The following is a 111,043-nucleotide window of genomic DNA, read 5'->3' as shown; positions in this document are numbered from 1 at the left end:
GCAGATCAACTACAAGGGCAGCGGCTCCGGCGCCGGTATCACCGCCTTCAACCAGGGCCAGGTCGCCTTCGCCGGTTCCGACTCCGCGCTGGACTCCGAGGAGATCGCGGCCTCCAAGGAGGTCTGCTCCGGTGGCCAGGGCATCGACCTGCCGATGGTCGGCGGCCCGATCGCCGTCAGCTACAACGTCCCGGGTGTCGACAACCTGGTCCTGGACGCTCCGACCCTCGCGAAGATCTTCGACAGCAAGATCAAGAAGTGGAACGACGAGGCGATCAAGAAGCTCAACCCCGACGCCGAACTGCCTGACCTGAACATCCAGCCGTTCCACCGCTCGGACGAGTCCGGCACCACGGACAACTTCACCAAGTACCTGATCGCCGCCACCCCGGAGAACTGGAAGTACGAGGGCGGCAAGGCCTGGCAGGCCGACGGCGGCCAGGCCGCGTCCGGCTCCTCCGGTGTCGCCCAGCAGGTCTCGCAGACCTCCGGCGCCATCAGCTACATGGAGCTGTCCTACGCCGAGGGCATGGACGTCGTCGCCATCGACACGGGTGCCGCCGAGCCGGTCAAGGCCTCCACCGACGGTGCCACCAAGGCCATCGCGGACGCCGAGGTCGTCGGCACGGGCAAGGACCTCGCGCTCGAGATCAACTACAAGACCAAGGCCGAGGGCGCCTACCCGATCACCCTGGTCACCTACGAGATCGTCTGCGACAAGGGCAACAAGGCGGAGACGCTGCCCGCCACCAAGGCGTTCCTGAACTACATCGCCAGCGAGGACGGCCAGGGTCTGCTGGCCGACGCCGGCTACGCGCCGATCCCCGACGACATCATCGCCAAGGTCCGCACCACCATCGAGGGCCTGAGCTGACCTGAGTGTGCGGTCCGGCCCCGCCCCGGGACCGGACCGCACCGTCCGGTGCACCGCCGCCAGGATCCGTACGTCGAGTGCGGCTCCGCAGACCGGAGAACCCGATGGACATAACGACACAGAAGAACACTGCAACACCTCCCCCAGCGCCCCAGCCGACCGAGGCCGAGCGCAAGCGCGCCGCCCGCGGCGCCACCCGACCCGGAGACCGGATCTTCCTCGGTCTGTCCCGCGGCTCGGGCATTCTGCTGCTGGCGATCATGGCCGCGATCGCGGGCTTCCTCACCTACCGGGCCGTCCTCGCCATCAGCAAGGACGAGGGCAACTTCCTGACCACCTTCGAGTGGAACACGGGCACCCAGCCGCCGGTCTTCGGTATCGCCGTACTGGCCTACGGCACCGTGATCTCCTCGATCATCGCCATGGTCATCGCGGTCCCGATCTCGGTCGCCATCGCGCTGTTCCTCACGCACTACGCCCCGCGCAGGCTGAGCGGTCCCATCGCCTATGTGATCGACCTGCTCGCCGCGGTGCCGTCCATCGTGTACGGCCTGTGGGGCGCCCTGATCCTCGTACCGCAGATGGAAGGCCTGTTCGGCTGGCTGGACGACTACTTCGGCTGGACCGGCATCTTCGACTGGCAGGGCGGCCCCGCCCGCTCCATGCTCACCGTCGGCATCCTGCTCGCGATCATGATCCTGCCGATCATCACGAACGTCAGCCGTGAAGTCTTCCGGCAGGTCCCGCAGATGCACGAGGAGGCGGCCCTGGCCCTCGGCGCCACGCGCTGGGAGGTCATCCGCATGGCAGTACTGCCGTTCGGCCGCTCCGGCGTGATCTCCGCCTCGATGCTGGGCCTCGGCCGCGCGCTCGGCGAGACGATGGCCGTCGCCACGGTCCTGTCGCCGGACTTCCTGATCCACGCCAGCCTGCTCGACCCGGGCGGCGGCACCTTCGCCCAGAACATCGCCAGCAAGTTCGGCGAGGCGGACACCTTCGGCCGTGACGCGCTCATCGCCTCCGGTCTGGTCCTGTTCGTCATCACCCTGCTGGTCAACGGCGCGGCGCGCATGATCATCGCCCGCCGCAAGGAGTACTCGGGGGCCAACGCATGAGCACCGTCCTCACCGACAAGCGCCCCACCACGCTGCGCGGCGCCAGCCTGCCCAAGTGGTCCCCGTGGGTGATCGCCGCCGGCTCGGTCGCCGTGGCCGTCGGCATCGGCCTCGGCGCAGGCCTGGACAGCCGGATCCAGTGGGGTCTGATCGCCGCGATCCTCTACGTCCTCGGCACGTACGCCATCGCCTCGATGGTCGAGGGCAAGCGGCAGGCCAAGGACCGCATCGCGACCTCCCTGGTCTGGGTCGCCTTCCTGCTGGCCGTGGTGCCGCTGGCCTCCCTGGTCTGGGCGACCGTCGAACGCGGCGTCAAGGTCCTCGACGTCTACTTCCTGACCCACTCGATGGGCGTCGTCGGCGACCGGGAGCCGGGCGGCGGTATCTACCACGCCATCATCGGCACCCTGGAGCAGGTCGGCCTCGCCACGCTGATCGCCGCGCCGATCGGTGTGCTCACCGCGATCTACCTGGTGGAGTACGGGCGCGGCAACCTCGCCCGGGCCGTCACCTTCTTCGTCGACGTCATGACAGGTATCCCGTCGATCGTCGCCGGTCTGTTCATCCTCAGCATCATGCTGATCTTCGAGATGCAGCCCTTCGGCTTCGCCGGCTCGCTCGCGCTGGCGATCCTGATGATGCCGGTCGTGGTCCGCTCCACCGAGGAGATGCTCAAGCTCGTCCCGAACGAGCTGCGCGAGGCCTCGCTGGCGCTCGGCGTGCCCAAGTGGCGCACGATCCTCAAGATCGTCCTGCCGACCGCGATCGGCGGTATCACCACCGGCATCATGCTGGCGATCGCCCGTATCGCCGGTGAGACCGCTCCGGTGCTGCTGCTGGTGTTCGGTAACCCGTTCATCAACAACAACCCGTTTGAAGGGGCCCAGGCCTCGCTGCCGCTGTACATCTACCAGCAGTACTCGCAGAGCGCGGGTGCCGAGCCGGCGTACGACCGCGCCTGGGCGGCGTCCCTGACGCTGATCGCCTTCGTGATGATCCTGAACCTGCTGGCCCGCGGCATCGCCCGCTGGAAGGCCCCGAAGACCGGTCGCTGACGCGGCCACTCAGCGACCGATTTCCCGAAAGAAGCAGTGATTTTTCATGGCCAAGCGCATTGATGTCAGCGGCCTCAGCGCCTACTACGGCTCGTTCCGGGCCATCGAGGACATCTCGATGACCGTCGAGCCCCGGTCCGTTACGGCCTTCATCGGGCCGTCCGGTTGCGGCAAGTCCACGTTCCTGCGCACGCTGAACCGGATGCACGAGGTGACTCCGGGTGGGCGCGTCGAGGGCAAGGTCATGCTCGACGACGAGAACCTGTACGCCGCCGGGATCGACCCGGTGTCCGTGCGGCGTGAGGTCGGCATGGTCTTCCAGCGGCCGAACCCGTTCCCCACGATGTCCGTCTACGACAATGTCGCGGCCGGTCTGAAGCTGCTCGGCTCGTACAAGAAGTCGCAGCTGGACGACATCGTCGAGAAGTCGCTCAGGGGTGCGAACCTCTGGAACGAGGTAAAGGACCGGCTGAACAAGCCGGGGTCCGGGCTGTCCGGTGGTCAGCAGCAGCGGCTGTGCATCGCGCGGGCGATTGCGGTGGAGCCGAACGTTCTGCTGATGGACGAGCCGTGCTCTGCCCTTGACCCGATCTCCACGCTTGCGATCGAGGACCTGATCGGTGAGCTGAAGGAGCGGTTCACGATCGTCATCGTGACGCACAACATGCAGCAGGCTGCGCGGGTCTCCGACCGGACCGCGTTCTTCAACCTGGCTGCTGTCGGGCAGCCCGGCAAGCTGATCGAGATCGACGACACGGAGCGGATCTTCTCCAACCCGTCGGTTCAGGCCACGGAGGACTACATCTCCGGCCGGTTCGGCTGATCAGACCCCTCGCGGTGCTGCATGGCGGTGCCACCGCGGGGATAAAAAGGGCCCGCCCCTGGTTTCCGGGGGCGGGTTCCTTTTGTTGGGGGTGCGGGTGCCTGCGGCGCTTGGGCGGGATGCCTGCGGCGGCCTGTGCGGGTGCGGGTGCGGGTGCGGGTGCCTGCGGCGGCTGTGCGGGTGTGGGGGGTGTGCCTGCGGTGCTTGGGCGGGATGCCTGCGGCGGCCTGTGCGGGTGCGGGTGCGGGTGCGGGTGCCTGCGGCGGCCTGTGCGGGTGTGGGGGGGTGTGCCTGCGGCGCTTGGGCGGGGTGCTGCGGTGGCTTTGTGCGGGTGGGGGTGGGATGCCTGCGGCGGCCTGTGCCGGTGTGTGGGGGTGCGGGTTGCGCCTGCGGTTTCGTTGTGGGTCGGGGCCGCGCCGGGGGGTGTCCGTCCTCGGTCTGCCGTTGGGTTTCTTGGATGGGGAACCGGTCGCCCGGCATCCGCTGCGGGCGGACACCCCCCGACACGTCCCCTTCCCGCCGTACGCGACTGCGGCCCCGACCCGTCAGTCCGCGGGACGCGTCGACGTCCGGCTGTGGATGTGCGCGGGCCGCCACCACCCCGTCAGTCCGCGGGCAGTCGTGCCTCCCTCAGAGAGGGGGACCCCCAGGGCGGCACGGGTGGGCGCTGGGGGTCCCCCTCTGGGGGAGGCTCCCCCGTAAGCGCCGGGCTGCGCGATTCCCCCGGCCCAGCGCAACGCCGGGCAGGTGCTACAGGAACGCCAGGTGTACGAGGCCGAAGGCCAGCGCCGCGACGATCGCAGCCGCCGGCATCGTGATGAACCAGCCGAGGACGATGTTCTTGGCGACACCCCACCGCACGGCGTTCACCCGCTTCGTCGCGCCGACGCCCATGATGGCCGAGGTGATGGCGTGGGTCGTGGAGATGGGCGCCTTGAAGAGGAACGCCGTCGTGAACATGATCGACGCGCCGGTGGTTTCCGCGGCGAAGCCCTGTGGGGGGTCCAGTTCGATGATGCGGCGGCCGAGGGTCCGCATGATGCGCCAGCCGCCGGCGTACGTGCCGAGCGAGAGCATGACCGCGCAGGCGATCTTGACCCAGACCGGGATCGGGTCGCCGTAGTCCTCCACGTCGGCGATGACCAGAGCCATGACGACGATGCCCATGGTCTTCTGGGCGTCCTGGAGGCCGTGGCCCAGGGCCATACCGGCCGCAGAGACGGTCTGCGCGATACGGAAACCGCGCTTGGCCTTGTGCGGGTTGGCTCGGCGGAAGATCCACATGATGGCCGTCATCACCAGGTAGCCGACCACGAGACCGACCAGGGGGGAGACGAACATCGGGATGATGACCTTCTCGAGGACGCCGTCCCAGTAGACCTGTGTGCCGCCGGCCAGGGCCGCGCCCACCATGCCGCCGAACAGAGCGTGCGAGGAGGAGGACGGCAGGCCGAAGTACCAGGTGATCAAGTTCCAGGTGATTGCGCCCAGGAGGGCGGCGAAGAGGATGCCCATCCCCATGGAGCCCTCGGGGGTTTCGATCAGGCCCTCGCTGACCGTCTTCGCCACGCCGCTGCCCAGGAACGCACCGGCCAGGTTCATGACCGCGGCCATGGCCAGGGCGGCCTTCGGGGTCAGCGCGCGCGTCGACACGGACGTGGCGATCGCGTTCGCCGAGTCGTGGAAGCCGTTGGTGTAGGTGAAGAAGAGAGCGACCAGGATGGTCACGACCAGGGCAAAGGTGTCCATGGACTGGTCAGGACTCCTTGACGGCGATGGTCTCCACCGTGTTCGCCACGTGCTCGAAGGCGTCGGCGGCCTCTTCGAGGACGTCGACGATCTGCTTGAGCTTCAGGACCTCGATCGCGTCGTACTTGCCGTTGAAGAGGTGGGCCAGAAGCTTGCGGTGGATCTGGTCGGCCTGGTTCTCGAGGCGGTTGACCTCGATCCAGTACTCGGTGAGGTTGTCCAGCGTGCGGAGATGGGGCATTGCTTCGGCCGTCAGCTCGGCTGCGCGGGCGAGGACCTCGATCTGCTGCTCTACGCCCTTGGGGAGTTCCTCGACGTTGTAGAGGACGACCAGGTCGACGGCCTCCTCCATGAAGTCCATGATGTCGTCGAGGGAGGATGCGAGGGAGTAGATGTCCTCGCGGTCGAAGGGTGTGATGAACGAGGAGTTCAGCTGGTGGAAGATCGCGTGTGTGGCGTCGTCACCGGCGTGTTCCGCTGCCCGCATACGCTCTGCGATCTCGGCCCGGGCGGAAGCGTCCGCCCCGAGCAGTTCCATCAGGAGCTTGGAGCCCGTGACGATGTTGTCCGCGGATGCGGCGAACATGTCGTAGAAGCTCGTCTCCCTGGGGGTCAGACGAAAGCGCACGTGGGTTCCTCTATGTGCTTCGGTTTCGGTCAGGCTGATGCTAGGTGCATCATCCGGCCACGGCTAATGGGCCGTCCTCCAGTGTCGCCCATGAAAATAGTTCGTCTGTACGGGGGCGGTTCGGGGGTCGGTCCGGGCAGCGGCCAAGAGGCCTATACCCAGCAAAGTTCGGTACGATATACCCAGTAGGGGTATGTGGATGGAGGACGCCATGACAACCATCGAGACCGGCTCCGGGGCGCCCTCCGAGAGCGTGGTGACCGACCACGACCGTGGCGTTCACGGGTACCACAAGCAGAAGGACGAGCATCTGAAGCGGCTGCGCCGGATCGAGGGGCAGATCCGGGGGCTGCAGCGGATGGTCGATGAAGACGTCTACTGCATCGACATACTCACGCAGGTGTCCGCGTCCACCAAGGCTCTGCAGTCCTTCGCGCTGCAGTTGCTGGAGGAGCATTTGCGGCACTGTGTCGCCGATGCCGCCCTCAAGGGCGGTGGCGAGATCGATGCCAAGGTGGAGGAGGCCACGAAGGCCATCGGGCGGTTGCTGCGGACGTGAGCGTTCGCTCAGGGGTTGGACGCCGCCGCGCGTTCTTCGGTCACTCGCAGCACCTCGTCGATGCTCTCCAGGCTCAGCCTGTCGTCCGCTGCCGAGGCCGCGATGATCAGCTCTCCGCACAGCTCTATCTCGGCGAGGGCCACGTGGTCCTGAACTGCCGTACCGCCGACCGGAGCCACGTGCATCACCTCTTCTCTGCCGTCACCGACTTCCTAGGGTAGGGAGCGGCCTACACAACGCGCATGGCACGGACGGGCTAGTTCGCGCCGGTCACTCCTCGGCGATCCGGCCCGCGTAGATGTGCTCCGCGGGCGGCAGTCGTACGTCGACGGGGGCCCCGAAGTCGTAGAGGAGGGTCGTCGACGAGACCGCCACGGGGGTCCTGTGGTGGCCGTTGACGAAGCTGAAGCGGTGCCGGATCTTGCGGATGCGGCCCTGGTCGTCGAGGTACACGTCGAACGGCACCTCGGCCGTGGCGAACCCTTTCGCCGCTGCCTGGAGGGATTCCTTGCTCCCCGCCGAGGCATTTTGCGCAGCCCGGCCCAGGTCGGCGGTGCCGCGGTAGTGGCTGACCTCGGTGCCGGCGATCTCGGTCCGGCCGACGTACTCCGCGGAGCGCGCGCCGCGCAGCACCTCGGCGGCGGCGAAGGGGTCGGTGGCGCCGCCGGTCACCAGGTTTCCGTCGGAGAGGGTGGCCGTGTCGACGCGCACCCATTTGTCGGCGGGGACGCCGGCGCCGCGGTTCTTCATGTACAGGGCGCCGGGGGCGAGGAGTTCGGTGATCGGGCGGTGCTCCTGCTCGCCGGCCGGGTCCTGGGGAAGCAGCACCTTCAGGCGACCGCGCTGCCGGGTGTAGTCGTACGTGCCCTCACCGCGGATGGTGACACGGGTGCCGCCGGTGGCCATCTCCATCGACGTACGGGCCTTGGAACTGCCGGCGTCCCGCAGGGCGTCGGCGGCGTTCTGCAGGGCGCGGACCGGGTCGGCGGGCTGGGCGTTGTCCGCGGCCGCGCCGCTGCCGGAGCATCCGGTACCGCCGAGGCAGATACAGGCCATCAGCCCCGCCGCGACGACCGTCCCGCCCGCCCTGCCCTGCTGCCGCTCCGCCATCGCCTGCCTACCCCAGCCGTCCGTCCGTCACTGGCCCCCTGTCGTTCCGGTTAACGACGGGTAGGTTGAGCCGTCACGCGGCGGGTGGGGTCGTGGGGGTGCTCGACGGCGGTTTCCGGCGAGGGTGCAGCAGACCCTTACTAAAGGCTGATGAGCTGTTTACCCGGGGCTGGGTACCGTTGTCGGCGTGACGCAGCAGGGCCGGTCCAACCCCGGAAACGATCATCCGGAGCACCGTGCGACGACGGTCGAGCAAGGGTCGTTCTGTGTGGCCCGGTGCATCTGCGGCTGGCGGGGGCCGGCCCGTCGGGCGAGAAGCCAGGCCCGTACGGATGCGTCGGGGCATCTGGCCGGATCCTGACGGTGAGCAGTGAGCGGCTTCAGGCGGGGCGCATGGTGGCCAGGAGTTCGTCCACCAGCTCGCCGTCGCGGGGCTGGGTCAGGCGGCGGCGGGCCGCGTCGGGAGGCAGCCACAGGATGCGGTCGACCTCGGTGGTCGGCGTGAAGCTGCCGGAGACGGCCTCGGCCGCCCAGTAGCGGACCTGCTTGGGGCGGCCGTTCGCGAGGTAGTACAGGGTGGGCAGCTCGGCGCCGGTCGCGGCGGCGTAGCCGGTCTCCTCCTCGACCTCGCGCAGGGCGCCGACCAGCGGATCCTCGCCGCGCTTCAGCTTGCCCTTGGGGTGGGACCAGTCGTCGTACTTGGGACGGTGGACCAGGCAGATCTCCAGTTGGCCGTCGATGGGGGAGCGGCGCCACAGGACACAGCCGGCTGCCTGGACGGGCGTGTTGTCCTTCGCATCGGTCACCTGCCGTTCACCGCCCCCATCGGGTCAGGACGTGCCTATCGTCTGCTTCTGCCACGACTGCTGGAACGCGAACCGCGCCGCCTCCACCTCGTGCCGCTGGTCGGCGTGCAGCACGCCGAGCGCGTACGCCGTCGCCGGGGCGATGCGTGGCGTACGGGCCGCTGCGGCCGCTGCCGCTGCCGCCTCCGCGGCGTCGCGGTGCCGGTTGAGGGCCTGGCCGGCGGCCAGCAGACGGACGTCGACCGGGGCGTTCTCCCCGTCCAGCACCTCGCGGGCGTAGCGGTGCAGGCGCAGCAGCAGGCGGACCTGGTGCCAGGGGGCGTCCTGCGGGTGCGGGGACGGGTCCGGGGACAGGCCGTGGATCAGCGCCTCCGCGTTGTACGGGTGGCCGGCGGTGATCAGCGGGAGGGCGGCCACCGCGTCCGTGAGGCGCTCCTCGGCTGCGGCGGCGTGCGGGCGCAGGTCGGCTGTGGGGGCGGTCGGGGTGAGGGGGACCTCGCTGGCCAGGACGGCGACCTTGTCGGCTACCGCGTGGAAGCGGCTGGAGCCGAGGGCCTGGAGGGCGCTGGAGTGGGCTCGGGTGCGGGCGAGGGTGAGCTGGCGTTCGAGTAGGGCGCCTGCTTTGGCTGCGCCTACTGTGAGGTTGCCGCGTTCCGGGGTGGACGTCGGGGGGCCGGCGGTGCCGGGTGCCTCCCCCACGCTCGAACGAGCTCGCGCGGGGGCACCCCCATCGCCCACCCCTGCCGCCCCAGCGGCACGACTGCCCGCAGCTACGTCGGCTGTCGTAGCTGCGGCCGGCGTCGCCGTCTGCGCCGGGAACGTTGCGCCCGACAGGCGGTGCAGGGCCTGGAGCAGGCGGTCCAGGCGGGCCGCGTAGGCGTGTTCCAGGGCCAGAGTGCCGGAGAGCCAGGCCAGTTCGGGGCGCATTCCCTCCGACCAGTCGGTGTCCAGCAGAGGACGGAACGTGTGCAGACTGCCGCTGATGCGGCGGGCCGAGCGGCGCAGGGCGCGTGCCGCGTCGACGGTCTCCTCCGTACCGTGGTGGTTTCCCCCGGCGCCGGTCTCCCGGTGCTGGCGGAGCGCACGGAGGAACTCCGTGGCCTGGGCCCGCAGGTAGCCCGCGAGGGCGTCCCCGGTCACCGGACCGGCCACGGGGTCCGTCGGGTCAAGGTGTTGCTGTGCCACGCCGGCGCCTCCGGGCGTCTATGAGCATCTCCTGGATGTTCCGCAGGGCCCCGCCGTCACCGTCGATCGCGTGCCGGGTCCACTCGCCGTCCGGGCCCAGGTGCCAGGAGGCGGTGGAATCGGACGTGCCGGTCTCCATGAGCCGGTTGAGCGCGGCGCGGTGCGCCGGGTCGACGACCCGGACCAGGGCCTCTATACGGCGGTCGAGGTTGCGGTGCATCATGTCGGCGCTGCCGATCCACACCTCGGGTTCGCCGCCGTTGCCGAAGGCGAACACACGGGAGTGTTCGAGGAAGCGGCCGAGTATCGAGCGGACCCGGATGTTCTCCGACAGGCCCGGCACGCCCGGGCGGAGCGCGCAGATGCCGCGCACCCAGACGTCGACCGGCACGCCCGCCATCGACGCGCGGTACAGGGCGTCGATGACCGCCTCGTCGACCATCGAGTTGACCTTGATGCGGATGTAGGCGTGCCGTCCGGCACGGTGGTGCTGGGCTTCCTTGTCGATCCGCGCGATCAGGCCGTCGCGCAGCGACTTGGGGGCGACCAGCAGACGGCGGTAGGTCTCCCGGCGGGAGTAGCCGGACAGCCGGTTGAACAGGTCGGACAGGTCCGCGCCGACCTGCGGGTCGGCGGTGAGCAGGCCGAGGTCCTCGTAGAGGCGGGCCGTCTTCGGGTGGTAGTTGCCGGTGCCGACGTGGCAGTACCGCCGTAGCGTGTCGCCTTCCTGGCGGACGACGAGCGACAGCTTGCAGTGGGTCTTCAGGCCGACCAGGCCGTAGACCACATGGCAGCCGGCCTCCTCCAGCTTGCGCGCCCACTTGATGTTGGCGTGCTCGTCGAAGCGGGCCTTGATCTCCACCAGGACGAGGACCTGCTTGCCGGACTCGGCCGCCTCTATCAGGGCGTCCACGATCGGGGAGTCGCCGGAGGTCCGGTACAGGGTCTGCTTGATGGCGAGGACGTCCGGGTCCTGGGCCGCCTGCTCCAGGAAGGCCTGCACCGACGTGGAGAACGAGTCGTACGGGTGGTGCAGGAGTACGTCCCTCGCGCGCAGGGCGGCGAAGATGTCGGGCGCGGACGCCGACTCGACCTCGGCGAGGTCGCGGTGGGTGCCGGCGACGAACTTCGGGTACTTCAGCTCGGGACGGTCGAGGCTGTGGATACGGAAGAGGCCGGTGAGGTCCAGGGGGCCGGGCAGCGGGTAGACCTCGGCCTCGCTGATCTTCAGTTCCCGGACCAGCAGGTCCAGCACCTCACGGTCGATGGACTCCTCGACCTCCAGGCGCACCGGCGGGCCGAAGCGGCGCCGCATGAGCTCCTTCTCCAGGGCCTGGAGCAGGTTCTCGGCGTCGTCCTCCTCGACCTCGAGATCCTCGTTCCTGGTCAGCCGGAAGGCGTGGTGCTCCAGCACCTCCATGCCCGGGAACAGCTCCTCGAGGTGCGCGGCGATGACGTCCTCGATGGGGACGTACCGGCCGGGGGAGCTCTCCAGGAAGCGGGACAGCAGCGGGGGCACCTTCACGCGGGCGAAGTGCTTGTGGCCGCTGACCGGGTTGCGTACGACGACGGCCAGGTTCAGGGACAGGCCGGAGATGTACGGGAACGGGTGCGCGGGGTCGACCGCCAGCGGGGTCAGGACCGGGAAGATCTGGTGCCGGAAGAGCGTGAAGAGGCGCGCCTGCTCCTTCTCGGTCAGCTCGCTCCAGCGGACCAGGTGGATGCCCTCCTCCGCGAGGGCGGGGGCGACGTCCTCGTGGTAGCAGGCGGCGTGCCGGGCCATCAGCTCGCGGGAGCGGGCCCAGATCATCTCCAGCACTTCACGGGGCTGGAGCCCGGAGGCGGAGCGGGTGGCGACGCCGGTGGCGATACGGCGCTTCAGACCGGCCACCCGGACCATGAAGAACTCGTCCAGGTTGCTGGCGAAGATCGCGAGGAAGTTGGCCCGCTCCAGAAGGGGCGTGTTGGGGTCCTCGGCGAGCTCCAGGACGCGCTCGTTGAACGCCAGCCAGCTGCGCTCCCGGTCGAGGAACCGGCCCTGCGGCAGCTGGACGCCGTCCACCTGCCCGTCCTCGTACACGTCGAGGTCGGCATCGATGTCGGGTTCCAGGTCGGAGACCGTCGCTGACACCGTGTGCGGGCGGTGGGCGGCTATGGAGCCCACGGAGGGCTGTGCGTGCTGGACCTGTGCCTGGGCGTTCTGCTGGCTCATGCCCCCATTGTTCCGCGCCGTGAGCGAAACGGGCGCGTCGGATCGAGCGGGCGGGAGCGTGGCGGCGGCCCCGTTCACCGCGGGCCCCTCGGGGGGCGGCGAAGGCTCTGGCACGGCGGGCGTCATTGGCTGAGCGTCGCAAGCCCGTCTGAATCGATGGTTACGGAGACATGACGTGCGGGATAGCGGGGGGCGGCTCCCGGGCGTCCATGGCGCGGGGGGGGGTGGCGGTCAGGTCTCCGTCGGTACATCAGGTCCGTCTCGTGGGTCGTGAAGCCCATCCCCTCGTACACCGCAACCGCCGCCTTGTTGTCCGCGTCGACGTACAACATCGCCGTCGGCAGGGCCTGCGCCGCCAGATGCCGCAGGCCGACGGCGGTGAGGGCCTTGCCGAGGCCGGTGCCCTGGGCGGCGGGGGCGACGCCGAGGACGTAGATCTCGCCGAGCTGCTCCTGCGCGTGGACCTTGGTCCAGTGGAAGCCGACGAGTTCGTCGCCACGGAAGGCGAGGAAGAAGCCCGCCGGGTCGAACCACGGCTCGGCCTTGCGGTCGTCGAGGTCCTGCTGGGTGAGGGAGCCCTGCTCGGGATGGTGGGCGAAGGCGGCGGCGTTGACGGCCAGCCAGGCCGCGTCGTCCCGCCCGGGCACAAAGGTACGCACGGTCACGCCGTCCGGCAGGGTCGGCTCGGGCAGGTCGAGGCCGGCCAACGGGCGCCGCATCTGGCGCAGTTCGCGGAACAGGGTGAGGCCGAGGACCTGGGCGAGGTGCCGGGCGGCGGAGTGGCCGCCGTGCGCCCACACCCGCAGCCGCTTGCCGGACGCGGCGAGCAGCGCCGAGCCGAGGGCGCGGCCGTGTCCATGACCGCGGTGGGCGGGGTGGACGACCAGTTCGGCGGCCGGCGCCTCCACCGGGTCGGTGTCCTCCAGCTGGGCGTAGCCGACGAGTTCGCCGCCGACGGTGAGCAGCAGATGGGACACGCCCTCGCGTTCCCCGCCGCGCAGCTGCAGCCGGCCCTGCTCGGACACCGCCTGCTGGCCGTCGCTCCGCGCGGCCTCGGCGAGCAGGGCGAGTACCGCCTCGGTCAGCTCCGGGCTGAGCACGGCGTGGGTCTCGATGGATCGGGAGTGGCCGGCCTGCCGGTCGCTGTCGTCGCTGGTCATGCCTACGAGGGTAAAGGGCGGGCCCGGCAAAGTGTCGGCAGGGAGAAACCAGGATGTAACCGTTAACCCCCTGTCGCGCTACGCGCGTTGACTCTAGGCTGCGGGCGATCACGCCATGGCCTCGGACGACCCACAGGGGGGACGCATGCCGGCAACACCTCAGCCGCACCACCGCCGCAGACGCCGTACGACCCGGCTGCTCGCGGCCGCCGCCGGACTCGCCACGGTCGGCGCGCTGGCGGCCGCACTGCCGTCGACGGCGAGCGCCGACGACAGCCGCAAGGGCGGTGACCGCCCCGGCCGCTACCAGGACGTGCAGCTGCTGTCCTTCAACGACCTGCACGGCAACCTCGAGCCGCCCTCCGGCTCCTCCGGCCGGGTCACCGAGGTGCACGAGGACGGTACGACCGAGACCATCAACGCGGGCGGCGTGGAGTACCTCGCCACGCATCTGCGCCAGGCGCGCGAGGGCAACAAGTACTCGATCACCGCGGCCGGCGGCGACATGGTCGGCGCCTCCCCGCTGATCTCGGGCCTCTTCCACGACGAGCCCACCATCGAGGCGCTGAACAAGCTCGAACTGGACGTCACCTCGGTCGGCAACCACGAGTTCGACGAGGGCGCCAGGGAACTGGCCCGTCTGCAGAAGGGCGGCTGCCACCCGACGGACGGCTGCTATGTCGAGGGCGAGGAGTTCGAGGGCGCCGACTTCCCGTACCTCGCCGCGAACGTCCTCGACGAGAAGACCGGCAGGCCGATCCTCAAGCCCTACTGGGTGTGGAAGAAGAAGGACGTCAAGGTCGGCTTCATCGGCGTCACCCTGGAGGACACCCCGGGCGTCGTCTCCGCCGAGGGCGTCAAGGGCCTCGAGTTCAAGGACGAGGTCGAGACGATCAACAAGTACGCCAAGGTGCTCCAGCGCCAGGGCGTGAAGTCGATCGTCGCGCTGATCCACGAGGGCGGGGTCCCGGCCTCGTCGGCGTACAACTACGACTGCGACGCGCCCGGCGCGGGCGACGGCATCTCCGGCCCGATCGTCGACATCGCCAAGAACATCACGCCGCAGGTGGACGCGCTGGTCACCGGCCACACCCACTCCGCGTACGTCTGCACGATCAACGACCCGGCGGGCAAGCCGCGCATGGTCACCTCGGCCGCGTCCTTCGGCCGCCTCTACACGGACACGACGCTGACGTACGACCGCTTCACGGGTGACATCGCCCGTACGGCCGTGAAGTCCGCGAACCACGTGGTCACCCGGGACGTCCCCAAGGCGCCCGACATGACCGAGCTGATCACCAAGTGGAACACCCTCGCGGCGCCCATCGGCAACCGCGCGATCGGCCACATCTCCGCCGACATCCCCAGCACCGGCACCGAGTCCCCCATGGGTGACCTCATCGCGGACGCGCAGCTGGCGTACGCCAAGGAGCTCGACCCGGAGACCGACCTGGCGCTGATGAACCCGGGCGGCGTGCGAGCGGGGCTGACCTACGCGGCGAAGGGCAGTGAGGGCGACGGCGTGGTGACGTACGCCGAGGGCTTCACGGTGCAGCCGTTCTCCAACACGGTGAACCTTCAGGACTTCACCGGCGCCCAGCTGATCCAGATCCTCAAGGAGCAGGTCAGCGGCTCGAACGAGGCGGCTCCGAAGATCCTGCAGCCGTCGGCCGGTCTGACGTACACGCTGGACCTGACGAAGTCGGGCGCGGACCGTGTGGTCACGGACTCGATCAGGCTGAACGGCGCCGCGATCGACCCGGCGGCCACCTACCGCGTCGCGACGAACAGCTTCCTCGCGGGCGGTGGCGACGGCATCCCCACGCTGGGCCAGGGCACGAACGACCTGGTCGGCGCGGACGACCTGGCGGTGCTCGAGCAGTATCTGACGGCCAACTCCTCGGCCACGGACCCGATTTCGCCCCCGGCGGCGAACCGGATCACGATCGTGAGCTAGGTCGCACACCGCCGGAAGAGGTTGCGGGTGGGGTCGGTACGCATGTTCGGATGGATCGATGCGTACCCCCCACCACATAGCGACGCATTCCCGCTTCAACCCGTACGAAGAGCTCGGTGCTCTGGATGACGGCCCTCTCGAGGAGTTCCTCGAAGAAGACCCCTCCGGGGATGACCCCTCCCATAAGGAGGACGAGGAGTGGGCCCCGCCCAACCACCGCCGTAACGGCCGGCGACGCCGGCGGGGCCGCCTCGCGGGTCTGCCGTTCGCGCTGAAGGCGGTGGTCGGGCTGGCGGTCCTCGCCGTCTTCCTCACCCTCGCCGACCGCTGGGCCCTGCTCTACGCCGAGCGCCGCGCTGCGGACGCCCTCAAGGACCGCATGGGCCTCACCGCGGCACCCGAGGTGGAGATCGGCGGCTTCCCCTTCCTGCCCCAGCTCGTCGACGGCCGCCTGGACTCGGTGAAGGTGACCGTCCCGGACGTGGCGGCCGACCGGGTCACGCTGGCCGCGGTGTCGGCCACGGCACACGACATACGGCTCGACGGCGACGGGCCGACCTCCGTACGCGGGGCCCGGGTTCCCGAGCTGAACGGCGACGTCCTGCTCTCCTTCGCCGACCTGAACCGTGAACTCGGCGCGTCCCAGGTGATGTTCACGGGTGCCGGCCGCGACCGTGTCTCGGCGCGCGGCACGCTGCCGGTCGCCGGGCACGATCTGCGGCTGCGGGCCGACGTCCGCATCGGGCGCGACGGCGACCAGGGCATCGACACGCAGATCGGCGGAATACGCCTGGACATCGGGGACCTGGCGACGTACCGGCCCGGTGCCCGCGCCTCCGAGGGCCTGCACCTGACGCCCAAGTCGGCCGCCGACCTCGCCCGCGAGACCCGCAAGGTACGGGCGCTGCTGACGGTGCCGTCCGTCGTACAGCGCATGGGGGTGCCCGAGGCGACGGTCCGCGAGGCCCTGAGCAACGCCGACCGGCTCGCCGAGCTGACCGGTTCCGAGCGCTTCGTCCACCAGGCCATGCGGATCAACCTCCTCGACCTGGCCCTGGCCCACCCCGAGGTACTGGACCGCCTCGGCTTCGACACGGCCCTCCTCGACGCCCTTTCCCGGCTGACCCGCCCGGTCCTCGCCGACCGGCTCTCCCTCGGCTTCCGGCTGCCGGAGCTGCCGCAGGGCGAGCTGCGCCTGCGGGACGTACGGGTGGAGGAGGACGGGATCAGGGTGCGGCTCGCGGGGGAGGGGCTGGCGTTCGGCCCGTAATGGCGGCTGGTGTGTGAGCGCAGCCCCGGCCAGGATCGACTGCCTCTGCGATCGGGGCCGGGGCCGGCCGGTAGGGAAGGGAGCCGGAGGGGTCAGGAAGCAGTCGGCGTCCAGTCGCCCAGCCAGTCACCGATCTCCTGGCCGGAAGCCTGGGCGTCGGTCAGCTGAGGCCGGTTGCTGCTTGCCGAGCCCGCGCCCGGTCCCGTGTTCCTGTACTCGGCGAAGCGGTCGTCCTTCCAGGAGAAGCCGCTCATGTCGGTCCAGGGAGTGGACTTGACCGCGGCGCTGAGGCTGGTGTTGCGGACCGTGGTCTGCGGGTCGAGGGAGGCGTCCCCGCCGGCGTGCCAGGGGCGGCCGAGGTAGAAGCTGCCGGCCGACACGTCGCCGTTCACAGTGGAGTTGGCGATCAGGATGCCCTTGCGGTTCGCGGGCGTGCTGGGAGCGGTGACGTAGCCGAGCGAGGTGTCGTCCCAGCGCTTCTTGAGCGTGATGACGGACTTGTTGATCACGGCGGTGGCGCGGCCGAAGATGAAGTCGACGTTGCCGGTGACGTAGGAGTTGGTCATGTAGACGCGGCCGAGCCTGTCCTTGGCCGGCGTGTCCAGGAGCAGGGTGTCCTGGTCGCCCGTGACGATGACGCCGTCCAGCAGAACTTTGTCGGCGGCGGTGCGCAGGGCGACGGCCTGGTGACCGGAGAGCGACTGGTTGGCGGCCTCGTCGAAGTCGTTGGAGACGGTGAGGTTGCGGGCCTGGAAGTCGTCGGCCTCGACGGCGACGGTGGCGCTGCCGGACGTGCCGTAGTTGCCCGAGCCGTCCGGCTTGGGGGTGCCCGCCGCGTTGTTGTGGACGATCACCGTGTCCTTACGGCTGCCGCCGGTTCCCTGGATGGTGACGTGCGGCTTGTTCGACGGCACCTTGACCGTCTCGCGGTACGTGCCCGGCTGGACGGCGATGACGACGCGGGAGGCGTTGTTCGCGGGCACGGCGTTCACGGCGGCCTGGACGGTCCGGTACTGTCCGGAGCCGCCCTTGGCGACGGTGAGGGTTGTGGCGGCAGCCGCCTTGGCGGTGCTCGTCGTACCGATCGAACCGCTGGGCCCGGCCCCGGACCTGAGCAGCGACGGCACGTCCGCCGCCTTGTCCGGCGTGTAGGGGTAGTACGTCTTCGGGTCGAAGGCCGTGCCACCGCTCTCGTTACGGCCCGAGGTGCCGGAGAAGACGTTGCCGCGCTGCACCAGGGCCGCGGTGCTGTCCTTGATGACCGGGTTCTTCATGCCCTGGAAGTAGCTGTTCTCCAGGACCATCTTCGTGCCGCCGCGCGAGTAGTTGCCGTACGAGGAGTTGATGTCCGTGTTCGGGACGTCCTCGAGGAAGTTGTTGTAGAGGTGGGCATGGGCGGCGTTGTCGGTGGACGGGTTGCGCTGCTCGGTCTCGCGGATCCAGTTGTGGTGGATCGTGATGTCGGTCTTGACGTTCTCGGTCCAGCCGATGCCGAAGGTCTTGTTGTTGTCGCTCAGCCTGTTCCAGGAGACGGTGACATCGGTGCTGTCCTTGCGGACGTCGATGAGACCGTCGGCCATGTGCCGCAGATCGTTGTGATCGATCCAGACGTGATGCGCGCCGTCCATCTGGACGGCGTCGAAGTCATGGTCCTTGTCGTTCCAGACGCCCTGGTACGAGTCCCGGATCGTCAGGTTCCGGATGATCACGTTGTGAACGCCGGTGCCGAGGAAGAACCCGCCGCCGACGATCTGCCCGGAGGTGCCGGAGCCGACGATGGTCTTGTCGGAGGCGACCTTGATCTCCTTCCCGACGGGATTCATGGTGATGGTGCCGGCGACGACGATGACGTACGGCTCGGCAGCCGTCGCGTACTTCTCCAGGTCGGCCTGCGTCTTCACGGTCACGATCTGACCGTCCCGGCCGCCGTAAGTGCCGTTCTGCCCGAGCGCGTTGACGGACGCGAAGCCGTCGGCGGTGGCGGTGGCCCAGGCGGGGGTGGCGGCGGACGCCGTTCGCTGGGCGTCCTCGCCGAAGAGGCCGAGGTCCGTGCCGTAGGCGAGGGTGCCGGCTGCGGTCAGGGCGAGAGGGACACCGATCGCCAGGGCCTTCCGGCTTCTGCGGTGACGGGCCTTGCTGTGCTGCTCACTCATACGGCGATCCGTTCCGTGCGGGTGAATGGTCCGACGATCAGTCGCCGCCCCGCACGGAAAGGTTGCCGCCCCGAGAGCGCTACCCGCCTACTTCGCGCAGGTACTGGGGTCCACGAAAGCGACCGCCCTGCCCGGACCCGGGGTCGTCCTGTCAGGGCGGTTCCGGCGGGGGAGCGAGCGCGCGCGGCAACCGGATCGTCGCGCTCGTGCCGCCGCTCTCCGCCCGGGCCGGGGTGACCTGGCCGCCGGACTGCCGGACGGCGCGAGCACCGTTGCCGGGCTCGGGGCGAGATCGGTCACGGCGTCGCCGGAGCCGATTGTTCCGGGATAACGTCGATCGTTATGGCAACTGCTGCGATCACAGTCGAAGGACTGCGCAAGCGGTACGGGGATGTACAGGCTGTCGACGGGGTTTCGTTCGAGGTCAAGAGCGGCGAGTTCTACGGCATTCTCGGGCCGAACGGCGCGGGCAAGACCACCACCTTGGAGATCATCGAGGGACTGCGCGAGCCCGACGAGGGCACCGTCACCCTGCTCGGTGAGATGTCCTGGCCGCGCAACAAGGCCCTGTTGCCCCGGATCGGCGTCCAACTCCAGTCCTCCGCCTTCTTCGAGAAGCTCACCGCCCGTGAACAGATCCACACCTTCGCCTCGCTCTACGGCGTCCCGGGGGAACGCGCCGACGCGATGCTGGAGAAGTTCGGCCTGACCGAGAAGGCCGGCGTGCGCGAGGACAAGCTCTCCGGCGGCCAGGCGCAACGGCTCTCCATCGCCTGCGCGCTCGTCCACGACCCGGAGCTGGTCTTCCTCGACGAGCCGACCACCGGTCTCGACCCGCAGGCTCGCCGGAATCTGTGGGATCTCCTGCGTGACATCAACGCCGACGGCCGCACCGTCGTCCTGACCACCCACTACATGGACGAGGCCGAGACGCTGTGCGACCGGGTCGCGGTGATGGACCACGGCAGAGTCCTGCGGGTCGGGCCGCCCAGCGACTTGATAAGCGAGCTGGGGGCGGACTCTCTGGAGGACGTCTTTCTCCAGCTGACCGGACGGGAGTACCGCGAGTGAGGACGGGTACGGGGATTCAGTCCTTCCGCAGCCTCACCAAGGCGATGACGCTGGGCCTGCTGCGCGACCGGACAGCGGTCTTCTTCATGCTGATCTTCCCCCTGATGTTCCTGCTGTTGCTCGGCACCCTCCTCAAGGACGCCGGCGTCTCCGAGTCGAAGGTGATCCAGGTCGGCGATGTCGCCGTCCTGGACGAGATGCCCGACAAGGAACGCGAACAGCTCCGTGACGTGCTGCGGATCGAGAAGACGGACGGCTCCGCGGCGGCCCGCGCCGACGCCCTGGAGAAGGTTCGCAAGGGCGACGCCGACGCGGCGGTCACCCAGACCGGGGGAGAAGTCGAACTGCGCTTCTCGGCGGCCGACCTCGTACGGGCGGGGAACGTGCAAGGCATCCTGGAGTCGATCGTCCAGCAGGCCAACCAGGCCGCGACCGGCCGGCCGCCCGCCTTCACGCTGTCGTCCGGGCAGGTCGAGGACGAGTCGACCAAGCCGATCCAGTTCCTCACCCCCGGCCTGCTCGGCTGGGCGGTGGCGATGGGTGCGGTGTTCGGCACCGCGCTCAACCTGGTCAACTGGCGCAAGAAACGCATCCTGCGCCGACTGTGGCTGGCGCCCGTCAACGCCGGCTCGGTGATCGGCGCCCGTGTCGGCGTGAATCTGGCGCTGGCTCTGGCACAGACCGCGATCTTCCTCGGAGTGGCCACCCTGCCCTACTTCGGGCTGCGACTGACCGGCTACTGGTGGCTGTCCTTCCCGCTGATCCTGAGCGGCACGCTGGCCTTCATGTCCATCGGGCTGGTCGTCGGCGCCTGGGCCAAGTCCGAGGAGGCCGCCAACGGGATGGCCCAGATCGTCATCCTCCCGATGGCCTTCCTCTCCGGCGCCTTCTTCCCGCTCGACTCCGCACCGCAGTGGGTTCGTACGGTGTCGGAGTTCCTGCCGCTCAAGCATCTCGCCGAGGCGATGCAGGGCGTACTGTCCCGGGGCGAAGGCTGGTCCACGGCCCTCCCCGTCATGGCGGGCCTGCTCGCCTTCGCCGCGGTCCTGACCCTGATCGCCGGCCGCCTGTTCCGCTGGGACGAGGCGTAACGGTGCTTCGCCCGAAGGACAGCGCCGTGACGGCGTTGTGACCTACGGTTGACAGCATCTCCGCATGGCAGAGGCGGGATCATCAAGGTGGCAACGGCTACTCGTGGTCGCGGGAGTCACCCTGGCCGTCGCGGCCGGGGGCTGGTACTACCACTCATCGACGTGGCCTGCCCAGGCGAACTCGGACGAGGTGTCCGCCGCGAGCATCACTGCGAAGGCGGAGGTCGACCGCCGTCTGGACGATGTGCTCCGTGCCCTGCCCGGCCGTCCGCAGCTGCTCGGTGACGCGGCCCTGGACCGCTGCTTCCGCATCGGGGAATTCGAAGGCGCCGACCCCGGACCGATGCACTGCCAGTGGCAAAAGGCCCGGTACGTCTCGTTCGGCGGAAGTCTTGAGGACGTGGCCCACAGCTGGCGCTCCGCGCTGGAAGCCCGGCAATGGTCCGGTTCCCCCGCACCGGTGCCGCCCGACTCCGGATACACCGCCGAGCGTTACGCATACATCGACGCCGCCACCCAGGACTACCTCGTCATCACGATGGTCCGCGACAGCGGCTCCCTTCCGTTCCTCGACAACGAGCTGACGATGGAGCAGTTCGAGAAACACCGCCGGGAACACCAGGAGTTCGGCTCACGGAAAGCGGCGGAGCAAGCCCTGGCCGACGGTCGACGTGTCGCCGAGATATCGCTGATCCGGGCCTACTATGCCGAGGGCGAGTTTCCCCGGCCGCCATACTGATCACATGATGTCTGTGCCGCTTTCCGTACTGGAAGTCGCGATGGTTCAGAGCGGTACACGCGCCGCTGACACCCTGCGCGACACGACCGAGTTCGCCCGGCGGGTCGAGGAACTGGGTTACCGCAGGCTCTGGTACGCCGAGCATCATCACTCGCCCGCTATCGGCGCGTTCCCTCCCGTCGTGCTGATCGCCCACGCCGCCGCGTCGACCTCGTCCATCCGGCTGGGTTCCGGCGGTGTCCTCGCCCCCAACCACGCGCCGATCATCCTGGCCGAGCAGTTCGGTACGCTCGCGGCGCTGCATCCCGACCGCATCGACCTCGGGATCGGCCGCGGCCCCGGCACGCTGGACGAGCCGACGGCTCGTGCACTGCGGCGTGGTGCGGGGCCGACCACTGACGACGAGTACCAGGACGACGTGGCGGCCACCCTCCGATTCCTTCTCGACGACGACGTAGCAGCACTGGGCGAGCTGCCCGAACCGTGGCTACTGGCCTCCAGCACGTCCGGCGCCGCCCTCGCCGCGCGGATCGGCCTGCCGGTTGCCATCGCCCACCACATCCGCCCCGACAACACCGCTGCCGCGATCGACCACTACCGCGCCCACTTCGCGCCGTCGCGCTGGTGCCCGAGCCCGCGCATCCTGCTCTGCGTGGAGACCGTGTGCGCCCCGACCGAGCAAGAGGCGACGTGGCTCGCCGGCCCGATGAACGTCGTCAAAGCCGGGCTCCTCAAAGGGAGAGGCGACATCCCGTTCCCTCCGCCCGCGCAGGCGGCTGAACACCCCTTCACGGACGAGGAACTGCGCAGCCTGTCCGGCTTCCGAGCCCACCAGGCGTACGGCACCCCCGAGACGGTCGTGCGGCGCCTCACGGAACTCGTCGACACCACGGGTGCGCAGGAACTGATGCTCGTCACGCCCGTCTACGCTCTGAAAGACCGTCTGCGGTCCCTTGAACTGGTCGCCGGCACGAACACCGACTGACCCACGAGTTCCACCCCTTGAGTACGGGTGGTCGGCCTTGCCGGAGCAGGCGGTCACGGCACCTCCGGCGGAGGAGTGGCCGCCCCCGGCAGCCGCACCGTCGCCACCGTGCCGCTGCCCTCCGCGCGAGCCAGGGTGACCTCGCCGCCGGCCTGTTGCACGGTGCGGGCGACGATCGACAGGCCGAGGCCCGAACCCGGCAGGGCGCGCGCGCTCGGCGAGCGCCAGAAGCGGTCGAAGACGTGGGGGAGTTCATCCTCGGCGATACCGGGGCCGTGGTCGCGGACCGTGAGGACGCCGTTCACCAGCTGCACCTCGATCGTTCCGCCCTCCGGGCTGAACTTCACCGCGTTGTCCAGGATGTTGACCACCGCACGCTCCAGAGCCGCCGGTTCCGCCCGTACGTACCAGGGCTCCAGGTCCGCCGTGATCGTCAGTTCCGGGCCGCGAAGACGGGCCCTGCGCAGGGCCGACTCCACCGTCTCCTCCAGCGACAGCACCTGAACGCGCTCGCCCCGCTGGCCCTCCGAACGGGACAGTTCCTGCAAGTCGCCGATCAGCGCGGCCAGTTCCGTCATCTGCGCCTTCACCGAGGCGAGCAGCGCCTTGCGGTCCGCCTCCGGGATCGGGCGGCCGGTCTCCTCGCTGCGGGTGAGGAGTTCGATGTTCGTACGGAGTGAAGTGAGGGGCGTGCGGAGTTCGTGGCCGGCGTCCGCGATCAGCTGCTGCTGGAGGTCGCGGGAGCTGGCCAGGGCCGATGTCATCGAGTTGAAGGAGCGGGAGAGGCGGGCGACCTCGTCCTCGCTGTCGTCCTCCACCGGGATACGGATGGTCAGGTCCTCGGTGCGGGCGACGTGCTCGACGGCCTCGGTGAGCTTGTCGACGGGGCGCAGGCCCGTCCGGGCGATCCACAGGCCCGCGGCTCCGGCGCCGACGACGCCGATGCCGGACACGATGAGCAGCACCCACGCCAGCGTCGTCAGCGGCTTGTCGACCGTGCTCGTGGGCTGGGCCAGCGAGACCGCATAGCGTTCCAGGCCGATGGTGGCCGGGCCAGGACCGGGGACGTAGGTGTAGACGCGCCGCTCCACGCCCTTGCTGTCGGTGACGGTGTGCAGGGCGGCACGCTGCTCGCCCGCCGCGACCGCCACGTCCTCGGCGATGACGGGCAGTTCGGCGTCCGAGGACGGCCGGCAGGTGGAGCCGTCGGCCGTCACGATCTGCACGCTGTAGCCGGGCAGCGACCCGACGGTCGCGGTGCCGTCGGAGGTGCAGGCGTCGAGCATGCTGCGCAGATAGCGGCCGTCGACCTGCGTATGCCGCAACGTCGTGTCGAACTGCGAGTTCAGCTGCGCCCGCGTGATGAACCAGCACGCGGCGGACGCCGCCGCCACCGCCACCGCCACTGCGGTCGCCACCAGCAGAGCCAGCCGCGAGCGAATCGGCAGTGACCGCAGCCGCCGTACCGCCTTCCTCACTCCGCGCCGCCCTGCCGCAGCACATAGCCCACCCCACGCACCGTGTGCACGAGCCGCGGCTCGCCTCCCGCCTCCGTCTTGCGGCGCAGGTACATCACGTACACGTCCAGCGAGTTCGACGACGGTTCGAAGTCGAAGCCCCACACCGCCTTGAGGATCTGCTCACGCGTGAGGACCTGGCGGGGGTGGGCCATGAACATCTCCAGGAGCGTGAACTCGGTGCGGGTCAGCTCCACCGGCCGCCCGCCCCGCGTCACCTCCCGCGTCGCGAGGTCCATGCGCAGGTCGGCGAAGGTCAACGCCTCGTCCTCGGGCGTCCCGGCCCCCACCGCCGCCGCGTACGAGCTGCGCCGCAGCAGCGCGCGGATACGGGCGAAGAGTTCGTCCAGTTCGAAGGGCTTGACCAGGTAGTCGTCCGCCCCGGCATCCAGCCCCGTGACCCGGTCGCCGACCGTGTCGCGAGCCGTCAGCATCAGGATGGGCGTCGTGTCACCGGCCCCGCGGATGCGGCGGGCGGCGGTCAGGCCGTCCATGCGGGGCATCTGGATGTCGAGGACCACCAGGTCGGGCCGGTAGGCGGTGGCCTTCTCCAGGGCATCGGCGCCGTCGACCGCGACCTGAGTGTCGTAGCCCTCGAAGGCGAGGCTGCGCTGGAGTGCTTCGCGCACCGCCGGCTCGTCGTCGACGATGAGGATGCGCTGGGGGTCACGGTCGCCGTCGGCGGGGCTCATGGGCGTTGGATTCCTCGGGTGCGGTGGGACGACTGGGGATGCTCGACGCATTCAGCCTCGCATGCTTCCCGGCCGCCGCGTAAAGAACAGGGTCGGGTGAGATCAGCCGCGTATCGCCGTGAGCCGGTTCAGCGGCACCTTGCGGCGGTGCGGGCGGGCGGTCGTGCCACGCAGGCCCATCATCTGCGGGGCCGCCACCTCCGGCGCCCGGGTCGGTGCCGTCGGCGCGTGCAGTTCGTACGCCACGCCGAAGGCCAGGGCGAGGTCGGCCGCGCCGACACCGGTCACGTTGTGCGAAACCTGCTTGATCATGTCGTACTCCTAGTCGGTGGAGCCCGCCCGCAGCGTGGCCAGGTCGGACTTGACGGTGTTGATCGGGATGGCGAAGCCGAGGCCGACGCTGCCCGCGTCGGAGGAGGAGCCCGCCGCCGAGTACATGGCGGAGTTGATGCCGATGATGTTGCCGTTCATGTCGATCAGCGCGCCGCCGGAGTTGCCGGGGTTCAGCGAGGCGTCGGTCTGGATCGCCTTGTACGTCGTGGTCGACGAGCCGGTGTCGCCGTTGAACTCCTGGCCGCCGAACTCGAACGGCCAGCCCCCGCCACCCTGCTGTTGCTGCTGACCCTCGTCCGTCGAGACGGTCACATCCCGGTCAAGCGCCGAGACGATGCCGCTGGTCACCGTGCCGGTCAGGCCCTCGGGCGAGCCGATCGCCACGACCTCGTCGCCGACCTGCACACCGTCGGAGTTGCCGAGGGTCGCCGCGGTCAGGCCGGAGGCGTCCTCCAGCTTGATCAGGGCGAGGTCCTTGCTGCTGTCGGTGCCGACGACCTGGGCGGTGTACTCCTTGCCGTCGCTGGTGGTCACCTCGACCTGGGAGGCGCCGGAGACGACGTGGTTGTTGGTGATGATCTCGCCGTCGCCGGTGATGATCACGCCGGAGCCGGTGGAGGATCCGGCGTTCGAGGTGGCGTTGATCTCGACGATGCTCGGGCTGACCGCCTTGGCGACCCCGGCGACCGTGCCCTTCTGGCCGGCCGGCACGACATTGGTGCTGGTGCTGCTGGCGGCCACGGTGTCGGAACCGCCGGTCAGCTCCTGGATGCCGTACGCCGTGCCGCCGCCGATGGCCGCGGCGACGATCGCCACGGCGGCGAGCAGCGCGACGGGGCCGCGGGTGCGCCTGACCTGCTTCGGCGGGGCGGCGACGGGCTCGCTCAGGAGCGCCGTCGGCTCGTACGCGGGCGGCGGAGGCCACTCGGGGTCCACGGGAGCGGAGGCGTACTGCTGGTTGCCCTGGTACGGGTTCTCGTACTCGCCGCTGGGGCGAAGGCTCTCGGTCATGTCCATGAGCCTGCCGCGTGACGATGAGAGCTCCCTGAGTGCTCCCTGAGAAGCCCGACAGAACCGCGTATGCCCGATATAAAGAGGGCTCTCGCAGCTCAGCGAGGTCTCTCAGAGATCTCTCAGAGAGACCTCCGGAAGCTCATTCACACCCGCACGACCGGCGCACCACCAGCCGCGACGGGAACACCTTCAGCCGCTCGCGCCGCGAACCCGCCACCCGTAGGCCGTCGTCCAGGACCAGGTCCACCGCCGCCCGCGCCATGGCCGAGCGGTCCGAGGCGATCGTGGTCATGGGCGGGTCGGCGAGGGCCGCCTCCTTGATGTCGTCGAAGCCGATGACGCCCAGCTCGCCCGGCACGTCGATGCGCAGCTCGCGGGCGGCGCGCAGCAGGCCGATCGCCTGGTCGTCGGTGGAGCAGAAGATCGCGGGCGGACGGTTCGGCCCGGAGAGGATGTCCAGGGCGATGTGGTACGCGTCGTAGCGGTTGTACGGCGCTTCGAAGAGCCGTCCCTCGGTGGAGATCCCGGCCTCGTCCATCGCGCGCCGCCAGCCCTCGACGTGGTCGGAGACGGGGTCGCCGACCGCGGGGGTCTCGGCGGTGCCGCCCATACAGGCGACGTACTCGTAGCCGTGCTCCAGGAGGTGGCGTACGGCAAGCTGGGCGCCGCCCAGGTCGTCCGTGACGACGGCGACGTCGTCGATGGCCTCGGGCCGCTCGTGCAGCAGGACGACCCGGGCGTCCCAGGCGTCGATCTCGGCAGCCGCCAGGTCGTTGAGGGCGTGGCTGACGAGGATCAGCCCCGACACCCGCATGCCGAGGAAGGCGCGCAGGTAGTGGACCTCGCGTTCGCCGACGTAGTCGGTGTTGCCGACGAGCACCATCTTCCCGCGCTCGGACGCGGCCTGCTCGACCGCGTGCGCCATCTCCCCGAAGAAGGGCTGGCGGGCGTCCGGGATGATCAGGCCTATGAGGTCCGTGCGCCGGGAGGCCATCGCCTGGGCGACCCGGTCGGGCCGGTACCCCAGCTCCTTGATGGCGGCGAGGACGCGCTCGCGCGTGGCCGGGGCGACCGGCCGGGGTCCGTTGTTGATGACATAGCTGACTACGGCGGTGGACGTTCCCGCCAGTCGTGCTACGTCGTCCCGAGTCACCTTGGCCACGCGCGGAGTCTACGCGGATGGACCGGCTCTGGGCAGGGCGTACAAGGGCGTCCCCGCGCCCGGCCCGAGCCGTTCGCGCGCCTGCTAGAGGTCGGCCGGGACCTCGGCGGCGCTCAACGGGGCTGTCTCGTCCGCATCCTCCGGCTTTGGCCGGGCCGCCTTGGCCTTCGCCTCCTCCGCGGCGCGGTCCACCTTCTCCGGCGTAACGAATCGATAACCGACGTTCCGGACGGTCCCGATCAGCGACTCGTGCTCGGGTCCGAGCTTGGCGCGCAGCCGTCGTACGTGGACGTCGACCGTGCGCGTACCGCCGAAGTAGTCGTAGCCCCAGACCTCCTGCAGCAGCTGGGCGCGGGTGAAGACCCGGCCGGGGTGCTGCGCGAGGTACTTCAGGAGCTCGAACTCCTTGAAGGTGAGGTCGAGGACGCGGCCCTTGAGCTTGGCCGAGTAGGTCGCCTCGTCCACCGACAGGTCACCGTTGCGGATCTCCATCGGAGAGTCGTCGTTGACGATCTGCTGCCTGCCCATGGCGAGCCGGAGCCGTGCCTCGACCTCGGCCGGGCCGGCGGTGTCGAGGAGCACGTCGTCGATGCCCCAGTCCGCGGTGACGGCGGCGAGCCCGCCCTCCGTCACGACGAGGATGAGGGGACAGCCGGGGCCCGTGGAACGGAGCAGCTGGCAGAGGCTGCGCACCTGCGGCAGGTCACGGCGGCCGTCGATCAGGATGACGTCGGCACCCGGGGTGTCGACGAGGGCGGGCCCTTCCGCCGGAGCCACGCGCACGTTGTGCAGCAACAGGCCGAGCGCGGGCAGCACCTCCGTCGACGGCTGGAGAGCGTTGGTCAGGAGCAGCAGAGAACTCATACGTCTGGTTCCTCCTCGGTCCCTGCGAGGACGTTTGCGGTACTGCGCTGCGATCCCGGGGCCCCGTACACCTGCGGTTTTCCGCTTCGTATACAACGCTTCCGAAAGCACAAAAGGACCCGGGGGCTACGCTGCCCGAGTCCTCTGCCCAGCAGAATAGCCCACATGAGCAACGGTCCGGCAGGTCATGTGGCACGATCCAGCACCGTTCGTCCGAAGTATGAGACGCCGGGGGTGAGCAGACCCGCACCATTGCGGACGTTTCTGCGCACCGCCGACGGTGTGACGATCGACGCCGTATACGACCCGGGTGACGTCGTATACGAAACCTTTACGGCCCCGTTCGGCCATCCGGTGTTCGTCGTCGCGCACGGTTTCACCGGGGACGCGGACCGGCCGCACGTCCGACGGGTGGCGCGGGCCCTCGCCCGGTACGGCGCCGTCGTCACTTTCTCCTTCCGGGGGCACGGGGCGTCGGGCGGACGGTCGACCGTCGGCGACCGTGAGGTGCTCGACCTGGCGGCCGCGGTGACCTGGGCGCGCCGGCTCGGGCACGCGCGCGTGGTGACCGTCGGCTTCTCCATGGGCGGCTCGGTGGTGCTGCGGCACGCGGCGCTGCACGGCGGGGAGCGCGAGGGGCGCACGGACGCGGTGGTGTCGGTGAGCGCGCCGGCCCGCTGGTACTACCGGGGCACGGCGCCCATGCGGCGCGTGCACTGGCTGGTGACCCGCCCCGCGGGCCGGCTGGTCGGCCGCTACGGCTTCCGTACGCGCATCCACCACCGGGACTGGAACCCGGTCCCGCTGTCCCCGGTCGAGGCGGTTCCCCGGATAGCACCGACCCCGCTGCTCATCGTGCACGGCGACCGCGACGGCTACTTCCCCGTCGACCACCCCCACATGCTAGCCGCGGCCGCCGGCGACCATGGCGAACTCTGGCTGGAGCCCGGCATGGGCCACGCCGAGCACGCGGCCGCCGACGAACTCCTCGCCCGTATCGGGGACTGGGCTGTCAGCAGGGCGGGCTAGCGTCTCTGACTGGCCTAGTGATCCCCAGTGTTGCTCAGGGATGTGAGCCAATCGCCTTCGTGCCCTGGTACTGAACGGCAGGAGCCGTCAGCCCGCGTGGCACGTCCCTCCGGACGCTGGTCGGCCAGGACGTATGCTCCGACCGAGGAGGGTGCCCGACGTCGCCTGGGCGCCGGGCGTGCGCGTGACAGTCTGCCACAGGACCGCTACAGATAGCTAATCCGACTAGTGAGCCTGGCGGTGTTCACCGCCGAATGGACCAGAGGAACGAGATGGCAAAGGTCACGGTGCGCTACTGGGCCGCCGCGAAGGCCGCGGCCGGGATCGCCGAGGAGCCGTACGACGCGGCCACGCTCGCCGAGGCGCTCGACGCCGTGCGCGAACGACACCCCGGTGAACTGACGCGCGTTCTGCAGCGATGCTCCTTCCTCGTCGACGGTGACCCCGTGGGCACCCGCGGGCATGAGACGGTACGGCTGGCCGAGGGCGGCACGGTCGAGGTGCTCCCGCCGTTCGCAGGAGGGTGACCACACCGATGAACAACCAGCCGTATCAAGGTCCGTACGAGAACTCCTACGACGGGTCCTCCGACGGCCGGTACGAGGGCTACGACCCGTACCAGCAGCAGGCATCGCAGCCCCAGGCCCCCCAGGCATGGCCCGGGCACCCGCAGTCGTACGACGATCCGCAGGCCGCCCAGCAGTACACGCAGCAGTGGCAGGGGCAGACCTGGGAGACGGACGTGCACCCGCCGGTCGCCGCCGTCGACCCGGCCGAGACGGCGTACCTGCCGCCGCAGTCGCCCGCCTACGGGACCACCGGCCAGTACCTGCCCCCGCAGAGTGCGAACGCCGGGTGGGACCGGCCGGACCGGCCCACGCCGCCCGAACCGACACCCGCGCCCCCCGCCGCCGACTCCACGGGCCCTGCCTACGGCCCCGCCACCATCGCCGGGAATGCCCGCATCACCGACGCCCAGCGCGCCCGCCTCGAAGGCCGCTCCCCGATCATCGAGCCCGGCATGCAGCCCGCCGCGCTCACCGCGCTGCTCGGCCTGCTGCTGTCCGGCACGGCGGCGCTCGGCGAGTACGCCCTGCTCGTACCGCTCGTCGTCCTGCAGGCGGTCACCGCCGCGGGCTGGTTCCGGCTGAACGGCATGTGGCCGGCCCGGCAGGGCATCGCGCTGGCGTTCGCGGGCGCGCTGACCGCCGACGCGGCGCTGCTCGTCGCGGGCCGCGATCAGGGGCCCGCCGCGATCCTGGGCACCCTCGGCGTCTGGGTCCTGCTGACACTGGTCCTGCAACTGCGCTCGCACGCCGACCCCGACACACGGATGTACGGCCTGATGGCGACGGTCGTCTCGGCCGCACTGGCCATCGTGGCGGGCGGCTACCTCGCCGCCGAGCCGGACGCGGTCATGGTCGGGGCCGCCGCGGTGGCCGTGGCGGTTCTCGCTCGCGCGCTGCCGCTGCCCACGCCGGCCTCCGTGGTCGTCGCGCTGCTCGCCGCGGCCGGTGCGGGTATCGCGGTGGGCAGCATGACCGACGTGGGAACGGGGGGCGCGCTGCTGGGCGCGGCGGCCGCGGCCTGCGCGCTGATCGGCCACCGGGTCGCGAGCTACGACTACCCGTCCCGGTTCGTCCACTTCACGGCGGGCGTCGCCCTGCCGCTGAGCGTGGCGGCACCGGTGGTGTGGGTGCTGGGGCGGGCGCTGGTCTGAGGCACGGCCTGTTGTCACAGGTGATCGACAATTCCGCGGTGGGCCTTCCCGGCCGGGTTACCGTGACCCCTCGACCTGAAGACCGCCGAGGTGGGGGAACATGCGCGCGCTGCGAATACTTCTGATCGTCGTCGTGGTCCTCGGCGGCCTGTTCGTGGCGGCCGACCGCCTCGCCGTGAACTTTGCCGAGGGCGAGGTCGCGGACCGGCTGAAGACCACCGAGAACCTGGCCGCCACCCCGGATGTGTCCATCAACGGCTTCCCGTTCCTCACCCAGCTCGCCGGCGGCACGCTGGACGACGTCGAGGTCGGCATCAAGGACTACGAGGCGGCCGCGGGCGACGGTGAGCGGATCCGCATCGACGACCTGACGGCGAACATGAAGGGCGTCGAGTTCTCCGGCGACTACAGCTCCGCCACGGCCGCCTCCGCCACCGGTACGGCGACCATCGCCTACGACGAGCTGCTCAAGGCTGCCAAGTCCGAGCCCACGGAGGTCGCCCCCGGCATCACCGCCCGCGTGGTGGGCCTCTCCGACGGCGGCAACGGCAAGATCAAGGTCGGGCTGGAGGTCGACGCCCCCGTGATCGGCACCCGGCAGATGTCGGTGCTCAGCACGGTCAGCGTCAAGGGTGACACCGTCGAGGTGCGCACCGACTCGCTGCCGGACCTGGCGGGCCTCGACCTCGCCGAGGACTCGGTCCGCGAGATCACCGACTTCCAGCAGGCCATCGACGACCTCCCCGGCGGCGTCCAGCTGGACAAGGTCGAGGCGGCGCCGAACGGGGTGGAGATCTCGGTGCAGGGTTCGAACGTGCAGCTGGCCGGGTAGGACCAGCCCGGACGGCGTCCGGCTGTCCGACAGGCGAGACGCCCCCGTCCGTACCGCAGATGTGCGGCGTACACAAGCGCCCGGGAGCCGTGTCACGGCGCTCCGGGCGCTTCTTCGTTCTCGCATGCCGGACGATCGTGTCTCACGATACGACACACCGGTGACACGCCCGCCCGACCGTCCCTAAGCTCGACGCCATGAAGCGACAGGCGGATCTCACGAAGCGGCGGGCAGTAGACCTGTGCCGCGTTGCCGCCATGCTCTGTCGCACCTTCTGAGCGGAAGCCCCGACTTCCGCGTTCCCCTGCCCTGATTCAGGGCATCCGTGCGCCGCGCCGGCCCCGGCATCAGCGCACCCTCGCACTCGCACGTCCCGCCGCAACTGCCCCGGAGGAGAAAGAGCATGAGCCGCAGCGACGTCCTGGTAGACGCCGACTGGCTGCAGGAGCACCTGGACGACCCGAACATCGCCATTGTCGAGGTCGACGAGGACACCACCGCCTACGAGAAGAACCACATCCGAGGCGCCATCCGGATCGACTGGACCAAGGACCTCCAGGACCCGGTCCGCCGTGACTTCATCGACCAGGAGGGCTTTGAGAAGCTCCTCTCGGCGAAGGGCATCGGCAACGACACGCTGGTGATCCTCTACGGCGGCAACAACAACTGGTTCGCGTCCTACGCCTACTGGTACTTCAAGCTCTACGGCCACGAGAACGTCAAGCTGCTCGACGGCGGCCGCAAGAAGTGGGAGCTGGACGCCCGCGAGCTGGTCGAGGAGGTGCCGGAGCGTCCGGCCACCACCTACACGGCCAAGCCGCAGGACACCTCCATCCGCGCCTTCCGTGACGACGTGGTCGCCGCCATCGGTGCGCAGAACCTGGTCGACGTCCGCTCGCCCGACGAGTTCTCCGGCAAGCTGCTCGCCCCGGCGCACCTGCCACAGGAGCAGTCGCAGCGTCCGGGTCACGTCCCGACCGCCCGCAACATCCCGTGGTCGAAGAACGCCAACGACGACGGCACCTTCAAGTCGGACGACGAGCTCAAGGAGCTCTACGCCGACGAGCAGGTGGACCTGGCGAAGGACACCATCGCCTACTGCCGCATCGGTGAGCGCTCGGCCCTCACCTGGTTCGTCCTGCACGAGCTGCTGGGCGTGGAGAACGTCAAGAACTACGACGGCTCCTGGACCGAGTACGGCTCCCTCGTCGGCGTGCCGATCGAGCTCGGCGCCGGCAAGTAACCAACCCCGACCGACCTTTCCAGGCCTTTCTGGACCTCTTCAGGAGAAACGACATGTGTGGAGCGAAGGCCGGCGGCCCCGACGCCTCGACGATCAAGCCCGGTGAGACCACCATCCAGGGCCAGGTGACGCGTGACGGCGAGCCGGTGACCGGCTACGTCCGCCTCCTGGACTCGACCGGCGAGTTCACGGCGGAGGTCCCCACCTCCGCGACGGGCCAGTTCCGCTTCTACGCGGCCGAGGGCACCTGGACCGTCCGCGCCCTCGTCCCCGGCGCCACCGCCGACCGCACGGTCGTCGCCCAGCAGGGCGGCCTGGCGGAGGTCGCGATCGCGGTCTGACGGCACCCCGTACGAGACGAAGGGCCGCGGCCCCCGGGTTGGACGCCTGGGCCGCGGCCCTTCGGCGTGTTACGGGCCTACCCTGGAGTCATGTACGCACGGCGGCGGCACGTCTACTTCGCCATGATGGGAACGTGCCTCACGCTCTTCGTCCTGGCGTGGGGTGTCGTGCGCCTGTGGTCGACGGCGGCCGCCGTGGCCATGTGCGTGGTCGCCATGGTCATCCCACCCGTCGCCGCGATGATCGCCAACCGCCGGGGTCCGGAGGACCGCTGGTGGGACGACCCGTCGGGCGACCCGCAGTCCGACGAGTGGTGGGACGAGCTGGACGGCAAGAAACGGCCGCGGTAGGAAGACGTGCATGTCGCCTACGAGGCTGTCCACCGTGGTGCTCGACGCGCACGACGCGCATGAACTCGCCGGCTTCTATCTGCGGCTGCTCGGCTACGAGGTGCGTGCCGAGGAGCCCGACTGGCTGCTCATCGGCCCGCCGCCCGGCACCGAGGGCCTGGCCCTGGCCTTCGAGACCGAACCCGGGTACGTACGGCCCGTCTGGCCCACCAGGAACCCCGGCGACCAGCAGATGATGCTTCACCTGGACGTCGAGGTCGACGACCTGGAGGGCGAGACGCGGCGCGCCGTGGCCGAGGGGGCCACGCTCGCGGCGTACCAGCCACAGGACGATGTGCGGGTGCTGTTCGACCCGGCGGGGCACCCCTTCTGTCTGTGGACCGAGACCGGTCAGTAGACCAGCGCCTGGGTGTCCTCCGCGAGGGACTCCTGCACGAACACCTGCGCGCCCGCGATCCGCACGCCCTCGATGACGTCCTTCTCCGTGATGTCGCGGCGGGCCGCGCACTGGGTGCACAGCGTCAGCCGGCCGCCCACCAGGACCGACTCGATCAGCTCGGGCAGCGGCGCCGCGTGCGGCAGCTCGAACTCGGCCGCGCGGCCCGGCAGGGCGAACCACGCGGACTCGCCGGTCAGCCATACGGAGACGTCGACCCCACTCGCGACGGCCACCGCCGCCACCGTGAACGCCTGCGAGCAGCGTTCGGGGGCATCGGTCCCCGCCGTCACCTTGATCACGAGCTTCTTCGCCATGGCCGAATCGTAATCAACGCAGCTACAACCCGCGGAGTTGACCATGAGTCTCCTGTGCAGCGCGGAACGGAATCCGCGCTTCACGTTCTGTGGGGGACGTCTTGGAAGTCTCGCAACTACCGGAAGCTCCGGAAGCACCGGCACCGCGCCGAAGGGGCCGTACGGCGCTGCTGATCGCCGTGGCTGCCGCCCTCGGCGTCGTTGCCGGTACCTGCGCCGGATACGTCGTGCAGGCCGACCGGCGGCCCACCGCGCTGCCGCCGCTGTCCCAGCCCGCGGTCGGGCAGGCGAAGGGCGAGGCCGAACCGCTGTCGGCCGCGCAGGACCGCCGCGTCAGAACCGACGGGGACCTGCGCGAGCTGCTGCTGGAGCGCCCGAAGGGGGCGCGGGAGAGCGAGTTCCTCGCGGGCAGCGACGGCTGGCTGGAACTCGCCGACTACGCCGACCAGTTCGAGGAGCCGTCCACCGCCTTCGGCAACCTCGTCGACGACGAGTTCCGCCGCGCGGCCGCCACCGGGTGGGAGGTCGGCAGCACGCACACCGTCGAGATCCGTCTCGTGCAGTACCGGCAGGAGGAGTACCTGGCGGCCGCCGAATGGGCGGAGAGCGGCTACTACTGGGCGGAGGACCAGCCCGACACCCGCAGCTGGCCCATCCCGGGCACGGGCGACGGCATGGCGTACGTGCACGACACTCCCGAGCAGGAGTCCGGCTACCAGCCGCTGTACTCGGCGGAGGCGCACGCCTGGCGCGGTGACATCGCGATGGAGATCTGGATCTACGACACCAAGCCGATCTCCAAGAAGGAGATCACTGATCTGGCCAAGCGGCAGATGGGGCGGCTGTGACCGAGAACCTGGAAAACCGGGAACAGACGCCTGAGCCGGCGACCGGGGAGGGCCGCGAGTCGGCGTCGGGGCCGGTAGCCGAGCGGGCACCCGGGTCTGTGCCCGAGTCGGCGTCTGACGCCGTTTCCGAGGGTTTGCTCGGGCCGGTGGCCGGGGCGGTGCCTGGGGCTGGGGCCGAGTCGGCGTCTGACGTCGTTCCGAGGGTTTGCTCGGTCGGCGGTCGGGGCGGTGCCTGGGGCTGGGGCCGAGTCGGCGCCCGACGCGTTTCCGAGGGTTTGCTCGGGTCGGCGTCGGGGCGGTGCCTGGGGCTGGGGCCGAGTCGGCGCCCGACGCCGCTGCCGAGGGCTCGCTCGAGTCGATGGCCGGGGTGGCGCCCGGGTCGGTGGCCGAGCAGGTGCCCGGGGTGGCCCGCGTTGACGCCTGTGGGGGTTGGAGCTGAGGCCGTCTGAGGGGGTCCGAGGGGCTGGCCGAGCCGGGGTCGGGACAAGCGCCCGTGGCGGCGCGGGGCTTGTCGTCGCCGGGGCCTCGTGGCGCTCGGGGTGCTGGTCGGTGGGGTCGGGTTCACCGTCGTGACCGTTCAGGACGCTGATCGTGATCCCGGTGCGCCCACCTGGAAGTTCCCCAGGACCGTCGCCGACGACGAGGAGGCGCAGGGGGAGGCCTCGGGGCTGCGTGGCCTGCTGCTGCCGTACGAGGACGACCTGTACATGCCCGGTCCCGATCTCGCCGAGTTCGGCTCCGACGTCGAGCTCAGCGGGCGTCAGGCCACCGCCCTGCGCAAGGAGTCGATCAAGGATCTGCCGCGCTCCGCGAGGCGGGAGATGGAGAAGGAGATCGACAAGCAGCGCATCACGGGCATGGTGATGCGCAGCTACCTCTACGCCGAGCCGTTCGCCGTGTCGGACGACAAGACCTTCACGGTCAGTGTCGTGCTGTCGCAGATGGAGAACCGCAACGCCGTACGCGGGATCTCGACGAGCCAGAACGATGTCTTCGCCGCTCTGGACATCTTCCGCGAGGGTCCGAAGATCAAGGGCCACAAGAACGCCCGCTGCTTTCTGACACCGGAAGTCGAGGAATCGGGCATCGACCGGATGATCTGCTCGGCCTACCAGGGAGACGTGCTGGTCAACGCCACCGCGTCCGGAATCGGCCCGCTCGACTCCAAGGCCGTCGCCACGTTCCTCGCCGACCAGCTCGACCGCATCGACACCCCCGGGGAGGCCGTATGACCGAGCAGACGCACGCCACGGAGGAGCAGCCGGTCGTCATACCGCCGCTGCCCGAGGCGCCGCCCGCAGTGCCCACGGCAGAAGCCCCGGCAGAGGCTCCGGCTGAACCCCCGGCTGAACCCCCGGCGAAGAAGGACCGCCGCGCCCTGCGGGCCGTCCTGCGCTGGACCGCCGCCGTCGTCGTCTTCGCGACTGTCGGCGCCGCGACGGCGTACGGCATCACCCGGCTGGAGCGCACGGACGTACCCGGTCTCGCCACGGAGTCGGACGGGCGCTGGCCGTACCCGGAGATCACCAGGCCGCCGCTGCCGTCCGGCAGCCCAGAGCCCTTCGCCGACGTCAACGCGGCCGGCATCCACCACGCCGACCTGCGCGAACTGCTCCTGCCGGCGCCGAAGGGCGCGAAGGCGGACCAGTCCCTGCGCGGTGCGGACGGCTGGCTGGCCACGAAGGAGTTCCTCGGGGAGTTCCAGTCGAAGGAGGACCGGGAGGACTTCGGGCAGGACCTGACCGACCACGGCCTGCGGCACATCGCGGCCCGCGGCTGGACCACCGAGGACGGCACGCACACGCGGATCTACCTGCTCCGGTTCAACACCGCGGCCGTCGTGGACGAGCTGTTCTCGGGCGAGCTCGCACAGTTCGCCGGCCCGGGGTACACGGTGCGCGGCGCGGACGCCACGATGTACGACGAGAAGTTCCCGGAGAAGGCCCGCAGCGACGACGTCCAGCAGTCCGTCTATGTCGAGGCCAAGCCGTACGGCGACGAGCAGGTCCGCCAGGCCTACCTCTCCGCCGGTGACGTCCTCGCAGTGATCCTGCAGTCTCGCAAGGGCGCCGCCGCGGCCGTCCCCTTCCAGCAGACGGTCGTCCTGCAGAGCCAGCTGCTCGGCTGAGGGCGTACCTCACAAAGAGCGCCGGGCCCCACCCGCGTAAGCTGGGGCCCGGCCCCGTGCACCACGCACCTCCGCTCACCAAGGAGCATCCCGTGATCGTCTTCTTCGAAGTCCTTCTGGTCCTGGTCTGCGTCGGCGTCCTCGCCTTCACCGGCCTGGCCGTGAAGAAGCTGTACCAGGGCCAGCGCTGACCATCGCCATAGCCATTACCGACGTACGAGACTTCTGAGCTGATCATGATCGAGATCCCGTCCGACCTCCACAAGGACCTCGTCCCGCTTGCCTTCCTGCTCGGCAACTGGGCGGGCGCGGGTGTGCACGACTTCCCTGGTGCCGAGAAGTGCAACTTCGGGCAGGAGGTCACCTTCACGCACGACGGCCGGGACTTCCTCGAGTACCAGTCCCACACCTGGGTGCTGGACCAGGAGGGCAACAAGGTCAGGCCGCTGGAGTCCGAGCACGGCTTCTGGCGGATCGACGCCGACCGCAAGGTCGAGGTCACGATGACCCGCGACGACGGCGTCATCGAGATCTGGTACGGCGAGCTGGCCGACCAGAAGCCGCAGATCGACCTGGTCACGGACGCGGTCGCCCGCACCGCGGCTTCCCGCCCCTACAGCGGCGGCAAGCGGCTGTACGGCTACGTCAAGAGCGACCTGATGTGGGTCGGCGAGAAGCAGACGCCCGAGGTCGAACTGCGGCCGTACATGTCGGCCCAGCTGAAGAAGGTCGTCACCCCGGAGGACGTGGAGCGCTGGGCGAAGGCCCTGCCGGACGACCTGCCCGACGACGGCATCGCCTTCTTCAAGTAGGCCTTTCCTCATCTGGCTCTAGACTTCCAGTGTGGTGAGCACCGACTGGAAGAGTGACCTCAGGCAGCGCGGCTACCGGCTGACGCCGCAGCGGCAGCTCGTGCTCGAAGCCGTGGATCACCTGGAACACGCGACCCCCGACGACATCCTCGTGGAAGTACGGAAGACGGCGTCGGGGGTCAACATTTCCACGGTCTACCGGACGCTGGAGCTGCTGGAGGAGCTCGGGCTGGTCAGCCACGCGCATCTCGGGCACGGCGCGCCCACCTATCACCTGGCCGACCGGCATCACCATCTCCACCTCGTCTGCCGCGACTGCACGAACGTCATCGAGGCCGATGTGGAGATCGCCGCCGATTTCACCGCCAAGCTGCGGGAACGCTTCGGCTTCGACACCGACATGAAGCACTTCGCGATCTTCGGCCGGTGCAAGGACTGCTCGGCTGCGAGGAGTTCACCTACCGAGTCGTAGGCTTGGGCGTATGAAGAGCCCCCTGCTGTCCCTGCCCGGCGCCGTCCCCGCCGAGGGTGTGGACGAAGGCGTCGCCGCCCACTACGGTGACCTGTTCCGCGAGCAGCGTGCCCTCGCCGGCGGCACCGGCTTCGTCGACCTCTCGCATCGCGGAGTCGTCGCCGTGTCCGGCGAGGACCGGTTGAGCTGGCTGCATCTGCTGCTCACCCAGCACGTCAGCGAGCTGCCCGTGGGCGAGGCCACCGAGGCACTGATCCTGTCCGCGCACGGCCACATCGAGCACGCGCTGTATCTCGTCGACGACGGCGAGACCGTCTGGGCGCACATCGAACCCGGCACACAGGACGCACTGATCGCATACCTGGAGTCGATGAAGTTCTTCTACCGGGTCGAGGTCGCCGACCGGACGGCCGACTTCGCGGTCCTGCACCTGCCGGCCGGTTCGATCGCCGAGGTGCCGGAGGGCACCGTCGTACGGGAGACGGCGTACGGGCGTGATCTGTTCCTGCCGCGCGCGGACCTCGAGTCGTACGCCGAGAAGGCCGGTCCCCCGGCCGGGATCCTGGCGTACGAGGCGCTGCGCGTCGAGCAGCACCGGCCGCGGCTCGGCTTCGAGACCGATCACCGCACGATCCCGCACGAGCTGGGCTGGATCGGCACTGCCGTGCACCTCCAGAAGGGCTGCTACCGGGGCCAGGAGACCGTCGCCCGGGTGCAGAACCTGGGCAAGCCGCCGCGCCGGCTGGTCTTCCTGCACCTGGACGGCAGCGAGGTGCACCTGCCGACGCACGGCACCGAGCTGCGCCTCGCGGACGACGGCCCCGACGGCCGCAAGATCGGTTTCGTCACGACGTCCGTACGCCACCACGAACTGGGCCCGATCGCCCTCGCCCTGGTGAAGCGAAACGTCCCGGTGGACGCACGGCTGGTGGCCGACACGACGGCGGCGGCGCAGGAAGTCGTGGTCGAGCCGTAGCACCTGGTAGCCCGCGGGCAGTCGTGCCTCCCCCAGAGGGGGGACCCCCAGGGCGGCACGGGTGGGCGCTGGGGGTCCCCCTGGGGGAGGCACCCCGTCGGCGCCGGGCTGCGCGACCCACCCGGACGCCGACACCAACGCGGGGCCTACATCTCGAGCAGCACTGTAAACGGCCCGTCATTAGTCAAAGACACCCGCATCCGCGCCCCGAACCGCCCCGTCGCCACGGTCGCCCCCAGCCCCCGCAACTGAGCGACCACCTCGTCGACCAGCGGCTCGGCCACCTCGCCGGGCGCGGCCGCGTTCCAGGTGGGCCGCCGCCCCTTGCGGGCATCGCCGTACAGGGTGAACTGGCTGATCACAAGCAGTGGAGCGTCGACGTCGCTGCAGGACTTCTCGTCGTGCAGCATCCGGATCGACCAGAGCTTGCGAGCGAGCTGGGCCGCCTTCTCCTTGGTGTCCTCATGGGTCACGCCGACCAGGACGCACAGCCCCTCACCGATGATCTCCCCGACGGTCTCGCCGTCCACGACGACGCTCGCGCCGTCCACCCTCTGCACCACTGCACGCATACGACCATCATGCCGGTCTGCGCCATCCGGCTTCGCAGATGGTCCGTACCAGCACTCTTTTTGATCCCTAACCCCCCATCTGGGGTCGTTCGGGGGCACTAAGTCTCATACGGGCCACTTGGGGTGGCACGATGTTGCCCCAGCCGGTTGAGGGGACGGTAGAGGCACATGAGCACACCGAGTACCGGGCAGCCACCTGTGGTTGTCTCGTTGACCCACGTGGGAGGCGGAGAGTCACTCCGGCCGCCCGTGCAGCGCACCGACAGCCCGCAGCTGCCCCCGGATCCGCCCGAGCACGATCTGACCGCGCTCAGCCTGCCCGAACTACGCATCCTGCGCCGGGACGCCCAGCGCGACGAGGCCGACCTCAGTTACGTACGCCGGCTGCTTCAGGGGCGGATCGACATCCTGCGCGCGGAGCTGGCCCGACGCGGGCCGAAGTCCCTGCTGGAGGCGGGCGAGGCGTCCGTCGTCGAGCGGCTCTCGGAGATCCTCACCGACGCCCCCGCCCGGCACCGCTCCTCCGCCCGCCATGTGACGCTGGGCACCCCGCACAGCGAGGAGTACCGGCGGCTGGCCGCCGAGATGCTCGCCGAGGTCGAGCTGTCGGCCCTGGATGCACGGACGGACCTGGAGCTGACCACCGCGATGGGGCGTCTGGTGCGCTACGAGCAGCAGGTCTCCCGGCGCAGGCAGCGGCTGCAGCGGACGGCAGACGGCTGCAGCGCGGAGATCGCCCGCCGCTACCGTGAGGGGGAGGCGCAGGTCGACGACCTGCTGATGTGACGCCCAGGCACGCGGGCCGGTGGGGAGAGGCGGGCGGTTCTCGGGCGGTCTTCTGATCCGCCCACCCGCCGTCAAATCCCCGCGACACCCTGACCCGCGTACGCCTACGGTGGCCCCATGAGCAGCCGCGACGACCTTGCCGTACGCCCGATCACCGAATCCGACTTCGAGGACTGGCATCGCGCCCTGAACGTCGGCTTCCTGCGGGAGCCGAAGCTGACGGAAGAGCAACTTCAGGCCCGCCGCCACCAGTTCGTGCCGGGCAGACTGCTCGGTGCGTTCGACGGCGAGCGGTGTGTCGCGACGTTCCGGTCCTTCGCGCAGGAACTCACGGCCGTGGGCGGCGCCGCCGTGCCGGCCGACGCCATATCCAATGTCACCGTCACCCCCACGCACCGTCGCCGCGGCCTCCTCAGCCGCATGATGACCCAGGACCTGGCGGCGGCGAAGGAACGCGGGGACGTCGTCGCGACTCTGATCGCCGCCGAGTACCCGATCTACGGCCGCTACGGCTTCGGACTGGCCACCTGGACGACCGAGTGGACCATCGACGTGCCCCGCACCGGCCTCGACCCCCGCTGGTCGGGCCCGCAGGACGGCGGCCGGATCGACGTCGTGGAGGGCGAGGACATCCGCAAGCTCGGCCCCGAACTGCACGAACGGCTGCGCCGCGCCCAGCCCGGCGCGGTCAGCCGGGGCGAGCTGTGGTGGCGGTACAACACCGGCGCCCTGCGCTACAACGGGTCCTGGACCGAGCCCTTCTACGCCGTCCACCGCTCAGCCACCGGCGAGGTCGAGGGCATGGTGTCCTACGAGGCCGACGACAACTGGCACGGCAAGCAGCCGCACGACACCGCCGACGTGAACTGGCTGATCGCGGTGACCCCGGCCGCCGAGCGCGCCCTGTGGCACTACCTCTGCTCGATCGACTGGATCACCCAGGTGAAGACCGGCTGGCGGGCCCCGGACGACCTGCTGCCGCTCTATCTGCCGGACCCGCGTGCCGCCCGTGTCACCACGCAGGCCGACTGGCTGTGGGTGCGGATCCTGGACGTCGTACGGGCGCTTGAGGCGCGGACGTACGAGGGGGAGGGCTCGCTGGTGCTGGAGGTGGTCGACGCGGGAGGGCTCGCGGGCGGACGGTACCGGCTCGAGGCGTCTGCGGCAGGTGCGTCCTGTGCGCCGACCACGCAGAGCGCCGACCTCACGCTGGACGTCGGCGACCTGGCGGCGTTGTGGCTCGGGGACGAGTCGGCGGTGCGGCTCGCGACGCTGGGCCGGGTGCAGGAAGCACGAGCGGGCGCCGCCCGGTCGGCCGACGCCCTGCTGCGCACGTCCAGGCGGCCTTGGTGCCCGGACCTGTTCTGAGTGCTCCCTTCTGCCGACGGCGGGTGGACTCATCCGTAGCGTGCTGTTGAGTTGTGGTTGTTGTTCAGTTGTGGCTGTGCGGTGTGCTTGTTCCGCTGTTCGGTTGTCGCTGTTCAGTTGTGACTGTGCAGACTGACCGGGCTCCCGGCTCCCCTCCGGAAGGGAGCCCGGCCAGCCGGATCCTGGGCGTCAGCCGCTCTGGGCGAGCAGCATCACGAGGAGCACCGCTCCGATGCCCCCGAGCATGGTGTTCTTGGCCTTGACCCCGATGGTCAGCGCGACGAGGGCGACGAGGCCCATGGGGCCGAACTTCCACTGGACGAACTGCTCGACTCCGATGGCCAGGGCGGCGATGACGAGGGCGATGAGCGGCATTCGGTCCCCCCTTCGGGACTGTTCGACCCTGGTGGCCAACCTCCGGGAAGTATGACCATGTTGTTGAAGTTGGCGACCAACTCCACTGTACTTATCTCCACTTGGAAGCGTCTCATAACCACCTACTTCTGAACTGCCAGAAGATGGCGGGAAGTTGTAGTGTTTGGTTGTGGAGCCGGAACACGCCTCCGTCAATGGGCGGAAGAGGCCACACCCGCCCCAGAAGACACACCGTGACGTGGCAGACGTGCTGCGCGCCCGGATCAGGTCCGGGGCGCTGCAGCCGGGCCAGCGCATGCCCACCCAGGCCCAGCTGGCCGACGAGTTCGGTGTCGAGCGCGCGGCGGTCCGGCAGGCGTTGCGCATCCTGCAGGCGGAGCGGCTGCTCACCAACGTGTCCAAAGGGAGCCCCGCGACCGTGGCGCCCGACCCGGACCGGGTGCTGGCCGGCCCGGGAGCCCCGCCGCAGCCCACCACCGTGGCCCTCGCGCCCCGCATAGCGGCCGCCTTCGCGGCCCCGCACGTCGAGATCGACGCCCTGTGCCTGACGTCGATATCCCTCACGCTCTCCATCGGCGAGCCGCTGCGCCGGATCCACGCAGGGCAGCTGAAACCGGCCAAGGTCGACGTCCGGGTCCTGCTGCCGTCCCGGGACATCGACCTCGCCTTCCCGGCGCCGGTGGACCCCGCCGACGCCGACCGGCTGCACGAGCGCTGGCTCGCGATGCGCAACGCCCAGGGCCAGGTCCTCCAGCACAACCTGCTCGCCCTGCGTGCCTCGCACGGCATCGACGTGCATGTCTCCTTCCGTGCGCTGCCGTTCACGCCGCCGGTGAAGCTGTACCTGCTCAACGGCATGGAGGCGCTCTTCGCGTACTACACGCTCCGGCGGCGCGAGGAGGAGATCGACCACGAACAGCTTCAGCTGTACGACGCCGAGGGCACCCAGTCGATGCTGTTCGCCTTCGAGCAGGGCGCGGGCCTGCGCGACACGACGTTCGTCGAGCAGTCGCACCTGTGGTTCAACGCGTTGTGGGAGACGATCAGTTCGGAGCTGGTGCTCACGAGCTGAGCGCCTCCCGGGGTGTGGCTCCTGCGGGCGCCGGTCGTTCACATGGCGGGGCCGGTCAGGAGAAGTGCGAGCACGACCGCCCCGACGGAGCTGACGGCCGGGCTCTTCGCCTTGATGCCTATGGTGAGCAGGAGCAGACCGACGACACCGGTGGCGCCGTACTTCACTTCGACCATCTGCTCGAAGCCGACGACGAAGAGGGCGGAGAGGAGGGCGAGGGCAGGCACGATGGTTCCCCCTTCGGGCGTTGAGGAGGCAAAGCCTCCGCCAACTCAAGCCATTCAGTGCTAAGTTGGTAGCCAACTCTGTATAAGTTGTCCCCACTTGGCTGCTAGCTATAAACAACTTCCAAACAAGTGCCCTTAGATGGCTTTGAGTTGTAACGTTTGGTCGTGACCCAGGAGAACGTGGCAGTGAACGGCATGAGAAGGCTCACGGCCCAGGAGATCGCCGACACCCTGCGGGAACGCATCCGCACCGGCGATCTGAAGGCGGGCGACCGCCTGCCCACCCAGGCAGAACTCGCCGAGGAGTTCGGCGTGGAACGCGGGACCGTCCGTCAGGCCCTGAGGTCCCTCCAGGAGGACGGCCTCCTCACCAACGTCAGCAAGGGCAGCCCACCCCGCATCGCGGAACCGTCCCCGACGAGGAGCGAACCCCAGCCGACGATGGTGGGCCTGGCTCCGCGCCTGACGGAGGCCTTCGCGGCCCGCAGGGTGCGCATCGACGCGGCCTGCCTGACCGCCGAGACCCTGATGCTGGCACTCGGCGACCCGGTCCGGGCCATCCACGAGGGCCGCGTCCACCCCGAGTCCATCGACGTCCGCATCCTGCTGCCCTCGCGGGACATCAACCTGGCCTTCCCGATCTCGGTCGAGGGCGGCGGCGACGACGACCCCGTCCACCAGCGCTGGCTCGCCCAGCGCAACGCCCAGGGCCACGTCCTTCAGCACAACCTCCGCTCCCTGCGCGCCTCGCACGGCATCGACGTGACCGTCACCTTCCGCGCGCTGCCCTTCACCCCGCCGGTGAAGCTGTACCTCCTCAACGGCACGGAGGCGCTGATCGCGTACTACATGGTCACGCGCCGCGCCGAGGACGACGGGACCGGACCCCTGGACATGTACGACGTCCTGGGCACCGAATCCCTCCTCTTCTCCTTCGAGCAGCATGCCGCCAGCCGGGACGCGGCGTTCGTGGAGCAATCCCAGAAGTGGTTCGACGCCCTCTGGGAAACCATCACGACGGACCTGACACTCTCCTAGTGACTTCTGATACGACGCAGACTGATGCGGTGACATCTCAGACCGGGAACGAGACCGATGGACTGCGGGAACTGATCACAGGTGCACGTGTGGTGCTCTGGGACTTCGACGGGCCGATCTGCCGGCTCTTCGCCGGGCACTCGGCGGAACGGGTGGCGAGCGATCTGGTGGACTGGCTCGAGGGCCGGGGCCTGCACGGTCTGCTGACCGAGCAGGAACGCGAGTCCCTGGACCCGCACGCCGTGCTGCGCGCGGTCGACCGGCGGCACCGCGGCAGCGACCTGGTCGCCGAGTTGGAAGAACGCCTCACCCATGAGGAACTCAAAGCAGCCTCCTCCGCCATGCCCACCGCCTACGCCGATCCGCTGATACGCACCTGGACGGCCGTGGGCTCCCGGCTGGCGATCACCTCCAACAACTCCCCCCGGGTGATCAGCAGGTACCTGGGGGACCGGGGCCTCACCGGCTGTTTCGCGCCGCACATCTACGGCCGTACCGAGGACCTCAGCCGCCTCAAGCCCGACCCGCACTGCCTCATCCGCGCCCTGCGCGCGGTGGGCGCGGCTCCCTCGACCGCCCTGATGATCGGCGACACCCCCTCGGACCTGGAAGCCGCCCGCAGGGCCGAGGTCCCGTTCCTCGGCTACGCGCGTAACCGGCCCAAGGCAAAGCTGCTGGAGGACGCCGGCGCCACACTGGTCGTCCGCTCCCTGCAACCCGTGCTGGATGCGGTGCGCGGTCAGGCCTGAGTCATCAGCAGCGCCAGCGCCACCGCGCCCCCGACCGCCAGACCGCTGTGCCGCGCACGGATGCCCACGCCGATCAGGAACAGCAGCCCCAGAGCCACCGCGCCACCTGTCTCCTGCGCGAACAGGCCGCCGCCGACCCTGAGGAGCCCCCCAAGTGTGTGGTGCAGAAGCATGCCCTCCACCTCCCCTCCGCCTGCCGTGAAGTGCTCAATCGTCAGTCCAATTGGACTGGTTGGCTGAGTAGGGTCTCCCCGGCCCGGCTGATCGGTTAACCAGCCGGCCGACACGGAAGGCTGGTTGGCCGGAATTGGTGTGCTGATGGACGGCAAGCGGTACGGTCAACAGGTGGACGAGCGGCAGCACGGTACCGGCGAGGGCGGCGGCAGGGAGTTCCAGAAGGTCGCCGATGCGCTGCGGGCCCGGATGACGGACGGGAGGTACCCGCTGCGCTCCTTCCTGCCGTCCCAGCGCGACCTCGCCGAGGAGTTCGGGGTCTCCCGGGACACTGTCCAGCGGGCGTTGCGCGAGCTGGCCGACGAGGGCTGGATCGAGTCCCGGCAGGGCAGCGGATCGCGGGTGGTCAAGGCGCAGCGGATCCAGTCCTCGGCGGCCAAGGCGACCCGGTCGCCCGGCGGCGTGACACTGGGCCCGCTCATCAGCGAGGCCTTCGAGCAGCCCCAAGTCGCGCTGGACGTCTACACGTTGACCTCCGAAACTTTGGACGCGCACATCCGGCTGCAGGCGGAGCGGATCCGTGGTGGCTCCATCTCACCCCAGCACATCGGTCTGCGTATGCTGCTGCCCGCGAGGGACCTGCCGCTGCCGTATCCGCGGGTCATGGGTGACCCGAGCGACGCGCGTCTGCGGCAACGCCTGAACGCCATTACCGACCGCCACACCGAGTCCCTGCGGGGAGTGCTGGAGGAGCTGCGGACGGAGGAGCTGGTGCCGTCCGTCGACGTGCAGATCCGTCATGTGCGGCTCACTCCGGCCTTCAAACTCTACGTGTTCAACGGGGTCGAGGTGTTGCACGGCCCCTACCAGGTGCTCGAACGTCAGTTGGTACTGGACACCGGCGAAGCGGTCACCGCGCTGGACGTCCTCGGGCTCGGCGCCACGCTCACCCACCATGTGAAGGAGGGCGCCCACCCGGACTCACCCGGGTCGGTTTTCGTGGACAGTATGCAGGCGTGGTTCGACTCGGTCTGGGCCCTGCTGGCGGATCGGGACTGAGTCGTGCGATAGCGTGCCCCCACCGCATGAGCAAGCGCTCACATCCGTACGTATGAAGTGGCGGACAGCCACACTCGAACGGCCTCTCGCGGAAGTGTGGCAAACCACCCATTGTGCCCACTCGACGGGGGCTCTGCTCGTGCGGAGTGTGAGCTGGGTCTAACGTTTGCCCGTATTCATCCCTGCGCGAAGACCGGAGCGGCCAGTGGGTGCACCCTCAGTTCCCACCCGACGCCTGTTCGGGGCGCGTGCCGCCGGTGATCTGCCCGCCGTCAAGGCGTTTGTGGCAACCGCGGCGGCATGGGGGAACGCAAGCAGCGGGCATCACAACAAAAACTACGTGATGCCTCTGACGGAGGACCTGGCACGGTTACTGGGCCTGGAGGCCGGCGCGTCTGTCACCGTAAGGATCCGGCGCGATGACGCGGTGCCCGTCGTGATCAGGACATGGCAGGACGAAGCGCAGATCCTCGACGCTATCGGCGGCATCCTGCCCCATGTGCCACAGTGCCTCGCCAAAGGTGACGGGTTCGCGATCCACAGCTATGTGGAAGGTGAACCGCTCTCCAGTGTCTGCGGGAACGGCAAGCCCGTGGACACCGTGCTGATGAATGAACTGGTCGGACTGCTCGCGCAGCTGGCCCAGGTACGCAGAGGTGCGCTGCCCCCTCTCCCGGCATACTGGCCCGGAAACGACACGGACAGTCAGGGCTTCCTCCAGACCCTTGCACGCCGGGCGGACGAGCAGATCCGGCAGACCAATTGGCCTGCCTTTGGTGGACTGTTCACGGCGCTGGGCATTCCGGAAGACGCAATGGTGCGCCTGCGGGAACGGGTGCCGGTCATGACGCGGAGGCCCTACAGCCTGCTGCACGGGGATCTCCACCGGGACAACGTGATCACGTCGCCCGGCGGTCATCTGCCCCTCACCTGCGTCGACTGGGAACTGGCGACCTACGGAGATCCGCTGCACGACCTGGCGACCCACCTCGTGCGCATGCAATATCCGTCGTTCCAATGGGGCGAAGTGACCGATGCGTGGGCGAAGGCCATGGAGCGGATCCGCCCGGCAGCCGTGCGCGGTCTGGGCAGGGATCTGCGCCACTACCTCGACTTCGAGCGGGCCCAGTCCGTCTACCCGGACGTCGTGCGGGCCGCACGCTCCCTGGAGGAATCGTTCGAGCTGAGGAGCCTTGACGAGGCGACGGCGTCGGTGTCCCGGGCCCTGGAGGCCGCCGCAGAACCACTCCGGCTCAACCGTGTTCCGGGTACCCAGGAGATCGAGACGATCCTCTACCGCTGGCGAGCCTCCCGTCGCGCTGCGACCTGCGGTGCCCACGGCTCGGTCGCGAAGGCATTCGACTGGGAGCCGGACGAGAGAGTGCCGGAGCACCCCGGCTTTCCCCGCACCGCTGTGGCAGAGGCGCTGCGCGAGGAGGGGGCGGCGCCGGCCGGCCGGGTGTTCAAGGGCACGGCACACCTCAATTCCGTGGTCAGGGTAAGTGGAGTCGACTTCCCGGTTGTGGTGCGCCGCATGGTGGCGAACGTCTGCCGTCGAGAACCCAGCTACCTCAGCGAACACGCCGTGCTCCAGGCCATCGAGCAGTCACGGGTCGAAGTGGCGGCACCGAAGGCCCTCGCGCTGGGCAGAAGCTACCAAGGGGAACCGTTCGCCATTCACACCTATGTCGGGCCTTACGCCGGTTCGCCCGACATGGACCGTCCTCCGAACCACCCGGTGCACGGCCTGCTGCCGCATGAGGCGGACGGACTCGTCGACCAGCTCCGCGCTCTGACCGAGGTGGATTACACGCAGGTCGACCCGACGGCCGGCGAGGGCGGCTTCCACGCCTGGCTGTGCGATCAACTCGTCGCGCTGGTACGCGACTTGCCCAAAGAGTCCCAACAGCTCGCCAGGTTGCTGGGGCTGCCCGACGCCGACCGTCTCAGCCAGATCCTGTCCCGCTACCAGGTGACCCACCGAAAACCGGCGCTGCTGCATGGAGACCTGAACCCGTGGAACCTCGTACGCCGTGACGACCGCCTGGCGCTGACGATCATCGACTGGGAGATGGCCCTTGTCGGTGACCCCCTCTACGACCTGGTTCGGCACATGCACCTCACCCCGACCAGGCCGGAAATCCGGGACCGCATGTTCCGGCGTTGGGAGAGCCGGCTGCCCGTCGTACACACCCGGGACTGGCGCAAGGACTGGCGTGTCTACCGGTGGATCGAGATCGTTCGCTCCGCCTACGTGGACCTGGACCGTTTGGTGACGGGCGCGAGCCTGGACGCCCCGAACGTCCGCCGTGCCGTGGACTCGTACGCGATGACTCTGGTTGCCGCCACGGGCTCCCTCGGCCTGCCCTTGCGCGCAACGGCCAACCCGTATCTTGCTCGCGCCCTGGCCTGACGGGACCATGGCAAGGCGAGGCGTGGTGACCGCGAGCATGTGACGCCCCGTCGGTTCAGCGGCACGGGGGAGGCGGCGCGACATGTCCGTGCGAGGGAGCAGGCGGTCCGACGGCGGCCTGACGGGCGCCTGCGGTGTGCGGTGCAGGCGCCCGTGGTCGGTCAGGTGGCGGCGTCGAGGAGGGGGATCAACTGCTCCTCCTCGTATGCCAGATGCGCCTCCAGCTCGGCCGTGAGGCGTTCGACCTCCGCGCGTGCGGCGGCCGGGTCCTCCGCCGCGACCGCCCGGCGCAGTTCCTCGACCAGCTCCGCGATCCGCTCGTGCTCCTCGCGCAGCCGCTCCAGCGTGGGGGCGGACGCGGGGTGGCGGTCGGCCAGGAACGGGAACAGGCCCAGGTCCTCGCCGGTGTGGTGGTTGTGCAGGCCGTGGCAGAAGGTGAGGCAGTTGACGCGCAGCTGTGCGCCGAGCTGCGGGCTGTTGCCGTCGATGCTGCTCATCTCCTGCCGGATCAGGGCGAGTTCCCGGCGGAAGGCGTCGTGGACGACCTTGATCGCCTCTCCCATGGAGCCGGCGTTGATGTTCGGGGGCCCGTCGCCGGCGATCTCGTACAGCGCCACGACCGGTATCACCCGTCGCGTCTTCTCCTGATACGCCGCCCAGCCGGGGTCCGCCTCGACGGCCCGAGCGAAGGCACGGTCGCGCTCCTCGCCGTCCAGCACCACGGCCCGCGCCTGGTAGGTGAATGCGCCACTCTCCACGGTGACTTCGGGGTGGGCGACCAGGTTGTGATACCAGGCCGGGTGCCGGTGGGCGCCGCCCGCGGAGGCGATGACCAGGATGCGTTCGGCGCCGTCGGGGAGGTAGCCGACGGGGGTGGTGTGCTGGGCGCCCGAGCGGGCCCCGGTGGTGGTCAGGAGGATGAGCCGGGCGCCCTCGAAGTGGCCGCCGACGCGGCCTTGGTTGGCGCGGAACTCTTCGATGACCTGCTGGTTGAAGTCGTTGATGATGTCGTTGGGCATGCGCTTCCTTCTGTGTTCCTTCTCTGTCGTCGTCTTCTGGGACGTGTGCGCAGAGAAAGAACGGCGGGCTCCTGGCCCGCCCCGACCTCACTCGGAGGCCGGGCACCCAACTCGCTCGCGGCACTCGGCCGCAAACCCGGCAGTCATGGGGGCACAGTAGCGTAGGTCGTGATGCTCCTCTTCCTGGATATCGACGGGACGCTGCTCCCGTTCGGGGCGGGGGACCCGTACCCGGCGTACGAGACACCCTTCGAGCTGACGGCCGAGGCCGCCGCACACCCCCTGCTGGCCAGGATCGACCCCGCGCTCGGGCCCCGGCTGCTGATGCTGGGGTGCGAGCTGGTGTGGGCCACGACGTGGCTCGATGACGCCAACGCCTGCGTGGCGCCCTGGCTCGGCCTGCCGCCGTTGCCGGTGGTGCACTGGCCGGACGAGCCGGAAGGCCCGGGTCCGCTGCACTGGAAGACCCGGTCCATCGTCGCGTGGGCGGCCGGGCGCCCCTTCGTCTGGCTGGACGACGAAATCACCGGCGCCGACCGGGACTGGGTGGCCGCCCTTCCTCTCCCCGAACGGGCGCTGCTGCACCGCGTCGACCACCGGCACGGACTGACCGACGACGACTTCGGGGTCGTGGAGGAGTGGCTGGGCGGCCGCTGACGCCGGTTCGCTCAGCGTCGGCCGAGCAGCTCCGTGACCCGGATGTACCCGTCCGTTCCGTGGCCCAGACCGATCACCCGGCGGGCCTGGCCCTCGACCGCGCGCATCACGCCCGCCTCGATGCCGTGCGCCTCGGAGGTGTCGATCACGTGGGCCATGGAGGACACCGCGGAGGTGATCGGGTTGAGCTCGCCGGAGTACGTGCCGTCGTCGGCGTCGCCCGCGAACTCCGCGAAGAGCGGCGGCAGGATCGCGCCGATGCCCTGCGCGAAGGGCGCCAGCTCCCGCCCGGTGATGCCCTCCGCCCGGGCGATCGCCAGGGCGTGCGCGTAGCCCGCCATCGCCGTCCAGAAGATGTCGAGCAGCGCGACGTCGTACGCCGCGGCCCGGCCGATGTCCTCACCGAGGTGCGTGTGGGTGCCGCCGAGGACGTCCAGTACCGGCCGGTGCTCCCGGTACAGCCCCTCGGGTCCGCTGTGCAGGAACACCGCGTCGGGCGTGCCGATGGTGGTGGTCGGCGTCATGATCGCGCCGTCCAGGTAGCGGACGCCATGCCGGGTCGCCCAGTCGCCCGTGTCGCGGGCGCGGTCCGGGGTGTCGGCGCTGAGATTGACGACGGTACGTCCCTTGAGTGCCTCAACGACGGTGTCCCGGCGCAGGACGGCGTCCACGGCGTCGTAGTTCACCACGCAGACCACGATCAGTTCGCTCGCGGCGACTGCCTCCTCCGCGGACCGCGCCGTGATCGCCCCGCGGGCGACGAGTTCGCCGTCCCGGCCCGGGGTGCGGTTCCAGACCGTGGTCCGCAGGCCCGCGTCCAGGAAGGCACCGGCCAGGGCGCGGCCCATCGGGCCGAGTCCGAGGACGGTGACGGCGGACTGGTCGGAGTGGGTGGACATGATGCGACTCCCTTGGATCCCTTGGAATAGCTTGACGTTGCTGCCAGTTGAGATTGCCGATAATCCATGATGAATGGGGCGAAAATGACGCGCAGCCGTGCCCGTGACCTGAACGTCTGCGGAGTGACTGCCGCGATCGTCGTGATCGAAGGCAAGTGGAGGACCGCCCTGCTCTGGCTCCTGGAGTCGGGGCCCCACCGCCCCGCCGAACTGCGGCGGAAGCTGCCGGGCCTCAGCGAGAAGGTCCTGACTCAGGCACTGCGGGAGATGGAGACGGACGGGCTGGTGCACCGGGAGGTGCACGACGTGCTGCCCCTGAAGACCGTCTACTCCCTGACCGACTTCGGCCGCGACCTCGCCGAGGCCCTGGCGCCCCTGTCCGACTGGGGCCACCGTCGGCTGGAAAAACTCGCCGAAGCCGAAGCCGAAGCCGGGCCCGAAGCCGAAGCCGGGCCCGAAGCCGAAGCCGGGCCCGAAGCCGAAGCCGGGCCCGAAGCCGAAGCCGGGCCCGAAGCCGAAGCCGGGCCCGGGGCCGAAGCCAGGGCCAGGGCCGAAACCGAGATCGAACCCGAAGCGATCCGGAAAGCCTCCTGACTGACCACACCCACCTCACCCTCCGGCGGCGCCCTCCGACCGCCTGCGACGAGCCTCTCCCCGGAGGTCCGGTGCTGCCAAGTACGCACAAAAAAGTGGGCACTCCCCGCGCAGCAGCCGGGTCCTGCCATTGCTCGCAGCCAGCCTGATCCGCCGGACAGTCCCTGGTCCGCGGCGGCGGGTTCCGACAGGGCACCCGGGCGCGTACCGGGGACGCCGACTGTCGTTCCTCGTGTCTGCCCAGCGCTGCGAGGGTCACGGTGACCGATCTGGCCGCCATCAGCGTCATCGCCGTGGCCAGGGAGGTCAGTTGGGCCAGCGTGCCCGTGAGGTCGTCGGGGGTGAGGGACATCAGGCGAGCGCGGGCGGGAGGCGGTAGAAGGCGGCGTGGACCTCGCCCGCTTGCTCCAGCAAGCCGAAACGGGGCCTCGGTGCCGAACGCGTCCGCCCCACCTGCTCGTACTCTCGCGGCCCACGTCAGCGGCATGACGTGCAGGCCGGGCCGCGCGCGGGAAGGCTCCGGCTCGGGCGAGAAAGTCGTCGACGTCTTCGGTGAGGTGCCGGTCGTCCGGTCAGCTACCGACGCATCCCGATCCTGTTCACCGACCCTCGACCGCCTCCAGGCCCATGGCCCGCTGGATGCGGTGTGGTGGCGCTGCGGCCTGGCCGGTGGGAGACCCTCGACGCCGCCCTGAACAATCCCCGCGACATCGACGCCTGGCACCAGCGCGACGAACAACGCCACCGGCGCGAGGAACAGCGGGAGAAAAGCGGCATGGGGCCGCCCCCCGGCCGACGGTTCGGACGCGTATCAGCTGGTCCGCCCACGCCGGGCACGGGAACCTTCGGCACCCCGTTCTGCGGGGCTTCGCTCGGTGGCTGCGTCGAAGCGGGCCCGGTTCTCCCGGATCTCGTCGTGGTGGATGCCGGCCCAGTCGATCAGGGACACCACGATGTCGTGCAGGGTGAGGCCCAGGGGGGTGAGGACGTACTCCACGCGCGGCGGCACCTCGGCGTAGGCGGTGCGGGTGATCAGGCCGTCGCGATGCAACTGCCGCAGGGTGAGGGTCAGCATGCGCTGGGAGATGCCGGGGATGCGGCGCAGCAGGTCGGTGTAGCGCAGCGGGCCGTCGTCCAGGGCGGCGATCACGAGCGTGCTCCACTTGTCGCCGGCCCGGTCCAGGATCTGCCGGATGATCTCCCTGTTCTCCACCGGCCAGCGGGCGCAGGGTCCCGAGGGTGCGGCGGTGTCCGTCTTGCCTGTGACCTGACCTGCGGTGGTGTCCATGACGCACATTTCCTTCCGGTCGCACACACCCATGTGCCTTTTGTACGGCCTCCCATACGGGTCCATCATGGCGCTACATCCAAAGCGTAAGTATTGGAGGTGCCTGCCGTGAAGGTGGAAATCTGGTCCGACCTGACGTGCCCGTGGTGCGGTCTGGCCAACCATCGTCTCGACCAAGCCGTGGAGCGGTTCACCCATGGCGGCGACATCGAGCTCATCCACCGCTCCTTCCCGCTGGACCCCGACCTGCCGAGCAGCCCCGCGGTGCCCGCCCGGCAGATGCTGAAGCAGAAGTACGGGATGGACGACGCCCAGGCCGAGGCGGCCACCCGCCGGGTCGAGGTGCTGGCCGAGCGCGAGGGGCTCAGGCCGTACATCGTGCTGGCCAACAAGAAGGCCAACACCCAACTGGCCCACGAGTTCCTTGCCCATGCCACCGCCCAGGGCAAGCACGCGGAGGCGTGGCACCTGGGCTTTCGCGCCTACTTCGGCGAGGCCCGCTCACTCTTCGACGTGGACGCGCTGCTCGAACTGAGCGACGAACTCGGCCTGGACCGGGACGAGACCCGGCAGGCCCTGGTGGAGCGCCGTTTCCGGCAGCAGGTCCAGGACGAGGCCCGCCGCGCCACCGCCCTCGGCGCCCGCGGGGCGCCCTTCCTCCTCGTCGACGGCCAGTACGCCGTCTCCGGCGCCCAGGACACCGACACACTCCTCGGCGTTTTCCAGCAGGTATGGGACGCCACCCACCCGCAGCTCGTCCAGACCCCGGCCGGGGACGCCGAAGCGATCTGCGGCCCGGACGGGTGCGTGCTGCCCGCCGATCACGCCGCCCGTGGCTGACCCCCGCCCTGGTCCGCTGCACTCATAGCCCGGTGGGCCGCACGAACCGCGGCCCACCGACCAACACCCCGTACGAAAGGCGTCGTTCCCCATGTCCTACCTGCTGCATCTCGACTCCTCCTCCATCGGTGCCGCTTCGGTCTCCCGCCAGGTCGCCGACTCCTTCCGGGACGCCTGGACGGGCGAGGTCGTCCACCGGGACCTGGCCGCCTCACCCGTGCCGCACCTGAGCGCGGCGGGCGTCGCCGCCCAGCGCACCGACCCCGCCCAGCACACCGCGGAGCAGGCCGCAGCTGCCGCCGTTCAGAACGAACTCGTCGAAGAGTTCCTCGGGGCGAGTGCCTACCTGTTCACCGTGCCGATGTACAACCGCACGATGCCCTCGGTGTTCAAGGCCTGGCTCGACCAGGTCATCATCCCCGGCCGGACCATCAACCCCACCGGCGTAGCCCCCTCCGCCGGCCGCCCGGCCGTGCTGATCTCCGCCCGCGGCGGCGGCTACGGCCCCGGCACCCCCAACCACGGCAAGGACTTCCTCGTCCCGGCCCTGGAGTCCGTCCTGGGCGACACCGCCTACCTCGGCCTCGACGTCACCACCCTCACCCCCGAGCTGACCAAGGCCCCTGTCGTCCCGGCACTCGCCCACCTCATCCCGGTCCACGAGGCCTCCCTGGCCGATGCCCACGAGCAGGCCCGCGTGCAGGCCGAGAAGATCAGCCAGCAGCTCGCCGCCTGACTCATCCCGGCACCGCCGCGCCGCGGTGCGAGCATGGAGCCCCCGAGAACGAAGAACCTGCTGTCCTCGATGCCGAGATGGTCGCCGAGGTAGGTGTAGAAGACCAGCTCCATGATCGGCGTGGCCACCACGGCAAGAAGAAACTGGCTGGGCTGGAGCCGGTTGAACAGGGCCCGGAAGGACAGCACGGCCGTGCGGCGACAGGTGGTGAACGGTCCCACCAGCGGCGTCCGGTCCCCGATGCCTGTAGCCAGGCATCCGAGAAGCGAGGTGAGGTAAGGGTCCCCGGCCGCGGCGGCGCGCAGCGCGTCGGCTCCCTGCAAATACGACACCTGTCGTGCTCAGTCTCAAGTCGCGGGTAGGTGGCCTGGCGCACTTTTGCAAGCAGGGTGCTTGCAAAAGTTAGCGCGGCGCGGCAAGGTGGACGTATGGCAACGCTCAACGTCGGCAATCTCGGTGAGTATCTGCGCGAGCAGCGGCGCAACGCGCAGCTGTCGCTCAGGCAGCTCGCCGACGCTGCCGGGGTGTCCAATCCGTATCTGAGCCAGATCGAACGCGGGCTGCGCAAGCCGAGCGCGGAGGTGCTGCAGCAGGTCGCCAAGGCGCTGCGGATCTCCGCCGAGACGCTGTACGTGCGGGCCGGGATCCTCGACGCCGAGCGGGACCGGGACGAGGTGGAGACGCGCGCCGTCATCCTCGCCGACCCCACCCTCAACGAGCGGCAGAAGCAGGTGCTGCTCCAGGTGTACGAGTCGTTTCGCAAGGAGAACGGCTTCGAGAGCGTTCCGGGCGAGGACCTTCAGGACAACGGCGTTCAGGTCGATGACGTTCAGGACGATGACGTTCGGGGCGACGCCCACGACAGCGACACCGGCGTACGCGGCCCCCGCACGGCCGACGGCAGCGACGCCGACCCGCAGCGGCGGACCGCCGGTTGAGCGAGCGGAACGCCCGGCCGGGCGGCTGACCGGCTGCGGGACCCCAAACCCTCAAGAGAAAGCCACCGGGAGGACCAGCACCATGGCCATCACCGACGACCTGCGCAAGACCCTCAGCGACCCGAGGCCGCTCTACTTCGCCGCCGGCACCGCCGACCTGGCCCTCCAGCAGGCCAGGAAGGTGCCGGGCCTGGTCGAGCAGCTGCGCGCCGAGGCCCCGGCCCGTATCGAGGCCGTCCGCAACACCGACCCCAAGGCCGTCCAGGAGAAGGCCAGCGCCCGCGCCAAGGAGGCCGGTGTCCGCGTCAAGGAGACGCAGGAGACCTTCCAGAACAAGGTCAACGAGTTCCTCGGCTCCCTCGACGCGGATCTGAAGAAGCTCGGCAGCACGATCGACGCCGACCTGAAGAAGCTCGGCGAGAGTGCCCAGGACCTCGCCCTGCGCAGCGTCGGCGTGGCCGCCGAGTACGCCGTGAAGGCTCGTGAGACCTACGAGAAGGTCGCCGAGCACGGCGAGCAGGCCGTGAAGACCTGGCGCGGCGAGGCGGCCGAGGAGATCGAGGAGCTGGCCGTGGCCGTCGAGCCGAAGGCCGAGCCGGTCGAGGTCAAGGAGGACAAGCCCGCCGCGGCCAAGACCGAGACCAAGGCCGCGGCCGGGACCGAGGCTGCTCCGGCGAAGAAGACCGCGGCGAAGAAGGCCCCGGCCCGCAAGACGCCGGCGAAGAAGACCACACCGCCGGCGAAGTGACACCGTCCGCGATCACACTGAGTGACACGAACGGGTGAGCTGTAACGGGTCGGGCACTCCTGGGGTGCTCGGCCCGTTCTTCGGGTAACGGGCCTGCGGTTGCGGGTACGGTGACCGCGTAGGACTAGCCGAGTCGGGTGGTGGACGTTGTGCTGTTGCAGGGGTTCGCAGGGTTCATGTGGCTGCTGAGCGTGGCCCTGATCCTTTTCAGCGGCTTCGCGCTGATCGACGCGGCCACGCGCCGAGAGGACGCCTACCGCGCGGCCGACAAGCAGACCAAGCCGTTCTGGCTGATCATCCTCGGGCTCGCCTTCGTGGTGAACCTGATCTTCAACATCCTGTCGTTCCTGCCCATCATCGGGCTCATCGCGACCATCGTGTACATGGTCGACGTACGCCCCGCCCTGCGCGGCCTGCCCGGCGGCGGCCGCGCCCGCAAAGGCTCCAGCAGTGACGGGCCGTACGGGCCGTACAACGGCGGGCGGTAAGCCGTACACGACGGGCGGTGATACGGGCGTACGGCGGCGGTATTACCGCCCGCCGGTCGTACGACGGCGGACGGCACCACGGCCCACCGCGCCATGACCGCCGGAGGCTCATCAGTCTGATCAGCGATCCGTAGCGATCCGTAGCGATCCTGTGGCAGACTGTCACGCGCACGCCCGGCGCCCAGGCGACGTCGGGCACCCTCCCGGCCCCATGGCTGTGCAGGCTGGGCCGACCAGCGTCCGGAGGGACGTGCCACGCGGGCCGACCGCTTCGACGATCGGCACCAGGGCACGAAGGCGATTGGCTTACACCCTGAGCAACACTGAGGGTCACTAAGCCAATCAGAGACGCTACGGCACCCTGTCCAGCAGCAGTACCGCTACGTCGTCCGCCAGCTCGCCGCCGTTGAGTTGGCGGACCTCGTTGACCGCCGCCCGCAGCAGCTCCTCGCCGCTCAGACCCTGGGCCAGCTGGCGGCGGATCATCTCGACCATGCCGTCCTGGCCGAGCCGCTCGCGGCCCTGGCCGATGTGGCCCTCGATCAGACCGTCGGTGTAGAGCATCAGGCTCCACTCCCGGCCCAGCTCCACCTGCATCCGCGGCCAGCGGGCACCCGGCAGCAGGCCGAGGGCGGGGCCGTTGTTGTCGTACGGCAGCAGCCGGGCCGGCCGGCCGGGACGGGCGATCAGCGGAGCCGGGTGCCCCGCAAGGCACAGGCCCGCGCGGCGGCCGTCCGGCGCGATGTCCACCGTGCACAGCGTCGCGAAGATCTCGTCGTCCGAGCGCTCGTGCTCCAGCACCTGCTGCAGCGTGCCGAGCAGCTCGTCCCCGCACAGCCCCGCCAGCGTCAGCGCGCGCCAGGCGATGCGCAGCTCCACGCCGAGCGCCGCCTCGTCCGGGCCGTGGCCGCAGACATCGCCGATCATGGCGTGCACGGTGCCGTCCGGGGTGCGCACGACGTCGTAGAAGTCGCCGCCGAGCAGGGCGCGTGAGCGGCCGGGGCGGTAGCGGGCGGCGAAGCGCAGCGGAGAGCCGTCGAGGAGCGGCGTGGGCAGCAGCCCGCGCTCCAGCCGGCGGTTCTCCTGGGCGCGCATCCGGCCCTCGGCGAGCCGCCGCTCGGCCGTGTCGGAACGTTTCCGCTCCACCGCATAACGGATCGCCCGGCTCAGCAGGCGGCCGTCCAGCTCGTCGCGGAACAGGTAGTCCTGGGCGCCCACCCGCACCGCCTCGGCGCCGCGCTCGGCGTCACCGGACGCGGTGAGGGCGAGGACGGCGTGCCGGGGCGCAAGCTCCAGCACATGGCGCAGCACGGACAGCTCGTCGTCCCTGTCGTCCGCCCGGCCGGGCGCCGGCAGCGCGAGGTCCAGCAGGATGCAGTGGACATCGTCGGTGAGCAGCCGCTCGGCCTCGGTGAGGTTGCGGGCGGTACGGACGCGGATCGGCTTGCCGGCCTGATCGAGCAGTTCGGGCACGATCGGCGAGCCGCCGGGGTCGTCCTCGATCAGCAGCAGCGTCAGGTTGGTGCTGATCGTGTCGGAGCCGACGAGGGTGTTGGTGGTGTTCTTGGTGTTCTCGGCGGTTTTTTCCTTGTATGCGGTCTCTGCGTCGGATGCACCGGAGTGGCCGCCGACTGTCGACACGGCCTGCACCTGACCACTTTCCACGGCCGGGATCGCTCTCTGCCGCGGTACGGGTACGGGCATTGTCCTGAGTTCCTTCCCTCCCCCCGAGGGCACGGCGGGGCGAGGGACCTCGACCCACCGACCGGGACCATAGCGGGTGTCGGCGCCGCAAAGGAATGGTGTGAGCCACGCCGCTCCGGATGCGGCCACTGTCATATGCCGCGTTCTATACCGCAGTTGGGCAGGGTGGTGCGCTGCCGGGGATGACGAAGGTCACGTCCGCCGGGGGTTTGAGGGGGCGGCACGGGGTGGAGTGGGTCACGTGGCCCAGCTCACGAGTTGGCGGTACGGCCGTCGGTCATGTCCGTCGTACGTCCCTCGGCCCGAGTCCGCCGTACGTCCTCTCAGCCCGCGTCCGGCCGTACAACCCCAAGGATCGGCATCGATCCGGCACCCGCGATCGTGATCTCCCGCCCTGGTCGTGGGGCGTGCACCATCGCGCCGTCGCCCACGTACATCCCGACATGACTGGCGTCGTCGAAGTAGATGATCAGGTCGCCCGGGCGCATGTCCTCGATGTCGATGTGCTTCAGCTGCTGCCACTGCTGCTGCGAGGTGCGCGGGATCACACTGCCGGCCGTCGCCCACGCCTGGGAGGTCAGTCCGGAGCAGTCGTAGGTCTTCGGGCCCTCGGCGCCCCATTCGTACGGCTTGCCGATCTGGGCCGTCGCGAATTCCACGGCCTTCTTGCTCTGCTCGGTGGCGGTGCCGTGCAGCTCGTCGAGGATGCCGGAGCTGAGCCAGGTGGTCTGTGCCTCGTAGGCGGCCTGCTCCTCGAGCTCGGCCAGGCGCTGCAGCTCCTCCTTCTCCAGCTGGGACTCCAGCTTCTCGGCCGCCGCGATCTGCTTCTCGATCTTCTTCTGGGCGGCGGCCTTCGCCTTGCGGTTGGCCTCCAGCTTCGCCCACTGGGCGGAGGCGTCCTTGGCGTACAGCTCCAAGTCCTGCTGGGTGCGGGTCATTTCCTCGATGAGGTGCCTGGTGGCGCGCTCCCCCTGGCGGACGCGGCCGGTGCCGTCGAGGAACTCCTCCGGGTCGTCGCTCAGCATCAGGTGGGCCTCGGGCGGGAGTCCGCCGGTGCGGTACTGGGCGGCGGCTGCGGCGCCCGCGCGCTTCTTCAACTCCCGGAGCTTCTCCTTCCCCTTGGCGATCTTCTTGGCCAGGGCGACGATCTCGGCGGACTGCTGCTCGGCCTTCTCCTCCGCCGCGTTGTAGGCGTCGGTGGCGGAGGACGCCGCCCGGTAGAGCTTGTCGAGTTTCTTGCGGACGGTCTCAAGTTCCTCGGTGGACACCGGGGTTGAGGAAGTCGACGAGGGTGACGGGGTGGGAGCCGGGGCCGCGAACGCCGTGCCGGGCGCCGCCAGCACGGTGACCGCGCAGACCACGGTCACTGCCGCCGCGATCAGGCTGCGCTTGCGCGTTGCCATACCCTGCCCCCAAACTGATGCACCGTCAGTAACGTCGGGGATCGTGCCATGCCGCGGCGCAAAACGACAGAGGCAGTGACTCCCTCCCCCATTCCGTCCGTCGTACGACGATCTCCCCGCCCTTTGTGACGAACGACTCACCGAGATCGTTCCGCATCCCCGGCCCGGGTAGGAAACGAGGGGGAAAGTGATCACATCCTGGGCGCCAACGCGGCCCAGCGCACGGTCACTTCGCCCTGCCGCCAGCGGGCCGGTCTGTCCGTCACCGGCCAGTCGGCCGTCAGGTCCCGCACCGCCCGGATCCAGCGCTGCCGGGCCCCGTACGAGGCGTAGGGCGCGGCGGCAGCCCAGGCGCGGTCGAAGTCGCGCAGGAAGGTGTGCACCGCCTCGCCGGGGACGTTGCGGTGAATCAGTGCCTTGGGCAGGCGTTCCGCCAGGTCCGAGGGGCGCTCCAGGGATCCCAGCCGGGTCGCGAAGGTGACCGTGCGCGGGCCCTCGGGGCCGAGGGCCACCCAGACGTGCCGCCGCCCGATCTCGTCGCAGGTCCCCTCGACCAGCAGTCCGCCCCGCGCGCCGGTCGCCGGGTCGGCGGGCGCGAGCCGGGCGCACAGCCGCGCCCACACGTCGGCGACCTCCGCCTCGTCGTACTGCCGCAGGACGTTGGCCGCGCGGATGAGGTGCGGCCGCTGCGGGACCGGGATCTCGAAGCCGCCATGCCGGAAGACGAGGCCGTCGCGTGCGTACGGCTGTGCCGCCGTGACCCGGGCCGGGTCGATCTCGACGCCCACCACGCGCGCGCGTGGCGCTGTCTCGCGCAGACGGGTGAGCAGTTCCACAGCCGTCCAGGGGGCGGCGCCGTAGCCGAGGTCGACGGCGACGGGGTCGGCGGTGCGGCGGAGGTCGGCGCCGTGCGTCGCCGCGATCCAGCGGTCCATACGGCGGAGGCGGTTGGGGCTGGTCGTCCCGCGCGTCACCGTTCCCACGATGGGGGTCCCCTTGCTCGAGCGAAGCCGAGAGTGGGGGAGGGTCGCTGCGCGGGGCGTCATGCAGTCGAGGGTAAGTGGTCGGGGGTTTCTGGTTGCCCGGCGTTGGTGCACGCCACATCCATCGAACGGTTGAGCGACCCTCGGTAATGATTCGGCAAAAACGCCTAGTGCGGAAATGGAGCGGCTCCCTCCGGCGTTGCCACCCTTCGAGGACCCGCACGTCCTCCCCGAGGCGTGCCCGCGGCAAGGAGGAACGCGACGTGAGCCAATACGTCAGCAGGCTCGGTCGCCGCTCTCCGGCGGCGCCGCGGCTTCGGCTGGGGCACCGCCGACCGCGCCGTGTGGCCATGCTCTCCGTGCACACGTCCCCCCTCCACCAGCCCGGCACCGGCGACGCCGGCGGCATGAACGTCTACATCGTGGAGCTCGCCCAGCGCCTCGCCGCGATCAACATCGAGGTCGAGATCTTCACCCGGGCCACGACCGCCGCCCTCCCGCCGTCCGTGGAACTCGCCCCCGGCGTCCTCGTCCGGCACGTCGACGCGGGCCCCTACGAGGGTCTCGCCAAGGAGGACCTCCCGGCGCAGCTGTGCGCCTTCACGCACGGGGTGATGCAGGCCTGGGCCGGCCACCGCCCCGGCCACTACGACCTCGTGCACTCCCACTACTGGCTCTCCGGCCACGTCGGCTGGCTCGCCGCCCAGCGCTGGGGCGTCCCCCTGGTGCACGCCATGCACACCATGGCCAAGGTCAAGAACGCCAACCTCGCCGACGGCGACACCCCCGAGCCCGCCGCCCGGGTCATCGGCGAGACCCAGATCGTCGCCGCCGCCGACCGGCTCATCGCCAACACCGCCGAGGAGGCCGACCAGCTCGTACGGCACTACTCCGCCGACCCCGCCGACGTCGCCGTGGTGCACCCGGGCGTGAACCTCGGCCGGTTCCACCCGGCCGACGGCCGCGCGGCCGCACGTGCCCGGCTGGGCCTCCCGCAGGACGCCCTGATCCCCCTCTTCGCGGGCCGTATCCAGCCCCTCAAGGCCCCTGACGTGCTCCTGCGCGCGGTGGCCGTGCTGCTCGACGAGCGGCCCGACCTGCGCTCGCGCATCGTCGTGCCGGTCGTCGGCGGCCCCAGCGGCAGCGGCCTGGCCAAGCCCGAGGGCCTGCAGAAGCTCGCCGCACGCCTCGGTATCGCGGATGTGGTGCGGTTCCGCCCGCCCGTGGACCAGGACCAGCTCGCGGACTGGTTCCGGGCCGCGTCGGTGCTGGTCATGCCGTCCTACAGCGAGTCCTTCGGCCTGGTCGCCATAGAGGCTCAGGCGGCCGGTACGCCGGTGCTGGCCGCCGCGGTCGGCGGCCTTCCGGTGGCCGTACGGGACGGGCAGACCGGTTTCCTCGTCCAGGGGCACGATCCGGCCGCGTACGCGCGCGTGCTGCGTGATGTCGCCGACGACCCGCAGCTGTCCGCCCGGATGGGGGCGGCCGCCGCCCGGCACGCCCGTTCCTTCGGCTGGGACGCCTCGGCCACCGCCACCGCCGAGGTCTACACGGCCGCACTGCACGCCCGCCGCCGCGCCCGCGCCCTGCACGGCTGACGTAGGCTCCGACCATGGCGGCAGCAGAGCAGCAGGCGGCAGAGGTCATCGAGGGCGTGCTCAAGGACGCCGAGCTCGAGTGGGAGAGTCCCGGGTCCGGCCGCTACGTCGTGAAGCTGCCCGGCACCCGCAAGCTGTCGACGACGGTCTCCCTGATCGTCGGCCGGCACTCGCTCTCCCTCAACGCTTTCGTGATCCGCCACCCGGACGAGAACGAGGCGGGAGTCCACCGCTGGCTCCTGGAGCGCAACCTCAAGCTGTACGGCGTGAGTTACGCCGTCGACCCGCTCGGCGACGTCTACGTCACCGGCAAGCTGCCACTGCCCGCCGTCACCGCGGACGAGATCGACCGGCTGCTCGGCCAGGTCCTTCAGGCGGCGGACGGGGCCTTCAACACGCTTCTGGAGCTGGGGTTCGCGTCGGCCATCCGCAAGGAGTACGAGTGGCGGACCTCACGCGGGGAGTCGACGCGCAACCTGGACGCCTTCGCGCATCTGACGCGGCGTCCCCAGGAGTAGATCCCAGGGACGGACTCAGCACAGGCATCCGTACAACCTCTGCAGGCCCGCCGCGGTCTCAGTCGCTGTTGAGCCCTACCAGCAAAGAGGTTGTGCATGCGCACAGGCAGAACCGGCACCGCCGCCGCGCTCGCGGGAGCGCTCGCCTTCGTGGCGTTCACCGCACCGGCCGCGGAGGCGTCGGACACCGGCATCACGGTGACCGACATGGTCGTGAACAACGGCAAGCCCATCGTCGTGGGCATCAGCGAGGAGAAGTTCCCCAGCGTCAGCTTCCGCGTGACCTGGCCCTCGGGCTACACGCCCACCACCATTGACGCGCATCCCTACCTGTACCACGACACCACGGCCGCCGCCGGCGCCGACCACGGCGGCATCTACATGGCCAGCGTCACGACGTACGACGACAGCCCGACCTCCGGTGACTGCGACGGCGAGCTGTACATCGACCCGCGCTACACCCTGGACTCCAACAACGACGCCACGAGCTGGAAGATCGCCGTCGCCGCGCGCCTGTGGGACGAGTCGGACACCAAGATCAAGGCCGAGGAGTACCTGACCGGCTTCGGCAGCGTGCAGGTCAAGCGCGCGGCGCGGGCCACCGTCAATGCCTCCCCCGAGCCCGTCGCGAAGGGCAAGGCGATCACCGTGACGGGCAGGGCCACGCGCGCGGACTGGGTGAAGCACGCGTACGCCGGTTACGGCGACAAGCTGGCCAAGCTGCAGTTCCGCAAGGCGGGCACCAGCACGTACACGACGGTCAAGTACGTGCGGGCCGGCTCCACAGGTGATCTGAAGACCACGGTCACGGCCTCCGCCGACGGCTACTGGCGCTGGACCTTCGGTGAGACGGCCACGACGGGCGGCGCGACGGCCAAGGGCGACTACGTCGACGTCGTCTGACGAGACCCGCCCGCCGTGCCTCGGCGCAGGGTGTCGTACCCGACGAAGGTGAACATCCGCTCTCCGCGCGCGAGCGGCCGGGGCTCGCCGGTGAACCGGTGGGCCCCGACGCCCTGCATGAGCGCGGGATCGGACACCCAAAGGCGCTCGAATCCGCGTTCCTCGAGCCAGGCGCACACCTGCGGGACGAGGTCCGGAGCCTTGCGGTTGCGCGTCCAGACGACCGTGCCGCCCCTGCGGCACAGCTGGGTGCAGTGGTCGAGAGTGCGTTCGACGTCGGCGTCGGTGATGTTGCCGAGCGTGCCGCAGACCAGGACGAGGTCGGCGGGCACCAGACCGGCGTAGTGGTCGGTTAACGAGGCGTCGCCGACGACGACTTCGACGCCGGACAGCCCAGCGGCGGCGGCCGCCCGCCGTGCCGCCGTGGCGTTTCGCTCGTCCAGCTCCACAAGCCGGGCACGAACGTCGCTGCGCCGTGGATGATCGGCGAGCACGCCGATCAGATCACGCCCCTGCCCGGCGCAGAGGCTGACCGCGGTGAGCGGGCCCGGCGGAGCGGTGTCGAGGGCGAGGCGGATGCGGTGCTGGACGAGCGCGAGGCGCTGTCCGAAGTAGGAGTCGGGGATGTCGTAGGCATTGTGCCAGGCATGCCAGTCCATGAGGCCGGACTCTACGGCCGGTGGTTGAAGCACCGCATCACTTTCCGGCCATCCTCACCACCTTTGCTCTTTGGCCGTCCTCGCGTACCGCCCCGGCGGCACCCCCACCAACTTCCGGAAGTGCCGGGTGAGATGGGACTGGTCGTAGAAGCCGGTCACCGCTGCGACCTCGCCCGGCGGCCGTCCGTCGAGGAGCAGCCGGCGGGCACGGTCGACGCGGCGGGACATCAGGTACTGGTGCGGGGCGATGCCGTACGCGGTGCTGAACGCCCGTACGAGATGGGCGCGATGGGCGTTCAGCAGCCCGGTCGCCTCGTCGAGGGTGACGCCCTGCACGACGCGCTCGTCGAGGAGTTCGCGCAGCCGGCGGGCGAGGGCGGGGTCGGGGCGGCGGGTGCCCATCACGGGCTTGTCCGTCGGCCGCAGGTGCGCGCGCAGCCGCTCCCCGATGAGGGTCAGCCGGCTGTCCGCCTCCAACTCGTCGCCGGGGCGGGAGAGCGCGGTGTGCAACTGGCCGACACGCAGGCGCAGTACGGGATCACGGAGATCGGGGGAGTCCACCGCCGGGCCGATCAGATCCTCGCCCAGCCGGGTGCCGTCCAGGTACAGCACGCGCTTGCGGAAACCGTGCGGGGTGGCGGCGGAGCCGTTGTGGGGGACGTGCGGCGGCAGCAGGGACACCGTGTCGTGCGGGGTGCCGTGCTCGTGCCGGTCCAGGTCGTACCGTACGGCGCCGTCGTCGACGATGAGCAGCGTCCATGCCTCGTGGACGTGCATCGGATACGCGTACTCGGTGAAGTGGGCGTGGAAGACCTCCACGACGCCGCTGACACGCGGGCGCCAGGCGGAGACGTCCTGCTGCTCGGCCGAGCCCTTGCCGGTGCCCATGCAAAGAACGTACAAGACGATGTCGTCTGCGGGTCGGCAGTCTCGTCCCATGACCACCGAACCCATCCGCTTCGACACCAAGATCGCCGTCCTGCTGCGGGAGGACCTGGAGACCTGGCAGCGGCTCAACGTCACCGCCTTCCTGGTCAGCGGCCTCGGCGCGACCGTCCCCGAGGTGATCGGCGAGCCGTACGAGGACGCCGACGGCGTGCCGTACCTGCCCATGTTCCGCCAGCCGGTGCTGGTCTTCGAGGGCACGAAGGAAACCCTCGCCGCGGCGCACGCGCGCGTGCTGTCCCGCGCCCTCCCGCGCGCGGTCTTCACTTCGGACCTCTTCACCACGGGCAACGACCGCGACAACCGGTCGGCCGTACGGGCCGTACCGACGGCGGAGCTGGATCTGGTGGGGCTCGCGGTGTACGGACCGCGCAACGCCGTGGACAAGGCCCTCAAGGGCGCACGGATGCACCCGTGACAGGGGTGGGTGATCATTCCTCTGGATCGGGCAGGTCGCCGAGCCAGACCCGGCGTCCCATCTCGTCCAGCTCCTCCTTGAGTCGCTCGCACTCCGGAATAGCCCGCCGCAGCAGCCTCCAGTAGTCGGGGCCGTGGCCCGGAATGCGCATGTGGGCCAGCTCGTGGGCGATCACGTAGTCGACGAGACGTATCGGAAGTTGGAAGACGGCCCAGTGGAGAGCCATCCGACCAGGGGCGTCCTCCTCCCCAGAGCTGTCGGGGATGTACGCCCCCCAGCGCCGGCCGAGGTCCCGCACCTCCACCCGGGGCTCGGCCACGCTCATGCGCCCCGCCCACGGCTGAAGCCTGCCGAGGGACCACGCCGTTCCGGTGCGTTGGTACCAGTCGATGAGCGCCTTGCGTCCGGCGTCCCGACCGGCTGCCACGGACCGGTCCAGGCACAGTCGCCCGGCCTGCAGCCGCACTGGGCCGGCATCCATGTCCACCAGCAGCAGACGGTATGCGCGCCCGAGATACCGGAAGACGGTTCCGTCTCGCAGGTCGACCGAGGCATGGGTCGGCCGGAAGCGATCACGCAGGCGGGCCTTCTCCGCGATCCAGTCCTCATGGTCCCGCACGAATTCCTGCGCGCGCCCCTTGTCGCAGTTCGCGGGAGCGCGCAGGAGATCGGGGCTCTTGCACTCGACGACGGCGACGGGGATGCCGTTCACGAAGAGGACGAGGTCTGGGATTTCCTCGTATCCGGCCGGCGTGCGCACCCGCAACTACGAGACGACGAGGAAGTCGTTCCGCTCCTTGATCTGCGTTTCGTTCTCGATCTCACTGCGCGTCCCACCCCGCACCGCCACTCCGCACCCCCCCGCCTCCGAGGAGCCGACGCTGTGTGGTGACGGCCGCTCGGTCGGCCTCCCCGGTTGCCTGTCGGTCCAGTGTGCGGCAGGCGTGCGGGTGATGTGCGTGATCACGCCAAAGGCGGGGGAGGGGGCGGCTCTTTGCTGGAGGAGGCTGCTGTTGGCGAATCCCGGCGGCGGCGCAGGCGTACCCGGCAATGCTGCCGGGCCCACGGTAAGCGGTCGGAGGAATGTGACACCTTCCGTGAAAGTGTCACATTCCGGCGAGTGATGACCTGGCGGCGAGGGAGGATTCGCCAACGGCCTCCCGGGGAAGCAGGTAGCCGCCCCGGGGTACTTACTTTCAGGGGATTGCCGACAGGTCGACGTCGGCGTCTCTGTCTGGAGCCTTTCAGTCGCCGTCAGGTACAGGCAGCCGAGCCCCGCGACTCTCGGCGACGCGCAGGGCGTCCTGCAGGGCCTCGGTCAGCCGGACGGACAGGAACCGGAGCTCACCGGTGCCGGTCTTGGGGTCGTCGAGCAACTCCCGTGCATGTCCGAGCAGTTCACTTCCCATGCCGAGCTGAACGGACTCGATGTTGTCGGCAAGCCGGGACAGGTAGCCGCCGCCGTTGTCGTCGGTGAGGAGGTGGCAGGTTTTGCCTTCGGGGCCGGGCCAGGGGAGGAGGCGGGTGGTGGTGCCGCGGGTGGGATGGCTCATTACGCTGCCACCTCACGCCGTGATCCGACGTGGGCCGATGCCAATGCCCGTGCGTGGCCAGCCGGAGGGCGCCGGGACGTTGTCGTTGCTGCCGCTTCTTGTGGCGCAATTCGCCGTGGAGAGGACGTAGGGGCGTACGAGGGGGGAGTCCTCGCCGCGGAGGAGGGGAAGCGGGGATGCTGGGGCGGTTGGTGGCTCAACGGGTACGCCCGGGGTGCGGGTGCCCTTCGTGTCTCGGGCTGGCCGAGCGCGGGGCCTGGGGCCACGCGGTGCCGGCCACGCGGGGGCAGCAGTCGATCCACCAGAGGTTCCGGTCGAACCAGTGGAAGATCGGGGTCAGCTGCGGGTGGTTGTCGGTGCCCGCGTGAGAGAGGAAGAGGGCGTTCGGACGGGTTGTACGGGCCAGGCGCGCGCGATCCTGGATGCGGCCGCCGGGGAAGTCGTACTCCTCGTCGCGGGAGGCGTCCCCGTCGAGCCAGACCCGGCGCCGTCCCCGCGGGTAGGAGTGCAGCCATTCGGCTTCCACCCGGGTCGCGCTGAGTTCGTAGCCATAGGTCCAGCGGATGCCGTCCTCGGCGACGAAGTCGACCTCATAGAGAAGGACGTGTCGTGTGCGGACTTGTCGTCCAGGGCGAACGGCTGGCGGGGGAGGCCGCCGTAGGTGGTCCACCTCCCGTACGAGTTGATCACCGCATTGCGCATGTGGGCCAGAGCGGCCAGGACGTTGGACTTGCCCGAGGCGTTGGCGCCGAAGATGCCGAGCAGGGGGTAGACCTCGACGGTCTTGCCCCCAGCAAGCTCCACGGTTCGCGCGGGGCCGGGATCGTGCCCTGCGGGGACGGTGAAGGACAGCTCCTGCTCGTCGCGCAGCGATCGTACGTTCGCCACACGGAATCTCAGCAGCGCACCGGCCTCCTCTCGTCGCGCACAGAGCAGTGCTGTGATCACCTGTGCGCCTACCGGACTGGGGGGTCAGGCCGCCTGTTCGGGCATGGGCTCTGATGCCGGAGCTTCCGGCTGCTTCGTCGGAACCGATTGCTCCTCGGCCGGCAGGCGGCGCATCAGGGCGCCGTAGCCGAGGGCCGCTGCCGTGCCGACGGCCGCGCACAGCCCCCACAGCCACTCGGCGCCGAACCGGTCGATGACGAAGCCCGACATCAGGGGCGCGACGAGGCCGGCGACGGACCAGGACATGGTGTACACGCCCTGGTAGCGCCCGCGGCCGTGCACCGGCGACAGCCGCACGACCAACCCGGTCTGCGTGGGCGCGTTGACGATCTCCGCCAGGGTCCACACGCAGACGGTGAGCGCGAAGACCCCGACGGACCCGGCGAAGGCGGTCAGCCCGAACCCGTACCCGGCGAGCAGAGACGAGATCACGAGCAGCCGACGTGGATCCCGGTGCTCGATGAACCGCGTGACGGGGATCTGCAGCGCGACGATCAGGACACCGTTGACGGCGATCGCCATGCCGTAGTCCGCGGGCGCGAACCCGGCCTCGCCCATCGCGATCGGCAGACCGACCGAGCCCTGCTGGAAGACCAGCGCGACCAGGAAGGACAACCCGACGACGCTCATGAACCGCCCGTCGCGCAGCACGGTCCCGAGCCCCACGGCCTCCTCCTTGGCCGCAGCGGCCGTCTGGACGGGCCGGGACTCGGGCAGCTTGACGAACACGACGATCGCGCAGGCCATGGTCATCCCGGCCTCCAGCAGGAAGCCGGCGAGATAGCTGACCTCGGCGATGAAACCGGCCGCCATGGAGGACACGGCGAAGCCGAGGTTGATCGCCCAGTAGTTCAGGGAGAAGGCCCGCACCCGGTCCTCGGGCCGCACGATGTCGGCCATCATCGCCTGCACGGCCGGCCGCGAGGCGTTGGAGGCGGCACCGACCAGGAACGCGACGGCAGCGATGGCCACCGGATGGTGCATGAACCCGAGCAGCGCGACGGACACGGCGGTGGACGCCTGGGCGACGAGCAGGGTGGGCCGCCGCCCCAGCCGGTCCGCCATCACGCCCCCGCCGAGGGAGGACAGCACACCGCCCAGCCCGTGCAGTGCCGCGACCAGACCGGCGTACGAGGCGGAGTATCCGCGGTCGAGGGTCAGGTAGAGCGCCATGAAGGTGGCGACGAAGCCGCCGAGCCGGTTGACGAGGGTGCTGGTCCACAGCCACCAGAACTCGCGGGGGAGCCCGGAGACGGTCTCTGTGGCGGCGCGTCTCAGGCTGGCGAGTGACATCGAGGATCCCCCACGGACGTAAGCGGCTCGGGTGTAAGTGGCCCTTCTGGTAGGCACACCTTACGAAGGCGGGGTCCGGGGCGGCCACTCGATTAACAGATCCCGTCAACCGTCCACGCTTCGGCCGGGCGCGCAAGCGATCAGAGCATTCGATTACGCTCAGAGCCATGGCCGACGCACCGTACAAGCTGATCCTCCTCCGCCACGGCGAGAGCGAGTGGAACGCGAAGAACCTGTTCACCGGCTGGGTGGACGTCAACCTCAACGAGAAGGGCGAGAAGGAGGCGGTCCGCGGCGGTGAGCTGCTCAAGGACGCCGGCCTGCTGCCCGACGTGGTCCACACGTCCCTCCAGAAGCGCGCCATCCGCACCGCCCAGCTCGCGCTGGAGGCCGCCGACCGCCACTGGATCCCGGTCCACCGCTCCTGGCGCCTGAACGAGCGCCACTACGGCGCCCTCCAGGGCAAGGACAAGGCGCAGACCCTCGCCGAGTTCGGCGAGGAGCAGTTCATGCTGTGGCGCCGCTCCTACGACACCCCGCCCCCGCCGCTGGCGGACGGCGCCGAGTTCTCCCAGTCGGACGACCCGCGCTACGCCTCCATCCCCCCGGAGCTGCGCCCGCGCACGGAGTGCCTGAAGGACGTCGTCGTCCGCATGCTCCCGTACTGGTACGACGGCATCGTCCCCGACCTGCTGGCCGGCCGCACGGTCCTGATCGCCGCCCACGGCAACTCCCTGCGCGCCCTGGTCAAGCACCTCGACGGCATCTCCGACGCGGACATCGCGGGCCTGAACATCCCGACGGGCATCCCGCTGTCCTACGAACTGGACGCCGACTTCAAGCCGGTCAACCCCGGCGGCACGTACCTCGACCCTGAGGCGGCTGCGGCGGCGATCGAAGCGGTCAAGAACCAGGGCAAGAAGAAGTAGCCCGAAGCGGTAGCCCGAACTGATCGAACCCCCTGCCCGCGGGTTCTCCGCCGGCAGGGGGCTCGCGGCAGCTCGGGGCCGTCGCAGGTCCGTCAGGGGTGTTCGGGCCGCGTCCGAAGTGGCCCCGCATGCCCGGTGGCTGTCAGTGCTACCGGTCTGTGTCTCCTTGCCCACCGTCGGTCATGTCGCCGGAAGCCGGGAGGAAACGTGCGGCGTCGCTCTGCGGGCGGCCGTCGCCCTGGTCCTGACGTTGACCGTCGCCCTGGTCCTGACGTTGACCGTCGCCCTGGCCTTGACGCTGAGGTGAGCAGTAGTCCTGCAGCACCGTGTTGGCCTGGGGGCTGAGGACGGCCCACATGACTTGTTCGAGGCCGCTCCGCTTCTGCTCCATGGCCACGTGGCACGTCTGACGGCTGGACGATTGGTCCTCCTGGGCTCCGGCCGGTGAGGCGGAGGTCAGGGCCGCTGCAAGGCTGATGACGGCTGCTGCAGCCGTGCTCGCGACGGAGCGGTGCAGACAGTGCAATCGCAGGTTCTTCATGATCACACCCTGGGCCGGGAAAGGCCCGGGAGAAAGGCCGACAGTCCCTTGGGCAGGCAACTCGACCCGATCGGTCGATCTCCTCGGCCCCCGTCTGCGCGTTCCGCGGGCAGGGGCCGTCGGTGATTGCGTGGCGTCGGGGTCAGACCGTCAGCGGTACCGGATGGATCTCGTCCGCCTTGTGCCCGGCGCGTTCGTGGATGCGCTGGACCGCTTCCGCCGAGGGGGCCTCGGACAGGCAGTAGACGACTCCGGAGTCCGGGTCCGCCCAGGCCTGCTTGAAGTGCACGCCCTCTTCCCCTTCTATCGCGAGGTCGGCCCGGTGGGCCTCGCGCAGCTGGTCGGCCGTGATGCCCCGCATGTCGTGATGGACGTCCATGAACTCAGCCATGGCCTCGCACCTCCTTCCCGTCCTTACTCCATGCTGCGCCCGTACCGCAGGCAGGGCGACGCGAAGGGCCCCCGGCGCCGGCGCCGGGGGCCCTCAGGCGTCGTGGAGCTTCAGTCAGCACTGGCAGGGATTGCCCTGCTGGCAGCCGCACGTGCAGCCCGAGCCGCAGCCGCACGCGCCGATGAGCGTGAGGCTGTTGATCTCGGCGGGCTGTTCGCTGGCGCGTTCCTGGGTGGGGTCGGGCGTCGTACCGGGCGTGCTGGGGGATTCGGCCATGGGTCCCTCCTCGAGGCTGGTGCCTGTCAGCCCATTGCAGCCCCGTTTGCCGGGCGCATCAACGGCGCACTGTGGCTCGCACACGCAGCGGCCCGGCCGGGTCAGGGGTTTCGCGCGCCCGTCGCTCAGGTCCCTTCGACGTGGATCTCGGGCTGGAGCTCGTCCGCGTGCTCGCCGGTGACCAGGAACACCACACGCTTGGCGACGGCCACCGCGTGGTCGGCGAAGCGCTCGTAGTAGCGGCCGAGGAGCGTGACGTCCACCGCGGTCTCGATGCCGTGCTTCCAGCGCTCGTCGATGAGGTGCTGGAACAGTGTGCGGTGCAGCAGGTCCATCGCGTCGTCGTCGGCTTCCAGCTGCATCGCCAGATCGATGTCCTTGGTGACGAGGACCTCGGCGGTCTTGGCCATCAGACGCTGCGCGAGCTGGCCCATCTCCAGGATCGTGGCGTGCAGGTCGTGCGGGACCGCCCGCTCGGGGAAGCGCAGCCGGGCGAGCTTGGCCACGTGCTGGGCGAGGTCGCCGGAGCGTTCGAGGTCGGCGCTCATACGCAGCGAGGTGACCACTATCCGCAGGTCCGTGGCCACCGGCTGCTGGCGGGCCAGCAGGGCTATCGCCTGGGCCTCCAGGTCGTGCTGGAGTTCGTCGACCTTCTTGTCGGCCTCGATCACGCTCTCGGCCAGCTTCAGGTCGGCGTCGAGAATGGCTGTCGTGGCGCGCCCGATCGCCGACCCGACCAGCCGGGCCATCTCGACCAGGCTGTCGCCGATCGAGTCCAGTTCCTCGTGGTACGCGTCCCGCATCAGGGTTCCCTCTCGTGCGATTTCTGGGATTCATTCGGGGATTCAGAGGGCCGGTGGCCCGTGGTGAAAGCCGTTCTTACGAACCCCACGCTGCCACGTTCCGGGCCGTACGCGTCCGTTTCCGCCCCCTCAAATGAACCATCCCTGGCTCCAAGGTGAACTCTGGGCGACGAGTGTTCGAGGTCGCACCCGGACGGCTGTGGGCAACCATTAGGGCATGCCTAACCTGGATGCATGGACGTGAACGCGGCGGTCGCCGCAGCGGCAGCGATCGCCGGTGTGCTCACCGGTGTCATCGCCATGCTGGCGTTCCGCTGGAGCGAACGCGACCTGAAGCGCCCCACCCGGACCTCCCTGCACACCGACCCGGTGCTTCCGCCCGGCGTCGACACGGTGCTGTCCGTGCTGCGCTCCTCGGCCGTCGTCCTGGACGAGGCCGACGCCGTCGTCAAGGCCAGCTCCGCGGCGTACGCCCTCGGACTGGTCCGCGGCGGCAAGCTCGCCGTCGACCCCATGCTGCAGATGGCCCGCGACACCCGGCGCGACGGTGAGATACGCCAGGTGGAGCTGGACCTGCCCCGGCGCGGCAGCGGCCGGGGCGAGGCCCTCGCCGTCTCCGCCCGGGTCGCCCCGCTGGGTTCCCGGCTGGTGCTGCTGCTGGTCGAGGACCTCACCGAGGCCCGCCGGATAGAGGCGGTACGACGCGACTTCGTCGCCAATGTCAGCCACGAGCTCAAGACCCCCGTCGGCGCGCTCTCCCTCCTGTCCGAGGCCGTCATGGACGCCTCCGACGACCCCGAGGCCGTGGAGCGCTTCGCCGGCCGGATGCAGATCGAGGCGACCCGGCTGACCAGCCTGGTGCAGGAGCTCATCGACCTCTCCCGGGTCCAGAACGACGACCCGCTGGAGGACGCCGAGCCGGTCCGGGTGGACGAGCTGGTCGCCGAGGCCATCGACCGGTGCCGCCACCAGGCGGGCGCCAAGCAGATCACCATGGCCGCCGGCGGCACCGCCGACCTGCATGTCTGGGGAAACCGCAGCAAGCTGGCCGCGGCCCTCGGCAACCTGGTCGAGAACGCCGTCAACTACTCTCCCGCCCGCACCCGCGTCGGCATCGCTGCCCGCCGAGTGAACGGCTCCGGCGGGGACATCATCGAGGTCGCCGTCACCGACCAGGGCATCGGCATCTCCGACAAGGACAAGGAGCGCATCTTCGAGCGCTTCTACCGGGTCGACCCGGCCCGCTCCCGTGCCACCGGTGGTACGGGCCTCGGGCTGGCGATCGTCAAGCACGTGGCCGCCTCGCACGGCGGGGAGGTCACGGTGTGGAGCTCGGAGGGACAGGGCTCCACCTTCACGCTGCGGCTGCCGGAGGCGGGTCAGGCCCGCGACCGGGCGCATCAGCACCCCGCTCCTGACGAGGCCGGGCAGTCCGCCGACTCGTCCCCTGACACACCCCCGTACGAACCACTTCCTGCCCCGGAGGTCCTTCCGTGACCCGAGTGCTCGTCGTCGAGGACGAGGAGTCCTTCTCCGACGCTCTGTCATACATGCTCCGCAAGGAGGGCTTCGAGGTCGCCGTCGCGACCACCGGGCCCGACGGACTCGACGAGTTCGAGCGCAACGGCGCCGACCTCGTCCTTCTCGACCTGATGCTGCCCGGACTGCCGGGCACCGAAGTGTGCCGTCAGCTGCGCGGCCGCTCCAATGTCCCCGTCATCATGGTGACCGCCAAGGACAGCGAGATCGACAAGGTGGTCGGTCTCGAAATAGGAGCCGACGACTACGTCACCAAGCCCTTCTCCACCCGCGAGCTGGTCGCCCGCATCCGCGCCGTGCTGCGCCGCCGCGGCGAGCCGGAGGAGGTGGCCCCGGCCGCGCTGGAGGCCGGCCCGGTCCGTATGGACGTCGACCGCCATGTGGTCACCGTCGGCGGCTCCAAGGTCGACCTGCCGCTGAAGGAGTTCGACCTGCTGGAGATGCTGCTGCGCAACGCCGGCCGCGTGCTGACCCGGATGCAGCTCATCGACCGCGTCTGGGGCGCCGACTACGTCGGTGACACCAAAACCCTCGACGTCCACGTCAAGCGACTGCGCGCCAAGATCGAGCCGGATCCGGGCGCGCCGAGGTATCTGGTGACGGTGCGAGGCCTCGGCTACAAGTTCGAGCCGTAAACCGCAGAGCGCGTACGCACAGAAGGGCGGGACCTCACCGGGAGGTCCCGCCCTTCTGTGCGTACGACGCTGATCAGTGACCGGCGGCCTCTTCTTCCACGGGCGACTCCGTCGCCGACGCGGACGCCGCGTCGGTCGGGGTGCCGGACTCCGGGTCGGCCGGCGTGCCGGTGGCGGACCCGGTCTCGCCCGGCGAGGCCGACTCACCGTCGGTGCCCTCGTCGGGCTCCTCGCCCGTGGAGGCCGAAGCCCCGGGCGCGGCCGGCACCTCGGTCGGGCCCCACGAGCTGAAGTAGCCCTCGGCCGGGACGACGAAGGCGCGCAGGCTCACGGCACCGGTCTGGCTGAAGGAGAAGGTGACCTTCTGCGCGTTGCCGTCGGTGAGGCCCTCGGCGCTGCTCAGCACGGCCGAGGCGTTGTTCTTGCCGCCGATGACGACCGAGCCGCCGGCCGGGACGGACAGTGTGCCCGTGCCGCTCGCGGGCGAGATCTTGGCGGTGCCGGCGCCGTCGACGGTGATGGAGTCCAGCGTCTGGGCGGTCCTGCCGCTGTTGAAGACGGTGGCGGAGATGACGGCCGGGCCGGTCGCCTCCGGGTCGGGCTGGGTGATGACCACAGCGTTCTGGATCTTGATGTCACCGACGCTGGTGGCCGCGTTGTCCGGCTTGATCTCCAGGGTCTGGGCGTTGTTGCCGGCGCCGCAGGCGGCGAGCGAGGCGATCGAGAACGCGATGGCGGAGGCGGCGAGGGCGCCGCGTCGAAGGCTGCTGCTCACGGCGGCGGCAACTCCTTGAACGCAGGGGCAGCTTTCCTTGTAAAGCCGCCCTAAGTGGCTGTCAGCGGCCCCAGGTTACCGAGCCGTTCCCGCGCGGCCGCACCCGACCCTCCCCCGCGGGCGCCCGGCTTCGCTCGGCAGGGCGTACGGCCGGGTGTCCTGTTCCGGCGTGTGGCGCGCTCGTACGGCATTCACATAAGCCTTCGCGAAATGTGGGTGAAGGAATGCGCGGCCGGCCCGGAATTGATCACCGGTACGGTCGTGCCGGGGGTGTCGTGATCAATTCCGGATTCGTCTCACAGCGGTCCCCGGACGCCGAACGGAGTAGCGGAAGTCGAGCGTTTGGAACCGGACATTTAGGGATGTTCAGCCGGTTGATGGAGTCGCCGGAGGTGTGTGACGTGCACGTTTCGCCCGCCCCGGAGAGCCGCTCCGACCTGCGGATACTTTGTTCCGCGGACCCGGCGAAGCACGTTCCTGTTGCTGTTGTCAAGCCCCGAGATATGCCCTGACCTGCGAAAACGCCATTCAGAAGCTGCCGTTTCCGTGTTACCCTGGATAGCCACGGAAGGGGTACCTGTCACATGACGTTCAAGGTTGGCGACACCGTGGTCTATCCCCATCACGGGGCCGCGCTGATCGAGGCCATCGAAACTCGCCAGATCAAAGGCGTGGACAAGACCTACTTGGTGCTGAAGGTCGCCCAGGGTGACCTGACGGTGCGTGTGCCAGCGGACAATGCGGAGTTCGTCGGCGTACGTGATGTGGTCGGTCAGGACGGGCTGGACCGGGTCTTCGAGGTGCTGCGCGCGCCGTATGCCGAGGAGCCCACGAACTGGTCCCGTCGTTACAAGGCAAACCTGGAGAAGCTCGCCTCCGGCGATGTCATCAAGGTCGCGGAAGTCGTACGTGACCTGTGGCGTCGTGAGCGCGAGCGTGGACTCTCCGCCGGTGAGAAGCGCATGCTCGCCAAGGCTCGCCAGATCCTGGTGAGTGAGCTCGCTCTCGCGGAGAACACGAACGAGGACAAGGCCGAGGCCCTGCTCGACGAGGTGCTCGCCTCCTGACGCGAGGCAGCAGGCCCGCTGCCGCTGTGGACATCAAAAGCCGGCACGTCGAAATGCCGTGGTGCCCGATGACGTATTGCTGTCGCCGGGCGCTGCGGCATGTTCGCACCCGGACCAAGCATGCTCGTACGCCAGACGCCGTACGCCATAAGCCGAGGAAATCTCCCCCCGGTACTGTGCGTGCCGGGCTCGGGCAGGGGGCTCGACGAGGGTCACGGAAGGGTCCTGTCAAGCCGTTGTGCGCCCGGCACGCTGAGGCCATACCCAAGTTGGCCGAGCACACAAACCTGACAGGAACCGATGTCTGACGATTCGCGCCCTTCGCGTACCGCCGCGGTGATTCCCGCCGCCGGCCGGGGTGTACGCCTCGGCCCGGGCGCCCCCAAGGCGCTGCGCGCGCTGAACGGCACCCCCATGCTCATCCACGCGGTACGCGCCCTGGCCGCGTCCCGCGCCGTCTCCCTCGTGGTCGTCGTGGCCCCGCCCGACGGAGCCGCCGAGGTCAAGTCACTGCTCGACGCGTACGCGCTGCCCGAGCGCACCGACTTCCTCGTCGTACCGGGCGGGCAGTCCCGCCAGGAGAGTGTGAAGCTCGGCCTGGACGCCCTGCCGCCCGGCTACGACATCGTCCTCGTGCACGACGCCGCCCGGCCGCTGGTGCCGGTCGACACCGTGGACGCCGTGATCGAGGCGGTGCGCGCCGGGGCGCCGGCCGTGGTGCCGGCCCTGCCGCTCGCGGACACGGTGAAGGAGGTCGAGCCCGCCGAGACCCCCGGTGCGCCGGAGCCCGTGGTGGCCACGCCCGCGCGGGCCCGGCTGCGTGCGGTGCAGACACCGCAGGGCTTCGACCGCGAGATCCTGCTGCGCGCCCACGAGACGGTCACCGACAACGTCACCGACGACGCGAGCATGGTCGAACAGCTCGGGGAGCAGGTCGTCGTCGTACCCGGGCACGAGGAGGCCTTCAAGGTCACCCGCCCGCTGGACCTGGTCCTGGCGGAGGCGGTCCTGGCGCGCCGGAGGCTGACCGATGGCTTCTGAGGCACCGCTGCTTCCCCAGGTCGGCATCGGCACCGACATCCACGCCTTCGAGGAGGGCCGCGAGCTGTGGTGCGCCGGCCTGAAGTGGGAGGGCGAGGGGCCGGGCCTGGCCGGGCACTCCGACGCGGACGTCGTGGCGCACGCCGCGTGCAACGCGCTGTTCTCCGCTGCCGGGCTCGGTGACCTGGGGCAGCACTTCGGGACCGGACGGCCGGAGTGGTCCGGGGCGTCCGGGGTGGCGCTGCTGACGGAGGCGGCGCGGATCGTGCGTGCGGCGGGGTTCCGGATCGGCAATGTCGCGGTGCAGGTCGTCGGGTCCCGGCCGAAGATCGGCAAGCGGCGGGAGGAGGCGCAGAAGGTGCTGTCGGAGGCGGCCGGGGCGCCGGTCTCGGTGTCCGGCGCGACGACCGACGGACTCGGCTTCCCGGGGCGGGGCGAAGGGCTCATGGCGGTGGCCACCGCGCTGGTGGTGCGGACGGGCTGATCTCGCCCCGCCGCCCACGTCCCATCCTCCGGGGGCTCCGCCCCGGGCCCCCGCTCCTCAAACGCCGGAGGGGCTGTTTTGTGGCGTGAACGTCGCAGGGCACACCCGTGCGCCGACTACCCTGGACTCGTGACTATTCGCCTGTACGACACCAGCGCCCGGCAGATCCGTGACTTCACCCCGCTCACGCCGGGTTGTGTCTCGATCTACCTGTGTGGCGCCACCGTGCAGGCAGCCCCGCACATCGGGCACATCCGGTCGGGGCTCAACTTCGACATCCTGCGCCGGTGGTTCGAGTACCGGGGCTACGACGTGACGTTCGTCCGCAACGTCACCGACATCGACGACAAGATCATCAGGAAGGCGGCCGAGCAGAACCGCCCCTGGTGGTCCATCGGGTACGAGAACGAGCGCGCGTTCAACGACGGTTACCGCGCGCTCGGCTGCCTCCCGCCGACGTACGAGCCGCGCGCCACCGGCCACATCACCGAGATGGTCGAGATGATGCGCGGCCTCATCGAGCGCGGACACGGCTACGAGGCCGACGGCAACGTCTACTTCGACGTACGGTCCCTGCCGGGGTATCTGTCGCTGTCCAACCAGGACCTCGAAGACCTGCGCCAGCCCTCCGAGGAGGGCGAGACCGGCAAGCGGGACCCGCGGGACTTCGCGATGTGGAAGGCCGCCAAGCCCGGCGAGCCCAGCTGGGAGACGCCGTGGGGGCGGGGCCGACCGGGCTGGCACCTGGAGTGCTCGGCGATGGCGCACAAATACCTGGGTCGTGTCTTCGACATCCACGGCGGCGGCATCGACCTGATCTTCCCGCACCACGAGAACGAGATCGCCCAGGCCTGCGGCTTCGGCGACGAGTTCGCCCGGTACTGGGTGCACAACGCCTGGGTCACCATGAGCGGTGAGAAGATGTCCAAGTCGCTGGGCAACTCGGTGCTCGTGTCCGAGATGGTCAAGCAGTGGCGCCCGATCGTGCTCCGCTACTACCTGGGCACCCCGCACTACCGCTCGACCATCGAGTACAGCGAGGACGCCCTGCGCGAGGCCGAGTCGGCGTTCGCCCGGATCGAGGGCTTCGTGCAGCGCGTCGTCGAGCTGGCCGGCGGTCCCGTCGAGCCCGCCGCCGAGGTGCCGCCCTCCTTCGCCGAGGCGATGGACGACGACCTGGGCGTGCCGCAGGCGCTCGCCGTCGTGCACAACACGGTCCGGCAGGGCAACAGCGCGCTGGCCGCCGACGACAAGGAATCCGCCGTCGCCCGCCTCGCCGAGGTCCGCGCCATGCTCGGCGTCCTCGGCCTCGACCCGCTGGACGAGCAGTGGGCCGGTGAGGGTGAGCGCAGCGAAGACCTGCACGGCGTCGTCGACAGCCTCGTACGCCTCGTACTCGACCAGCGTGAGGCGGCCCGCGCCCGTAAGGACTGGGCCACCGCGGACGCCATCCGCGACCAGCTCAAGCAGGCCGGCCTCGCCGTCGAGGACAGCCCGCAGGGACCGCGCTGGACGCTCGGTCCGCGCTGACCACCCAGGATGTGCCGCCCGGCCACCAGGCCCTGTCGTCAAACTCCCGTCTGCCCCGCGACGCCATGCACGCACTCTCGCCGCACCGGGCCCTGACCCAAGTACATCCAGTACGAGGGTCAGGGCCCGGCACGCCGAGAGCACGCACCTGACGCCGCAGGGCCGCCCTTCGGGCGACGACGGGAATTTGACGACAGGGCCTGGGGCGGCACACTTGCACTGACGTACGTACTCCACCGCATCACACAGACAGGTAGGTCATGGCCGCGAACAACCGCCGCATGTCCGGCAAGAAGGGCGCGCAGGTCGGCAGCGGCGGCAAGCGGCGCCGGTCCCTCGAGGGCAAGGGGCCGACGCCCCCCGCCGAGATGCGCAAGGGTCACGCCAAGCAGCGGGCCGCCGCTGCGAAGGCCCGCCGGGCACAGGGCCGTACGCCGCAGCGCCGTGGCGGCAAGGCGCCGTCCGAGCTGGTCGTCGGGCGCAACCCGGTCGTCGAGGCGCTGCGCGAGGGCGTGCCCGCCAGCACCCTGTACGTCCAGCAGTTCATCGACAGCGACGAGCGGGTCCGCGAGGCGCTCCAGCTCGCCGCCGAGCGCGGCGGCATCAACCTCATGGAGGCGCCGCGCCCCGAGCTCGACCGTATGACCAACGGGCTCAACCACCAGGGCCTGGTGCTCCAGGTCCCGCCGTACGAGTACGCCCACCCCGAGGACCTCGCCGACGCCGCCGCGGACGAGGGCGAGGACCCGCTGATCGTCGCCCTCGACGGGGTGACCGATCCGCGCAACCTCGGCGCGGTCGTGCGGTCCGTCGCCGCGTTCGGCGGGCACGGCGTGGTCGTGCCCGAGCGGCGCGCGGCCGGAATGACCGCCGGCGCCTGGAAGACGTCCGCCGGTACGGCCGCCCGTACGCCGGTCGCGCGGGCCACCAACCTCACGCGCGCCTTGGAGGCGTACAAGAAGGCCGGCATCGTCGTGGTCGGACTCGCCGCCGACGGGGACGTCGAACTCGATGAGCTGGACGCCCTCGGCGGTCCCGTCGCCATCGTCGTCGGCAGCGAGGGCAAGGGCCTGTCCCGGCTCGTCGGGGAGACCTGCGACTTCCGGGTGCGGATTGCGATGCCGGGCGGGGCCGAGTCGCTCAACGCCGGTGTGGCGGCGGGGATCGTGCTGTACGAGGCAGCCCGCCGACGGTCGTGAACAACTGTTCGTCGTAGTCGCCCACTCGGGGTGTTCCGGGCGGTCCGGACAAGCTTGACGCGGTCCGGACACTCCCGGCGAGTCAAGGCAGTGTCCTAATCACACGTCACTCGGTTAGATGAGTGTGGACACCAGAACACCCCGCACACCCACGGGGGACCGCTCGTCGGGATTCGACGACGCTCCCGCGCTGAGCATGGTGAAGGTGCCGAGCGATCCGGCGCAGATCATCGTCAACCATGCGAGCTTCCGCGTGCAGTTGGGCGCCTCCTCGGGACGCGTCCAATCCCCGCGCGTCGCACGGCACTTGAGCGCCGCCGCGGACGCCGCCCGCACACCCGTCGTCGGCACGGCGGTCAGAGCGGACCGGACGGCCGGCGCCGCCCGTCGCCGTCCCGTCGTATGGAGCGGCCGGTCCGCCCCGGACGACACCGGCGCCCACCGCCTGCTCCAGGCCGTGCGCGGTGCGGGCGTCCGCCATCCGGAGGAGTCCGCCGTCGACGCCGGAGCCACCCAGGTCATCCCGCGTATCGACGTCGACGCCGGATACGGCGGTGGCCACCACACCGGATACGCCGACTACGACGAGCTGGACCAGACCGTCGAGACCCCCGTCATCGGCGCCCAGCGCACCCCCGGTACCGGCGAGACGCGTCTGCTGCCGCACACGCGCACCGTCGGCAGCGCCTACGACGAACCGGCTCACGGGGGCGAGCAGTTCGACGGCTACGACAGCTACGACGAGCGCGACGAGTACGGACGCTACGACGACACCGCCGCCGGTGAGGACACCACCGGGACGCGCACCCGCCGCCAGGGCGACGATCCCGCACGGCATGCGTACTACCCCGGTCGCCGGATGAACCTCGGCGTCGTCCTCCTCCCGCTGCGGGTCTTCCTCGGCTGCATCTCCGTCTACGCCGGCATGGGCAAGCTCTGCGACCCCGTCTTCTTCGACGGCGGCGAGCGCGGGTCCATGGTCAGGTGGCTCAACACCCTGCACCCCTGGGAAGTCGCCGAGCCGCTGCGCCAGTTCGCCCTCCAGCACCCCGTCGGCTCCGGGCTGCTGATCGCCTTCGCCCAGGTCATCGTGGGCGTCCTCACGGTCCTGGGGTGCTGGCAGCGGGTCGCAGCGGTCGGCGGTGCGCTGCTGTCCGCCGCGCTCCTCGTCACTGTCAGCTGGAAGAGCGTCCCCGCCTACGGCGCCCCCGACATCATCTACCTCGCCGCCTGGTCGCCGCTGATCATCGCAGGCGCGCCCGTCTACTCCGTCGACGGGCGGCTGGCCGCACTCGCCTGGCGCCGGCTCGGACCCCGCTCCGACATCTGGGAGCTACGCCGCTACGTCCTGCGCCGCGGCGTCCTCGTCACCGCTGTCGTCACCGGGCTGACCCTGCTCACCGGCTCGCTGCTCGGCGGTGCCGTCCGCGACGCCGATCGGGTCGTCGTCCCCGGCCCCGGCGAGGCCCCGCGCAACGAACTGCCGGGCTCCCCGCTGCCGTCGAAGCCCGGTGAGCGCAGGGAGAGCACCACCCCGTCGGCCACCGCCGGCACCGCGACCACCCCGGGCGCCACCTCGGCCGCCCCCACGGCAGGCGCCGCGACCACGCCGGGCGCCACCGGCGACAACGGCACCGCCACCGGCGGCTCGCCCAGCCAGACCCAGGGCACCGGGGGCGGGGCCCCGCCGCAGCAGTCCACCCCGGCCGACCAGGCCCCGAGCACCAGCACCGGCCCGACCGCCGGAGCCTCGACCGGCGGCACGGGCGCCCCGGGCGGCGCCGGCGGCTCCTCCGGCGGCGGATCCTCGTCCTCCGGGGAGCCCGGACTGGTGGGCGGCCTGCTGGGCTAGGCAGGCCACGGCGGTCGTACGACGACGGGGTCCCGCACGGTGTGCTGTGCGGGACCCCGTCGTACGTGCTCGCAGCCTCTCCTCAACGGCCCAGTGCGGCCAGCTCCTTCGCGGCCTCCGTGAGGTCCTTCGCGGTGTCGATGGCACGCCAGTAGGCGCCCTGCGGGATCGGGAAGCCGGCCAGGCGGTTTTCCCGGGCCAGACGGGGAAACGTGGTGCGTTCGTGGTCGCCGCGCTCGGGGAGCATCGCGGCGAACCGGGGGGAGAAGACGTAGACACCCGCGTTGATCTCGTACGTCGTCGGCGGGGCCTCGATGAAGTCCGTGATGTGCCCGAAGCCGTCCGTCTGCACCGCGCCCCAGGGGAGGCGCGGGCGGGCCAGAGCGAGGGTCGCCACGGCGTCGCGCTCGGTGTGGAAGTCGGCCATGTCGCGCAGCGAGAAGCGGGTCCAGATGTCGCCGTTGGTGGCGTACCAGGGCCGGTCGGGGTGCGGGAGACGAGCGGCGGCGTACTTCAGACCGCCACCGCGGCCGAGCGGCTCCGCCTCGACGACGGTCGTGACCGTCACCGGCAGGTCGGCGGACGCCAGCCACTCCTGCAGGACCTCGGCGAGGTGGCCGCAGCTGACCACCACGTCGGTCACGCCCTCCTCGGCGAGCCAGGCCAGCTGGTGGCCGATGATCGGCGTCCCTGTGCCGGGGATCTCGACCATCGGCTTGGGCCGGTCGTCGGTGTAGGGGCGCAGCCGGGAGCCCTGACCGCCGGCCAGGATGACCGCCTGGACGGGCCGGGACGCGACGTTCGGATCAGTCATGCCCGGCACTGTACGCGGGTGCCTCCGGCGGTTGGGCGGGGCGCCTGGTGCCGGTGGGTGGGTCGGGGTCGGGGCGGTTGTGCAGCGCCCCGAAGGGCGCGGGGAACTGCGCGACCAGCCGCGATGGTGCCGCAGACGATCGGCGGCACCATCGCGGCACTTCCAGCGGAGGCTCAGGCGCGGAGGACAGGACGCCTGAGGCGAAGGCGGTGTCGCAGACGGGGCGGGCGTACGACTGGGCGGGTCGGGCCGTAGATGCGGACCGCGGCGCGCCCAGGGCGCGGGCGATGGACGCGCAGTGCCGGCGAGCGAGGGGCTCGTCGACGGCCTGCTGGAGGTGGGTGAGCGCGACGCCGGGGTTCTGCTCCTGCAGCTCGGTCAGGAGCTGGTCGCGCAGCACCTCGTGCGGGGCGCGGGTGGCGGTGCGCGACGTGGCGCCGGAGGCCGAGACGTCCGAGGCGGTGAGCACCGAGCTCTCGGGTTCCCGACCAGTTGACCCGCGTGACCGCGAGGGTCCCGGAGAGCACCAGGACGACGGGCAGAACGAGGGCGAGGGTGCGGCCGATCCGGCGGGCGGGGCCCTGGCCGCGTCGCGTGGGTTGGGTGGTGGAGTGCTTCACGCGAGTGAGGGTAGCGCCCGGTAATGATTTGGCGACATTTGGTCACCGGTTCGAGGGAAGAAGTGGGGTCTTTTTTTGGTGCGGGTTGACGCACACTGCTCGAAATGAGCCGTGTGCCGGGTATTTATCGACAAGAAAAAGGGCCCGCCGCAGGCAGCGGGGCCCTTTTCGTCAACCTGGGTGAATTACCCGGGATGGGTGTTTGGTGCGCGTCAGTCGGAGAGCCGCTCGCCCGTCGAGGTCGAGAAGACGTGGGTCTCGCCCGGCCGCGGCACGACGTGCAGCGTGGCGCCCTTCTCCGGGACCGCGCGGCCGCTGACGCGGACGACCAGGTCCTTGAGGTCGTCGCCGACCTTGGCGCTGCCGTAGACGTAGCCGTCGGCGCCGAGCTCCTCGACGACGTTCACGGAGACGGCGAGACCGGCCGGGGCGTCCTCGGTGTCCTTGGACAGGGCGGAGGCAGCGGCGCCGTTGTGCTCGACCACGTCGAAGTGCTCGGGACGGACACCGACGGTGACGGTGCGGTCACCCTTGTCGGAGGCGCCTTCAGCGCCTCGCGGTTGACCGGCACCACGCTGTTGCCGAACTTCACGCCGCCGTCGGTGATCGGGACCTCGACGAGGTTCATCGCCGGGGAGCCGATGAAGCCGGCCACGAAGAGGTTGGCCGGGCGGTCGTACATGTTGCGCGGCGAGTCGACCTGCTGGAGCAGACCGTCCTTCAGCACGGCCACCCGGTCGCCCATCGTCATGGCCTCGACCTGGTCGTGGGTGACGTAGACGGTGGTGATGCCGAGGCGGCGCTGCAGCGAGGCGATCTGCGTACGGTGGAGACGCGGAGCTTGGCGTCCAGGTTGGACAGCGGCTCGTCCATGAGGAACACCTGCGGCTCACGCACGATGGCGCGGCCATGGCGACACGCTGGCTTGACCACCGAGAGCGCCTTCGGCTTGCGGTCCAGGTACTCGGTGAGGTCGAGGATCTTCGCGGCTCCTCGACCTTCTGCCGGATCTCCGTTTGTTGACGCGGGATCTTGAGCGCGAAGCCCATGTTGTCGGCCACGCATGTGCGGGTAGAGGGCGTAGTTCTGGAACACCATGGCGATGTCCCGGTCCTTGGGCGGCAGGTGCGTGACGTCGCGCTCACCGATGCGGATGACGCCGGAGTTGACGTCCTCCAGAGCCCCGCAGCATCCGCAGGGAGGTGGACTTGCCGCACCGGACGGACCCACCGACCCAGACGAAGATCCCCGTCTCGATCTCGATGTCGAGTGCGTCGCCGGGGGCCGGCTTGGTGGAACCGGGTAGATCCGGGTGCCTTGTCGAACGAGACAGTGGCCATGGTGTGGCCCCTTCTACCGGCAGGAACGTGCCGGACGATCCGTTTGTAGGAAGGTGGTGGTGTAGTCACGAGAGTGAACTGGGTCAGGACGGTACCTGCCGTCACCTGTTCTGTCAGTAGTCGAGGGCTGTGAACTTCGCGAAATTTTGACAGGGCTCGCGGGACCTGGGTACACTGCACAGGCACGCACGTCACGCGCCGCGTGCAGGCCTCCTTAGCTCAGCTGGTCAGAGCGCCGCTCTTGTAAAGCGAAGGTCGTCGGTTCGAATCCGACAGGGGGCTCCGAACAGTGCGGGTCCCGGGCCGACCGTGCCGGTGACCCGCGCTTTCCCCTGCACTGCCCCGCTCCACGGCCGTACTCTGGTCGGCACCATCAGGGAACCGCGCCGGCTGTCTGGAGGTAACGGGGTGAACGGGCGCAGTCCGGAACGGGTCCGCAACGGCTGGTCGTCTCCATCGTGGATGCGCTGCAGGGCTCGGCCACGGTGAACCAGGCGAGCAGCCGTGAATCTGGCGGGAGATGCTGCGGCGCGAGCTGGCCTCGTCCGTGGAGCCGTTCGGCGGGACGGCTGCGGCCCTGGCTGCTGCAGATCGTCAAGGCATGCACCGAGGTCGGTGACGGGCTGGCCTGTCTGGTGCGGTCACTGGAGTACGTGGAGCAGCAGTCGGCGACGGTCGCCACTCTGTGGCCGCTGGTGGACGAGTGGGAGGCCGTCGACTTCTTCAACAACGCCGATCTGCGTTCGTTACGGCCCGTTCTGCTGTCGATGAACTCCCCGGACCTGGCGACCATGGCGCGCCGCGCGAGCCGCTCCCGGGTGCAGGAACTGCCCCCTGGTGCCGGACCGGATGGCAGGTCTTCCTGCGGCTGCGGGGAGAACTCCCCGAACGGTGAACTCCCGCCCAGCGTGGCCTTCCTCGCGCTGTGTGCCGACCGGCTGGTGGCGGAGAGCCGGGCCGACGCCGCCGAGGTGCTGCGCCGTTTCACCCGCAGCCAGGCCCATGCCCTGCGGTTGGACGGTGCACTGGCGGACTGGCAGCACTCGGAGTTCCCGCAGGCCGCGCCCTCGCTCGTCCCCGCGTATCTGATGATCCAGTTCGAGCCGGACCGGGTCGAGGCGGACCGCTTCTATCTGTCGCACTGGCGCCAGTCCGACCCGGAGGGCTGGCACCCCGTGCGCGGTGAGACCGTCCATCTGCGCCGGGAGGAGCTGCCCGGCGCGGTGGAGAGGCTGATAGAGGAGGTCGAGGAGAGGTGGGCCGACCTGCGGCAGCCCGTCCTCCTGGAGTTCATCTGCCGTGGGAGCTGCTGAACGAGCCTGTCGAGTGGTGGCCGAAGGAGTCCGAGTCCGACTCGCCCACCCCGCTGGCGCTGGACTACCCGGTGGTGGTGCGCAGCCTCGAGCGCTTGCAGCGGGCCGCGTGGCACCGGCCCTGGCACAACAAGTGGCGCCAGCTTCGGGAGCGCCCGGCGGACAGTCATCCGCACTGGAGCCGTCCGGAGCAGGACGAGACGTACTTCTTCCATCTGGAGCGTGAGCTGAAGGAGGACCGGTACGCGGTCTGTCTGGTGCTCAGCGAGCCGCCCGGCGACGACTCGGGCACCGGCCGGCGGGAGGTCCTGGCCGGGTTGCGGGCCGGCGTACCCGCGATGGTCTGGCATCGCAGCGACTGCTCGGATCCGTCGTTCCAGGACGCCATCGGCGAAATACTGCAGGACCGAGGCTCGGAAGTCTCGCGGAACGCATCGGAAAGTGGCGCAAAGAGGCCCTGGCGCTCGGACCGACGGCTGGGACCAGCACGTGGGCCGCCACCTGGCCATTCTGCTCGACGATCCCGACCGCAAGCCGGGGCCGCCCGGGCCGGGGTACGGGCCATGAGTCTGCGGACCGAGGAACAGGCCGGGCCCATCGTGCGGCGATTACCTACGGGGAACGGATTGCGACGGTCTTGCGCGGGGGGTTGACGGGGTGTCACGCTGGTGGTCGAGACGGCCCCAGCGGACGTCCTGCGTACTCCACACCACCGGGGGCGCGTTCCCGACAGTCGACTTGTGATCCCTCCCGTCATCCCCCCGGTGGACTCCCGTCTTGCACCGCAAGCAGACCACTGCCAGGCTTGGCAACGTGGATGTCACGCATGCCCGCGGACTGCGGGACTCCTCCTCCGCCCTCCCCTCGTGCCCGGGCAGCACTGGACTCTCCGAGGGCGCTTATGCAGCGTGACGACGGCCCACGACCCCTATCCGTACCGGCTTCTGACGACACGTCATTCGAGGGCGTGCTGCATGCCCTGAGCGGACTGGAGCCGTCGGACCCGGCCGACCGCCCGGCCGTCCTGCTCGTCGTCGATGACCACGTGAGCATGAGCGTCTGGGCGGCGACGATCGCCGGCTGGCCGACGGGCTGGCCCGTCAGGAGCGGCTCGGCCCGATCAGCACCGTGCGGCTGCTGAGTTCGGACGACACGAGCCGACCCGGATCCGGCTGGATCATCTGCCCCCAGCACCACCCGGTACCGGGTGGTGCTGGTACTGACCGATGGCCTCGCCGCGGGCTGGCGGGCGGGCGCGGTGCTGCCGTTGCTGCGGGAACTCGGCCGGTCCGAGCCGCTCGCCGTGCTGCATCTGCTGCCGCAGCGGCTGTGGTTCCGCACCGGCCTGGACGTGCACCGTATGCGCCTGAGCGCCGCACACCCCTGGGCGCCGAACGACTCCCTGCGGTGGGAGCTGCGCACCTCCCCCTGGAACCCGTCGACGACGCGGCCGCCCGGGCCGGTGTGGTGCCGGTCCCGTCCTGGAACCGACCGAACGCTCCCTGTCCTGCTGGGTCGGCCTGGTGGCCGGGCGTGCGTCCGGGTGGACGGAGATGTCCGGAGTCCGGGCCCGTGACTGGAAGCGGCGGGCGGACGCCGCGCGGGCGGTGCCCTGGGTCCACGACGTCCCCGACCCCGACAGCGCCGTCCCCGCCCGGGAGCGCGTCTCGGAGTTCCGCGCCGCCGCCTCGCCCACCGCCTTCGCGCTCGCCACCCGGCTGGCGGCGGCCCCGCTGACGCTGCCGGTGATGACGGCGCTCACGGCGTCGGTGCCGGGCGCCGGGCCCGCCCACCTCACCGAGCTGCTGATGAGCGGACTGGTGCGGCCGGCGAGCGGCGATGCCGAGCGCGCCGCCGGCGTGGCCTTCACCTTCGGTGCCGACAACCGCCAGGAGTTATTGGCGCTGTCCCGCCGCCGTGACACCGTCCGGGTGCTGCACGACGTACGGGCGCTGCTCGCCCACAGGGCACCGAGCCGGCCGGCGATCCGCTCGAGGCGGCCCGTGTCCCGCCGGTGACCCGGCACAACGTGGCGTTCCTGAGGGTCGAACTGGCCGCGCTGCGTGCTCTGTCCGGACGCTTCCTGCCACAAGCCGAGCGACTCGCCCGCGCACTGCGCGATTACGACCGCAAGAACACCGTTAGCCTGCGCAAAGGCGCGGGCCCACGCCCCGGGCACTCAGACCCTCGCGCGCACGAGACAACTGCAGAAGGAGCCACGGCCATGTCCACCACGCAGCAGGAGCCCGCGGTGGAGAGCGGGCGTTCGACGCAGCCGCGCATCTGGGGCAACATCCCCCCGCAACCCGAACTTCACCGGTCGCGTGGATCTGCTCGAACTGCTGAGCGAGCGTCTGCGGGAGGGCACGACGACGACCGTGCTGCGGAGGCCATCCACGGCATGGGCGGTGTCGGCAAGACCCAGCTGGCCATCGAGTACGCCTACCGGCACCAGTCCGAGTACGACATCGTCTGGTGGATCCCGCAGAGCGCCCCGGCCAGATCGGCCAGTCCCTGGTGGAACTCGCCCAGCGGCTCGGCCTCGTCACCACGTCAGAGGCCAACATCGCGGACCCGCGGTGCGCGAGGCGCTGCGCGAGGGGCGGCCGTACTCCCGCTGGCTGCTGATCTTCGACAACGCCGACAGTCCCGAGCGGGTCCGCGACTACTTCCCCACCGGGGCAGCGGCACCATCCTCGTCACCTCCCGCAACCGCCGCTGGAGCGTGGTGGCCCCTCGCTGGAGGTCGACGTGTTCACCCGCGAGGAGAGCAAGGAGCTGCTGCGCCGCTCCGGCCCCGACGACCTCGACGACGCCGAGGCGGACCGCCTCGCCGACGCCCTGGGTGACCTCCCGCTCGCCCTGGAACAGGCCGCGGCCTGGCGGGCGGAGACCGGGATGCCGGTGTCGGAGTACCTGCGGCTGTTCGAGCACAAGCGCAGCGAGCTCCTCGAGGTGTCCCCGCCGCCGGACTACCAGCTCCCGGTCGCCGCCGCGTGGAACGTCTCCCTCGACCACCTCGAGACCCGCAGCCTCACCGCCTGCGCCTGCTCCAGCTCTGCTCCTACTTCGCGCCGGACCCCATCTCACGCTCCATCTTCTCCGGCTCGCGGCAGCACCATCGACCCGGAACTCGACCGAGCGCTGAACGATCCGATGCGCCTCGCGCGGGCCATAAGGGAGATCAACCGGTACTCCCTCGCCCGCATAGACCATCGGACCAACTCGATCGAGATGCACCGCCTGGTGCAGGCAGTGCTCATCAACCGGATGACCGCCGAGGAACAGAAACGCATGCGAAACGGCGCTCACACACTCCTGGCCGCCGCCGACCGAAGGCGCCCAACCAGGCCGCCAACTGGCCGCGCTACGCCGAGCTCTACGGCCATGTCATCGCCTCCGGCGCGGTCGAGTCCGACCAGCCGTGGGTCCGCCAGCTCGTGCGGAACATCGCCCGGTACCTCTGGTACTGGGGGGACCACAAGGTCGCCCGCGAGTTCACCGAGCAGGCCTGGGAGACCTGGCAGCGACTGTTCGGCGAGGAGGACCAGCAGACCCTCCTGATGGGTGGTGGCTCGGCTTCCTCTACCTGAAGGTGGGCCGGCACGACGACGCCCGGATCGCCGCCCAGCTCAAGGACGTCTACGACGCACGGCGCCCCCGGACCGCGAGGACACCCGGGAGGACGCGCTGGAGACGATGAACCTGGAGGCGGCGGTACGCCGTGTCGAGGAGACTTCGCCGCCGGCGCCGAACTGGACGAAACGGCCTACGACCGGGCCCGCCGCGCCTTCGGCGAGGACGATCCCGCCACCCTGGCCACCGCCCACAACCTCGGGTGAGCCTCCGGCTCGTCGGAGTTCCAGCGCGCGCTGGAACTGGACCGGCACACGCACGCGATGAAACACGGCTGTACGGCCGTGAACACCGGCAGTCGCTGATGACCGAGGCGAGCATTGCCATCGACGTCCGGGAGACCGGTGACTACATCGGCGCACGGTCCCTGCAGCAGGCGGTCGTCGACGGCTATCGGAGCATCTTCGGGCCGGGCAACCCCACGACCCTCCAGACTCTCCGGCAACTGAGCGAGTCCTGCCGGAAGGAGGGCGACCACGCCACCGCGCTGGAACTGGCGCGCGACGCGTTCAACCAGTTCACCCGCCGCTACGGCGACACCCACCCGGAGTCCCTGACGGCCGCGCTCGCCCTGGCGGTGGCGTTGCGGCACAACGGCGAGCTGGAGGCGGCCCGCGACCGCGGCGAGCGGCGTGCGAGCGGTTCCGCCGGCTGTTCAGCAGCGACCATCCGCACGTCCTGGCGGCCGACATCGACCTGGCGGTGACCTACCGTCTGCTGGGCCGGGTCGAGGAGGCCAGGCAGCGCGACGAGGAGGCGCTCCGGTCGCTGACCGAACGCCTGGGCGAGAGCCATCCGATCGCGCTGGCCTGTGCCATCAACCTGGCGAGCGATCTGAGCGCGCTGGGGCGGGCGGACGAGGCCCGCGAACTCGGTGAGAAGGCAAGGGCGTTGTGCCTGGCGCGCCTGGGCGAGGACCACCCCACCACGCTGGTGGGCGGCGCCAACCTCGCCCTGGACCTCATCGCCGTCGGCCGGGAGACGGAGGGAGGCGCTGCACGCGGATGTCCTGGCCCGCCTGGAGCGCGTCCTGGACGAACCCCGGCTGCGCTCCGCCGACTCCGGTCCTCACCCGGCGACGCTCCAGGCACGGGCCCGGGAGCGGGCCAACTGCGACATCGACCCGATGCCGCTGTGAGGTGACGGGCGTACGGTCCGAGGTGCCGCTCTTCCCGGGGGAAGGGCGGCACCGCCGTGTCCGGTCAGTGCGCTTCGGACGGGGGTGAGCCGAGCCACGTGGCCAGGTGGACGGGGTCCGGTGGGGTGCCGGTGACGCGGAGCAGGGCCTCGTGCACCGCGCGGGCCCGTTCGGGGTGGTGGCTCAGCAGTTGGGCCGCGATCGGGTGTGTGTCCGACGCGGCGAGCGCCCGGCCGAGGCCCCCAGGTGCCGGCCCGTCCGGGTTCCACGGCCAGGTGGGCCATGTATGCCTGACGGGCCGCGACGGCGTCGCCGGCGGCCAGCAGGGCGTCGCCGGCCAGTGCTCCGGTGACCCGTGCGGCGGCTTCTCGGCCTCGGAGTGGCGGTCGCCGTCCGCGCCGGTGAGGCGGTGGCGGACGAGCATCGCCAGACAGTCCAGCCACCGTGCGGAGGGATCGGGCACCACCTCGGGCTCGCCGCCAGGGCGCCGGGCGGTCCGTTCTCGCCGGCCAGCCAGGCCCGTACCGCCTCGTCCACGGCTGCCGGGGCGGGCCGCAGATGGTGGGCCCGCCAGCGCGCCACATGTCGGCGACGCAGAGCCGGGCCGCCGCCAGCTGGTCCTCCGGTACGGGCTCGGCCAGCCACTTGGCGCAGTGGTCACGCAGCGTGTCCAGCAGGGTGATGCCGAGCGGGGTGAGGCGTGGATGACGGTGGACCTGTTCCATCGCCGTGGTCACATGGGCTCGCCACAGCGCGAACTCGAAGTGCGCCGTCGCGGTCCGCGCACCGGCGGCCCGGCGGTGGGCACGCCAGAAACGGGTGATGCCCACGAAGGCGTAGATGCCCTGAAGGAGCCCTTCGAGTGGGCGGGGGTCGTCCCGCCAGGGCGCGTACCACAGCTCCGTACCGGTGTCGGCGCCCGGGTCACGAGCGGGGTCAGATGCAGCAGCCCGCCCAGCTTGGTGTGCTGGAACTCGTGCACGAGCGTGACGGCCAGCTGGACGGCGTCGTCCGGCTCCGAGGCCTCGATGCCGCCGAACGCGTCACCTGACGACACACTGCGCGGCCGAAACCTTTCCCTTGCCGGGTGGGACTCAGGGAGAACACGCCCGCCGCATCGCGGCGGCCGTCTCGGGCTGGTCCCGCAGCAGCACCCCCCAGGCCGCTCCAGCATCTGCCGCCACTGCGCCGCGGCCTCCTCGGACAGCGGCCGCGGCTCGGTCGGCTGCGGATACGTCCGGTACGGGTCCAGGTCGTCCAGGGCGACTTCCAGCGGCGTTCGGGCGGGCCGACCGCGAGCCGGCGCACCGGATGCCACCCCGGCCCCGCCGAGCCCGGCGGCAGCGGTACGGCGACCTGTGCCCCGGCGTCTCGACCACGGCACGTCCGGCTTCGGCCCGCACGGTGGCCGTCGTCCACGGCTCGGCCGAGGGCAGCTCCGCGCAGCCAGGGTGGGCAGGGGTACCCGGCCGTGCCGGACGGGTACCTCGACGGTGAAGTCGAGCTCCGCGCGTAGCGCAGCCGCGGCGGCCAGTGCGCGGACATGGCCGAGTACCACCGGCAGCGGCGGCTCGTCCTTCTCCGCGGTGCTCGCGCGCAGCCGGCGCAGTGCGGTGGCCAGCCACATCCCGGTCTGCGGATACATGAGCAGCTCGTCGACGACGGCGGGGGCGCGGCGCTGGGCGGTGCTGAGCAGATCCACGCCGGACCAGGCCGTGGCGTCGTCGAGCATCCGTAAGAGCAGCAGCCGACGGCTGCGTTCGGCCGCGGCCAGCAGGTCCACGGTCGCCGGTCCGCCCTCGCCGCGGGTCAGTTCGGCGAGGCTGCCGGGCGGGACACGATGATGCGGCAGGGACGGCTCAGCACGCATGGGCGGCCCCGTCGTCAGTCGAACGCCTCCACGCCGTCTTTGTCTCCGAAGTCGCTGACACTGGCCAGCGGGTGGTCGATCCCGTGCTGCAGCTCCTCGAGGGACGCGGCGAGAAATCGACTGTCAATGGAGCGCAGTGTTTCAAGAGACACCCCCGCGAGATCGACAAGGCTGGACTCGACGGCGGCCACAGACGGCTCCATGACGGCCAAACCCCTTCCCCCCGGCTGCAATTGCGGATGCGGGCTGCTCACATCCCCCTGATAATGGCCGCCGTGGCCTGGATGAAACACCACATCCGCGCGGTGCTGCGATATCAGGTCAGCGGTCGTCATCACCGCCGCGGTGGCGCCGGGACAGCTCCACCGCCTCCGTGTTCATACGGGCACTCCGGCGGAGTCGCCCTCCATCAACCGTATCGCTTCGATGAGTTGGTCCAAGGTGCCGCGATAGCGCAGGCAGGTGCGCAGGATCCCGAACACGTCCGGACGCAGCGCCGGTGAGCGGGGGCTCATGGCCGCGATCACCGGATCGATGCTGCCCAGCACCAGCGCCAGGGTGGTGCGGTCGCTCACCGTGGGCAGTGCGGTCAACGCGCTCACCAGTGCGTCGAGTTCCCGCAGCGGCAGGTCGTCCGGCAGGTGCGCCAGGCTGCCGGGGCCCGCGGTGCCGGGTGTGAGGGCGGCCGGCTCGGGTGGTGACGTGGGCAGTCCGGCGTGCCGGTGCAGCAGGGTGAGGTCGCTCTCGGCAGCAGCTCGTACCAGCGGTCCACGCGGACGGCGGCAAGGCGGCCCAGACCGTCCGAGCGGTGGTGGGCGCTGACCAGCCCGATCAGCGTGCGTCGTGCCAGACCGCCGCACCGGACATGCCCGCCCAGGGGGAGCGGTCGGGTTCGGGGTCCGACTCCGGTGGAGTGACCGCGAGTTCGAGGGTGCCTTCGCGGCGGTTGGACAGCACCGAGATCATCCGGTGGCGTGGCAGGAGTCGCGGTACTGGAAGGGGAGCCGTCGTCGAGCCGGCGCATCCGGTCCTCGCGCAGCTTGAACCGCGGGAAGCCCAGCGCGCTGCACGGCAGCAGCTCGTCCGTGTCGGGCACGGCACCGTACGCGGGCGGCTCGGTCCCGGCCGCGTGGACACCGGGCGGCACGGGCCCGGTGAGCTCCAGGAGCGCCACGTCGGCCTTCTCGGAGGCCAGCACCACGCGCGCGGGTGCGGTCCACTCGTCGGGGCGGTCGGCTTCGAAACGTACGTGCACCTGGGGCCGCTCCCCTCGGCGGTACGGACGACATGCGCGGCGGTGAGGACGTACGACGGGCCGACGCGGTAGCCGGAACCCCGGCGTCCGGCGCCGCGGCCCTCGGCCGGCGTACCAACACCTCCGCCACCGGGCCGGCTCCAGTCCGCGACGCGCCGAGTCACCCCGCTCAGCGCTCGCCCTCGGCCTGGTCGTCGCCCCACCCACGGCGCACGTCCGCCGCCGCTGCGGGTGCGCGGATCGAGCGTCAGCTTCACCCGGGGTGACGCTGCCATCCGGCCGTCCGCGCCGCGTCTCCACCACCCAGAAGCGGATCTTCCCGCCCGCCGTCGCGGCCGCTCCACGACGACGGCCGCCTCCAGCTCCACCGGGCCCACCTCGAAGTACAGGTCCTCCCCCTGTGCGGCGGTACGTGCCGCGGTCAGCTCGCGGCGCAACTCCTCTATCAGCTCGGCGAGTTCAATCACGTCCGGTCCCTACCCGGACCGCCTTTCCTTCACTCGATCCGGGTGCATTCCGCATTCCTGGATCTGTGTGACGCCGCGGATGCATTAGGGTCATCCAGCAGCCTGGAAAGTGTCGAAACCGTACGGTAGCGGCATATATCGGGCATTGTTCGCATCATTCACTTCCACTGTCATGGGACGGCGTCATGGAGAAGTCCGGAGTCGAGTCGGAGCTGATCGATCTCAGCGGCGTCCCGTTGGACCTCTGGCCGGCCCTGGACCTGCCGCCCGCCGAGGGCTCCATGCGGCGCCTGCTCAGCCGTATCGACGACCCGGCCGGCAGCCTCGGCGGCTACAACCCACAGCGCGACGAATAGGCACCCTCCATGCACCAGACGGCCCGGCCCCACGTCCTGTCACCGCAGTCGTTCGACGAACTGCTGGGCGGCGGGGGAGGCCCCGAGACGGTGGACGCCCTGCGCGCGAGCGAGCGCAGCTGGCGGCTGCTCGTCGTACGGGCGCTGCTGGACGCGGCGGCGACGGCACCGACCGGTCCGCTGCCTCCGCTCGCCGAGGGCTGGCGGCTGTTGTCGCGGGCCTGGACCGTGGCCGCGCCGGAGGTGGAGCGGCTGCTGTCCTATCCGGCCGTCGGCATGTGGGCAGCGCACACACTGCGCCGGCTGCGCGGCACCGTCGACCACCATGCGCCTCTGTGGGCGGAGACAGGGCACCTGCACGCACTCGCGGCGAGCGCTGCGGTCCGCGCCGGCCTGGAGTTCCGTACCCACATCCCGGTCCGGCACGGCTGGGCCGTGCTCCCCGCGCTCGGGCCATGCGGGTGCCCGGCAGTCCGGACTGGACCGTCGCCGAGGTCTCCGCCCGCGACGGGGACGTACGGGTCGCGGGCCGTCGGCTGGGCGGACCGGACTGGCACGCCCCGGCCGGACTGCGCGCCGACGGACGCACGCTGCTCCTGGACGACATCGACCCGTATCGCGCCCTGCGCACGCCCGGCGTTCCCGAGCCGCTCGACTCCGCCGTCGAGTGGCAGGAGCTGTTCGGCTCGGCCTGGGACATCCTGCACGCCACCGACCGCGACGAGGCCCGGGCGCTGGCCGACGGACTGGTGTCCGTCGTGCCCCGCCCGCGCTCCGAGCGGTTCCGGCCGCACAGCGCCTCCTCCGGCGACGCCTTCGGCACGGCGGTGGCGTCGGTCCCCGACGACGGCGAGCAGTTCGCCTCGACGCTGGTGCACGAGTTCCAGCACAACAAACTCAGCGCGTTCATGCACCTGTTCACCCTGTACGAGGACCAGGACGCCCGGCTGTACTACGCCCCCTGGCGGGACGACCCCCGGCCGTTGGGCGGGCTGCTCCAAGGGGTGTACGCGTTCTCGGAGTCACCGCCTTCTGGCGGCGGCGCGACCATCCGCTCGGGCGGTTCGAATACGCGCTGTGGCGCGCCCAGACGGCGCACGCACTGGGCACCGTCGGCCGGTCGACGGGCTCACCGACCTGGGGCGGCGCCTGGTGGCCGAGCTCGCCGGGCGGCTGGAGCCGTGGCTCGTGGAGCCGCGTGGACGGCGGCCGCCCGCGCGGCCGACCTCGCGATCGCGGACCACCGCGCGACCTGGCGGGCGTATCACCTGCGACCCGACCGCGGCACCGTCGGTCCCTTGCGGCGGCCTGGCCCCACGAGGCCCCGCCCGTCGCGCCGGGTCACGGGCCGACCTCGTCCCGGGGCGGCCGGTGCGCGGCTTCGACACACGGGCGGTGCTGACGAGGTGGCTGCTGGCGGACCCGGACGGGTTCGAGCGGCTGCGGGACGACCCCGGTGCCACGGTGAGCGGGGCGCGGCCCGAGGACATCGACCTCGTCACGGGCCGTACGGCCGAGGCGCTGCGCGCCTGCCACGCGCGCATCGTCCGTGGCGAGGGCGACCCGAGACCTGGGTGGGGCTGGGACTCGCCGCCGGCGAAGGGACCCCGCCGGCGAGGGACTGCTCGCCCACCCGGAGCTGGCCGCGGCCCTGCACACCGAACTCGACGGACGTGCCGACCGCTGGAGCTGGGCCGGATGCTCGCGCCGGAGACGCCCTAACCGCGCAGCCGGCGTGCGATCTCCAGCTGGTCCTCCTCCAGCGGCCGGCCGTCCTCGATCTCCCACAGGCAGTTCTGCAGCACCCGTCCCAGCGTCCAGGCCCGGGCCCGCGCCCGGTCCAGCCCCATGACGTCGGTCATCGCGTCGAAACGCCAGACGATGTCGGCGGCGTCGAAGCGGTTGTCGATGGCGGGCAGCAGGTCGAACCGGGTCGCCGGCGAGGGGCTTGGGGTCGATGGCGAGCCAGGGGGCGCGGTCGGAGGCCAGGACGTTCTCGTAGTGCAGGTCCCAGTGCAGAAGCCGGTCGCCGGGCTCGTCGACGACCTCCCGTACGGCGGCCGCGCAGTCGGCGAGCAGCCCGCGGGCCTGCGGGTCCGGGATCCGCTCCAGCGCCCGCGGCGTCTGCTCCAGCATCGCCCGCGCGATGTCACCGAGCCGCCGCATGCCGTCCGGTGCCGGTACGGAGGTCAGGTGGGCCAGCATGCGGGATGACCAGGACGGCCTCGCGGGTGTCGGGGAGTGGGCCAGCATGCGGGCGGGGTCGAGGCGTTCGGAGCATCGTGCCGGTGTCCGGGTCGTGGTCGAGGAGCCGTAACCCCGTCGCCGTCCACACCCGCAGCGCGACCGGCTCGCCTCGCTCTCCGTCAGAGTTGCAGCTTCAGCACGGCCGGGCTGCCGTCGGCGCGGAGCAACGGCAGGACAGGGCGGCCACACCGTGCATCGGGCGGCCGTGAGCCCCAGTTCCCAGCGGTCCAGGAAGGCGGCGCCAGCTCCGGCAGCCGGGCGATGAAGTCCTGGCCCGCCTCGCGTTGAACTTCGCCTGCGCGCCGCCAGTCCGTCCGGAATCTCGATCACCGTCCGACCCTAACGCTGCTGCGGCGGTGGCTCGGCGACGACTCGGTACCGGGGGCTGGGCCGCCGCACGGCTTTTCGGAGACTTCGCCGTGATCATCAGGACTGCCACCAGACCGGCCAGGAGCATGATGCCGACGGCGCACCGGATGGCGACGGTGTAGCCGTGGACGATGCCCTCGCGGGTCACCTCGGCGCGTCGGGCGGCGCCGGTGAGGTGCGCGGCGATGTAGGTCGTGCTGCTGGTGGTGGCGATGGTGTTGAACAGGGCCGTCCCGATGGAACCGCCCACCTGCTGTGCGGTGTTGACGCCGGCGGCGAGGTGACGCCCGAGTCGTGCGGGGCGACGCCGGCGGTTGCCGTGGAGAAGACCGGCGTGAAGGTCAGGCCCATGCCGAGGCCCATCGGGATCAGTGCGGGGAGGATGTCGGTGGCGTACGCGGAGTGCACGGTGATCTGGGTGAGGAACAGCATGCCGGAGGCGGCCAGGAGCATGCCGGGGGCCAGGAGCAGACGGGGCGGCACGTGCTGGAGCAGGCGGGCCGCGATCTGGGTGGAGCCGATGAGGATCGACGCCGTGAGCGGGAGGAACGCCAGACCCGTCTGCACGGGGGTGTAGTCGAGGACAGTCTGCAGGTAGTAGGTCAGGAACAGGAACATGCCGAACATGCCCATGACGGCCAGCATCATGGTCAGGTAGCAGCCGCGCGCGTCGCGGTCCTTGATGATGTGCAAGGCAGCAGCGGCACGGACGCCCTGGTCTGCCACCACACGAAGACGGCCACGAGGACACGCCGCCCGCGAACAGGCCGAGGACCATCGGGTCCGACCAGCCTCGGGACTCCGCCTCGCCGAAGCCGTGCACGATCGCCACCAGGCCGCAGCCCAGCAGGACACCGGGCACGTCCAGGCGGGCGCCCGCGTGGCGGGGGCTGTCCTGGAGCAGGGCGAAGGCGCCGGCGACCGCGAGGACCGCGATGGGCACGTTGACGTAGAGGCACCAACGCCAGTTCATGTACTCGGTGAGCAGCCCGCCGACCATGAAGCCGATCGCGGAGCCGCTGGCGGCCAGGGTGCCGTAGATGCTGAAGGCCGTCCGCGTTCCCGGGGTCGGTGAACGTCGTGGTGAGCAGGCTCAGCGCGGAGGGGGCGAGGACCGCGGCGAAGACGCCCTGGAGGGCGCGGGCGCCGAACAGCATGCCGGCGTTCGCGGCGGCGCCGCCGAACGCGGAGGCGGTGGCGAAGCCGACGAGCCCGATGACGAAGGTGCGTTTGCGGCCGATCAGGTCGGCGACGCGGCCACCGAGCAGGAGCAGACCGCCGAACGCCAGGGTGTAGGACGTGATGACCCACTGGCGTTGCCGTCGGACATGTCCAGGTCGCGCTGTGCGGAGGGGAGCGCGATGTTCACGATGGTGGCGTCGAGGACGACCATCAGCTGTGCGAGGGCGATCACCATCAACCCCCACCAGCGGCGGGGGTCGGGTCCACGGATGCGCCGGCTTCAGCCGTCCGGGAGGCACTCATCCGGCCAGAAGACCATGAACCGGGGTGTTTTGCGGTGTATTGCACCGAGGTCCGATGGTGCCGTGTCATGGTCCAGGGACACTTTGCGGTCGTTCCGCGGGTCCAGGGCCCGGTGGCGGCCGCCGCTCGGGAGCGGGAAGCGGTGCACGGCCGGGACGAGACGGCCCTCGGCGGCCTCGGTGAGGGCCCGGAGTTCGAGGGTGCGCAGGGGGTTGGGGCCGCCCGCTTCTCCAGCATCACCGGGCGAGGACCTGCTCCGTGACGCCCTCGACGACCAGCGGCTCGCCGCCCTGGATGCCCTCGGCCGACCAGCCGAACACGATGTGCCGGCGCCGGGGCGAGCATGCCGACGGCCGTACGGGCGGTGTCGCCGCCGACGCCGTCGTACACGACGGTGACCTTGCCGTCGTAGGCCTGGACCTTCTCGGCCAGGCCGGGTCCTTGTAGTCGACGGCCAGGTCGGCGCCGTTCGCGGCGACCCGGGATGTCTTCTCCGGGCCGCCGGCGAGGCCGACGACGGTGGCGCCGGCGTTCCTGGCGTACTGCACGAGCAGGGTGCCGATGCCGCCGGCGGCGGCCGGGATCACGACCACGTCGTCCGGGCCCGGCTCGGCGAACTGCACGATCCCCATCGTCGTACGGCCCGTGCCGATCATGGCGACGGCCTGCGCGAAGTCGAGGTTCGCCGGGATCTCGTGCAGCCGGTCGGCGTCGGTGACGGCGAGTTCCGCATAGCCGCCGGGAACGAAGCCGAGGTGGGCGACGACCCGTTTGCCGAGCCAGGTCTCGTCGTGCCCTCGCGAGGGACTCGACGACGCCGGCCACCTCACGGCCGGGCACGGTCGGCAGCGTGGGGGCGGGGCCGGGGCCCTGGTGGCCCGCCCGGATCGCCGTGTCCAGCAGGTGCACGCCGGCCGCGGCGACGGCGACACGGACTGGCCGGGGCCCGGCACCGGGTCCTCGACCTCTTCGAGGGTCAGGTTCTCGGCCGGGCCGAAGGCGTGGAGGCGGATGGCGCGCATATGAGGTCCCTTCCGTGGTGCTTCTTCCGTGGTGCTTCTTCTGTGGTGGCGCCCCACCCTTCACCCTCAAGCTTGCTTGAGGTCAAGCGGCTGCCGGCGCGCTGCCCCAGCGCCAGGGACACGGCGGTCAGGGCGCTGTTGAAGGACACTCCGACAGCACACCCGGCGCCGCGACCTGATCGCCCCGCCAGGTACACGCCGTCGCCGCGGTCCACGGCGGGCCGGTCCGCCAGGTGGTGCCGGGCAGGTCGACGGCTCCGGTACGGCCGTTCGCGACCGCCTCCCGCCGCCAGGTGACGCGCTCGCGCCAGCCGGTGAAGCCGAGGTCGAGAAGCTGCTCGGCGCGGGCGATGCCGTCGGCGCGGGACTCGTGCGGGGGATCGGGATCTGACCCTGGATCAGCTGCTCGCCCGCCGGGGCGAGGGTGCGGTCCTGCGCCGTGAAGCGTTCGAGCCAGCCGGCGCGTCCAGGTCGGACACCACGAAGGCGTCGCCGCGCCGGGTACGCACGGCGAGGTCGATGAGTGCCGTACGGCCGCTCGGCCAGGTCAGGGAGGCGTCGCCGAGAAGGCGGCGGGCGGCGTCCAGGGAGGTGGCCACGACGACCGGCGTGTCGGTGGGCAGGGTGTCGACGCGGGACAGGGTCTCCATCCGGACACCCAGATTCCAGGCGTGGCCGGCCATCCGGTCGATCACGTTCGCCCAGCCGCCGCGCGGATAGTGCGCCTCGGGCGGCAGCTTGGTGGCGCGGCGCAGCCGCTCCTGGACGAACGCCGCGGACAGCGCGCCGGGGTCGTGGTGGAACAGGGCGACGGCGGCGTAGTGGGCGGCGGCCCGCGCGCCCTCCTCGCCCGCCTGTTCGGTGGCCCAGGTCAGGAAGTCGACGTCGACGGGGGCGTGCCGGGCGCCGCGGCGCAGCAGCTTGAGCATGGCGAACGGCGGGGTACGGCGCAGGGTGCCCCGGTGGCGCAGCCGCAGCCTGGCGGCCTCCAGGGGCGGGACGGTCGCCACGGGGCCGATGAGGTCCCGCTGCTCGAGCCACGCCCAGTGCGGGCCGCCGTTGTAGAGGGCGTGCGGGCCCTCGTTCGTGCGGTACGTGCCCTCGGCGGTCCGGGCCCGCCCGCCCAGGGTGTGGTGGGCTTCGTACACGGTGACCTTGGCGCCCGCCTCGGCGGCGGTGATGGCTGCGGTGAGGCCGGCGAAACCGCCGCCGATGACGGTGATGCGGTGCATGTGTGGGGTCTCCCTCTGCTCGGGTCGCCTCTTTCACGAGTACGACGGATCGAGGGGCCGCGAATGTGACATCGGGAGGCCGGCGGGCTCGGCGGGCGGCGCTCCCTGGTGAGGTTTTCCCAGCTCACGCTGATTGTCAGTGGCGGGGTGCAGCATGGGGCCATGGCGAGGACAGGGACAGGCAGGGCCGGTGGGAGCGGTGGGTCCGGTGTGCGGGCGGCGCGGCGGCCGGAGGTGCGGCTGCCGGAGCCGGCGCCGTACGACGGGGGCGGTTGGAGCCGGACGGGGACTACGACGGGCTGGAAGTTCCGGACGCGGACTTCGCCGGGCAGGACGGCGGCGGCGCCCGCTTCATGGACTGTGCGCTCACGGCGTGCGCCTGGACGAGACGCGGCTGTATCGCGCCCGCATCCTGGACTCCGTCCTCACCGCCCCACGCGGCGTCGGCACCGACCTGGCGGAGTCCACCTGCGCGATGTCGAACTGACAGACGCCCGCCTGGGCGGCGTACAGCTGCACGGCGCCGCCCTCGAACGCGTCCTGATCCGCGGCGGCAAGATCGACTACCTGAATCTGCGCCGGGCCCAGCTCAAGGATGTCGTCTTCGACGGCTGCGTCCTGGTGGAACCCGACTTCGGGGCGCGGAACTGACCCGCGTCGAGTTCGTGGACTGCGCGCTGAGAGCCGCCGACCTCAGCGCGGCGACGCTGAGAGACGTGGACCTGCGTGGGGCGGCTCCGCTGGAGATCGCCCGGGGAGTCGACCGGCTGTCGGGGGCGGTGATCAGCACGGGGCAACTGCTGGACCTGGCACCGGTGTTGGCGGCGGAGGCGGGGATCCGCGTCGAACAAGGGTGACCACAGAACTCACCGCACCCGCGGAAACCGCGCCTGCAACGACCAGATCGCGGGATTGTCCGCGAGGGACTCGTGCAGATCGCACAGGTCGGCGATCAGATCGTGCAGAAAGTCCCGCGCCTCCCGCCGCAGCTCGGCATGGGAGAAGGTGAGCGGCGGCTCCTCGGCCGGCATCCAGTCGGACTCGATGTCCACCCACCCGAAGCGGCGCTCGAACAGCATCCGGTCGGTGGACTCGGTGAAGTCCAGCTCCGCCGCTGCGGCCGGGCGGCGCGGGAGCCCGCCGGATCGCGGTCGAGCTGCTCGACGATGTCGCACAGCGCCCACGCGAAGTCGAGCACCGGTACCCATCCCCAGGCTGTGGACAGCTCCGGTCCGTCTTGGTGTCGGCGAGATAGACGTCACCGCAGAACAGATCGTGGCGCAGGGCGGGTACGTCCGCGCGACGGTAGTCGGTCTGGGGAGGGTCCGGGAACCGGTTGGAGAGGGCGTAGCCGATGTCGAGCACGTAGCGATGGTGTCACGCTGCTCATAGGATCTGGGACGTGTCCCGTTTCGCCCGCCTTGTCCCGGCCGTCCTCATCCTCGCCCTGACCGTGCCCGCATGCGGAACCGGCGGCGCCCAGGGCACCCCGGGCGGCTCCGGCGTCCGCGACCCGTACTTCCCGAAGGCCGGCAACGGCGGCTACGACGTCACCCACTACGACCTGACCCTGGCGTACACCCCCGCCTCCCGCCACCTCACCGGGCGCACGGTGATCACCGCCCGTGCCACCCAGGACCTCTCCTTCAACCTCGACCTCAAGGGCCTGGACGTCGAGCAGGTCACCGTCGACGGCAGCACCGCCCGCTGGAACCGCACCGGCCAGGAACTGACGATCCGCCCCCGCGCCGACCTCGCCGAGGGAGGCACGTTCCGTGTGGCGGTCCGCTACTCGGGCACCCCCGTGACGATCACCGACCCGGACGGCTCCGAGGAGGGCTGGCTGCCCACCGCGGACGGCGCGCTCGCCCTCGCCAGCCGACCGGTTCGATGGCCTGGTTCCCCGGCAACCACCACCCCTCCGACAAGGCGACGTACGACCTCGCCGTCACCGTCCCGAAGGGCCTGCGGGCCGTCTCCAACGGGGAGCTGACGAGCGAGACGACCACCGGCGGCCGTACGACCTCCACGTGGCGCACCACCGCCCCCATGGCGAGCTACCTCGCCACCGTCGCCGTCGGCCGCTACGACATCACCCGCTCCACCACCGGCGACGGCCTCCCCGTGTACACCGCCGTCGACCCGACGGAGACGTCGGCGAGCCGCGCGGTCCTGGCCCGCTTCCCCGACGTGCTCGCCTGGGTCGAGGACCGCTTCGCCCGTACCCTTCTCCTCCGCCGGCGCGATCGTCGAGCGCGCCGGCGACGCCGACTACGCCCTGGAGACCCAAGCCGCCCGGTCTTCGCCGGCGCCCCCGGCATCCGGCTCCTCGTCCATGACTCGCCCACATGGTACGGCGACTCCGTCTCCCCGAGGACCTGGCAGGACATGTGGCTCAACGAGGGCTTCGCCACCTACGCCGAATGGCTCTGGGGAGGACCACGGCGGGGAGACCGCCCAGCAGATCTTCGACGCACTCCACGACCACGGTGAGGACACCTACGACGACCTCTGGGCGTTCCCACCCGCAAAAACGGCGAGCGCCGCGCACATCTCCGACAGCCCCGTATACCAGCGTGGTGCGATGGTCCTCCCAAGATCCGGCAGGCGGTCGGCGACGACACCTTCCACGACATCGTCCGCGGCTGGGCCGCCGCCACCGCACGCAACGCGGACACCGAGGACTTCACGGCGTATGTCGAGAAGCAAGCCCCGGCCCAGGACTTCGACGGGATCTGGGACGACTGGCTGTACGGCGACGGGAAGCCGAGCCGGACCTGAGGAGTTGAGGATGCCGCCCTCGGCGTGGACGGCGTCGAGGTGAGGGCCGGTCGGTCAGGCCTGGCCGTCACGTCCTCCGGCAGCCCTTCACGCCGTGACCATGTGATGCCGGTCTCATCAAAATTTTTTGATTATTCCTTCATGGTCCGCCATGATCATCGCGATCAAGATCGGTCGACGTCGATCACCTGTCAATCCTGTCTGAACGAAAGCGAGTTGATGGTGAACATCAAGCGCGGTATCAAGCTTGCGGCTGTGACCGGTGCCCGTCGTCGCCGGTGCCGCCCCGGCCATGGCGACCGTGGTGAGCGCGGGCGGCGGCACGTGGGACTACGGCGCCGGCACCGCCATCGTGTGGTCGGACTACTACCACGGCACCAAGTGCCACGGCTCGACCGCCGTCGGCGAGTACATCGACAGCGACGAGCCGCCAAGGCTCCTGGTCCTTCGCTCAGGCCGACGTCGCTCTGAGCGGCAACAAGTCTTACTGGAACACCAGCTGCTGACGGGGGCCGAGCCTGATCGCTCGGCCCCGGCAGCGAGTGGTCCGCCCTGGTGGTGATCTCCAGTCCCCTCCGGGCGGGCCACTCGTCCAGTGAACCACCCCTGACCTAGGCCAATCGATGCTGCACAGAGGTATCAAGTTCGTTCACGCCGTTGCACTGGCGTACTCCGCGATTCTGGCGTTCCTTCTCCTGCGCAGCCTCGACGAGGACTGGGCGCTGGGGCACTCCGCCGTGGTCTGGGTGACGGACACCGACGGGTCCACCAGCGGCTCCCAAGTCACCCGTGACATCGCGGAGTTCGCAAAGGCGGAGCGGGTGACGATCGCCCGCGAGGTCCCCGACCTCACCCACCCCTACAGCCGCCGCCCTCTACCTGGCACCCGGCGGTCCGCACGCCGACTGGCTGAGCGACGGCTATCCCGCGTTCAACCGCGGCTACCGCACCGACGTGCACCCGGTCGCCGAGCTCGGCCGGCGCGACCCTCGGGGCTTCTACTACGTCTTCGGCTCCGACCGGGCCGCCGCTTCGCTGGCTCAGAGGTTCACCGACCTCGGGATGACGTCCGCGTCCACCATCCGCAGTCGGTCGCCGAGCTGACCACGACCTACTCCGGCACCGCCTCCACCGCTCCTTCATCGTCGTCGCGCTCGCCGTCATCACGATGACGGCGCCGGCGTGATGCTCAACGCCAAGGCCTACGGCGTACAGCGCCTGCAGGGCGGGTCGTTCGGCGGATCCTGCTGCGGGACCTGCGGCAGGTGGCGGTCTTCTACGCCATCGCCTGTGCCGCGGTGGCCGCCCTGGTGGTGCTGCTGCTCGGCCTCTACAACGGGCTGGCCTGGATCGGCCAGTTCACTCTGCTCACCCTGGGCTGTGCCGCCGCCTCGGTCTGATCGCCCTCGCACGCAGGCCGGCGTGCTGTACCTGATGTTCCAGACCGGCATCCTGCGCGCCCTGAAGGGCGAACTGCCCGCACGGGCCGCGATGATCAGCGCGTACGCCATGCGGATCCCCGCGCTGTTGCTCGCTCTCAGCATCGCCACCGCCCTGGTCCTGGCCGCCCAGGACGTCCTGAACCGCGAGGAGAGCCGCAAGGCCTACGCGAAGATCGGCGCCACCACGTCGATCGCCCTCAACGGCAGCCTGGGAAGCGACGCTGCGCTGCGCGACCTGGAGGCCAAGGTGGGCGGCTGGCTCCGGCAGGCCGACAAGGAGGGGCAGGTCGTCGTCGCGGGACACCGCGACCTCCAGCAGTCGGCACCGCGGGCGGGCCTGCCGCAGGGCGATGTGCTGATCGTCAACGAGTCCTTCCTCACCGAACAGCCCGTCCTCGACCCGGCAGGGCGCCCCCCCGCCGGCCGCCGCCGACCCCGCCCAGGTCCGGCTGATGATCCCGGCCGGCCTCGCCGCGTACACCGACCAACTCCGCGAACTGGTCCCGGGACTGCTCAGCCCGAGCGACCCCGACAAGGTCCGCCCGGCGAACATCACGACGCTGCAGACCAAGGCCGACCAGCGGGTCTTCACCTACAACCCCAAGGGCAAGTCGCACACCGACCCAACCCGGCGCGGACGACTCCTTCGTCACCGACCCCGTCATCATCGCCTTCGCCGACGGATCGCCGTACCTGAGCGACAAGGGCTACACCGCCTACGCCAGCAAGAGCAGTGTCCTCTTCCACGACCCCGACGACGTCACCGCCGCCATCGAGCAGCGCCACCTGGAGACGTATGTGACGGCCATGACGCCCGTCGGCCAGAACGCCGCGGTCAAACTCCGCGACCTCGTCGGCGAGTTCCGGCTGCAGGTGTTCAACCTGGGCGTGGCCCTGGCGGTCCTGCTCATCACCGGCGTCGGCGTCTGCATCGTGCACTCCCGCAAGAACGCTCAGGCGATCTTCGCCCGGCACATCAGTGGCTGGCGGTTCACCGCCGTCCACCGCACGGTCCTGTCGCTGGAGGGACTGCTCGCCGTACTGCTCGCCGTGTGGGTCCCCTTCCAGGTGTGGCAGCAGAACAAGGACCTCGAACGGTACGACGCGCTCGGCATCCCGCCGCCCCGCGCACCCGTCGAGATCACCGGCCTCGACCTCGGCGTCACCGGCACCCTCGTCGCCGTGGAGGCCATCGCGGTGCTCGTGGCCCTCGTCGTCTTCCACCGCTTGATCGTCAAGGAAGGAGCGACCGAGTCGTGACCCCCCACCGCCCCGCTGGAGCCCGCCGTGATCGAGATCGAAAACCTGTCGAAGTCCTACGGCCCGCGCACCCTCTGGTCCGGTCTCACCTTCACCGTGGAGCGCAGCCGGATGCTCGCCCTGGTCGGCCCGAGCGGCTCCGGCAAGTCGACCCTGCTCAACTGCCTGGGCCTGCTCGACGCCCCGACCTCCGGCGCGATCCGCCACGAAGGGCGGGACATCACCGGCTTCGGCCGCGCGCCACCCGGCGCTTCCGGCGCGACGTCCTCGGCTACCTCTTCAGAACTACGCCCTGATCGAGAACGCGACCGTCGCCGCCAACCTTGAGGTCGCCATGAAGCCGCGGCGCGCCCGGAAGGGCACCCGACTGTCGCCGAGGCCCTCGACCGGGTGGGCCTGGCCGGCCGGGAGAAGGAGCAGGTCCACCGGCTCAGCGGCGGCGAGCAGCAGCGTGTCGCGCTGGCCCGGCTCATCGTCAAGCAGCCCGCTCTGGTCCTGGCCGACGAACCCACCGGCGCCCTCGACCACGACAACACCACCATGGTCGTCGACGTCCTCCGCGCGATGAGCGAGGACGGCTGCGCGGTCGTCATCGCCACCCACGACGACACGGTCCGCGATCGCTGCGACAGCGTCCTGACGGCCGGAAGCGACACGCATCCGGTGCCCGTCACGGCGCCTCCCCCCACATCCCCCAAGAAAGGCAGTACGCATGAACTCGCGCCTCACCTGGAGCCTGGCCGCAGGCCTCGTCCTCATCGCCGCCCTGGTGGTCTTCTCGATCTACGGCACGCACGCCGGCACGATCCTGGGCCGGCTCGGACTCTCGATCTTCTGAACGGCCTTCCGAGGACCGGACCTCGGACAGACGGAGCCCCCGCCGCAAAAAGGCGCGGCGGGGGCTCCGTCGAGGTCCGGGCGTCAATCAGACGTTCACGCCGAAGTCCTGGGCGATGCCCACCAGGCCCGAGGCGTAGCCCTGGCCGACGGCGCGGAACTTCCACTCGGCGCCGTTGCGGTAGAGCTCGCCGAAGACCATGGCGGTCTCGGTGGCCGCGTCCTCGGAGAGGTCGTAGCGGGCGATCTCGGTGCCGCCGGCCTGGTTGACGATGCGGATGTAGGCGTTGCGGACCTGGCCGAAGTTCTGCGAGCGGGTCTCGGCGTCGTATGGAGACCGGGAAGACGATCTTGTCGATGTCGGCCGGGAGGCCGGCCAGGTTGACGTTGATCTGCTCGTCGTCGCGGCGCCCTCACCAGTGAGGTTGTCGCCCGTGTGGACGATCGTCTGGTCCGGCGTCTGCTTGTTGTTGAAGAAGACGAAGTGCTGGTCGGAGTACACCTTGCCCTGCGTGTTGACCGCGATCGCGGACGCGTCGAGGTCGAAGTCGGTGCCGGTGGTGGTGCGGACGTCCCAGCCGAGGCCCACGGTGACGGCGGTCAGGCCCGGAGCCTCCTTGGTGAGCGAGACGTTGCCACCCTTGGACAGGCTTACAGCCATGGTCGGGAGTTCCTTCCCTCGATGCGTGCGCTATGCGTGTGCGGTACTGAAGCTACAGCTACCTCTATGAACGCGGAGGGAGGTGCCCCGGGTTCCCGGCTCTTTACTTTCTTTACCTCCGGCGATATTCGCGTGACTCGCGCCCACTCCAGGCGGGAACATGTCACCCATGTCCGGTCCCTACCTCATCCGAGGCTCCGTCTCGCTGCCCGAGGCCGAGCTCCAGTGGCGTTTCTCGCGCTCCTCGGGGCCGGGCGGGCAGCACGTCAACACGAGTGACTCCCAGGTCGAACTGCGTTTCGACCTCGCCGCGACCGAGGCGCTGCCCGAGGTGTGGAAGCGACGCGCACTGGAGCGGCTGGCCGGCGCCTGGTCGACGGCGTCATCGCGGTCCGTGCCTCCGAGCACCGGTCCCAGTGGCGCAACCGCGAGACCGCCGCCGTACGCCTCGCAGCACTCCTCGCCGAGGCGACCGCGCCCCCGCCCAAGCCCCGCAAGCCGACCCGCATACCGCGCGGCATCAACGAACGCCGGCTGCGGGAGAAGAAGCAGCGCTCGGAGACCAAGCGGGGGCGGTCGGGCCGCGACTGGGATAGGATAGGACGCTGTCACATGTGCCCTGCCGGATCCGTCAGGGCAGTGGAATGCCACTGACGGTGGTCCGCTACGAGGGCTGGGGACACAGGACACATGGGCGACGACGACTTCCTTGCCGAGCGCTTCGAGGCACACCGCACGCATCTGCGTGCCGTGGCCTACCGCATGCTCGGCTCGCTCGCCGAGGCCGACGACGCGGTGCAGGAGGCCTGGTTCCGGCTGAGCCGCAGCGACACCCGGGAGGTCGGCAACCTCGGCGGCTGGCTGACGACCGTGGTGGGCCGGGTGTGCCTGGACATGCTGCGCTCCCGCAAGTCCCGCGCGGAGGAGTCGCTGGACGCGGGCGCGCCGGTCCCCGCCGCCGGAGCCGACCCCGAGCAGGACGCGCTGCTCGCCGACTCGGTGGGCGTCGCCCTGCTCGTCGTCCTGGAGACGCTGACCCCGGCCGAGCGGCTGGCCTTCGTGCTGCACGACCTGTTCGCCGTGCCGTACGAGGAGGTCGCCGCCATCGTGGGCCGTACGCCGACGGCGGCCCGGCAGCTGGCCAGCCGGGCCCGGCGCCGGGTGCAGGGCGCTCCGGCGCCCGATGCCGATCTCGTACGGCAGCGGCAGGTCGTCGACGCCTTCCTCGCCGCGGCGCGGGCG

112 protein-coding genes, 1 tRNA gene and 14 pseudogenes (2 of these 127 cut by a window edge) are annotated in these 111,043 nt (G+C 70.4%); 72 read left to right on the top strand and 55 right to left on the bottom strand.

From position 1 onward, the window contains the following. From pstS to pstB, 4 genes are all read left to right on the top strand, one after another. Positions 1–874, top strand: the 3' portion of a protein-coding gene (gene pstS / locus StrepF001_RS13940) for a phosphate ABC transporter substrate-binding protein PstS (protein ID WP_129798579.1). The gene continues 251 nt to the left of window position 1, outside the view; 874 of the gene's 1,125 nt are visible here — the last part of the coding sequence; the start codon falls outside the window, past its left edge; its stop codon occupies positions 872–874. Between the two features lie 104 nt (positions 875–978). After that, positions 979–1,989: a phosphate ABC transporter permease subunit PstC gene (pstC, locus tag StrepF001_RS13935; protein WP_129798578.1), complete on the top strand. Its 1,011-nt coding sequence runs from the start codon at positions 979–981 to the stop codon at positions 1,987–1,989. Then, positions 1,986–3,044: a phosphate ABC transporter permease PstA gene (gene pstA / locus StrepF001_RS13930; protein WP_129798577.1), complete on the top strand. Its 1,059-nt coding sequence runs from the start codon at positions 1,986–1,988 to the stop codon at positions 3,042–3,044. The genes pstC and pstA overlap by 4 nt, the downstream gene beginning before the upstream one ends. Before the next feature lie 46 nt (positions 3,045–3,090). Further along, the gene (pstB, locus tag StrepF001_RS13925) at positions 3,091–3,867 is read left to right on the top strand and encodes a phosphate ABC transporter ATP-binding protein PstB (protein ID WP_129798576.1); all 777 of its coding nucleotides are present in this window, start codon (positions 3,091–3,093) and stop codon (positions 3,865–3,867) included. Positions 3,868–4,617: 750 nt separating this feature from the next. Here pstB and StrepF001_RS13915 read toward each other — a convergent pair. Further along, on the bottom strand, positions 4,618–5,616 hold the full coding sequence (locus StrepF001_RS13915) for an inorganic phosphate transporter (protein ID WP_129798574.1): 999 nt from the start codon (positions 5,614–5,616) through the stop codon (positions 4,618–4,620). Positions 5,617–5,623: 7 nt separating this feature from the next. After that, positions 5,624–6,244 carry a DUF47 family protein gene (locus tag StrepF001_RS13910; RefSeq protein ID WP_053759661.1) on the bottom strand — a complete coding sequence of 207 codons (621 nt, stop codon included), beginning with the start codon at positions 6,242–6,244 and terminating at the stop codon, positions 5,624–5,626. A 211-nt stretch (positions 6,245–6,455) separates the two neighbouring features. On the opposite strand from StrepF001_RS13910, the gene StrepF001_RS13905 reads away from it, so the two are divergent. Then, the gene (locus StrepF001_RS13905) at positions 6,456–6,803 is read left to right on the top strand and encodes a metal-sensitive transcriptional regulator (RefSeq protein WP_129798573.1); all 348 of its coding nucleotides are present in this window, start codon (positions 6,456–6,458) and stop codon (positions 6,801–6,803) included. Between the two features lie 8 nt (positions 6,804–6,811). Here the strand turns inward: StrepF001_RS13905 and StrepF001_RS45605 are convergent, their stop codons facing one another. From StrepF001_RS45605 to mshD, 6 genes and pseudogenes are all read right to left on the bottom strand, one after another. After that, the gene (locus tag StrepF001_RS45605; RefSeq protein ID WP_165396267.1) at positions 6,812–6,988 is read right to left on the bottom strand and encodes a hypothetical protein; all 177 of its coding nucleotides are present in this window, start codon (positions 6,986–6,988) and stop codon (positions 6,812–6,814) included. Between the two features lie 85 nt (positions 6,989–7,073). Next, a complete protein-coding gene (locus tag StrepF001_RS13900; RefSeq protein ID WP_129798572.1) occupies positions 7,074–7,913 on the bottom strand; it encodes a hypothetical protein in 840 nt (279 codons plus the stop codon). Between the two features lie 380 nt (positions 7,914–8,293). Continuing rightward, on the bottom strand, positions 8,294–8,719 hold the full coding sequence (locus StrepF001_RS13895) for an NUDIX hydrolase (RefSeq protein WP_129798571.1): 426 nt from the start codon (positions 8,717–8,719) through the stop codon (positions 8,294–8,296). A gap of 24 nt (positions 8,720–8,743) precedes the next feature. Further along, a complete protein-coding gene (locus StrepF001_RS13890) occupies positions 8,744–9,904 on the bottom strand; it encodes a CHAD domain-containing protein (protein WP_129798570.1) in 1,161 nt (386 codons plus the stop codon). Beyond that, on the bottom strand, positions 9,885–12,242 hold the full coding sequence (locus StrepF001_RS13885; protein WP_129798569.1) for an RNA degradosome polyphosphate kinase: 2,358 nt from the start codon (positions 12,240–12,242) through the stop codon (positions 9,885–9,887). Before StrepF001_RS13885 ends, StrepF001_RS13890 begins: the two co-directional genes overlap by 20 nt. Positions 12,243–12,358: 116 nt before the next feature. Then, a pseudogene (mshD, locus tag StrepF001_RS13880) lies at positions 12,359–13,276 on the bottom strand (mycothiol synthase); the annotation flags it as partial. A gap of 145 nt (positions 13,277–13,421) precedes the next feature. On the opposite strand from mshD, the gene StrepF001_RS13875 reads away from it, so the two are divergent. Next, positions 13,422–15,233 carry a bifunctional metallophosphatase/5'-nucleotidase gene (locus StrepF001_RS13875; RefSeq protein WP_129798567.1) on the top strand — a complete coding sequence of 604 codons (1,812 nt, stop codon included), beginning with the start codon at positions 13,422–13,424 and terminating at the stop codon, positions 15,231–15,233. A gap of 58 nt (positions 15,234–15,291) precedes the next feature. After that, positions 15,292–16,503, top strand: a complete 1,212-nt coding sequence (locus StrepF001_RS13870; RefSeq protein WP_129798566.1) for a DUF2993 domain-containing protein — start codon at positions 15,292–15,294, stop codon at positions 16,501–16,503. 92 nt (positions 16,504–16,595) lie between these two features. Here StrepF001_RS13870 and StrepF001_RS13865 read toward each other — a convergent pair whose 3' ends face one another. Further along, positions 16,596–18,656, bottom strand: coding sequence for a pectinesterase family protein (locus StrepF001_RS13865; protein ID WP_129798565.1), 2,061 nt, complete (start codon positions 18,654–18,656; stop codon positions 16,596–16,598). Positions 18,657–18,998: 342 nt separating this feature from the next. Between StrepF001_RS13865 and StrepF001_RS13860 the strand changes: the two genes are divergently transcribed. From StrepF001_RS13860 to StrepF001_RS13845, 4 genes are all read left to right on the top strand, one after another. Continuing rightward, the gene (locus tag StrepF001_RS13860; RefSeq protein WP_129798564.1) at positions 18,999–19,727 is read left to right on the top strand and encodes an ABC transporter ATP-binding protein; all 729 of its coding nucleotides are present in this window, start codon (positions 18,999–19,001) and stop codon (positions 19,725–19,727) included. Continuing rightward, positions 19,724–20,818, top strand: a complete 1,095-nt coding sequence (locus StrepF001_RS13855) for an ABC transporter permease (protein ID WP_240797497.1) — start codon at positions 19,724–19,726, stop codon at positions 20,816–20,818. Before StrepF001_RS13860 ends, StrepF001_RS13855 begins: the two co-directional genes overlap by 4 nt. Before the next feature lie 64 nt (positions 20,819–20,882). Beyond that, entirely contained in the window at positions 20,883–21,557 is a 675-nt protein-coding gene (locus StrepF001_RS13850) for a hypothetical protein (RefSeq protein ID WP_129798563.1), read from the top strand. 4 nt (positions 21,558–21,561) lie between these two features. Then, the gene (locus StrepF001_RS13845; RefSeq protein ID WP_129798562.1) at positions 21,562–22,542 is read left to right on the top strand and encodes an LLM class flavin-dependent oxidoreductase; all 981 of its coding nucleotides are present in this window, start codon (positions 21,562–21,564) and stop codon (positions 22,540–22,542) included. Positions 22,543–22,595: 53 nt separating this feature from the next. Here StrepF001_RS13845 and StrepF001_RS13840 read toward each other — a convergent pair whose 3' ends face one another. The 6 genes from StrepF001_RS13840 to StrepF001_RS13815 form a co-directional block, all read right to left on the bottom strand. Next, positions 22,596–24,020 carry a HAMP domain-containing sensor histidine kinase gene (locus tag StrepF001_RS13840; RefSeq protein WP_129798561.1) on the bottom strand — a complete coding sequence of 475 codons (1,425 nt, stop codon included), beginning with the start codon at positions 24,018–24,020 and terminating at the stop codon, positions 22,596–22,598. Then, positions 24,017–24,751 (bottom strand): response regulator transcription factor, encoded by a 735-nt coding sequence (locus StrepF001_RS13835; protein WP_129798560.1) that lies wholly within the window; start codon positions 24,749–24,751, stop codon positions 24,017–24,019. The genes StrepF001_RS13840 and StrepF001_RS13835 overlap by 4 nt, the downstream gene beginning before the upstream one ends. A gap of 102 nt (positions 24,752–24,853) precedes the next feature. Next, complete coding sequence (locus StrepF001_RS13830) at positions 24,854–25,063, bottom strand: hypothetical protein (RefSeq protein WP_129798559.1); 210 nt, start codon at positions 25,061–25,063, stop codon at positions 24,854–24,856. Between the two features lie 9 nt (positions 25,064–25,072). After that, positions 25,073–26,095 (bottom strand): trypsin-like peptidase domain-containing protein, encoded by a 1,023-nt coding sequence (locus tag StrepF001_RS13825; RefSeq protein WP_165396265.1) that lies wholly within the window; start codon positions 26,093–26,095, stop codon positions 25,073–25,075. A 142-nt stretch (positions 26,096–26,237) separates the two neighbouring features. Further along, positions 26,238–27,260, bottom strand: coding sequence for a LacI family DNA-binding transcriptional regulator (locus StrepF001_RS13820; RefSeq protein WP_129798557.1), 1,023 nt, complete (start codon positions 27,258–27,260; stop codon positions 26,238–26,240). Between the two features lie 84 nt (positions 27,261–27,344). Then, a complete protein-coding gene (locus StrepF001_RS13815; RefSeq protein WP_129798556.1) occupies positions 27,345–28,124 on the bottom strand; it encodes a response regulator transcription factor in 780 nt (259 codons plus the stop codon). 165 nt (positions 28,125–28,289) lie between these two features. On the opposite strand from StrepF001_RS13815, the gene StrepF001_RS13810 reads away from it, so the two are divergent. The 8 genes from StrepF001_RS13810 (at position 28,290) to StrepF001_RS13775 (ending at position 34,037) form a co-directional block, all read left to right on the top strand. Further along, on the top strand, positions 28,290–29,153 hold the full coding sequence (locus tag StrepF001_RS13810; protein ID WP_129798555.1) for an alpha/beta fold hydrolase: 864 nt from the start codon (positions 28,290–28,292) through the stop codon (positions 29,151–29,153). 272 nt (positions 29,154–29,425) lie between these two features. Further along, positions 29,426–29,680, top strand: coding sequence for a MoaD/ThiS family protein (locus StrepF001_RS13805; RefSeq protein WP_129798554.1), 255 nt, complete (start codon positions 29,426–29,428; stop codon positions 29,678–29,680). 8 nt (positions 29,681–29,688) lie between these two features. Next, entirely contained in the window at positions 29,689–30,873 is a 1,185-nt protein-coding gene (locus StrepF001_RS13800) for a hypothetical protein (RefSeq protein ID WP_129798553.1), read from the top strand. A gap of 100 nt (positions 30,874–30,973) precedes the next feature. Further along, entirely contained in the window at positions 30,974–31,705 is a 732-nt protein-coding gene (locus StrepF001_RS13795) for a DUF2993 domain-containing protein (protein ID WP_129798552.1), read from the top strand. Between the two features lie 403 nt (positions 31,706–32,108). Then, positions 32,109–32,948: a sulfurtransferase gene (locus StrepF001_RS13790; RefSeq protein WP_129798551.1), complete on the top strand. Its 840-nt coding sequence runs from the start codon at positions 32,109–32,111 to the stop codon at positions 32,946–32,948. Between the two features lie 53 nt (positions 32,949–33,001). Next, complete coding sequence (locus tag StrepF001_RS13785) at positions 33,002–33,289, top strand: DUF1416 domain-containing protein (RefSeq protein ID WP_010351646.1); 288 nt, start codon at positions 33,002–33,004, stop codon at positions 33,287–33,289. A gap of 90 nt (positions 33,290–33,379) precedes the next feature. After that, positions 33,380–33,640, top strand: a complete 261-nt coding sequence (locus StrepF001_RS13780; protein WP_129798550.1) for a DUF3099 domain-containing protein — start codon at positions 33,380–33,382, stop codon at positions 33,638–33,640. A 10-nt stretch (positions 33,641–33,650) separates the two neighbouring features. Next, complete coding sequence (locus tag StrepF001_RS13775; RefSeq protein ID WP_129798549.1) at positions 33,651–34,037, top strand: VOC family protein; 387 nt, start codon at positions 33,651–33,653, stop codon at positions 34,035–34,037. On the opposite strand, the gene StrepF001_RS13770 is transcribed toward StrepF001_RS13775, so the two are convergent. Continuing rightward, complete coding sequence (locus StrepF001_RS13770) at positions 34,031–34,393, bottom strand: DsrE family protein (protein WP_129798548.1); 363 nt, start codon at positions 34,391–34,393, stop codon at positions 34,031–34,033. The genes StrepF001_RS13775 and StrepF001_RS13770 overlap by 7 nt on opposite strands. A 179-nt stretch (positions 34,394–34,572) precedes the next feature. Here StrepF001_RS13770 and StrepF001_RS13765 point away from each other — a divergent pair, with 179 nt between their 5' ends. The 6 genes from StrepF001_RS13765 to StrepF001_RS13735 all read left to right on the top strand — a co-directional run bounded on the left by StrepF001_RS13765 (position 34,573) and on the right by StrepF001_RS13735 (position 39,629). Next, positions 34,573–35,241 (top strand): hypothetical protein, encoded by a 669-nt coding sequence (locus tag StrepF001_RS13765; protein ID WP_346656939.1) that lies wholly within the window; start codon positions 34,573–34,575, stop codon positions 35,239–35,241. Between the two features lie 569 nt (positions 35,242–35,810). Next, positions 35,811–36,473, top strand: coding sequence for a hypothetical protein (locus StrepF001_RS13760; RefSeq protein WP_240797495.1), 663 nt, complete (start codon positions 35,811–35,813; stop codon positions 36,471–36,473). Further along, positions 36,470–37,369: a hypothetical protein gene (locus tag StrepF001_RS13755; protein WP_165396264.1), complete on the top strand. Its 900-nt coding sequence runs from the start codon at positions 36,470–36,472 to the stop codon at positions 37,367–37,369. Before StrepF001_RS13760 ends, StrepF001_RS13755 begins: the two co-directional genes overlap by 4 nt. Positions 37,370–37,605: 236 nt before the next feature. Then, positions 37,606–38,181, top strand: coding sequence for an FABP family protein (locus StrepF001_RS13745; protein ID WP_129798544.1), 576 nt, complete (start codon positions 37,606–37,608; stop codon positions 38,179–38,181). A gap of 31 nt (positions 38,182–38,212) precedes the next feature. Next, the gene (locus StrepF001_RS13740) at positions 38,213–38,653 is read left to right on the top strand and encodes a Fur family transcriptional regulator (RefSeq protein ID WP_129798543.1); all 441 of its coding nucleotides are present in this window, start codon (positions 38,213–38,215) and stop codon (positions 38,651–38,653) included. Positions 38,654–38,663: 10 nt separating this feature from the next. Then, on the top strand, positions 38,664–39,629 hold the full coding sequence (locus tag StrepF001_RS13735) for a glycine cleavage T C-terminal barrel domain-containing protein (RefSeq protein ID WP_129798542.1): 966 nt from the start codon (positions 38,664–38,666) through the stop codon (positions 39,627–39,629). A gap of 146 nt (positions 39,630–39,775) precedes the next feature. On the opposite strand, the gene dtd is transcribed toward StrepF001_RS13735, so the two are convergent. After that, on the bottom strand, positions 39,776–40,201 hold the full coding sequence (dtd, locus tag StrepF001_RS13730; protein WP_129798541.1) for a D-aminoacyl-tRNA deacylase: 426 nt from the start codon (positions 40,199–40,201) through the stop codon (positions 39,776–39,778). Between the two features lie 168 nt (positions 40,202–40,369). Here dtd and StrepF001_RS13725 point away from each other — a divergent pair, with 168 nt between their 5' ends. Together StrepF001_RS13725 and StrepF001_RS13720 are read left to right on the top strand one after the other, a co-directional pair. After that, entirely contained in the window at positions 40,370–40,987 is a 618-nt protein-coding gene (locus StrepF001_RS13725; protein ID WP_129798540.1) for an aerial mycelium formation protein, read from the top strand. 117 nt (positions 40,988–41,104) lie between these two features. Further along, complete coding sequence (locus tag StrepF001_RS13720; protein ID WP_129798539.1) at positions 41,105–42,355, top strand: GNAT family N-acetyltransferase; 1,251 nt, start codon at positions 41,105–41,107, stop codon at positions 42,353–42,355. 189 nt (positions 42,356–42,544) lie between these two features. On the opposite strand, the gene StrepF001_RS13715 is transcribed toward StrepF001_RS13720, so the two are convergent. Then, positions 42,545–42,730 carry a hypothetical protein gene (locus StrepF001_RS13715; RefSeq protein ID WP_129798538.1) on the bottom strand — a complete coding sequence of 62 codons (186 nt, stop codon included), beginning with the start codon at positions 42,728–42,730 and terminating at the stop codon, positions 42,545–42,547. Positions 42,731–42,893: 163 nt separating this feature from the next. Here StrepF001_RS13715 and StrepF001_RS13710 point away from each other — a divergent pair, with 163 nt between their 5' ends. Beyond that, positions 42,894–43,802, top strand: a complete 909-nt coding sequence (locus tag StrepF001_RS13710) for a GntR family transcriptional regulator (RefSeq protein ID WP_129798537.1) — start codon at positions 42,894–42,896, stop codon at positions 43,800–43,802. Positions 43,803–43,840: 38 nt separating this feature from the next. On the opposite strand, the gene StrepF001_RS13705 is transcribed toward StrepF001_RS13710, so the two are convergent. After that, the gene (locus StrepF001_RS13705; protein ID WP_129798536.1) at positions 43,841–44,029 is read right to left on the bottom strand and encodes a hypothetical protein; all 189 of its coding nucleotides are present in this window, start codon (positions 44,027–44,029) and stop codon (positions 43,841–43,843) included. 159 nt (positions 44,030–44,188) lie between these two features. On the opposite strand from StrepF001_RS13705, the gene StrepF001_RS13700 reads away from it, so the two are divergent. Continuing rightward, complete coding sequence (locus StrepF001_RS13700; protein ID WP_129798535.1) at positions 44,189–45,067, top strand: GntR family transcriptional regulator; 879 nt, start codon at positions 44,189–44,191, stop codon at positions 45,065–45,067. Between the two features lie 29 nt (positions 45,068–45,096). Next, positions 45,097–45,816: an HAD-IA family hydrolase gene (locus tag StrepF001_RS13695; RefSeq protein ID WP_240797494.1), complete on the top strand. Its 720-nt coding sequence runs from the start codon at positions 45,097–45,099 to the stop codon at positions 45,814–45,816. Here StrepF001_RS13695 and StrepF001_RS13690 read toward each other — a convergent pair. Then, a complete protein-coding gene (locus StrepF001_RS13690; protein WP_129798533.1) occupies positions 45,807–45,989 on the bottom strand; it encodes a hypothetical protein in 183 nt (60 codons plus the stop codon). The two genes, StrepF001_RS13695 and StrepF001_RS13690, sit on opposite strands and share 10 nt — an antisense overlap. Before the next feature lie 145 nt (positions 45,990–46,134). On the opposite strand from StrepF001_RS13690, the gene StrepF001_RS13685 reads away from it, so the two are divergent. Together StrepF001_RS13685 and StrepF001_RS13680 are read left to right on the top strand one after the other, a co-directional pair. Next, entirely contained in the window at positions 46,135–47,049 is a 915-nt protein-coding gene (locus tag StrepF001_RS13685; RefSeq protein ID WP_129799093.1) for a winged helix-turn-helix domain-containing protein, read from the top strand. 343 nt (positions 47,050–47,392) lie between these two features. Then, complete coding sequence (locus tag StrepF001_RS13680; RefSeq protein WP_129798532.1) at positions 47,393–49,462, top strand: aminoglycoside phosphotransferase family protein; 2,070 nt, start codon at positions 47,393–47,395, stop codon at positions 49,460–49,462. Positions 49,463–49,623: 161 nt separating this feature from the next. Here StrepF001_RS13680 and StrepF001_RS13675 read toward each other — a convergent pair whose 3' ends face one another. Continuing rightward, complete coding sequence (locus StrepF001_RS13675; RefSeq protein WP_129799092.1) at positions 49,624–50,469, bottom strand: nitroreductase/quinone reductase family protein; 846 nt, start codon at positions 50,467–50,469, stop codon at positions 49,624–49,626. Positions 50,470–50,652: 183 nt separating this feature from the next. On the opposite strand from StrepF001_RS13675, the gene StrepF001_RS13670 reads away from it, so the two are divergent. After that, a complete protein-coding gene (locus tag StrepF001_RS13670) occupies positions 50,653–51,138 on the top strand; it encodes an HAD domain-containing protein (protein ID WP_129798531.1) in 486 nt (161 codons plus the stop codon). A gap of 11 nt (positions 51,139–51,149) precedes the next feature. Here StrepF001_RS13670 and StrepF001_RS13665 read toward each other — a convergent pair whose 3' ends face one another. Then, the gene (locus StrepF001_RS13665) at positions 51,150–52,055 is read right to left on the bottom strand and encodes an NAD(P)-binding domain-containing protein (protein ID WP_346656946.1); all 906 of its coding nucleotides are present in this window, start codon (positions 52,053–52,055) and stop codon (positions 51,150–51,152) included. Positions 52,056–52,121: 66 nt separating this feature from the next. Here StrepF001_RS13665 and StrepF001_RS13660 point away from each other — a divergent pair. After that, positions 52,122–52,457: pseudogene (locus StrepF001_RS13660) on the top strand (helix-turn-helix domain-containing protein); the annotation flags it as partial. A gap of 985 nt (positions 52,458–53,442) precedes the next feature. Here StrepF001_RS13660 and StrepF001_RS13645 read toward each other — a convergent pair. Then, a complete protein-coding gene (locus StrepF001_RS13645) occupies positions 53,443–53,919 on the bottom strand; it encodes a helix-turn-helix domain-containing protein (RefSeq protein WP_129798529.1) in 477 nt (158 codons plus the stop codon). A gap of 108 nt (positions 53,920–54,027) precedes the next feature. Between StrepF001_RS13645 and StrepF001_RS13640 the strand changes: the two genes are divergently transcribed. The 5 genes from StrepF001_RS13640 to StrepF001_RS13620 all read left to right on the top strand — a co-directional run bounded on the left by StrepF001_RS13640 (position 54,028) and on the right by StrepF001_RS13620 (position 57,669). Next, a complete protein-coding gene (locus StrepF001_RS13640; protein ID WP_129798528.1) occupies positions 54,028–54,759 on the top strand; it encodes a DsbA family oxidoreductase in 732 nt (243 codons plus the stop codon). 91 nt (positions 54,760–54,850) lie between these two features. Further along, a complete protein-coding gene (locus tag StrepF001_RS13635; protein WP_129798527.1) occupies positions 54,851–55,495 on the top strand; it encodes an NAD(P)H-dependent oxidoreductase in 645 nt (214 codons plus the stop codon). A 428-nt stretch (positions 55,496–55,923) separates the two neighbouring features. Continuing rightward, on the top strand, positions 55,924–56,433 hold the full coding sequence (locus StrepF001_RS13630) for a helix-turn-helix transcriptional regulator (protein WP_129798526.1): 510 nt from the start codon (positions 55,924–55,926) through the stop codon (positions 56,431–56,433). Between the two features lie 82 nt (positions 56,434–56,515). Next, complete coding sequence (locus tag StrepF001_RS13625; RefSeq protein ID WP_129798525.1) at positions 56,516–57,181, top strand: hypothetical protein; 666 nt, start codon at positions 56,516–56,518, stop codon at positions 57,179–57,181. Between the two features lie 137 nt (positions 57,182–57,318). Further along, a complete protein-coding gene (locus tag StrepF001_RS13620) occupies positions 57,319–57,669 on the top strand; it encodes a DUF2516 family protein (RefSeq protein WP_346656937.1) in 351 nt (116 codons plus the stop codon). Positions 57,670–58,020: 351 nt separating this feature from the next. Here the strand turns inward: StrepF001_RS13620 and StrepF001_RS13615 are convergent, their stop codons facing one another. From StrepF001_RS13615 to StrepF001_RS13605, 3 genes are all read right to left on the bottom strand, one after another. Further along, on the bottom strand, positions 58,021–59,373 hold the full coding sequence (locus StrepF001_RS13615; RefSeq protein WP_240797493.1) for a fused response regulator/phosphatase: 1,353 nt from the start codon (positions 59,371–59,373) through the stop codon (positions 58,021–58,023). A 323-nt stretch (positions 59,374–59,696) separates the two neighbouring features. Then, on the bottom strand, positions 59,697–60,776 hold the full coding sequence (locus tag StrepF001_RS13610; RefSeq protein WP_129798523.1) for an NlpC/P60 family protein: 1,080 nt from the start codon (positions 60,774–60,776) through the stop codon (positions 59,697–59,699). Between the two features lie 191 nt (positions 60,777–60,967). Beyond that, a complete protein-coding gene (locus StrepF001_RS13605; RefSeq protein ID WP_129798522.1) occupies positions 60,968–61,759 on the bottom strand; it encodes a class I SAM-dependent methyltransferase in 792 nt (263 codons plus the stop codon). A 263-nt stretch (positions 61,760–62,022) separates the two neighbouring features. On the opposite strand from StrepF001_RS13605, the gene mshA reads away from it, so the two are divergent. The 3 genes from mshA to StrepF001_RS13590 all read left to right on the top strand — a co-directional run bounded on the left by mshA (position 62,023) and on the right by StrepF001_RS13590 (position 64,778). Beyond that, positions 62,023–63,357 (top strand): D-inositol-3-phosphate glycosyltransferase, encoded by a 1,335-nt coding sequence (gene mshA, locus StrepF001_RS13600; protein ID WP_129798521.1) that lies wholly within the window; start codon positions 62,023–62,025, stop codon positions 63,355–63,357. Positions 63,358–63,371: 14 nt separating this feature from the next. Next, on the top strand, positions 63,372–63,875 hold the full coding sequence (locus tag StrepF001_RS13595) for a YbjN domain-containing protein (RefSeq protein WP_129798520.1): 504 nt from the start codon (positions 63,372–63,374) through the stop codon (positions 63,873–63,875). 96 nt (positions 63,876–63,971) lie between these two features. Next, a complete protein-coding gene (locus StrepF001_RS13590) occupies positions 63,972–64,778 on the top strand; it encodes a hypothetical protein (protein ID WP_129798519.1) in 807 nt (268 codons plus the stop codon). Here the strand turns inward: StrepF001_RS13590 and StrepF001_RS13585 are convergent. Both StrepF001_RS13585 and StrepF001_RS13580 read right to left on the bottom strand, forming a co-directional pair. Continuing rightward, positions 64,760–65,437 (bottom strand): class I SAM-dependent methyltransferase family protein, encoded by a 678-nt coding sequence (locus tag StrepF001_RS13585; protein ID WP_129798518.1) that lies wholly within the window; start codon positions 65,435–65,437, stop codon positions 64,760–64,762. The two genes, StrepF001_RS13590 and StrepF001_RS13585, sit on opposite strands and share 19 nt — an antisense overlap. Before the next feature lie 54 nt (positions 65,438–65,491). Further along, positions 65,492–66,325, bottom strand: a complete 834-nt coding sequence (locus StrepF001_RS13580) for an AraC family transcriptional regulator (RefSeq protein WP_240797492.1) — start codon at positions 66,323–66,325, stop codon at positions 65,492–65,494. Positions 66,326–66,374: 49 nt separating this feature from the next. On the opposite strand from StrepF001_RS13580, the gene StrepF001_RS13575 reads away from it, so the two are divergent. Further along, positions 66,375–66,800 carry a DUF2000 domain-containing protein gene (locus StrepF001_RS13575; RefSeq protein WP_129798516.1) on the top strand — a complete coding sequence of 142 codons (426 nt, stop codon included), beginning with the start codon at positions 66,375–66,377 and terminating at the stop codon, positions 66,798–66,800. Between the two features lie 13 nt (positions 66,801–66,813). Here StrepF001_RS13575 and StrepF001_RS13570 read toward each other — a convergent pair whose 3' ends face one another. From StrepF001_RS13570 to StrepF001_RS13555, 4 genes are all read right to left on the bottom strand, one after another. Continuing rightward, positions 66,814–67,560 (bottom strand): SprT family zinc-dependent metalloprotease, encoded by a 747-nt coding sequence (locus StrepF001_RS13570; protein ID WP_165396263.1) that lies wholly within the window; start codon positions 67,558–67,560, stop codon positions 66,814–66,816. 484 nt (positions 67,561–68,044) lie between these two features. Continuing rightward, positions 68,045–68,353 carry a hypothetical protein gene (locus tag StrepF001_RS13565; RefSeq protein ID WP_129798514.1) on the bottom strand — a complete coding sequence of 103 codons (309 nt, stop codon included), beginning with the start codon at positions 68,351–68,353 and terminating at the stop codon, positions 68,045–68,047. 196 nt (positions 68,354–68,549) lie between these two features. Next, positions 68,550–69,023: an ATP-binding protein gene (locus tag StrepF001_RS46420; protein ID WP_206306852.1), complete on the bottom strand. Its 474-nt coding sequence runs from the start codon at positions 69,021–69,023 to the stop codon at positions 68,550–68,552. 302 nt (positions 69,024–69,325) lie between these two features. After that, positions 69,326–70,594, bottom strand: coding sequence for an MFS transporter (locus StrepF001_RS13555; RefSeq protein WP_129798513.1), 1,269 nt, complete (start codon positions 70,592–70,594; stop codon positions 69,326–69,328). A 167-nt stretch (positions 70,595–70,761) separates the two neighbouring features. On the opposite strand from StrepF001_RS13555, the gene StrepF001_RS13550 reads away from it, so the two are divergent. Beyond that, entirely contained in the window at positions 70,762–71,523 is a 762-nt protein-coding gene (locus tag StrepF001_RS13550) for a phosphoglyceromutase (RefSeq protein WP_129798512.1), read from the top strand. A gap of 148 nt (positions 71,524–71,671) precedes the next feature. Here the strand turns inward: StrepF001_RS13550 and StrepF001_RS13545 are convergent, their stop codons facing one another. The 4 genes from StrepF001_RS13545 to phoU all read right to left on the bottom strand — a co-directional run bounded on the left by StrepF001_RS13545 (position 71,672) and on the right by phoU (position 73,534). Further along, on the bottom strand, positions 71,672–72,064 hold the full coding sequence (locus tag StrepF001_RS13545) for a hypothetical protein (RefSeq protein WP_129798511.1): 393 nt from the start codon (positions 72,062–72,064) through the stop codon (positions 71,672–71,674). A gap of 142 nt (positions 72,065–72,206) precedes the next feature. Continuing rightward, positions 72,207–72,455 carry an SCO4226 family nickel-binding protein gene (locus StrepF001_RS13540; RefSeq protein ID WP_129798510.1) on the bottom strand — a complete coding sequence of 83 codons (249 nt, stop codon included), beginning with the start codon at positions 72,453–72,455 and terminating at the stop codon, positions 72,207–72,209. Between the two features lie 114 nt (positions 72,456–72,569). Beyond that, the gene (locus StrepF001_RS45600) at positions 72,570–72,731 is read right to left on the bottom strand and encodes a hypothetical protein (RefSeq protein ID WP_165396262.1); all 162 of its coding nucleotides are present in this window, start codon (positions 72,729–72,731) and stop codon (positions 72,570–72,572) included. A gap of 125 nt (positions 72,732–72,856) precedes the next feature. Then, positions 72,857–73,534 (bottom strand): phosphate signaling complex protein PhoU, encoded by a 678-nt coding sequence (gene phoU / locus StrepF001_RS13535; protein ID WP_129798509.1) that lies wholly within the window; start codon positions 73,532–73,534, stop codon positions 72,857–72,859. A 234-nt stretch (positions 73,535–73,768) separates the two neighbouring features. Here phoU and StrepF001_RS13530 point away from each other — a divergent pair, with 234 nt between their 5' ends. Both StrepF001_RS13530 and StrepF001_RS13525 read left to right on the top strand, forming a co-directional pair. Continuing rightward, positions 73,769–75,031 carry an ATP-binding protein gene (locus StrepF001_RS13530; RefSeq protein ID WP_129798508.1) on the top strand — a complete coding sequence of 421 codons (1,263 nt, stop codon included), beginning with the start codon at positions 73,769–73,771 and terminating at the stop codon, positions 75,029–75,031. Further along, on the top strand, positions 75,028–75,708 hold the full coding sequence (locus tag StrepF001_RS13525; protein ID WP_129798507.1) for a response regulator transcription factor: 681 nt from the start codon (positions 75,028–75,030) through the stop codon (positions 75,706–75,708). Before StrepF001_RS13530 ends, StrepF001_RS13525 begins: the two co-directional genes overlap by 4 nt. A 73-nt stretch (positions 75,709–75,781) precedes the next feature. On the opposite strand, the gene StrepF001_RS13520 is transcribed toward StrepF001_RS13525, so the two are convergent. Next, the gene (locus StrepF001_RS13520) at positions 75,782–76,483 is read right to left on the bottom strand and encodes a DUF461 domain-containing protein (protein ID WP_129798506.1); all 702 of its coding nucleotides are present in this window, start codon (positions 76,481–76,483) and stop codon (positions 75,782–75,784) included. A 584-nt stretch (positions 76,484–77,067) separates the two neighbouring features. On the opposite strand from StrepF001_RS13520, the gene StrepF001_RS13510 reads away from it, so the two are divergent. From StrepF001_RS13510 to StrepF001_RS13475, 6 genes are all read left to right on the top strand, one after another. Beyond that, positions 77,068–77,550 carry a CarD family transcriptional regulator gene (locus tag StrepF001_RS13510; RefSeq protein WP_003953493.1) on the top strand — a complete coding sequence of 161 codons (483 nt, stop codon included), beginning with the start codon at positions 77,068–77,070 and terminating at the stop codon, positions 77,548–77,550. A gap of 300 nt (positions 77,551–77,850) precedes the next feature. Further along, positions 77,851–78,591, top strand: a complete 741-nt coding sequence (gene ispD, locus StrepF001_RS13500) for a 2-C-methyl-D-erythritol 4-phosphate cytidylyltransferase (RefSeq protein WP_129798505.1) — start codon at positions 77,851–77,853, stop codon at positions 78,589–78,591. Next, positions 78,581–79,075 carry a 2-C-methyl-D-erythritol 2,4-cyclodiphosphate synthase gene (gene ispF, locus StrepF001_RS13495; RefSeq protein WP_129798504.1) on the top strand — a complete coding sequence of 165 codons (495 nt, stop codon included), beginning with the start codon at positions 78,581–78,583 and terminating at the stop codon, positions 79,073–79,075. The genes ispD and ispF overlap by 11 nt, the downstream gene beginning before the upstream one ends. Before the next feature lie 129 nt (positions 79,076–79,204). Next, complete coding sequence (gene cysS / locus StrepF001_RS13490; RefSeq protein WP_129798503.1) at positions 79,205–80,605, top strand: cysteine--tRNA ligase; 1,401 nt, start codon at positions 79,205–79,207, stop codon at positions 80,603–80,605. A 260-nt stretch (positions 80,606–80,865) separates the two neighbouring features. Next, complete coding sequence (gene rlmB, locus StrepF001_RS13480; RefSeq protein ID WP_129798502.1) at positions 80,866–81,804, top strand: 23S rRNA (guanosine(2251)-2'-O)-methyltransferase RlmB; 939 nt, start codon at positions 80,866–80,868, stop codon at positions 81,802–81,804. Between the two features lie 118 nt (positions 81,805–81,922). Further along, positions 81,923–83,656: a DoxX family protein gene (locus tag StrepF001_RS13475; RefSeq protein ID WP_165396261.1), complete on the top strand. Its 1,734-nt coding sequence runs from the start codon at positions 81,923–81,925 to the stop codon at positions 83,654–83,656. 82 nt (positions 83,657–83,738) lie between these two features. On the opposite strand, the gene StrepF001_RS13470 is transcribed toward StrepF001_RS13475, so the two are convergent. The 3 genes and pseudogenes from StrepF001_RS13470 to StrepF001_RS13460 form a co-directional block, all read right to left on the bottom strand. Next, positions 83,739–84,470, bottom strand: a complete 732-nt coding sequence (locus StrepF001_RS13470) for a nucleotidyltransferase family protein (RefSeq protein ID WP_129798501.1) — start codon at positions 84,468–84,470, stop codon at positions 83,739–83,741. A 181-nt stretch (positions 84,471–84,651) separates the two neighbouring features. Beyond that, positions 84,652–85,090, bottom strand: a pseudogene (locus StrepF001_RS13465) (hypothetical protein); the annotation flags it as partial. 212 nt (positions 85,091–85,302) lie between these two features. Then, positions 85,303–86,430, bottom strand: a pseudogene (locus StrepF001_RS13460) (ATP-binding cassette domain-containing protein). A 208-nt stretch (positions 86,431–86,638) separates the two neighbouring features. Here StrepF001_RS13460 and StrepF001_RS13455 point away from each other — a divergent pair. Both StrepF001_RS13455 and StrepF001_RS13450 read left to right on the top strand, forming a co-directional pair. After that, a tRNA-Thr gene (locus tag StrepF001_RS13455) sits at positions 86,639–86,712 on the top strand. Between the two features lie 176 nt (positions 86,713–86,888). Beyond that, on the top strand, positions 86,889–87,743 hold the full coding sequence (locus StrepF001_RS13450) for a hypothetical protein (protein WP_129798500.1): 855 nt from the start codon (positions 86,889–86,891) through the stop codon (positions 87,741–87,743). A 166-nt stretch (positions 87,744–87,909) separates the two neighbouring features. On the opposite strand, the gene StrepF001_RS13445 is transcribed toward StrepF001_RS13450, so the two are convergent. Further along, entirely contained in the window at positions 87,910–88,131 is a 222-nt protein-coding gene (locus StrepF001_RS13445; protein WP_129798499.1) for a hypothetical protein, read from the bottom strand. An 819-nt stretch (positions 88,132–88,950) separates the two neighbouring features. Here StrepF001_RS13445 and StrepF001_RS13440 point away from each other — a divergent pair. The 5 genes from StrepF001_RS13440 (at position 88,951) to StrepF001_RS13420 (ending at position 92,522) form a co-directional block, all read left to right on the top strand. Then, complete coding sequence (locus tag StrepF001_RS13440) at positions 88,951–89,319, top strand: hypothetical protein (protein ID WP_129798498.1); 369 nt, start codon at positions 88,951–88,953, stop codon at positions 89,317–89,319. Then, a complete protein-coding gene (locus StrepF001_RS13435; protein WP_129798497.1) occupies positions 89,297–89,761 on the top strand; it encodes a hypothetical protein in 465 nt (154 codons plus the stop codon). Before StrepF001_RS13440 ends, StrepF001_RS13435 begins: the two co-directional genes overlap by 23 nt. 733 nt (positions 89,762–90,494) lie before the next feature. Then, positions 90,495–91,307, top strand: coding sequence for a hypothetical protein (locus StrepF001_RS13430; RefSeq protein ID WP_129798496.1), 813 nt, complete (start codon positions 90,495–90,497; stop codon positions 91,305–91,307). 376 nt (positions 91,308–91,683) lie between these two features. Then, positions 91,684–92,085, top strand: a complete 402-nt coding sequence (locus StrepF001_RS13425) for a tetratricopeptide repeat protein (protein ID WP_129798495.1) — start codon at positions 91,684–91,686, stop codon at positions 92,083–92,085. After that, complete coding sequence (locus StrepF001_RS13420) at positions 92,082–92,522, top strand: tetratricopeptide repeat protein (RefSeq protein WP_165396260.1); 441 nt, start codon at positions 92,082–92,084, stop codon at positions 92,520–92,522. The genes StrepF001_RS13425 and StrepF001_RS13420 overlap by 4 nt, the downstream gene beginning before the upstream one ends. A 59-nt stretch (positions 92,523–92,581) precedes the next feature. Here the strand turns inward: StrepF001_RS13420 and StrepF001_RS13415 are convergent, their stop codons facing one another. The 5 genes from StrepF001_RS13415 to StrepF001_RS13395 form a co-directional block, all read right to left on the bottom strand. Next, positions 92,582–92,980 carry a hypothetical protein gene (locus StrepF001_RS13415; RefSeq protein WP_129798493.1) on the bottom strand — a complete coding sequence of 133 codons (399 nt, stop codon included), beginning with the start codon at positions 92,978–92,980 and terminating at the stop codon, positions 92,582–92,584. Positions 92,981–93,250: 270 nt separating this feature from the next. After that, positions 93,251–94,387: an HEXXH motif-containing putative peptide modification protein gene (locus tag StrepF001_RS13410; RefSeq protein ID WP_129798492.1), complete on the bottom strand. Its 1,137-nt coding sequence runs from the start codon at positions 94,385–94,387 to the stop codon at positions 93,251–93,253. A gap of 14 nt (positions 94,388–94,401) precedes the next feature. After that, the gene (locus tag StrepF001_RS13405) at positions 94,402–94,722 is read right to left on the bottom strand and encodes a hypothetical protein (protein ID WP_129798491.1); all 321 of its coding nucleotides are present in this window, start codon (positions 94,720–94,722) and stop codon (positions 94,402–94,404) included. A 42-nt stretch (positions 94,723–94,764) separates the two neighbouring features. Beyond that, positions 94,765–94,989 carry a hypothetical protein gene (locus tag StrepF001_RS13400; protein WP_129798490.1) on the bottom strand — a complete coding sequence of 75 codons (225 nt, stop codon included), beginning with the start codon at positions 94,987–94,989 and terminating at the stop codon, positions 94,765–94,767. Continuing rightward, the gene (locus StrepF001_RS13395) at positions 94,986–95,642 is read right to left on the bottom strand and encodes a hypothetical protein (protein ID WP_129798489.1); all 657 of its coding nucleotides are present in this window, start codon (positions 95,640–95,642) and stop codon (positions 94,986–94,988) included. Before StrepF001_RS13395 ends, StrepF001_RS13400 begins: the two co-directional genes overlap by 4 nt. 652 nt (positions 95,643–96,294) lie before the next feature. On the opposite strand from StrepF001_RS13395, the gene StrepF001_RS47875 reads away from it, so the two are divergent. Together StrepF001_RS47875 and StrepF001_RS13385 are read left to right on the top strand one after the other, a co-directional pair. Beyond that, on the top strand, positions 96,295–96,465 hold the full coding sequence (locus tag StrepF001_RS47875) for a hypothetical protein (RefSeq protein ID WP_165396445.1): 171 nt from the start codon (positions 96,295–96,297) through the stop codon (positions 96,463–96,465). Between the two features lie 1,077 nt (positions 96,466–97,542). Then, entirely contained in the window at positions 97,543–98,187 is a 645-nt protein-coding gene (locus tag StrepF001_RS13385) for a hypothetical protein (RefSeq protein WP_129798488.1), read from the top strand. Here StrepF001_RS13385 and StrepF001_RS47870 read toward each other — a convergent pair. The 7 genes and pseudogenes from StrepF001_RS47870 to StrepF001_RS13365 all read right to left on the bottom strand — a co-directional run bounded on the left by StrepF001_RS47870 (position 98,184) and on the right by StrepF001_RS13365 (position 102,820). Continuing rightward, positions 98,184–98,327: a hypothetical protein gene (locus StrepF001_RS47870; protein WP_240797546.1), complete on the bottom strand. Its 144-nt coding sequence runs from the start codon at positions 98,325–98,327 to the stop codon at positions 98,184–98,186. The two genes, StrepF001_RS13385 and StrepF001_RS47870, sit on opposite strands and share 4 nt — an antisense overlap. A gap of 130 nt (positions 98,328–98,457) precedes the next feature. Then, positions 98,458–98,601, bottom strand: a pseudogene (locus tag StrepF001_RS47865) (hydroxyurea phosphotransferase); the annotation flags it as partial. Positions 98,602–99,225: 624 nt separating this feature from the next. Further along, positions 99,226–99,936, bottom strand: a complete 711-nt coding sequence (locus StrepF001_RS47860; RefSeq protein ID WP_240797491.1) for an MFS transporter — start codon at positions 99,934–99,936, stop codon at positions 99,226–99,228. 275 nt (positions 99,937–100,211) lie between these two features. Beyond that, positions 100,212–100,349: pseudogene (locus StrepF001_RS47855) on the bottom strand (hypothetical protein); the annotation flags it as partial. Further along, positions 100,322–100,498, bottom strand: coding sequence for a hypothetical protein (locus StrepF001_RS47850; RefSeq protein ID WP_240797545.1), 177 nt, complete (start codon positions 100,496–100,498; stop codon positions 100,322–100,324). The pseudogene StrepF001_RS47855 and the gene StrepF001_RS47850, both read right to left, overlap by 28 nt. 162 nt (positions 100,499–100,660) lie before the next feature. Continuing rightward, positions 100,661–101,588: pseudogene (locus tag StrepF001_RS13370) on the bottom strand (zinc-binding dehydrogenase); the annotation flags it as partial. A 66-nt stretch (positions 101,589–101,654) separates the two neighbouring features. Then, positions 101,655–102,820, bottom strand: a pseudogene (locus tag StrepF001_RS13365) (FAD-dependent oxidoreductase). Positions 102,821–102,982: 162 nt separating this feature from the next. Between StrepF001_RS13365 and StrepF001_RS13360 the strand changes: the two are divergent. Beyond that, positions 102,983–103,677 (top strand): annotated as a pseudogene (locus StrepF001_RS13360) (pentapeptide repeat-containing protein). A 9-nt stretch (positions 103,678–103,686) separates the two neighbouring features. Here StrepF001_RS13360 and StrepF001_RS13355 read toward each other — a convergent pair. Continuing rightward, positions 103,687–104,185 (bottom strand): annotated as a pseudogene (locus tag StrepF001_RS13355) (hypothetical protein). 82 nt (positions 104,186–104,267) lie between these two features. Between StrepF001_RS13355 and StrepF001_RS13350 the strand changes: the two are divergent. The 8 genes and pseudogenes from StrepF001_RS13350 to StrepF001_RS49510 all read left to right on the top strand — a co-directional run bounded on the left by StrepF001_RS13350 (position 104,268) and on the right by StrepF001_RS49510 (position 109,141). Then, positions 104,268–105,601: pseudogene (locus tag StrepF001_RS13350) on the top strand (M1 family metallopeptidase). Positions 105,602–105,863: 262 nt separating this feature from the next. After that, a complete protein-coding gene (locus StrepF001_RS13345; RefSeq protein WP_206306851.1) occupies positions 105,864–106,163 on the top strand; it encodes a lactococcin 972 family bacteriocin in 300 nt (99 codons plus the stop codon). A gap of 392 nt (positions 106,164–106,555) precedes the next feature. After that, complete coding sequence (locus StrepF001_RS45595; RefSeq protein WP_165396259.1) at positions 106,556–106,705, top strand: hypothetical protein; 150 nt, start codon at positions 106,556–106,558, stop codon at positions 106,703–106,705. 161 nt (positions 106,706–106,866) lie between these two features. Further along, entirely contained in the window at positions 106,867–107,001 is a 135-nt protein-coding gene (locus tag StrepF001_RS49515) for a hypothetical protein (RefSeq protein ID WP_276322821.1), read from the top strand. 22 nt (positions 107,002–107,023) lie between these two features. Beyond that, positions 107,024–107,740 (top strand): hypothetical protein, encoded by a 717-nt coding sequence (locus tag StrepF001_RS13340; protein WP_129798487.1) that lies wholly within the window; start codon positions 107,024–107,026, stop codon positions 107,738–107,740. A 101-nt stretch (positions 107,741–107,841) separates the two neighbouring features. Continuing rightward, positions 107,842–108,303 (top strand): hypothetical protein, encoded by a 462-nt coding sequence (locus tag StrepF001_RS13335; protein ID WP_129798486.1) that lies wholly within the window; start codon positions 107,842–107,844, stop codon positions 108,301–108,303. A gap of 111 nt (positions 108,304–108,414) precedes the next feature. Next, a pseudogene (locus tag StrepF001_RS47845) lies at positions 108,415–108,756 on the top strand (ATP-binding cassette domain-containing protein); the annotation flags it as partial. Positions 108,757–109,015: 259 nt separating this feature from the next. Further along, complete coding sequence (locus StrepF001_RS49510) at positions 109,016–109,141, top strand: hypothetical protein (protein ID WP_276322829.1); 126 nt, start codon at positions 109,016–109,018, stop codon at positions 109,139–109,141. A gap of 87 nt (positions 109,142–109,228) precedes the next feature. Here StrepF001_RS49510 and StrepF001_RS13325 read toward each other — a convergent pair whose 3' ends face one another. Next, positions 109,229–109,801 carry a TerD family protein gene (locus StrepF001_RS13325; protein WP_129798485.1) on the bottom strand — a complete coding sequence of 191 codons (573 nt, stop codon included), beginning with the start codon at positions 109,799–109,801 and terminating at the stop codon, positions 109,229–109,231. Positions 109,802–109,970: 169 nt separating this feature from the next. Between StrepF001_RS13325 and arfB the strand changes: the two are divergent. Continuing rightward, positions 109,971–110,392: pseudogene (gene arfB / locus StrepF001_RS13320) on the top strand (alternative ribosome rescue aminoacyl-tRNA hydrolase ArfB); the annotation flags it as partial. A gap of 99 nt (positions 110,393–110,491) precedes the next feature. Further along, positions 110,492–111,043, top strand: a pseudogene (locus tag StrepF001_RS13315) (sigma-70 family RNA polymerase sigma factor); it runs 304 nt beyond the window's last position.

Origin of the sequence: Streptomyces sp. F001 (genome assembly GCF_004187715.1) — a bacterium.
Lineage (GTDB): Bacteria > Actinomycetota > Actinomycetes > Streptomycetales > Streptomycetaceae > Streptomyces > Streptomyces flavusporus.
The sequence above is the reverse complement of the archived record's forward strand: the minus strand, read 5'-3'. Positions and strand labels throughout refer to the sequence as shown.

Bases quoted from the DNA above. Each gene is read 5' to 3' on its own strand.
- ispF (WP_129798504.1), top strand. From the start codon at position 78,581: ATGGCTTCTGAGGCACCGCTGCTTCCCCAGGTCGGCATCGGCACCGAC.
- StrepF001_RS13865 (WP_129798565.1), bottom strand. From the start codon at position 18,656: ATGAGTGAGCAGCACAGCAAGGCCCGTCACCGCAGAAGCCGGAAGGCC.
- StrepF001_RS13795 (WP_129798552.1), top strand. From the start codon at position 30,974: ATGCGCGCGCTGCGAATACTTCTGATCGTCGTCGTGGTCCTCGGCGGC.
- StrepF001_RS13635 (WP_129798527.1), top strand. From the start codon at position 54,851: ATGTCCTACCTGCTGCATCTCGACTCCTCCTCCATCGGTGCCGCTTCG.
- StrepF001_RS13745 (WP_129798544.1), top strand. From the start codon at position 37,606: ATGATCGAGATCCCGTCCGACCTCCACAAGGACCTCGTCCCGCTTGCC.
- StrepF001_RS13755 (WP_165396264.1), top strand. From the start codon at position 36,470: ATGACCGAGCAGACGCACGCCACGGAGGAGCAGCCGGTCGTCATACCG.
- StrepF001_RS13690 (WP_129798533.1), bottom strand. From the start codon at position 45,989: ATGCTTCTGCACCACACACTTGGGGGGCTCCTCAGGGTCGGCGGCGGC.
- StrepF001_RS13870 (WP_129798566.1), top strand. From the start codon at position 15,292: ATGCGTACCCCCCACCACATAGCGACGCATTCCCGCTTCAACCCGTAC.
- StrepF001_RS47875 (WP_165396445.1), top strand. From the start codon at position 96,295: ATGGAGAAGTCCGGAGTCGAGTCGGAGCTGATCGATCTCAGCGGCGTC.
- StrepF001_RS13670 (WP_129798531.1), top strand. From the start codon at position 50,653: ATGCTCCTCTTCCTGGATATCGACGGGACGCTGCTCCCGTTCGGGGCG.
- StrepF001_RS13615 (WP_240797493.1), bottom strand. From the start codon at position 59,373: ATGCCCGTACCCGTACCGCGGCAGAGAGCGATCCCGGCCGTGGAAAGT.
- StrepF001_RS13435 (WP_129798497.1), top strand. From the start codon at position 89,297: ATGTCCGGAGTCCGGGCCCGTGACTGGAAGCGGCGGGCGGACGCCGCG.
- StrepF001_RS13540 (WP_129798510.1), bottom strand. From the start codon at position 72,455: ATGGCTGAGTTCATGGACGTCCATCACGACATGCGGGGCATCACGGCC.
- StrepF001_RS13805 (WP_129798554.1), top strand. From the start codon at position 29,426: ATGGCAAAGGTCACGGTGCGCTACTGGGCCGCCGCGAAGGCCGCGGCC.
- StrepF001_RS13550 (WP_129798512.1), top strand. From the start codon at position 70,762: ATGGCCGACGCACCGTACAAGCTGATCCTCCTCCGCCACGGCGAGAGC.
- StrepF001_RS13580 (WP_240797492.1), bottom strand. From the start codon at position 66,325: ATGGGCACCGGCAAGGGCTCGGCCGAGCAGCAGGACGTCTCCGCCTGG.
- StrepF001_RS13775 (WP_129798549.1), top strand. From the start codon at position 33,651: ATGTCGCCTACGAGGCTGTCCACCGTGGTGCTCGACGCGCACGACGCG.
- StrepF001_RS13790 (WP_129798551.1), top strand. From the start codon at position 32,109: ATGAGCCGCAGCGACGTCCTGGTAGACGCCGACTGGCTGCAGGAGCAC.
- StrepF001_RS13835 (WP_129798560.1), bottom strand. From the start codon at position 24,751: ATGAGCCCCGCCGACGGCGACCGTGACCCCCAGCGCATCCTCATCGTC.
- StrepF001_RS13545 (WP_129798511.1), bottom strand. From the start codon at position 72,064: ATGAAGAACCTGCGATTGCACTGTCTGCACCGCTCCGTCGCGAGCACG.
- StrepF001_RS45600 (WP_165396262.1), bottom strand. From the start codon at position 72,731: ATGGCCGAATCCCCCAGCACGCCCGGTACGACGCCCGACCCCACCCAG.
- StrepF001_RS13470 (WP_129798501.1), bottom strand. From the start codon at position 84,470: ATGACTGATCCGAACGTCGCGTCCCGGCCCGTCCAGGCGGTCATCCTG.
- StrepF001_RS13555 (WP_129798513.1), bottom strand. From the start codon at position 70,594: ATGTCACTCGCCAGCCTGAGACGCGCCGCCACAGAGACCGTCTCCGGG.
- StrepF001_RS45605 (WP_165396267.1), bottom strand. From the start codon at position 6,988: ATGCACGTGGCTCCGGTCGGCGGTACGGCAGTTCAGGACCACGTGGCC.
- StrepF001_RS13680 (WP_129798532.1), top strand. From the start codon at position 47,393: ATGCCTCTGACGGAGGACCTGGCACGGTTACTGGGCCTGGAGGCCGGC.
- StrepF001_RS13410 (WP_129798492.1), bottom strand. From the start codon at position 94,387: ATGCGTGCTGAGCCGTCCCTGCCGCATCATCGTGTCCCGCCCGGCAGC.
- StrepF001_RS13900 (WP_129798572.1), bottom strand. From the start codon at position 7,913: ATGGCGGAGCGGCAGCAGGGCAGGGCGGGCGGGACGGTCGTCGCGGCG.
- StrepF001_RS47850 (WP_240797545.1), bottom strand. From the start codon at position 100,498: ATGGTGATCGCCCTCGCACAGCTGATGGTCGTCCTCGACGCCACCATC.
- StrepF001_RS13785 (WP_010351646.1), top strand. From the start codon at position 33,002: ATGTGTGGAGCGAAGGCCGGCGGCCCCGACGCCTCGACGATCAAGCCC.
- StrepF001_RS13405 (WP_129798491.1), bottom strand. From the start codon at position 94,722: ATGACGACCGCTGACCTGATATCGCAGCACCGCGCGGATGTGGTGTTT.
- StrepF001_RS13510 (WP_003953493.1), top strand. From the start codon at position 77,068: ATGACGTTCAAGGTTGGCGACACCGTGGTCTATCCCCATCACGGGGCC.
- StrepF001_RS13725 (WP_129798540.1), top strand. From the start codon at position 40,370: ATGAGCACACCGAGTACCGGGCAGCCACCTGTGGTTGTCTCGTTGACC.
- pstC (WP_129798578.1), top strand. From the start codon at position 979: ATGGACATAACGACACAGAAGAACACTGCAACACCTCCCCCAGCGCCC.
- StrepF001_RS13905 (WP_129798573.1), top strand. From the start codon at position 6,456: ATGACAACCATCGAGACCGGCTCCGGGGCGCCCTCCGAGAGCGTGGTG.
- StrepF001_RS13475 (WP_165396261.1), top strand. From the start codon at position 81,923: ATGAGTGTGGACACCAGAACACCCCGCACACCCACGGGGGACCGCTCG.
- StrepF001_RS13595 (WP_129798520.1), top strand. From the start codon at position 63,372: ATGGCGGCAGCAGAGCAGCAGGCGGCAGAGGTCATCGAGGGCGTGCTC.
- StrepF001_RS13770 (WP_129798548.1), bottom strand. From the start codon at position 34,393: ATGGCGAAGAAGCTCGTGATCAAGGTGACGGCGGGGACCGATGCCCCC.
- pstA (WP_129798577.1), top strand. From the start codon at position 1,986: ATGAGCACCGTCCTCACCGACAAGCGCCCCACCACGCTGCGCGGCGCC.
- StrepF001_RS47870 (WP_240797546.1), bottom strand. From the start codon at position 98,327: ATGACCGACGTCATGGGGCTGGACCGGGCGCGGGCCCGGGCCTGGACG.
- StrepF001_RS13845 (WP_129798562.1), top strand. From the start codon at position 21,562: ATGATGTCTGTGCCGCTTTCCGTACTGGAAGTCGCGATGGTTCAGAGC.
- StrepF001_RS13825 (WP_165396265.1), bottom strand. From the start codon at position 26,095: ATGACCGAGAGCCTTCGCCCCAGCGGCGAGTACGAGAACCCGTACCAG.
- StrepF001_RS13645 (WP_129798529.1), bottom strand. From the start codon at position 53,919: ATGGACACCACCGCAGGTCAGGTCACAGGCAAGACGGACACCGCCGCA.
- StrepF001_RS13850 (WP_129798563.1), top strand. From the start codon at position 20,883: ATGGCAGAGGCGGGATCATCAAGGTGGCAACGGCTACTCGTGGTCGCG.
- StrepF001_RS13630 (WP_129798526.1), top strand. From the start codon at position 55,924: ATGGCAACGCTCAACGTCGGCAATCTCGGTGAGTATCTGCGCGAGCAG.
- StrepF001_RS13565 (WP_129798514.1), bottom strand. From the start codon at position 68,353: ATGAGCCATCCCACCCGCGGCACCACCACCCGCCTCCTCCCCTGGCCC.
- StrepF001_RS13885 (WP_129798569.1), bottom strand. From the start codon at position 12,242: ATGACGCCCGCCGTGCCAGAGCCTTCGCCGCCCCCCGAGGGGCCCGCG.
- StrepF001_RS13735 (WP_129798542.1), top strand. From the start codon at position 38,664: ATGAAGAGCCCCCTGCTGTCCCTGCCCGGCGCCGTCCCCGCCGAGGGT.
- StrepF001_RS13575 (WP_129798516.1), top strand. From the start codon at position 66,375: ATGACCACCGAACCCATCCGCTTCGACACCAAGATCGCCGTCCTGCTG.
- StrepF001_RS13325 (WP_129798485.1), bottom strand. From the start codon at position 109,801: ATGGCTGTAAGCCTGTCCAAGGGTGGCAACGTCTCGCTCACCAAGGAG.
- StrepF001_RS13830 (WP_129798559.1), bottom strand. From the start codon at position 25,063: ATGATCAAGCAGGTTTCGCACAACGTGACCGGTGTCGGCGCGGCCGAC.
- rlmB (WP_129798502.1), top strand. From the start codon at position 80,866: ATGGCCGCGAACAACCGCCGCATGTCCGGCAAGAAGGGCGCGCAGGTC.
- StrepF001_RS13590 (WP_129798519.1), top strand. From the start codon at position 63,972: ATGCGCACAGGCAGAACCGGCACCGCCGCCGCGCTCGCGGGAGCGCTC.
- StrepF001_RS13585 (WP_129798518.1), bottom strand. From the start codon at position 65,437: ATGGACTGGCATGCCTGGCACAATGCCTACGACATCCCCGACTCCTAC.
- StrepF001_RS13860 (WP_129798564.1), top strand. From the start codon at position 18,999: ATGGCAACTGCTGCGATCACAGTCGAAGGACTGCGCAAGCGGTACGGG.
- StrepF001_RS13780 (WP_129798550.1), top strand. From the start codon at position 33,380: ATGTACGCACGGCGGCGGCACGTCTACTTCGCCATGATGGGAACGTGC.
- StrepF001_RS13720 (WP_129798539.1), top strand. From the start codon at position 41,105: ATGAGCAGCCGCGACGACCTTGCCGTACGCCCGATCACCGAATCCGAC.
- StrepF001_RS13800 (WP_129798553.1), top strand. From the start codon at position 29,689: ATGAACAACCAGCCGTATCAAGGTCCGTACGAGAACTCCTACGACGGG.
- phoU (WP_129798509.1), bottom strand. From the start codon at position 73,534: ATGCGGGACGCGTACCACGAGGAACTGGACTCGATCGGCGACAGCCTG.
- StrepF001_RS13915 (WP_129798574.1), bottom strand. From the start codon at position 5,616: ATGGACACCTTTGCCCTGGTCGTGACCATCCTGGTCGCTCTCTTCTTC.
- StrepF001_RS13875 (WP_129798567.1), top strand. From the start codon at position 13,422: ATGCCGGCAACACCTCAGCCGCACCACCGCCGCAGACGCCGTACGACC.
- StrepF001_RS13530 (WP_129798508.1), top strand. From the start codon at position 73,769: ATGGACGTGAACGCGGCGGTCGCCGCAGCGGCAGCGATCGCCGGTGTG.
- StrepF001_RS13685 (WP_129799093.1), top strand. From the start codon at position 46,135: ATGGACGGCAAGCGGTACGGTCAACAGGTGGACGAGCGGCAGCACGGT.
- StrepF001_RS13715 (WP_129798538.1), bottom strand. From the start codon at position 42,730: ATGCCGCTCATCGCCCTCGTCATCGCCGCCCTGGCCATCGGAGTCGAG.
- StrepF001_RS49510 (WP_276322829.1), top strand. From the start codon at position 109,016: ATGAACTCGCGCCTCACCTGGAGCCTGGCCGCAGGCCTCGTCCTCATC.
- StrepF001_RS13815 (WP_129798556.1), bottom strand. From the start codon at position 28,124: ATGAGTTCTCTGCTGCTCCTGACCAACGCTCTCCAGCCGTCGACGGAG.
- pstB (WP_129798576.1), top strand. From the start codon at position 3,091: ATGGCCAAGCGCATTGATGTCAGCGGCCTCAGCGCCTACTACGGCTCG.
- StrepF001_RS13810 (WP_129798555.1), top strand. From the start codon at position 28,290: ATGAGCAACGGTCCGGCAGGTCATGTGGCACGATCCAGCACCGTTCGT.
- StrepF001_RS13625 (WP_129798525.1), top strand. From the start codon at position 56,516: ATGGCCATCACCGACGACCTGCGCAAGACCCTCAGCGACCCGAGGCCG.
- dtd (WP_129798541.1), bottom strand. From the start codon at position 40,201: ATGCGTGCAGTGGTGCAGAGGGTGGACGGCGCGAGCGTCGTCGTGGAC.
- StrepF001_RS13610 (WP_129798523.1), bottom strand. From the start codon at position 60,776: ATGGCAACGCGCAAGCGCAGCCTGATCGCGGCGGCAGTGACCGTGGTC.
- StrepF001_RS13425 (WP_129798495.1), top strand. From the start codon at position 91,684: ATGACCGAGGCGAGCATTGCCATCGACGTCCGGGAGACCGGTGACTAC.
- StrepF001_RS13445 (WP_129798499.1), bottom strand. From the start codon at position 88,131: ATGGCGTCCTGGAACGACGGATCCGAGCAGTCGCTGCGATGCCAGACC.
- ispD (WP_129798505.1), top strand. From the start codon at position 77,851: ATGTCTGACGATTCGCGCCCTTCGCGTACCGCCGCGGTGATTCCCGCC.